Annotated in this window: 95 protein-coding genes and 2 tRNA genes (2 of these 97 running past the window's edge); 52 read left to right on the plus strand and 45 right to left on the minus strand. The window is 66.9% G+C overall.

The annotated features are described in order from the left end of the window. The 4 genes from RA164_RS03315 to RA164_RS03330 form a co-directional block, all read right to left on the minus strand. Positions 1-894, minus strand: the start of a protein-coding gene (locus RA164_RS03315; RefSeq protein ID WP_329742557.1) for a xanthine dehydrogenase family protein molybdopterin-binding subunit. 1,365 nt of this gene lie to the left of the window's left edge; 894 of the gene's 2,259 nt are visible here — the first part of the coding sequence; its start codon is at positions 892-894; its stop codon lies off the left edge, out of view. After that, positions 891-1,433 carry a (2Fe-2S)-binding protein gene (locus RA164_RS03320; RefSeq protein ID WP_329742558.1) on the minus strand — a complete coding sequence of 181 codons (543 nt, stop codon included), beginning with the start codon at positions 1,431-1,433 and terminating at the stop codon, positions 891-893. The genes RA164_RS03315 and RA164_RS03320 overlap by 4 nt, the downstream gene beginning before the upstream one ends. Positions 1,434-1,486: 53 nt before the next feature. Next, a complete protein-coding gene (locus RA164_RS03325; RefSeq protein WP_329742559.1) occupies positions 1,487-2,806 on the minus strand; it encodes an APC family permease in 1,320 nt (439 codons plus the stop codon). 130 nt (positions 2,807-2,936) lie between these two features. After that, a complete protein-coding gene (locus tag RA164_RS03330; protein WP_329742560.1) occupies positions 2,937-4,856 on the minus strand; it encodes a S53 family peptidase in 1,920 nt (639 codons plus the stop codon). 291 nt (positions 4,857-5,147) lie between these two features. Between RA164_RS03330 and RA164_RS03335 the strand changes: the two genes are divergently transcribed. The 4 genes from RA164_RS03335 (at position 5,148) to murD (ending at position 12,488) form a co-directional block, all read left to right on the plus strand. Further along, complete coding sequence (locus tag RA164_RS03335; RefSeq protein ID WP_329742561.1) at positions 5,148-6,665, plus strand: fumarate hydratase; 1,518 nt, start codon at positions 5,148-5,150, stop codon at positions 6,663-6,665. A gap of 265 nt (positions 6,666-6,930) precedes the next feature. Beyond that, a complete protein-coding gene (locus RA164_RS03340) occupies positions 6,931-9,495 on the plus strand; it encodes a bifunctional aspartate kinase/diaminopimelate decarboxylase (protein ID WP_412731086.1) in 2,565 nt (854 codons plus the stop codon). A 294-nt stretch (positions 9,496-9,789) separates the two neighbouring features. Beyond that, positions 9,790-11,133: a UDP-N-acetyl-alpha-D-muramoyl-L-alanyl-L-glutamate epimerase gene (murL, locus tag RA164_RS03345; protein ID WP_329742563.1), complete on the plus strand. Its 1,344-nt coding sequence runs from the start codon at positions 9,790-9,792 to the stop codon at positions 11,131-11,133. Then, positions 11,133-12,488 (plus strand): UDP-N-acetylmuramoyl-L-alanine--D-glutamate ligase, encoded by a 1,356-nt coding sequence (gene murD, locus RA164_RS03350; RefSeq protein ID WP_329742564.1) that lies wholly within the window; start codon positions 11,133-11,135, stop codon positions 12,486-12,488. The genes murL and murD overlap by 1 nt, the downstream gene beginning before the upstream one ends. 53 nt (positions 12,489-12,541) lie before the next feature. Here the strand turns inward: murD and RA164_RS03355 are convergent, their stop codons facing one another. Next, positions 12,542-12,931 carry a DUF3597 domain-containing protein gene (locus RA164_RS03355; protein ID WP_329742565.1) on the minus strand — a complete coding sequence of 130 codons (390 nt, stop codon included), beginning with the start codon at positions 12,929-12,931 and terminating at the stop codon, positions 12,542-12,544. Between the two features lie 373 nt (positions 12,932-13,304). Between RA164_RS03355 and RA164_RS03360 the strand changes: the two genes are divergently transcribed. Continuing rightward, positions 13,305-15,101, plus strand: a complete 1,797-nt coding sequence (locus tag RA164_RS03360) for a GGDEF domain-containing protein (RefSeq protein WP_329742566.1) — start codon at positions 13,305-13,307, stop codon at positions 15,099-15,101. A gap of 82 nt (positions 15,102-15,183) precedes the next feature. Here RA164_RS03360 and RA164_RS03365 read toward each other — a convergent pair whose 3' ends face one another. The 5 genes from RA164_RS03365 to RA164_RS03385 all read right to left on the minus strand — a co-directional run bounded on the left by RA164_RS03365 (position 15,184) and on the right by RA164_RS03385 (position 26,286). Continuing rightward, positions 15,184-17,247: a M13 family metallopeptidase gene (locus RA164_RS03365; RefSeq protein ID WP_329742567.1), complete on the minus strand. Its 2,064-nt coding sequence runs from the start codon at positions 17,245-17,247 to the stop codon at positions 15,184-15,186. Between the two features lie 122 nt (positions 17,248-17,369). Next, positions 17,370-21,110 carry a translocation/assembly module TamB domain-containing protein gene (locus RA164_RS03370; RefSeq protein WP_329742568.1) on the minus strand — a complete coding sequence of 1,247 codons (3,741 nt, stop codon included), beginning with the start codon at positions 21,108-21,110 and terminating at the stop codon, positions 17,370-17,372. 43 nt (positions 21,111-21,153) lie between these two features. Then, complete coding sequence (locus tag RA164_RS03375) at positions 21,154-22,932, minus strand: autotransporter assembly complex protein TamA (protein ID WP_329742569.1); 1,779 nt, start codon at positions 22,930-22,932, stop codon at positions 21,154-21,156. A gap of 104 nt (positions 22,933-23,036) precedes the next feature. Next, positions 23,037-25,583 (minus strand): glycosyltransferase family 2 protein, encoded by a 2,547-nt coding sequence (locus RA164_RS03380; protein ID WP_329743469.1) that lies wholly within the window; start codon positions 25,581-25,583, stop codon positions 23,037-23,039. Between the two features lie 235 nt (positions 25,584-25,818). After that, positions 25,819-26,286, minus strand: a complete 468-nt coding sequence (locus tag RA164_RS03385; protein WP_329742570.1) for a Dps family protein — start codon at positions 26,284-26,286, stop codon at positions 25,819-25,821. Positions 26,287-26,404: 118 nt separating this feature from the next. On the opposite strand from RA164_RS03385, the gene hrpA reads away from it, so the two are divergent. Next, the gene (gene hrpA, locus RA164_RS03390; RefSeq protein WP_329742571.1) at positions 26,405-30,493 is read left to right on the plus strand and encodes an ATP-dependent RNA helicase HrpA; all 4,089 of its coding nucleotides are present in this window, start codon (positions 26,405-26,407) and stop codon (positions 30,491-30,493) included. On the opposite strand, the gene RA164_RS03395 is transcribed toward hrpA, so the two are convergent. Further along, a complete protein-coding gene (locus tag RA164_RS03395; protein WP_329742572.1) occupies positions 30,485-30,721 on the minus strand; it encodes a hypothetical protein in 237 nt (78 codons plus the stop codon). The two genes, hrpA and RA164_RS03395, sit on opposite strands and share 9 nt — an antisense overlap. A gap of 87 nt (positions 30,722-30,808) precedes the next feature. Between RA164_RS03395 and RA164_RS03400 the strand changes: the two genes are divergently transcribed. The 5 genes from RA164_RS03400 (at position 30,809) to RA164_RS03420 (ending at position 38,595) form a co-directional block, all read left to right on the plus strand. Continuing rightward, the gene (locus tag RA164_RS03400; protein ID WP_329742573.1) at positions 30,809-32,938 is read left to right on the plus strand and encodes a RelA/SpoT family protein; all 2,130 of its coding nucleotides are present in this window, start codon (positions 30,809-30,811) and stop codon (positions 32,936-32,938) included. 125 nt (positions 32,939-33,063) lie between these two features. Then, positions 33,064-34,752 (plus strand): hypothetical protein, encoded by a 1,689-nt coding sequence (locus RA164_RS03405; RefSeq protein WP_329742574.1) that lies wholly within the window; start codon positions 33,064-33,066, stop codon positions 34,750-34,752. After that, positions 34,749-35,600, plus strand: a complete 852-nt coding sequence (locus RA164_RS03410) for an NAD(P)H-binding protein (RefSeq protein WP_329742575.1) — start codon at positions 34,749-34,751, stop codon at positions 35,598-35,600. Before RA164_RS03405 ends, RA164_RS03410 begins: the two co-directional genes overlap by 4 nt. Before the next feature lie 126 nt (positions 35,601-35,726). Then, positions 35,727-38,063 carry a penicillin-binding protein 1B gene (mrcB, locus tag RA164_RS03415; protein WP_329742576.1) on the plus strand — a complete coding sequence of 779 codons (2,337 nt, stop codon included), beginning with the start codon at positions 35,727-35,729 and terminating at the stop codon, positions 38,061-38,063. 1 nt (position 38,064) lies between these two features. Then, positions 38,065-38,595 carry a tetratricopeptide repeat protein gene (locus tag RA164_RS03420; protein ID WP_329742577.1) on the plus strand — a complete coding sequence of 177 codons (531 nt, stop codon included), beginning with the start codon at positions 38,065-38,067 and terminating at the stop codon, positions 38,593-38,595. 46 nt (positions 38,596-38,641) lie between these two features. Here RA164_RS03420 and RA164_RS03425 read toward each other — a convergent pair whose 3' ends face one another. Further along, complete coding sequence (locus RA164_RS03425) at positions 38,642-39,031, minus strand: MAPEG family protein (RefSeq protein ID WP_329742578.1); 390 nt, start codon at positions 39,029-39,031, stop codon at positions 38,642-38,644. A gap of 95 nt (positions 39,032-39,126) precedes the next feature. Here RA164_RS03425 and RA164_RS03430 point away from each other — a divergent pair, with 95 nt between their 5' ends. Then, on the plus strand, positions 39,127-41,067 hold the full coding sequence (locus RA164_RS03430; RefSeq protein ID WP_329742579.1) for an ATP-dependent DNA helicase: 1,941 nt from the start codon (positions 39,127-39,129) through the stop codon (positions 41,065-41,067). 27 nt (positions 41,068-41,094) lie between these two features. On the opposite strand, the gene hemE is transcribed toward RA164_RS03430, so the two are convergent. The 4 genes from hemE to RA164_RS03450 all read right to left on the minus strand — a co-directional run bounded on the left by hemE (position 41,095) and on the right by RA164_RS03450 (position 44,162). Further along, positions 41,095-42,165 carry a uroporphyrinogen decarboxylase gene (hemE, locus tag RA164_RS03435; protein WP_329742580.1) on the minus strand — a complete coding sequence of 357 codons (1,071 nt, stop codon included), beginning with the start codon at positions 42,163-42,165 and terminating at the stop codon, positions 41,095-41,097. Between the two features lie 4 nt (positions 42,166-42,169). Continuing rightward, positions 42,170-42,430, minus strand: coding sequence for a WGR domain-containing protein (locus RA164_RS03440; protein WP_329742581.1), 261 nt, complete (start codon positions 42,428-42,430; stop codon positions 42,170-42,172). Positions 42,431-42,528: 98 nt separating this feature from the next. After that, complete coding sequence (gene aroB, locus RA164_RS03445; RefSeq protein ID WP_329742582.1) at positions 42,529-43,626, minus strand: 3-dehydroquinate synthase; 1,098 nt, start codon at positions 43,624-43,626, stop codon at positions 42,529-42,531. Further along, positions 43,623-44,162 (minus strand): shikimate kinase, encoded by a 540-nt coding sequence (locus RA164_RS03450; protein ID WP_329742583.1) that lies wholly within the window; start codon positions 44,160-44,162, stop codon positions 43,623-43,625. Before RA164_RS03450 ends, aroB begins: the two co-directional genes overlap by 4 nt. 27 nt (positions 44,163-44,189) lie before the next feature. Between RA164_RS03450 and RA164_RS03455 the strand changes: the two genes are divergently transcribed. After that, the gene (locus tag RA164_RS03455; protein ID WP_329742584.1) at positions 44,190-45,026 is read left to right on the plus strand and encodes an NAD-dependent epimerase/dehydratase family protein; all 837 of its coding nucleotides are present in this window, start codon (positions 44,190-44,192) and stop codon (positions 45,024-45,026) included. A 15-nt stretch (positions 45,027-45,041) separates the two neighbouring features. Here RA164_RS03455 and RA164_RS03460 read toward each other — a convergent pair whose 3' ends face one another. Beyond that, entirely contained in the window at positions 45,042-45,869 is an 828-nt protein-coding gene (locus RA164_RS03460; RefSeq protein WP_329742585.1) for a kinase, read from the minus strand. Positions 45,870-45,909: 40 nt separating this feature from the next. On the opposite strand from RA164_RS03460, the gene pdxH reads away from it, so the two are divergent. Both pdxH and RA164_RS03470 read left to right on the plus strand, forming a co-directional pair. Further along, positions 45,910-46,497, plus strand: coding sequence for a pyridoxamine 5'-phosphate oxidase (gene pdxH / locus RA164_RS03465; protein ID WP_329742586.1), 588 nt, complete (start codon positions 45,910-45,912; stop codon positions 46,495-46,497). 2 nt (positions 46,498-46,499) lie between these two features. Continuing rightward, entirely contained in the window at positions 46,500-47,327 is an 828-nt protein-coding gene (locus tag RA164_RS03470) for an ABC transporter substrate-binding protein (protein ID WP_329742587.1), read from the plus strand. 317 nt (positions 47,328-47,644) lie between these two features. Here RA164_RS03470 and RA164_RS03475 read toward each other — a convergent pair whose 3' ends face one another. The 3 genes from RA164_RS03475 to proC all read right to left on the minus strand — a co-directional run bounded on the left by RA164_RS03475 (position 47,645) and on the right by proC (position 50,354). Further along, positions 47,645-48,709, minus strand: coding sequence for an IS30 family transposase (locus tag RA164_RS03475; RefSeq protein WP_329742306.1), 1,065 nt, complete (start codon positions 48,707-48,709; stop codon positions 47,645-47,647). A gap of 245 nt (positions 48,710-48,954) precedes the next feature. Further along, on the minus strand, positions 48,955-49,530 hold the full coding sequence (locus RA164_RS03480; RefSeq protein ID WP_329742588.1) for a YggT family protein: 576 nt from the start codon (positions 49,528-49,530) through the stop codon (positions 48,955-48,957). Continuing rightward, positions 49,527-50,354, minus strand: a complete 828-nt coding sequence (proC, locus tag RA164_RS03485; RefSeq protein WP_329742589.1) for a pyrroline-5-carboxylate reductase — start codon at positions 50,352-50,354, stop codon at positions 49,527-49,529. The genes RA164_RS03480 and proC overlap by 4 nt, the downstream gene beginning before the upstream one ends. A 280-nt stretch (positions 50,355-50,634) precedes the next feature. Here proC and RA164_RS03490 point away from each other — a divergent pair, with 280 nt between their 5' ends. Further along, positions 50,635-51,672 (plus strand): type IV pilus twitching motility protein PilT, encoded by a 1,038-nt coding sequence (locus RA164_RS03490; protein ID WP_329742590.1) that lies wholly within the window; start codon positions 50,635-50,637, stop codon positions 51,670-51,672. Between the two features lie 39 nt (positions 51,673-51,711). Next, the gene (locus tag RA164_RS03495; protein WP_329742591.1) at positions 51,712-52,878 is read left to right on the plus strand and encodes a PilT/PilU family type 4a pilus ATPase; all 1,167 of its coding nucleotides are present in this window, start codon (positions 51,712-51,714) and stop codon (positions 52,876-52,878) included. A gap of 171 nt (positions 52,879-53,049) precedes the next feature. On the opposite strand, the gene RA164_RS03500 is transcribed toward RA164_RS03495, so the two are convergent. The 6 genes from RA164_RS03500 to gshB all read right to left on the minus strand — a co-directional run bounded on the left by RA164_RS03500 (position 53,050) and on the right by gshB (position 58,744). Next, the gene (locus RA164_RS03500) at positions 53,050-54,777 is read right to left on the minus strand and encodes a hypothetical protein (protein ID WP_329742592.1); all 1,728 of its coding nucleotides are present in this window, start codon (positions 54,775-54,777) and stop codon (positions 53,050-53,052) included. 95 nt (positions 54,778-54,872) lie between these two features. Next, positions 54,873-55,799: an aspartate carbamoyltransferase catalytic subunit gene (locus tag RA164_RS03505; protein ID WP_329742593.1), complete on the minus strand. Its 927-nt coding sequence runs from the start codon at positions 55,797-55,799 to the stop codon at positions 54,873-54,875. Then, the gene (gene ruvX / locus RA164_RS03510) at positions 55,796-56,254 is read right to left on the minus strand and encodes a Holliday junction resolvase RuvX (RefSeq protein WP_329742594.1); all 459 of its coding nucleotides are present in this window, start codon (positions 56,252-56,254) and stop codon (positions 55,796-55,798) included. Before ruvX ends, RA164_RS03505 begins: the two co-directional genes overlap by 4 nt. A gap of 10 nt (positions 56,255-56,264) precedes the next feature. After that, complete coding sequence (locus RA164_RS03515) at positions 56,265-56,834, minus strand: YqgE/AlgH family protein (protein WP_329742595.1); 570 nt, start codon at positions 56,832-56,834, stop codon at positions 56,265-56,267. An 84-nt stretch (positions 56,835-56,918) separates the two neighbouring features. Continuing rightward, positions 56,919-57,785: an energy transducer TonB gene (locus RA164_RS03520; protein WP_329742596.1), complete on the minus strand. Its 867-nt coding sequence runs from the start codon at positions 57,783-57,785 to the stop codon at positions 56,919-56,921. Further along, positions 57,782-58,744 carry a glutathione synthase gene (gshB, locus tag RA164_RS03525; protein WP_329742597.1) on the minus strand — a complete coding sequence of 321 codons (963 nt, stop codon included), beginning with the start codon at positions 58,742-58,744 and terminating at the stop codon, positions 57,782-57,784. The genes RA164_RS03520 and gshB overlap by 4 nt, the downstream gene beginning before the upstream one ends. 351 nt (positions 58,745-59,095) lie before the next feature. On the opposite strand from gshB, the gene pilG reads away from it, so the two are divergent. The 7 genes from pilG to RA164_RS03560 all read left to right on the plus strand — a co-directional run bounded on the left by pilG (position 59,096) and on the right by RA164_RS03560 (position 71,033). Continuing rightward, positions 59,096-59,452 (plus strand): twitching motility response regulator PilG, encoded by a 357-nt coding sequence (gene pilG, locus RA164_RS03530; protein ID WP_412731061.1) that lies wholly within the window; start codon positions 59,096-59,098, stop codon positions 59,450-59,452. Between the two features lie 32 nt (positions 59,453-59,484). Next, positions 59,485-59,856 (plus strand): response regulator, encoded by a 372-nt coding sequence (locus tag RA164_RS03535; RefSeq protein ID WP_329742599.1) that lies wholly within the window; start codon positions 59,485-59,487, stop codon positions 59,854-59,856. A 7-nt stretch (positions 59,857-59,863) separates the two neighbouring features. Beyond that, positions 59,864-60,406 carry a chemotaxis protein CheW gene (locus RA164_RS03540; RefSeq protein WP_329742600.1) on the plus strand — a complete coding sequence of 181 codons (543 nt, stop codon included), beginning with the start codon at positions 59,864-59,866 and terminating at the stop codon, positions 60,404-60,406. A gap of 117 nt (positions 60,407-60,523) precedes the next feature. After that, the gene (locus RA164_RS03545; RefSeq protein WP_329742601.1) at positions 60,524-62,554 is read left to right on the plus strand and encodes a methyl-accepting chemotaxis protein; all 2,031 of its coding nucleotides are present in this window, start codon (positions 60,524-60,526) and stop codon (positions 62,552-62,554) included. 72 nt (positions 62,555-62,626) lie between these two features. Further along, positions 62,627-68,830 carry an Hpt domain-containing protein gene (locus RA164_RS03550; RefSeq protein WP_329742602.1) on the plus strand — a complete coding sequence of 2,068 codons (6,204 nt, stop codon included), beginning with the start codon at positions 62,627-62,629 and terminating at the stop codon, positions 68,828-68,830. Further along, complete coding sequence (locus RA164_RS03555) at positions 68,827-70,545, plus strand: chemotaxis protein CheB (protein WP_329742603.1); 1,719 nt, start codon at positions 68,827-68,829, stop codon at positions 70,543-70,545. Before RA164_RS03550 ends, RA164_RS03555 begins: the two co-directional genes overlap by 4 nt. Beyond that, positions 70,542-71,033, plus strand: a complete 492-nt coding sequence (locus tag RA164_RS03560; RefSeq protein ID WP_329742604.1) for a chemotaxis protein CheW — start codon at positions 70,542-70,544, stop codon at positions 71,031-71,033. Before RA164_RS03555 ends, RA164_RS03560 begins: the two co-directional genes overlap by 4 nt. Before the next feature lie 14 nt (positions 71,034-71,047). On the opposite strand, the gene RA164_RS03565 is transcribed toward RA164_RS03560, so the two are convergent. Next, complete coding sequence (locus RA164_RS03565; protein WP_329743470.1) at positions 71,048-71,782, minus strand: 16S rRNA (uracil(1498)-N(3))-methyltransferase; 735 nt, start codon at positions 71,780-71,782, stop codon at positions 71,048-71,050. 127 nt (positions 71,783-71,909) lie between these two features. Then, positions 71,910-73,289 carry an adenosylmethionine--8-amino-7-oxononanoate transaminase gene (locus tag RA164_RS03570; protein ID WP_329742605.1) on the minus strand — a complete coding sequence of 460 codons (1,380 nt, stop codon included), beginning with the start codon at positions 73,287-73,289 and terminating at the stop codon, positions 71,910-71,912. Between RA164_RS03570 and gspN the strand changes: the two genes are divergently transcribed. The 6 genes from gspN (at position 73,203) to RA164_RS03600 (ending at position 78,176) form a co-directional block, all read left to right on the plus strand. Next, positions 73,203-74,138 carry a type II secretion system protein N gene (gene gspN / locus RA164_RS03575; protein ID WP_329742606.1) on the plus strand — a complete coding sequence of 312 codons (936 nt, stop codon included), beginning with the start codon at positions 73,203-73,205 and terminating at the stop codon, positions 74,136-74,138. The two genes, RA164_RS03570 and gspN, sit on opposite strands and share 87 nt — an antisense overlap. Beyond that, the gene (locus tag RA164_RS03580; RefSeq protein WP_329742607.1) at positions 74,138-74,917 is read left to right on the plus strand and encodes an inositol monophosphatase family protein; all 780 of its coding nucleotides are present in this window, start codon (positions 74,138-74,140) and stop codon (positions 74,915-74,917) included. Before gspN ends, RA164_RS03580 begins: the two co-directional genes overlap by 1 nt. A gap of 88 nt (positions 74,918-75,005) precedes the next feature. Further along, positions 75,006-75,566: an ADP compounds hydrolase NudE gene (gene nudE / locus RA164_RS03585; protein WP_329742608.1), complete on the plus strand. Its 561-nt coding sequence runs from the start codon at positions 75,006-75,008 to the stop codon at positions 75,564-75,566. Further along, positions 75,563-76,384, plus strand: a complete 822-nt coding sequence (cysQ, locus tag RA164_RS03590) for a 3'(2'),5'-bisphosphate nucleotidase CysQ (RefSeq protein ID WP_329742609.1) — start codon at positions 75,563-75,565, stop codon at positions 76,382-76,384. The genes nudE and cysQ overlap by 4 nt, the downstream gene beginning before the upstream one ends. Before the next feature lie 41 nt (positions 76,385-76,425). After that, a complete protein-coding gene (mazG, locus tag RA164_RS03595; protein ID WP_412731087.1) occupies positions 76,426-77,187 on the plus strand; it encodes a nucleoside triphosphate pyrophosphohydrolase in 762 nt (253 codons plus the stop codon). A 212-nt stretch (positions 77,188-77,399) separates the two neighbouring features. Beyond that, positions 77,400-78,176, plus strand: a complete 777-nt coding sequence (locus tag RA164_RS03600; RefSeq protein ID WP_329742611.1) for a DUF4097 family beta strand repeat-containing protein — start codon at positions 77,400-77,402, stop codon at positions 78,174-78,176. Positions 78,177-78,188: 12 nt separating this feature from the next. Here RA164_RS03600 and RA164_RS03605 read toward each other — a convergent pair whose 3' ends face one another. The 3 genes from RA164_RS03605 to RA164_RS03615 form a co-directional block, all read right to left on the minus strand. Then, positions 78,189-79,316, minus strand: a complete 1,128-nt coding sequence (locus RA164_RS03605) for an SLC13 family permease (RefSeq protein WP_329742612.1) — start codon at positions 79,314-79,316, stop codon at positions 78,189-78,191. A 160-nt stretch (positions 79,317-79,476) separates the two neighbouring features. Further along, the gene (locus RA164_RS03610) at positions 79,477-81,960 is read right to left on the minus strand and encodes an ABC transporter permease (protein WP_329742613.1); all 2,484 of its coding nucleotides are present in this window, start codon (positions 81,958-81,960) and stop codon (positions 79,477-79,479) included. Further along, complete coding sequence (locus RA164_RS03615; RefSeq protein ID WP_329742614.1) at positions 81,957-82,655, minus strand: ABC transporter ATP-binding protein; 699 nt, start codon at positions 82,653-82,655, stop codon at positions 81,957-81,959. The genes RA164_RS03610 and RA164_RS03615 overlap by 4 nt, the downstream gene beginning before the upstream one ends. On the opposite strand from RA164_RS03615, the gene RA164_RS03620 reads away from it, so the two are divergent. The 3 genes from RA164_RS03620 to RA164_RS03630 all read left to right on the plus strand — a co-directional run bounded on the left by RA164_RS03620 (position 82,654) and on the right by RA164_RS03630 (position 85,133). Next, the gene (locus tag RA164_RS03620) at positions 82,654-83,268 is read left to right on the plus strand and encodes an arylesterase (protein ID WP_329743471.1); all 615 of its coding nucleotides are present in this window, start codon (positions 82,654-82,656) and stop codon (positions 83,266-83,268) included. The two genes, RA164_RS03615 and RA164_RS03620, sit on opposite strands and share 2 nt — an antisense overlap. 111 nt (positions 83,269-83,379) lie before the next feature. Next, positions 83,380-84,111, plus strand: a complete 732-nt coding sequence (locus RA164_RS03625; RefSeq protein WP_329742615.1) for a response regulator transcription factor — start codon at positions 83,380-83,382, stop codon at positions 84,109-84,111. A gap of 20 nt (positions 84,112-84,131) precedes the next feature. Further along, positions 84,132-85,133: a sensor histidine kinase gene (locus RA164_RS03630; RefSeq protein ID WP_329743472.1), complete on the plus strand. Its 1,002-nt coding sequence runs from the start codon at positions 84,132-84,134 to the stop codon at positions 85,131-85,133. Between the two features lie 80 nt (positions 85,134-85,213). On the opposite strand, the gene RA164_RS03635 is transcribed toward RA164_RS03630, so the two are convergent. Next, complete coding sequence (locus tag RA164_RS03635; RefSeq protein WP_329742616.1) at positions 85,214-86,569, minus strand: 3-oxoacid CoA-transferase; 1,356 nt, start codon at positions 86,567-86,569, stop codon at positions 85,214-85,216. Positions 86,570-86,763: 194 nt separating this feature from the next. Here RA164_RS03635 and RA164_RS03640 point away from each other — a divergent pair, with 194 nt between their 5' ends. Together RA164_RS03640 and RA164_RS03645 are read left to right on the plus strand one after the other, a co-directional pair. After that, complete coding sequence (locus RA164_RS03640) at positions 86,764-87,099, plus strand: BlaI/MecI/CopY family transcriptional regulator (RefSeq protein WP_412731088.1); 336 nt, start codon at positions 86,764-86,766, stop codon at positions 87,097-87,099. Beyond that, positions 87,092-88,624 (plus strand): M56 family metallopeptidase, encoded by a 1,533-nt coding sequence (locus RA164_RS03645; protein ID WP_329742618.1) that lies wholly within the window; start codon positions 87,092-87,094, stop codon positions 88,622-88,624. Before RA164_RS03640 ends, RA164_RS03645 begins: the two co-directional genes overlap by 8 nt. A 26-nt stretch (positions 88,625-88,650) precedes the next feature. On the opposite strand, the gene RA164_RS03650 is transcribed toward RA164_RS03645, so the two are convergent. The 3 genes from RA164_RS03650 to RA164_RS03660 all read right to left on the minus strand — a co-directional run bounded on the left by RA164_RS03650 (position 88,651) and on the right by RA164_RS03660 (position 92,178). Beyond that, on the minus strand, positions 88,651-89,232 hold the full coding sequence (locus RA164_RS03650; protein ID WP_329742619.1) for a response regulator transcription factor: 582 nt from the start codon (positions 89,230-89,232) through the stop codon (positions 88,651-88,653). A 69-nt stretch (positions 89,233-89,301) separates the two neighbouring features. Next, complete coding sequence (locus RA164_RS03655; protein ID WP_329742620.1) at positions 89,302-90,570, minus strand: ATP-binding protein; 1,269 nt, start codon at positions 90,568-90,570, stop codon at positions 89,302-89,304. Positions 90,571-90,627: 57 nt separating this feature from the next. Then, a complete protein-coding gene (locus RA164_RS03660) occupies positions 90,628-92,178 on the minus strand; it encodes a peptide MFS transporter (protein WP_329742621.1) in 1,551 nt (516 codons plus the stop codon). Positions 92,179-92,403: 225 nt separating this feature from the next. On the opposite strand from RA164_RS03660, the gene RA164_RS03665 reads away from it, so the two are divergent. The 4 genes from RA164_RS03665 (at position 92,404) to RA164_RS03680 (ending at position 94,865) form a co-directional block, all read left to right on the plus strand. Beyond that, positions 92,404-92,778 carry a diacylglycerol kinase gene (locus tag RA164_RS03665; RefSeq protein ID WP_329742622.1) on the plus strand — a complete coding sequence of 125 codons (375 nt, stop codon included), beginning with the start codon at positions 92,404-92,406 and terminating at the stop codon, positions 92,776-92,778. 71 nt (positions 92,779-92,849) lie between these two features. Beyond that, the gene (locus RA164_RS03670) at positions 92,850-93,473 is read left to right on the plus strand and encodes a LemA family protein (RefSeq protein ID WP_329742623.1); all 624 of its coding nucleotides are present in this window, start codon (positions 92,850-92,852) and stop codon (positions 93,471-93,473) included. A gap of 5 nt (positions 93,474-93,478) precedes the next feature. Then, entirely contained in the window at positions 93,479-94,360 is an 882-nt protein-coding gene (locus RA164_RS03675) for a TPM domain-containing protein (RefSeq protein ID WP_329742624.1), read from the plus strand. A 1-nt stretch (position 94,361) separates the two neighbouring features. Continuing rightward, positions 94,362-94,865, plus strand: coding sequence for a TPM domain-containing protein (locus RA164_RS03680; protein ID WP_329742625.1), 504 nt, complete (start codon positions 94,362-94,364; stop codon positions 94,863-94,865). Positions 94,866-94,961: 96 nt separating this feature from the next. Here RA164_RS03680 and RA164_RS03685 read toward each other — a convergent pair whose 3' ends face one another. Continuing rightward, the gene (locus tag RA164_RS03685; RefSeq protein WP_329742626.1) at positions 94,962-95,513 is read right to left on the minus strand and encodes a GspH/FimT family protein; all 552 of its coding nucleotides are present in this window, start codon (positions 95,511-95,513) and stop codon (positions 94,962-94,964) included. A 154-nt stretch (positions 95,514-95,667) separates the two neighbouring features. Between RA164_RS03685 and uvrB the strand changes: the two genes are divergently transcribed. The 3 genes from uvrB (at position 95,668) to RA164_RS03700 (ending at position 98,460) form a co-directional block, all read left to right on the plus strand. Continuing rightward, positions 95,668-97,695 (plus strand): excinuclease ABC subunit UvrB, encoded by a 2,028-nt coding sequence (gene uvrB, locus RA164_RS03690; RefSeq protein ID WP_329742627.1) that lies wholly within the window; start codon positions 95,668-95,670, stop codon positions 97,693-97,695. A gap of 92 nt (positions 97,696-97,787) precedes the next feature. Next, a tRNA-Val gene (locus RA164_RS03695) sits at positions 97,788-97,862 on the plus strand. A 145-nt stretch (positions 97,863-98,007) separates the two neighbouring features. Then, the gene (locus RA164_RS03700) at positions 98,008-98,460 is read left to right on the plus strand and encodes a CopD family protein (RefSeq protein ID WP_329742628.1); all 453 of its coding nucleotides are present in this window, start codon (positions 98,008-98,010) and stop codon (positions 98,458-98,460) included. Positions 98,461-98,468: 8 nt separating this feature from the next. On the opposite strand, the gene RA164_RS03705 is transcribed toward RA164_RS03700, so the two are convergent. Next, positions 98,469-102,251, minus strand: a complete 3,783-nt coding sequence (locus RA164_RS03705; RefSeq protein WP_329742629.1) for an EAL domain-containing protein — start codon at positions 102,249-102,251, stop codon at positions 98,469-98,471. Between the two features lie 323 nt (positions 102,252-102,574). Between RA164_RS03705 and RA164_RS03710 the strand changes: the two genes are divergently transcribed. From RA164_RS03710 to RA164_RS03725, 4 genes are all read left to right on the plus strand, one after another. Beyond that, positions 102,575-102,874 (plus strand): hypothetical protein, encoded by a 300-nt coding sequence (locus RA164_RS03710; protein WP_329742630.1) that lies wholly within the window; start codon positions 102,575-102,577, stop codon positions 102,872-102,874. A 69-nt stretch (positions 102,875-102,943) separates the two neighbouring features. After that, the gene (locus tag RA164_RS03715; protein ID WP_329742631.1) at positions 102,944-103,240 is read left to right on the plus strand and encodes a hypothetical protein; all 297 of its coding nucleotides are present in this window, start codon (positions 102,944-102,946) and stop codon (positions 103,238-103,240) included. Between the two features lie 64 nt (positions 103,241-103,304). Beyond that, positions 103,305-103,856 (plus strand): hypothetical protein, encoded by a 552-nt coding sequence (locus RA164_RS03720; protein WP_329742632.1) that lies wholly within the window; start codon positions 103,305-103,307, stop codon positions 103,854-103,856. Between the two features lie 109 nt (positions 103,857-103,965). Beyond that, positions 103,966-104,316 (plus strand): GFA family protein, encoded by a 351-nt coding sequence (locus tag RA164_RS03725; RefSeq protein ID WP_329742633.1) that lies wholly within the window; start codon positions 103,966-103,968, stop codon positions 104,314-104,316. A gap of 94 nt (positions 104,317-104,410) precedes the next feature. Here RA164_RS03725 and RA164_RS03730 read toward each other — a convergent pair. The 5 genes from RA164_RS03730 to ftsY form a co-directional block, all read right to left on the minus strand. Then, positions 104,411-104,486: transfer RNA gene (locus tag RA164_RS03730), tRNA-Phe, on the minus strand. Between the two features lie 70 nt (positions 104,487-104,556). Further along, positions 104,557-104,835: an oxidative damage protection protein gene (locus RA164_RS03735; RefSeq protein WP_329742634.1), complete on the minus strand. Its 279-nt coding sequence runs from the start codon at positions 104,833-104,835 to the stop codon at positions 104,557-104,559. An 11-nt stretch (positions 104,836-104,846) separates the two neighbouring features. Then, positions 104,847-105,893 carry an A/G-specific adenine glycosylase gene (gene mutY / locus RA164_RS03740; protein ID WP_329742635.1) on the minus strand — a complete coding sequence of 349 codons (1,047 nt, stop codon included), beginning with the start codon at positions 105,891-105,893 and terminating at the stop codon, positions 104,847-104,849. After that, positions 105,890-106,987: an AsmA family protein gene (locus RA164_RS03745; RefSeq protein WP_329742636.1), complete on the minus strand. Its 1,098-nt coding sequence runs from the start codon at positions 106,985-106,987 to the stop codon at positions 105,890-105,892. The genes mutY and RA164_RS03745 overlap by 4 nt, the downstream gene beginning before the upstream one ends. After that, positions 106,984-108,087 carry a signal recognition particle-docking protein FtsY gene (gene ftsY, locus RA164_RS03750; RefSeq protein ID WP_412731062.1) on the minus strand — a complete coding sequence of 368 codons (1,104 nt, stop codon included), beginning with the start codon at positions 108,085-108,087 and terminating at the stop codon, positions 106,984-106,986. The genes RA164_RS03745 and ftsY overlap by 4 nt, the downstream gene beginning before the upstream one ends. 101 nt (positions 108,088-108,188) lie before the next feature. On the opposite strand from ftsY, the gene rsmD reads away from it, so the two are divergent. The 6 genes from rsmD (at position 108,189) to RA164_RS03780 (ending at position 112,235) form a co-directional block, all read left to right on the plus strand. Next, the gene (rsmD, locus tag RA164_RS03755) at positions 108,189-108,764 is read left to right on the plus strand and encodes a 16S rRNA (guanine(966)-N(2))-methyltransferase RsmD (RefSeq protein ID WP_329742638.1); all 576 of its coding nucleotides are present in this window, start codon (positions 108,189-108,191) and stop codon (positions 108,762-108,764) included. Between the two features lie 15 nt (positions 108,765-108,779). Continuing rightward, on the plus strand, positions 108,780-109,334 hold the full coding sequence (coaD, locus tag RA164_RS03760) for a pantetheine-phosphate adenylyltransferase (RefSeq protein WP_329742639.1): 555 nt from the start codon (positions 108,780-108,782) through the stop codon (positions 109,332-109,334). After that, on the plus strand, positions 109,327-109,830 hold the full coding sequence (locus tag RA164_RS03765; RefSeq protein ID WP_329742640.1) for a hypothetical protein: 504 nt from the start codon (positions 109,327-109,329) through the stop codon (positions 109,828-109,830). The genes coaD and RA164_RS03765 overlap by 8 nt, the downstream gene beginning before the upstream one ends. Before the next feature lie 103 nt (positions 109,831-109,933). After that, positions 109,934-110,188 (plus strand): YfhL family 4Fe-4S dicluster ferredoxin, encoded by a 255-nt coding sequence (locus RA164_RS03770; protein WP_329742641.1) that lies wholly within the window; start codon positions 109,934-109,936, stop codon positions 110,186-110,188. Between the two features lie 120 nt (positions 110,189-110,308). After that, positions 110,309-111,166 (plus strand): MBL fold metallo-hydrolase, encoded by an 858-nt coding sequence (locus tag RA164_RS03775; RefSeq protein ID WP_329742642.1) that lies wholly within the window; start codon positions 110,309-110,311, stop codon positions 111,164-111,166. A gap of 19 nt (positions 111,167-111,185) precedes the next feature. Then, positions 111,186-112,235, plus strand: coding sequence for a TMEM43 family protein (locus RA164_RS03780; protein ID WP_329742643.1), 1,050 nt, complete (start codon positions 111,186-111,188; stop codon positions 112,233-112,235). A 24-nt stretch (positions 112,236-112,259) separates the two neighbouring features. Here RA164_RS03780 and RA164_RS03785 read toward each other — a convergent pair whose 3' ends face one another. The 3 genes from RA164_RS03785 to flgM form a co-directional block, all read right to left on the minus strand. After that, entirely contained in the window at positions 112,260-113,528 is a 1,269-nt protein-coding gene (locus RA164_RS03785; protein ID WP_329742644.1) for an EAL and HDOD domain-containing protein, read from the minus strand. Positions 113,529-113,606: 78 nt separating this feature from the next. After that, positions 113,607-114,053: a flagella synthesis protein FlgN gene (locus tag RA164_RS03790; protein WP_329742645.1), complete on the minus strand. Its 447-nt coding sequence runs from the start codon at positions 114,051-114,053 to the stop codon at positions 113,607-113,609. Continuing rightward, positions 114,050-114,153: the 3' end of a flagellar biosynthesis anti-sigma factor FlgM gene (flgM, locus tag RA164_RS03795; RefSeq protein WP_329742646.1), read on the minus strand. The gene runs 217 nt beyond the window's last position; the window shows 104 of its 321 coding nt (coding positions 218-321); the start codon falls outside the window, past its right edge; its stop codon occupies positions 114,050-114,052. Before flgM ends, RA164_RS03790 begins: the two co-directional genes overlap by 4 nt.

A 114,153-nucleotide genomic window follows, 5' to 3' on the forward strand; every position in this document is an offset into this window, starting at 1 on the left:
GGCACGACCCTGCAGGGCGGCCCAGGTGCTGTCGGCGACCACGGCCACGGCCGGTGCATAAACGGTCTGTCCGGGCGGAATGCCGGCTTCGGGCTTCAGCTGAAGTACGGCCTGCACACCCTGTACCGCCAGTGCGCCGGTGGTGTCGATGCTCTTGAGCTGGCCGTCGCGCCACGGGCAGTGGACGAGGATCGCGACCAGCGCGTCGCCGACGTGATGGTCGAGCGTGTATGGCGTCTGCCCGGTGACGATGCCGCGGGCATCGACGTCGCCCGCCGGCTGGCCGATCAGCGTGTACTGGTCGGGCGTCTTCGGTGCGGGCGAGGTTTTCGGCGGGGCGATCTTTGACGCGGCGGCGGCCAGCTCACCGTAGCCGAGGCGGCGGCCATCCGGGGCGATCACCTGGCCCTTGGTGCAACGCAGTCCGTCGGCCGGCACGCCGAGCTGTTGCGCGGCGGCCTGCAGCAGCAGCCAGCGCGCCAGCGCGCCGGCCTGGCGCAGATCCGACCAGGCAGCGGGTATCGAGGTGCCGGTGCCGCCGAGCTGGTGACCATAGATCCAGTCCGGTTCGCCCTGGCCGTTCACCACGCCCAGGCCGAGCGGCACCACGCTGACGCGGCTCCAGTCGGCGTCGAGTTCGTCGGCGATGATCCGCGGCAGCGATGTGGCCACGCCGGTGCCGGTATCCGGGTCGCGGGCGCCGATCAGCACGCTGCCATCGGCATCGATGCGCACATAAGCGCCCAGGCCGTAGAGCGGGTCGCCCAGGAAATCCAGCGGCACCGGCGCATTGTCCGCCAGCGCGGTCAGCGGCACGCCGACGATGAGTGCGCCAGCCGCGCCGGCCAGCACCTTCAGGAAGCGCCGGCGCGCGAGTTGCGGCGGACGGGTCATGGCCGGGGTTCCTTCATGGCCGTGGCGGCGCGCTTGATCGCGGCGCGCACACGGGTCTGGCAGCCGCAGCGGCAGAGATTGGGCAGGGTGTCGATGTCGTCGTCGGTGGGCGTCGGATGCTGCCTGAGCAGGGACATGGCGGCGATCAGCCAGCCCGAGGTGCAGTAGCCGCAGCCGATCGCATCCTCGTCAATGAAGGCCTGCTGCAGCGGGTGCAGCGAGCCGTCGGGCAGGACCAGTCCTTCCACGGTGGTCACCCGGCGGTGGGCCAGCCGGTGCATCGGCAAGGTAATCGACGAATGCGCGCGATCGTCCACCAGCACCAGGTCGGCGCCGCCTTCGCCGTGTTCACCCGCATAGCGGGTGCCGTCCAGCTTCAGCACGTCGCGCAGATACCACAGCAGGGGCATGTCGGGGTCGCCGGTATGGCGGAAATGCTCGCCGTTGACCTGCAGGTCGATGCCCGGGCGCACGGGCCGCGGCGTGACCGTATCCGGCTCACGGTGGGGCAGCACGCTATGCGCTTGCACTGGTGCCATCGGTGTCGCGTCTCCCGGAACGAATCGGTGCATTGTGGCATCGCGCACGGCGCTTAATGTTCGCGGCGGCTGAACAGGCGATTCCAGGCCAGGTAGACCGGCGCGCCCGCGGCCATGATCAGCAGGCCGATGCCGGTGTTGCGTGGATGGTCGTGCAGGCTCTTAAGCACGACCCACGCCACGGTGGCGATGAACAGCAGCGGCAGCCACGGATAGGCCGGTACCCGGAAGAGGGCCGGTCCGCGGTCGCGCCGGCGGTACCAGAACAGGGTGGACACGCCCACCGCGCAGGCCAGCCAGTCGCCGAAGGTGGCGTAGTCCAGCAATTCGCCGAAGCTGCCGGACACCGCCAGCACGATGGCCCAGCCCGAGAGCAGCAGCAAGGCCACGTTCGGCGTGCGATGACGGGGATGCAGGCGTGCCACCGAGCGGAAGAACAGGCCGTCCTCGCCCATCACTTGCAGTACGCGCGCACCGGCCACCAGGGTGATGTTGCAGAAGCCCAGCGTCGAGATAGCGATGCCCAGCGCGATCAGCTTCGCGCCATACGGACCGGCCACGCGTTGCATCACATCCGCCGCCGGCGCAGTGCTGGCGGCCAGTCCGGCGTGACCGAGCACGGCCAGGTAGGCCACGTTGACCAGGGCGTAGGCGACGATCACGCCCAGCATGCCCAGGAACAGCGCGCGTGGCAGGTTGCGCTGCGGGTCGCGCACCTCCCCGGCCAGGTTGTTGAGGTAGGTGAAGCCCGAATAGGCGAACAGCACGGGCAGGGCCGCTCCCATGAATCCCGCATGCGCGCGTGCGGGGTCGGGCTGCAGCAGATATCCGCCGCCGACGCCGGCCAGGTACAGGCCGCACACGACCAGCACCGCCACCGCCAGCAGTTTCAGCACGGTGAACAGGTTCTGCACCTGCACGCCCAGACGCAGGCCGAACAGGTTGATGCCGGCCACGAACACCAGTGCCCCCACGGTCAGTGGTTGCATGGCCGCTGCAGGCAGGCCGAACACGGTGGCGGTGTAGCTGGCGAAGATCGTCGCCACCGCGGCGCTGGAGCCCGAGTAGATCACCAGCAGCATGGTCCAGCCGAACAGGAAGCCGGCCAGCGGACCGAAGGCCTCGCGCAGGTACACGTAGCTGCCGCCCGCGTGCGGGCGACGCGCGCCCAGTTCCGCGTAGCACAGGGCGCCGACCAGGGTGAGCAGGCCGGCCCCGACCCATACCGCAAGCAATACCGCGTTCGACGAGGTGTGCTGTGCGGCGATGTAGGGGTTGAGGAAGATCCCGCCGCCGATCATGCCGCCGATCACGATCAGTGCGGCATCCCACAGGCACAGGCGCCGTACATAGCCGTTGGCAGGTTCGGACATGACATGGCGCCTTGCAGGAGGAAGCGCGAAGCATGGCGTCGTCGCGTGTCCGCGGCAAGCGTCGACCGCATGCCTGCTCGCCGCATCCAGTCGCAAGGAGGCCGGCGGCTGCCGGCCACCTTGCCGCGGATCAGAGCCCGCTCTTCAGGAACTGGTCGAAGTTGGCCACGTCCAGGGTGCCGAGGCCGGCGCCGGGGGTGTAGTGCGGTGCGCCCTGGTAGAACCAGTTGTCGCCCGCATTCACCGCATGGAATGCCGACCAGGGGCCATAGCCGAACACGTTCTGCAGGAAGTACAGCTGCGGATTCCAGAAACCCACCCGATGGTGCAGGCTCTGCGACAGCAGCGCGCTGATGCCGTTGAGCTGGGGTGCCACGAAACTGGTCCCACCCTCCGAAATGAGGCCGCCATCGTACGTGGACACCACGATGTAGCCGGTCTCCGGATCGGCATTGAGCGAGATGTCGGGCACGTTGCGCCCCCTGAAGTTACCGGGCAGCTTGAGCCAGGTGTAAAGGCCGCTGCTGGGGTCGTTGTAGGTCAACGTCTGGCCCTTTTCGCTGCGCCGGATGCCACGGGTGAACATCTGGTAGAAGGGAGTGCGCCAGTAGACGCTGACGCCGCCGCCGCCGCCGACCGAGAACAGGTACTGGTGCCAGCCGCCGGCGGTAGGCGCATTCGTGTCGAGATAGGTCTGCAGATAGTCCCAGCCCCACACGCTCTCCTGCGTGACCGAGGCTGTGGGCCCGCCAGCGAAGCTGAAGCTGTAGGGCACGGTCGTGCCGCCGGCTGCGGTGATATAGGGGTCGGAGGCCGGCGAGTCCACGCTCAGCGGCGAATTGAATTCGCCGGGACCGCCGCCGAAGCCCAGCGCACGCACCGTGTCGTAGGCACCCGAGTCGCCCGCGGCGGCGAACACCGATTGTCCCTGCGCGGCGGCCTCCATCAGGATCTCGTGGAAGGCGCGCAGGTCGCCGGCGTCGGACGTGTCGGTGTCACGGGCGCCGGACACGTTGAGCGCGGCGAAATTGAACATTTCGGCCGCGCCCCAGCTGGTGGAGATGCTGTCGGCCTTGTTGTCCGAGACCGCCTGCGCGAATGCGTCGATGAAGCCGTTGCCGGCATTCGGGGCGTCGTAGACGATGATGTTGGCATCGGGCGCGATACCGCCGGACTGCTCCACGTCCAGCGCGGTCTCGCCGCTGCCGCTGTCGATCGGAGCGCCACCGTCCACGTGCACCTGGGTGATCCGGTCCGGCTTGGTGGTTAGGCCGATGTCATTCCAGTACGTCGTGGCGTCGGACGGGTAGAAGTTGGACAGCGTGACGATGGCCACGGTACTGCCCGCGCCGGTGATGCCCCGCTTGTACAGCGGGTTGATGTCATACATGTCGGCGACGTCGCCCACCGTGTAGCTGCCCGGCTGGCCGGTAGCCGTGGGATTGCCCGAGCTGCTGGCATGCACCAGCGGCAGCAGGGTCTGCTGCTGGTTCGACAGCGGCAGTGTGCGGATGCGGTGCGAGTGGAAGGTGCGCTGCGTGTTCAGTCCGGTGGTGGCGGCGACCAGGTCGGCGATGCTGGTGGGCAACAGCGGTTGCGTCAGCGGGCGATGGAAGCGGCGCCCGGTGGCGCGCGAAGTGAAGGTGTGCACGGAGGTACGGAAGGCAGTCTCGAACTGCTGCATGGTGCCACTGGTGCGGATGGCCAGGTGGTTTGCCATCACCGTGCTGCTGAGCCCCTGCTGCTTCAGCCAGGCCTGCACGCGGGCGATGTCGGCGGGGGTGGCGCCGTAGCGGCTGGCGAACTGGCTGGTGGTCAGGAACTGCTGGAAGTGCGGACTGCCCGGGGTCACCGTGTCGCGGATGTACTGCGCCAGTGCTTCGCGGTTGCGCAGTTTCAGGATCAGGGTGACGTTGGTGGTGCCGTTGGCGCTGGCCGAGCCCATGTCCACCGCGGCCTGGATCTGGTGGTTGCCGGCGGCCATGGCGGTGCCGGTGATGCTCAGTCCGAGTGCGATCGCCATTGCGATTCGAAGGGGTGACTTCTCCATGCGTTACTCCTTGTGTAGGCGGAATATCCTGGCTGGGCGGGTGCACGTCGAACGTCCATCTGCCAGCGACGGTAAGTCGCGGCCAGGTCGTGGTTTATCTGCACTGATTTCCCCATCGGGACGACGGCTCCCCTGCACGTCGGCGATCCCGATCTGCCGAAGGTACTGCGGATAGTGCGGCCGGGCTACCGCGGTACTTTGCCGCCCCCGTGGCGACGGGGCGTTACAATGGCCGTCTGCTGCAGCCGGCCTGGCCGGTCTGCGCCATGTCTCCCCAACAAAGCCATCGCCATGACCGCCATCAAGCAAGACGACCTGATCCAGTCCGTTGCGGACGCTCTGCAGTACATCAGCTATTACCACCCGGTCGACTACATCAAGAGCCTCGCCGCCGCCTATGAGCGCGAGGAGTCGCCGGCTGCGAAGGACGCGATGGCGCAGATCCTGATCAATTCGCGCATGGCCGCCGAAGGCCATCGCCCGTTGTGCCAGGACACCGGCATCGTCACGGTGTTCCTGAAGGTCGGCATGGACGTGCGCTGGGAAGGCTTCACCGGTTCGCTGGAGGATGCCGTCAACGAAGGCGTGCGCCGTGCCTACAACGATCCGGACAACAAGCTGCGCGCCAGCGTGCTGGTCGATCCGGCCGGCAAGCGCAGCAACACGAAGGACAACACTCCGGCGGTGATCAACGTGTCGATCGTGCCGGGCGACAAGCTCGACGTGATCGTCGCGGCCAAGGGCGGCGGTTCGGAAGCCAAGTCGAAGTTCGTCATGCTCAACCCGTCCGACTCCATCGTCGACTGGGTGCTGAAGACCGTGCCGACCATGGGCGCCGGCTGGTGCCCGCCGGGCATGCTCGGCATCGGCATCGGTGGTACCGCCGAGAAGGCCATGCTGCTGGCGAAGGAATCGCTGATGGAGCACATCGACATCCAGGAGCTGATCGCCCGCGGCCCGAGCAACCGCGCCGAGGAGCTGCGCATCGAGCTGTACGAGAAGGTCAATGCGCTGGGCATCGGCGCGCAGGGCCTGGGCGGCCTGACCACCGTGCTCGACGTGAAGATCAAGGACTATCCGACCCATGCGGCCAACCTGCCGGTGGCGATGATCCCGAACTGCGCGGCCACCCGCCATGCCCACTTCACCCTGGACGGTTCCGGCCCGGTGACGCTGGCGCCGCCGTCGCTGGAAGACTGGCCCAAGCTCACCTACAACCCGGCCAATGCGCGCCGGGTGAATCTGGACACCATCACCGCCGACGAGGTCGCCAGCTTCAAGCCGGGCGAGGTGCTGCTGCTCAACGGCAAGTTGCTGACCGGTCGCGATGCCGCGCACAAGCGCATCGTCGACATGCTCAACAAGGGCGAGCAGCTGCCGGTCGATTTCACCGGTCGTTTCATCTACTACGTCGGTCCGGTCGATCCGGTGCGCGACGAAGTGGTCGGTCCGGCCGGTCCCACCACCGCCACCCGCATGGACAAGTTCACCGAGCAGGTGCTGGCGCAGACCGGCCTGCTGGGCATGGTCGGCAAGGCCGAGCGTGGTCCGGCGGCGATCGAGGCGATCAAGAAACACCATTCGGTGTACCTGATGGCGGTCGGCGGCGCCGCCTACCTCGTGTCCAAGGCGATCAAGGCGTCGAAGGTGCTGGCTTTCGCGGATCTCGGCATGGAAGCGATCTACGAGTTCGAGGTGCAGGACATGCCGGTGACCGTGGCGGTCGACTCGAGCGGCACTTCGGTGCACCAGACCGGGCCGAAGACCTGGCGCGCCAAGATCGGCAAGATCCCGGTCGTGATCGAGTAAGGCACCACGTGCCGGCCGGGCGCGATCGCGTTCGGCTGGCTTCGGTGTCTGCTTTTTCGTGGCCGGGGCCGACGGGGTGTGCGGTCGAAGATTCGATGGTGGTCGTGACATGGACATCTAGACGTCCAAATGCCGAATCGGCATACCCCGTTGCATTTCGTCTTGTGCGGCGCAAAACTGGGCGGATTCGTTTCCCACCAACCGACCCAAGCCTGTGACCTCGAACACCCCTGCGCCGCTTGCCGCGGACGCCCCCTGGATCGTGATGAAGTTCGGCGGCACCTCTGTCGCCACGCTTCCTCGCTGGCAGAACATCCTGGAACTGGCCACTTCCCGCCGTGCCGAAGGCGCGCGCGTGGTGGTGGTCGTTTCCGCGCTCTCGGGCATCACCGATGCGCTCAAACAGATGTGCGGCGAAGGCGACAAGGGCAAACGCATCGAGGCGGCGCGGGCGATCGAACAGCGTCACTACGAGCTGCTCGGCCATATGGAGCTGGAACTTCCGCCCGCGCTGGATGCACGCCTGAAGGACCTGCTGGCGCTGGCCGAGGACGGCCCGGCGAAGCTGGGCGAGCTGGCCTGGCAGGCCCAGGTGCAGGCGCATGGCGAGCTGCTGTCCAGCACGCTGGGTGCGGCCTTTCTCAGTCGCAGCGGCCTGGCCACGCAGTGGCTGGACGCCCGCGACTGCCTGGCCGCGGTCGCGCTACCGAACCAGAACGAGCGTACCAAGCTGCTCTCGGCGATGGTCGATGCCCGGCCGGAGCCGGCATTGAACGCGCGCCTGGCGGCCAAGGGCGAGGTGTTCATCACCCAGGGCTTTATCGCGCGCGAGAGCGAGGGTCGTACCGTGCTGCTCGGCCGTGGTGGTTCGGACACTTCCGCCTCGTATTTCGGCGCGCTGCTGAAGGCGGCCCGGGTGGAGATCTGGACCGACGTGGCCGGCATGTTCACCGCCAACCCGCGCCAGGTGCCCGGTGCCCGCCTGCTGCAGAAGCTGGACTACGAAGAGGCGCAGGAAATCGCTTCCACCGGTGCCAAGGTGCTGCACCCGCGCTGCCTGTCGCCGCTGCGCGAACCGCGCGTGCCGCTGCTGGTGAAGGACACCAACCGGCCCGAGCTGGAAGGCACGGTGATCGGCCCGCAGGTGCGTGAGCATGCGCCCAGCGTGAAGGCGATCAGCGCGCGCAAGGGCATCACCCTGGTGTCGATGGAATCGGTCGGCATGTGGCAGCAGGTCGGTTTTCTTGCCGACGTGTTCGCCCAGTTCAAGCAGCATGGCCTGTCGGTGGACCTGATCGGTTCGGCCGAGACCAACGTCACTGTCTCGCTGGACCCCACCGAGAACCTGCTCGACTCCGATGCGGTGGCCGCGCTGGCCGCCGATCTGGCCAAGGTGTGCCGGGTGAAGGTGATCGCGCCGTGTGCGGCGATCACCCTGGTCGGGCGGGGCATGCGCTCGATGCTGCACACGTTGTCGACCGTGCTGGCTGAGTTCGGCCAGTTGCGCGTGCACCTGATCTCGCAGTCGTCGAACAACCTCAACCTCACCTTCGTGGTGGACGAGAACGTGGTCGACGAGCTGCTGCCGCACCTGCACGAACTGCTGATCGCTGCGGGCGCGCTGCGCACCGACGACAGCGCGCTGTTCGGACCCAGCTGGCAGAGCCTGTATGGCAGCGGCGAGGTGGCCATTTCGTCCGCGTGGTGGCGCGAACCGGGGCAGCGCAAGCGGCTGCTGGGGATCGCTGCCGAGGCCACGCCGCGCTACGTCTACCACCTGCCCACGGTGCGCTCACAGGCGCAGTCGCTGAAGCAGCTGGGCGCGGTGGACCGGCTGCATTACGCGGTGAAGGCGAATACCCATCCGGCGATCCTGTCGGCCCTGGCTGAAGAAGGTTTCGCGTTCGAGTGCGTGTCGCCGGGCGAACTGGATGCTGTATCGGCGACGGTGCCAACCGAGGTGCCGCTGCTGTTCACGCCGAATTTCGCCTCGCGCTCGGACTTCGAGCGCGGCCTGGCCACACGCGCCACCATCACGCTGGATGCGCTGTACCCGGTGGAGCACTGGGGCGAGCTGTTCCGCGGTCGCGAGGTGTCGCTGCGGGTTGATCTGGGGCGCGGCCTGGGACATCACGAGAAGGTGCGTACCGGCGGCAGCGGCAGCAAGTTCGGCCTGCCGGTGGACCAGCTCGACAGCTTCCTGCGGCACGCCGACGCCCACGGCATCACGGTGCGCGGACTGCATGCGCACCTGGGCTCGGGCATTCTCGACCCGAAGCATTGGGGCGAGGTTTACGGACAGCTGGCCAGCCTGGCCGAGCGCATCGGCAGCATTGCCTTCCTCAACATCGGCGGTGGCCTTGGGGTGCCTTCGCATCCCGGCGAGGCGCGGCTTGACCTGGCCGCGCTGGACACGGTGCTGCGCCAGGTCAAGGCCGCGTATCCGCACTATCAGCTGTGGATGGAGCCGGGCCGCTACCTGGTGGCCGATGCCGGCGTGCTGCTGGCCCGTGTGACCCAGACCAAGGGCAAGGGCGGCTGGCGCTATCTGGGTGTGGATACCGGCATGAACAGCCTGATCCGCCCGGCGCTGTACGACGCCTGGCACGAGATCGCCAACCTCAGCCGGCTGGGCGAAGAGGCCGACGGCCTGTTCCAGGTGGTCGGTCCGATCTGCGAGAGCGGCGATGTGCTGGGCAGCGACCGTCGTCTGCCGGAACCGGCCGAGGGCGACGTCGTGCTGATCGCCCAGGCGGGTGCCTACGGCAAGGTCATGTCCTCGCCCTACAACCTGCGTGGTGATACGGAAGAGGTCGTGCTGGACGACTGACGCGTCCATCCGCGCCGTGCCATGCAGGCCAAGATGGCCGGTGCCGGCACGCGATCGGGCGTGATTCCGCCGACGTCGCATGCCGGATGCGGCCATGGTTGTGGCATGCGGCGGCGGCTGGCATGGCGGGCTGCCGGCGAAAGGCAGGGCGCGCTGGAGTCAGACGCTACGGCGCGGCGCGTTTCTGGGACAATGGCGTACTGACAAACATCGAGAGTGTGCCGGCGGCGATTCTGCAAGCCCAGGCAGACTCGATCCCTCACCCCGGTGAGGGCTGGCGGGAGACCCGAGAGAGTGACCACAACCATCCAACCGCGCCTGACCCAGGTATTCCGCTTCCTGCATGCGCGCTATGCGGACGGCGTGGCCGAGCTGGCCTACGCCTTCGACGACGGCGCGCCGATGGTCGAGCGGATCCGCTTTCCCGCCGCGCCGGCGCTGCCGCCGGCCCGTCAGGCGGCGTTCGATGCCGCGTTGAAGCTGCTGCATCTGGTGGCCGGCGTCAGCTACTACAAGGCCGGCGTGCCGCCGACCATCGAGCTGGCCGATGGCCCGCTGGACGACGCCACCGCGGATCTGCTCGACGCGCTCTACCTGCACGGGCTGGCCGAGTTCGCCTATCGCAACGGGCTGGATCTGCGCGGACGCATCTGCTTCCCGCGTGGTGGCGCCGGTGCCGCGCCGGCCACGGCACTGGGGCTGCCCAAGCGGACCCTGGTGCCGATCGGCGGCGGCAAGGATTCCCTGGTGGCAGTCGAGGCGGTGAAGTCGATCGGCGGCGAGGCGACGGCGGTCTGGGTCGGCAATTCGCCATTGATCGCCGCCTGTGCCGAACGGACCGGCCTGCCCATGCTGAACATCCAGCGCGAACTGGCACCGGAACTGTTCGAGCTGAACCGGCTTGGTGCGTGGAACGGGCATATCCCGGTCACCGCGGTGAATTCGGCGATCCTGGTGCTGGCGGCGATCCTGTATGGCCACGATTCCATCGCCTTCGCCAACGAGCGCTCCGCCTCGGCGGCCACGCTGGAATACGAAGGCCAGCAGGTGAACCACCAGTGGAGCAAGGGCTACGCCTTCGAGACGCTGCTGTCCGACTGGCTGCATTCTCACGTGGCGGCCGACCTCGACTACTGCTCGCTGCTGCGCCCGTATTCCGAGCTGGCGGTGACGCGCGCCTTCGCCCGGCTCACGCCATATTTCGACACCTTTTCCAGCTGTAACCGCAACTTCCGCATCCTGGGTCCCAAGCCGGCTGATCGCTGGTGCGGGCAGTGCCCGAAGTGCCACTTCGTGTTCCTGGCGCTGGCGCCGTTCCTGCCCAAGCCGCGACTGCTGGCGATCTTCGGCCGCAACCTGCTGGATGACGACGCGCAGGCCGCCGGTTTCGACGCGCTGCTGGAATACCAGGACCACAAGCCGTTCGAATGTGTCGGCGAAGGCGCCGAGGCGCGTGCCGCGATGCATGCGTTGAGCCAGCGGCCGGAGTGGGCGGAGGATGCGTTGGTGGCGCGTTTCCGCAGCGAGATCCTGCCGCAGCTCGACGCCTCGCAGCTGGCGCTGGAACCCTGGTTGCAGCCATCGGCCGAGCATCGCGTGCCGGCCCGCTTGCAGGCGGCGCTCAAGGTCATCGCTTGATGCGCATCGCCGAGCTGGCGGGGCGGCGCGTCGCGGTCTGGGGTTTCGGCCGCGAAGGGCGCGCGGCGATCCGCGCGATCCGCAGCCGCCTGCCGGCGTTGCCGCTGGCACTGTATTGCCGTGCCGACGAGGCCGATGTCGCGCGGGCCTTCGATGCCGCGCTCACCGTGTACGGCCACGAACCGGAAGCGGTGGCGTTGTCGGCCTACGACGTGGTGGTGAAGTCGCCGGGCATTTCCGCCTACAAGCCGGCCGTGGTCACCGCGCAGGCGCAGGGTACCGCGTTCACCTCGGGCACGGCGCTGTGGTTTGGCGAACATCCGGACGCGCGGGTGGCCGGCGTCACCGGCACCAAGGGCAAAAGCACCACGTCGGCGATGCTGGCGCACCTGGCCCGTGCGCTGGGCGTGCGCACCGCACTGGCCGGCAACATCGGCCTGCCGCTGCTGGAGTTGCTGGATGCGAGCGCCGAGCTGTGGACGATCGAGCTGTCCAGTTTCCAGACCGGCGAAGCCGGCCCGCTGGAGCTGGGCGTGGTCACAAGCCTTTACGAAGAACACCTAGACTGGCACGGCACGCGCGAACGCTACGTGGCCGACAAACTGAAGCTGGCCGATGCGGCCCGCACGCTGCTGGTCAATGGCCAGCAGGCCGGGTTGCTGGAGCTGACCGCCGCCCACCCGCAGCGTCTGCTGTTCGGCACCGAGCCGGGCTGGCATGTGGCGGATGGCTGGATCGTTCGTGGCGCGCAGCCCGTATTCGAGCTGGCGGCGATGTCCGCGCCCGGCCTGCACAATGCACTCAACGCCTGCGCGGCACTCGCGGCACTGGATGCACTGGGTCTGGACGCGGTGCGCGCCGCGGCCGCGCTGGCCAGCTTCCGGCCGTTGCCGCACCGGCTGCATCCGCTGGGCGAACGCGACGGCATGCACTGGGTCGACGACTCGATCAGCACCACGCCGGAAGCCACGCTCGCTGCGCTGGACAGCCTGGCTGGCCGCGAGGTGACCGTGATCGTGGGCGGTTACGAGCGCGGACTGGACTGGTCGCATTTCGTGCAGGCGACACGCGATCGCTGCGGCCTGCGCGTGATCACCCAGGGGGCCAACGGGCCACGTATCGCTGACGCCTTGCGCCATGTCCGCACCGAGTTGCCGCTGGGCGAGGCCGACGATTTTGCGGATGCCGTCGCCATGGCGCGGACGGTCACCCCGCAGGGTGGCGTGGTGCTGCTTTCGCCGGGCGCGCCCAGCTTCGACCAGTTCAGGGACTATGCGGAGCGCGGTCGGCGTTTTGCCGGCCTGGCCGGTTTCGATGAGGACGGTGCGGGTATCGCCGGACTCGGCGTGGCCTGAGAGCGACGCTGTGCCGAACACCACGGAACCGGGGTTCCGTGGTGCCGTCTCGCTCAGTGCCTGAGGCTGTCGGGAATCGTGCCGCCGTTCTCGGCGAGCTTCTGCATCACCGCCTTGAGCAGGGCGACGTTTTCTTCCGCGGTACCGTCGGCGGCCACATGCACGTCGAGCTCATTGGCCAGCTGCTTGCGTGCCGCGAGGCTGGAATCCATGTCGAGCAGCTTGAGCAGGTCGACAATCGACTGGTGCCAGTTGCTGGGCTGGCCCTTGTCGGCGGCGAGCTTGGTCAACACGGCCTCGACATCGACCGGTGCGGGCGCGGCCTGTGCAGCGGGCGTGGCGGCTGGTGTTGCGGCAGGCGCATCGCCGGCTGCGGGGGTGGTGGCCGTGCCGGCGCTGTCGTGGTGAAAGATCTTGTCCAGGATGGTCCCGAATATGCTCATCGCACTTTATCTCCATGATGTGTGATTGATGTCTGCGACCGGGGTCGCTCCATGAGCATGGCGTGAAAACGGTTATGCGCTGGTAAACGGCTGGCGTGCGGTTGGGCATGGCATCAGCCGGATTCAAGCTGGTGCCGGCATGGCCGAAACCATGCCTGATGGAGCGCGACGATATACTGGGGTGACGTCGCGGCCATTTCATGACTGCAGTGGGGGGCGTAATGACAGTTGCGATCGAGCGGTGGGAGGCGATGGATGCCTTGCCAGAGCCTGCGATGGCGCGAGGACGGGGCGTGTTTCGGCCAGATGGCTGCGCGTCTGCCGTTCCGCCGCCGGCATCGGTCTAGCCGGCTCCGGCCGGGCGGTTATCGATATGTCACGGTTCCCGGGTCGCTTCGGAAGATGGTTTGTCCGGGCGGGTCTGGTCGGCTGCGTGTGGGCCTGCTGCGCATGGGCATGGGTACCGCTGGCGCACGCGGCTGCGTCGATCGAGCATCCCGGTCGTTTTCTCGACCGGACCGAGGCGCTGGAAACCAAGGATCATGCCCGCTTCGTGCAGCGGCTGGCCCGGATCCATCGCGAAAATCCGCCGCTTAGCCCAGTCGAACGCTGGCACCTGCGCTATCTGGATGCATGGCAGACGATGTTTGAGGGCGACCTGATCAAGTCGGCCAGTGAATTCCGCGCGGTGATCGATCATTCCGGCAACCCTGTGCTGGTTGCGAAGGCCTCGGCCCAACTGCTCAGCAACCTGGGCATGAGTCGTCACTACAAGCAGGCTTTCGAGCTGGCCAATCACCTGATGGGCAGCCTGTCGACGACGACCGATCCCAAGGCACGGCTGATGTTGCTGGCTAATCTTTCGCAGATGCTGAACCTGGCTGGTCAGACCGATCTTGCCGTCAAGTACGCACGGATGATGGAGAGCGAGATCCCGGCGGGACAGCCGCAGTGTCATGCCTATTTCTTCGAACTGTCCGCGCTTTACAACGGCGGCGGGCTGACCTCGTCCAGCCGCGAGTTCCGGCGCACCATCGACAGTTGCGTCGATGCGGGTCAGCCACTGCTGGCGAATGCCGCGCGGCTGACTCTCAGCGAGCAGTATCTGGATGAACAGAAGCCGCTCAGTACGCTGGACATACTGGACCGCATCGCCGCCAGCGTGAACACGATCGGCTATTTCCCCAGCCGATTGTCGACCCAGGTCCAGTACGCCATGGCCTATGCCCAGCTGGGACAGGACGACAAGGCGCGCAAGGCGGCGCTTGCCGCTGTCGCCATGTGTCGCCCGGATTACGTCAGCGACTGGTTGACGATGGCCTACAGGCTGCTTTACCAGGTGGCGCAGAAGAAGGGCGACAGTGCCACTGCGCTGCGCTACTACAAACTCTACGTGGCCCACGACAAGCAGCAGATCGATGACGTCAGCGCGCGCGCGCTGGCCTATGCCATGGCACGGCAACAGGTGCTGGCGCAGCAGCTGGATACCGAGCGGCTGAGCAAGCAGAACCGGATCCTGCGCCTGCAGCAGGCACTGGATACCAAGGCGGTGGAAAACGGCCGGCTGTTTATCGCGCTGTTGCTGATGGCGCTGCTGTTCGGCGGCTTCTGGCTGCTAAGGCTGAAGCGTTCGCAACTGCGCTTCAAGCAGCTGTCGAGCATGGACGGCCTGACTGGCACCTTGAATCACCAGCACTTCATGGGCGAGGCAGACCGCGTACTGCAGGCACAGAAAAAGCTGGCTGCGGAAAACTGCCTGATGTTCATCGACCTGGACCATTTCAAGCAGATCAACGACACCCATGGCCATGCGGTGGGCGACGCGGTGCTCAAGCGCACGGTGGCGGTGTGCCGGGAGTTGCTGGGGCCGAGTGACCTGTTCGGCCGTCTGGGTGGCGAGGAGTTCGCGATGCTGCTGCCCGGTTGCCCGTGTGAGCGTGGCAGGGATGTCGCCGAACGGATCCGGGCAGCGATCGAGGCGGCGACGGTGGTGGACGAGGAACGTGTCGTCACGTTTTCCGCCAGTGTCGGCGTGGCCTGCACGGACGTCAGCGGCTACGAAGTGCAGCATCTGTGCCGTGATACCGACGCCGCGCTCTATCGCGCCAAGCGCGCCGGACGCAACCGGGTGGTCGTCAGCACCGCCGGCGACGACCTGGTCGAGGCCTGAGCACGGCGACTGGCCGGAGCGCGGCACGAAAAAGGCCGCATCCATCACGGATGCGGCCTGGATGCCGGCGATGCCGGGCCTGTTACCAGATCTTCACGCGCTGATCCGGCTTCAGGTACAACTTCTGCCCCGGCTTCACGTCGAACGCCTTGTACCACGGGTCGAGGTTGCGCACGGTGAGGGCACGGAACTGCGCGGGCGCGTGCACGTCGGTGGCCAGTCGCTGGCGCAGCGCGGCGTCGCGGATCTTCGAGCGCCATGCCTGGCCGAAGGCGAGGAAGAAGCGCTGGTCGCCGGTCAGGCCGTCGATCACCGGCGCGGGCTTGCCGTGCAGCGACTTGTGATAGGCGACGTAGGCGATGGTCAGGCCGGAGATGTCGGCGATGTCCTCGCCCAGGGTCTGCTCACCGTTGACGTACAGGCCGGGCAGCGCCTGGTACTGGCTGAACTGCTTGGCCAGCTGCTGGGTGGCGGCCTTGAAGTGCGCCAGGTCGGTCGGCGTCCACCAGTTTTCCAGCTTGCCCTGCGCGTTGAACTCGGAGCCGGTGTTGTCGAAGCTGTGGCTGATCTCGTGGCCGATGATCGCGCCGATCGCGCCGTAGTTCGCCGCCGGGTCGGCCTTCGGGTCGAAGAACGGCGCCTGCAGGATCGCGGCCGGGAAGTTCAGCGCGTTCTGCAGCGGCAGGTTCACTGCGTTCACGGTCTGCGGGGTCATCCACCATTCGCCGCGGTCGACCGGCTCGTGCAGCTTGGCTTTCTGGTACTCGTATTCGAACTTGAGCGCGCGCTGGTGGTTGCCGATCGGGTCGTTGGGCTTGATTTCAAGCGAGGCGTAGTTGCGCCATGTTCCGGGATAACCGACACCGACCTTGAGCGTCTCCAGCTTCTCCTCGGCCTTGGCGCGGGTGGCGGGAGTCATCCAGGTCAGCGTGCCCATGCGTTCCTTGAAGGCGGCGATCAGGTTCTGCACCAGCTGCTGCACCGCGACCTTGGACGAAGCGGGGAAGTACTTCTTCACGTAGAGCTGGCCCACCGCATCGCCGAGGTCGGTGTTGGTGGCGGCCACCGCACGCTTCCAGCGCGGCTGCTGCTCGGGCGTGCCCTGCAGGGTCTTGCCGTAGAAATCGAAGTTGAGGTTGGCGAAGGCGTCGGGCAGCAGCGGCGCGCTGGCGTTGATGGTGTGGAAGACCAGCAGGTCCTTCCATGCATCCAGCGGCTGGCTGGCGACCAGTGCGGACAGTCCGGTGATGGCGCTGGGCTGCCATACGTCGATCTGCTTCTGGTCGCTGAGGCCGGCGGCGGCGAAGTAGGTGGTCCAGTCGAGGCCGGGGGCCTTGCTGGAGAAGTCGGCCATGCTCCAGAGGTTGTTTGCCTTGTGCACGTTCTCGCTCTCGAGCAGGCTTTCCTGGGCCTGCGCGATCCTGGTTTCCAGCGCCACGACGGCCTGTGCCTTCGCGTCGGCGTCCTTGACGTGGGCCAGCTTCAGCAGCGCGGCGACGTAGGTCTTGTACTTGGCGAGGGCGGCGACCATGTGCGGGTCGCTGGACAGGTAGTAGGCGCGGCTGGGCATGCCCAGGCCACCCTGCAGCAGGTAGGCGATGTGGTGCGACGGGTCTTCCAGACCCTGCGTCACGAACAGGCCGAACAGGTGCTGGGTGTGGAAGTGGGTGGCGTTGATCGGGTCGACGTCGGCGCGCAGGCGGCTGCCGAGCACGCGGGCCAGCTGTTCCTTCGAATGAATGTCCTCGATCGCCGAGAGCTCGTGCTTGATCGGCTTCAGGCCCAGCTTGTCGATATTCGCCTGGTCCATGTAGGCGGCGTAGTAGTCGGCGATCTTGCGCTCGTTGGTGCCGGGCGCGGCATGGTCGCCTCGGGCACTGCGGATCAGGTCGGCGGTGTGTTTCTCGGTCTTGTTGTAGATGGTGAGGAAGGTGCCGATGCTGGAGCGGTCGGCCGGGATGGTCGCGGTCTTCAACCAGTCGCCGTTGGCATAGTCGAAGAAATTGTCGCCCGGCTTCACTGCATGGTCGATACCGGCCAGGTCGATGCCGATATCGCCCTGGGCTGCGGGCGAGGCGGCCCATGCCGAGGTGCCGAAGAGGGTGGCGGCAATGGCCGCGGCAAGAATCCAGCGTGTGCGTTGCATGTGGTTACCTCGCGAAACGGGAGAGGCCCGCACGGCGGTGCGGGCGTAAGGAAAATGGCGTCCAGCATGCCACCAGTGGGCATGCCAGGCACGTCGCGGCGCGGAATGCGCGGGTATCGCAGCTATTTCTCATAGCGGTAATTGAGGCTGGCGCGGCTGAAGTCGGTGGCGTTCTGTGCCTCGAGGTTCCAGCGATGGCTGAGGCGGAAACGCATGGTGATGACCTGGCCGGGTTCGAACAGGCCCACGCCGTAGCTCAGGTAAAGACGCGGCGACAGGTATTTGCCTACCGTGAAGGCGGCACCGCCGCCCAGTGCTTCGTTGCTGGACACGCCCATGTCCAGGCCGGTTCTGGCGCCGACGCTCTTGGCCAGCAGGTCGCCGGTGGCCGAGCCCAGCGCCTGCGCAGCGGCGCCCACCATGTTGCCTTCGCCGCCCTTCACCTGCGACAGCGGCTTGCCGGTGACCAGGTAGGACAGCGCATCGGACTGCTCCATCACCGGGTTGGAGAATACGGTGAGCACCGGGCGCTTGGCGGTGCCGCTGACCAGCAGCCCGACTTCCTGGCCTTCGTCGACCGTGCTGTTGGGATTGAGCTTGCGCACGGCCTTGATGCTGAGTCCGGGGTTGTCGATCGGGGTGCTGGCGAACAGCAGTCGTCCGAGTTCGATGTGCAGGTTCTGGCCATAGGCCTTGTAGGTGCCGTTGACCGTGATCTGGCCTTGCCCGGTGGTGGCGTGGCCGGGGCGGTCGTTGACGGTCAGCAGGCCGCCCAGGCGACCGTTCAGGCCGAAGCCCACCAGGTGCGTGCTGGGGCCGAGGTCCACTTTCACCGCGGCGGTGACGGGGATCGGCGCTGCGGCCGCAGCTTGCTTCTGGCCGACGATCACCACGTCGGGCGAGGCCTGACTGGCACCGCCGCCGGGCAGCTTTTCCACGTTCACGTCGGCGCTGTCGATGTTCACGCTGCCGCCGACATGGATGCCGGTGGTGTCCTGCTTCACCACTAGATCGGGCGACACCACGACCTTGGCTGCCGGGATGTCCGCGGCCATGAACTGCCGGCCCTTGATGGTGACGCTGGTGGGGGCGGTGGCGCCCATACCGGCGGTGCCGGCGACACTCAGGGTGCCCTTGCCGGACTGGATGCTGCCGTCGATCAGGAACTGCTTCGCGTCGGTGGTGCTGACCGATACATGACCCTTGCTCAGGCTGAGTCCGGCATCGGGAATTTCGGCGGCGAAGCCGTCCAGCGTGGCCTGGCCGGCGAGCGCCGGCTGCTTCAGGCTGCCGCCCAGCTGGAAGCTGCCGTCGAGGCGACCCTTCACGTTGGCGACTTCATCGGTCAGCAGTTCGATGAAGCCCAGCTGGTTGAGATGAAAGGCCACTTGTCCGGCCAGTGCCTGCTGCGATCCGCTGATGCTGGCATGCGCATCCAGGCTGCCGTTGGCGTCCAGTTTCGCGTGTGCCTCGACCTGCTGCACCGAAGGGGTCAGCGTGGCATCGAGGGACAGGTTGTCGTAGGTCAGCAAAGGCTCGGCAGGGTGTTCGGTGTAGGTAATGCTGCCGTGCGTCGAGCTGATGCGGGCATGGCCGCTGAGCTTGCCGCCGGGCGTGCGCTGCAGCTGGCCATTGCCGTCCAGGCTGCCGTCCGCACGCACCGGCATGCCGCCGTTGCCGGTGGCATCCACCAGCATGGACAGTGGCAGGGCGTGCAGCAGGTAGCTGGCATCGAGGGCGCCTGCCTTGTCCTGCCGTGCAGTGACGCAGACCCTGGGATCGCCCGCGCTCAGGCAGAGCCGGGACAGGCTGGCCGCGCCGTCATTCCAGGCCAGTTTCACGGGCTGCTGCAGGCGCCAGTCGGGCATGCCCTGTGGCGTCAGGGTCAGCGTGGACAGGGTGCCGTGCCAGGCCTGGCCGTGCAGGCCGCCGTGCAGGGCAAGCCGGACCGAAAGCGGTTTGCCCTGCGCATCGAGACGCAGCCGGTGGTCGGCCTGGCTGCCTTCGGCCAGCAGGTCGATACGGCCGAAGGCGAGGCTGCCGGCCAGCACCTTGCTGGCATCCAGCTGCAGCTTGCCGGCTGGGTGGCTGATGTCGGGCAGGCCGACGATCAGCCGCAGTTTCTGCAGGCTCTGGTCCTGCCAGGCCAGCGACTGTCCGTCGGCATGGCCATTGATGCTGAGCGCGGGCCACAGGCCCTGTATGCGGAAGTCGCCATCGAACGAGCCGCGGGCCGCCGGCAGCCAGTCGCCCAGCGAAGCGACGGCAAGCTTGAGATCGACATCGTTGCGCTTGCCGGGACGGGCGTCGATCCGCACACGGCTGCGGCCGACGCGCAGGGCGAGCTTGCCGTCGATGACTTTCGTGGGCGACAGATGCAGGTGGCCGCTGCCGTCGACCTTGCGTTGGCGCAGGCGGCCGTCGAGTTTCTGCAGGTCGAGGCTGGCTTCGAGCCCCTGCGTGGTCAGTGCGCCGTGGGTGTCCAGCGCCAGATTCAGCGCACCGTTCCAGCCGGCCAGCAGCTGGCCGGGATCGAACTGCTTTGCCTGTGCCTTGAGGTTCCATGCCAGTGCGGGCTGCAACGTCACCGTGCCGTTGGCATCGAGGCCGCCCTGTGGCTGCTGCAGCTTCAGCGTGTTCAGCGTGATCTGTTCAAGCGTGCCGTCCAGATCGAGCGCCAGCCGGGCCAGTCGTCCGGGCGGGCCGACCGCGATGTCGCCGGCGACATGGTATTGCCCGGTGTCGCCACGCACGGTGAGCTGGCCGTGACTGGCCAGCGCCTGGCCGACCAGGTCGGCGGGCAGCTGCAGCTTGTTCCAGGCGAGCGCCAGCTCGCCTCGCATCGGCGTTGTATCGAGCTGCACTTGGCCGTTCGCGTCGAGCGTGCCCGGAACCTGCGGGGAGGCGAGCTGCAGCTGTTTCAGGTACAGCGTCTTGTAAGCGCTGTCGAAGCGCGCGACCAGTGGTTGCAGCGCCACGCGGTACCGGTTCAGGTCGAGCGTGCCGGTCAGCGTGCCACCGAGCTTGTCGCCGTGACCGTCGAGATGTGCGGCCAGCCGGGTGAGTGAGCTGGCCCCGAGCAGGGGCTTGGGGTCGAACGAAGGCAGCGCCAGTTTCGCGGTCCACGGCAAGGAGCCCGACTGGGTGAGGGCGAGGTCGAGTGTCGCCACGGTGGGGCGGGTCAGCTTGATGCTGGCATGCGCGGTCGAGCCGTCGCTGCTGGCCGACAGGGTGCCGGCATAGTCGGTGTCGCCCGCGCGCCAGGCAAAGCCGGCCTTGCCCTGGCCCATGTAGCGGCGGCCGACGGCGAGCTGTCCGGCCAGCTCGGCATGACCGGCAGGGGCCTGCAGTGCCAGCTGCTTCACTGCGATGCCGGCATGGGTCCAGCGTGCGGCAAGTTCGAACCGGTTGGCGACCAACAGCGGCTGTCCGGCACGGATGATCCTGAGGCGGGTGACGCGCACGCGATCGAGCAGCAGCGCGATCGGTGGTTCCAGCGAAAAGGGGCTGCTGCTGGTGCTCTGTCCGCTCGCCGCTGGCAGATCCACGTCGACGCCATCCGCGTCGAGGTCGAGCACATGCAGGCGCTTGCGCAGCAGCGGCCAGAAGCTCAGCTCGAGATGGGCATGGGCAAGCTTCACCCGCGTGCCCTGGCCGTTGTCGTAGGCCAGGCCGGTCAGGTCGAGCGGCCCGAGGAGGCAGCCCCGTGCACTCTGCACCGAGAGTGCCCCGTGCATCGCGCCTTCGGCCCGGGCCAGCGCGAAGCGCAGCCCGGCGCCGGTATCGAGCAGCCACCACAGCAGCACGGCCACCGCCAGCAACAGGCCGGCAAAGACCACGCCGATGAGCTTGAGCCACTTCATGCGGTCGCTCCCGCAGGACGGGGCGGAGTTGTCGTCGCCACGATCATAGGTCCGGCCCGATCACGATGTGCAGTTCCATGCCGTGGTGGGTCCGGTCGTGTACGGGAAAGCCGAAGTCGACGCGGATCAGGCCCACCGGCGAGCGCCAGCGCACGCCCAGGCCGGCACCGATCCGCGGGCTGTAGCGGGTGCCGCTGAACGCGTTGCCGGCATCGACGAAGGCGGCCATGCCCCAGGCGTGGGTGAAATAGTGTTCCACCGTGGCGCTGCTCACCAGCAGGTTGCGTCCGCCGATCACCCGGCCGTAGCTGTTTTCCGGGCCGATCGACTGGAAGGCGTAGCCGCGCACCGAACGGTCGCCGCCGGCGAAAAAGCGCAGCTGCGGCGGCAGCGCGGAAAAGTTGCCGGTCCAGGTGGTGCCGACGCTGCCGCGCAGAATCAGCCGGTCGCGCCGGGTGAAGCCGCGGATCCACTTGGCATTGGCCTGGAGCTGGCTGAAGCGGGTGGTCGAAAGCAGGCTGCCGGCAGTACTGCGGGCGTACAGTTCCAGCGACCAGCCGCGACGCACGAAGTCGGGGTTGTCCGCATGCTTGCGGGTCAGCGAAGCCTCGCCGAACACCAGCTCGCTGCGGCCGTGTTCCACCCCCGGCGCGGTGTCCGCCAGGTTGCCGCCCTGGCCCACGGTGAAAGTGCCAATCAGCGCATGCACGCCCACCGTGCGCACCCAGCCATGCCACAGCCGGCTGTCGTTGCCGACCAGTTCGAGCGTGCGCGATTTCGAGGTGTCGGTGTTGGCGTCGCGGAAGTTGGCACCGAAGTTCAGGCTGCGCTGGTCCGGCCCCGGCATCGGAATGGAGTACAGCGTGGACAGGGTCTTCAGCCGCTGCGCCAGCACCAGCTCGTTCTTCCACTTGTGGCCGCGGTTGTTGACCCAGCGGCGTTCGATGCCGCCGCGCATGCCGAAGCCGGTATCGGTGCCGATGAACGGGCCGCCGGTATAGATGGTGCGCTTGGCCGGCACCAGCTGCACGGTGATGTCGACGCTGCCGTGGCTGGCCTTGTCCACGTCGGGCAGCACGTTGACCACCGAGAAGTAGTCGGCACCGGTGAGCGCCTGCTGCAGCCCCAGCAGCTGGCTCTGATCGAAATAGTCGCCGCGCTTGAACGGCACGTAGCGTTGCAGGAAGCCGGGCCGGAACTGGGAGCCCTCGAACTTCACCTGGCCGTAGCGATAGCGCGTGCCCGCATCCCATGCCAGCCTGATCGCCGCGGTGTGCGCCGGCGGGTTCACTTCGACCCGGTGGACCTTCATCTTCGCGTCGAGGAAGCCCTCCGCCGTGAGTGCGCTGCTCAGTGCGTCGCGGTCGGCATCGTAGGTGGCGTCGTCCAGCCGGTGGCCGCGCAGGCGCTCGATCCTGCGGGCAGCGGCGCGGATCGACGGAATGGCCAGCGCGTCGCGGTCGAGCTTGATGTCGACCGTATTCACCTTGACCGGTTCGCCGGGCTTGACGTGCAGGGTGACCTGCCAGTCGTTGCCGTCCCGACGCAGCTGGCCGGTGACCGTGGCGTCGTAATAACCGTATGGCTGCAGTGCGGTGCGTGCCTCGTCGCTGGCGCGCTCGTAGAGGCGCCGGATCTGCGCGTCGCTGACCTCGCGCGAGGCGTATTGCGACAGGCTGACGCCGGCCGTCACGGCAGCCTTGAGCGGGTCGTCCACGCCATCCACGGTCAGTTTCACGCCCGCATGGGCGAATGCCGGAAGCAGCAGGAGCAGGGCGAGGCTCCAGCGGGCGGGCCCCGGGCGTCGGGAACAGCGGCGCATGCGCGGGGTTCCATCCTCTTTGAATCTTTCGGCCTAGCTTAGCGCAGTGTCCGTTGGCGACTGATGAATGCCCCGCGGCAAGCCTTGCCTGAAACGGATTGTGCTCAGCCCGCCTTGTCGCCGGAGCGATGCGCGATCCAGGCACCGACCAGGGCCGACACGTAGGGGATCGACTGCGCGGCCAGGATGAAGATCCACAACATGCCTTCGATGTAGTGCGTGCCGTAGCTGCGGGCCATACCGATGATGCACAGCGCCAGCGCGATCGCCATCAGGCCCTCCTCGCGTACTGGCGCGAAAGCGGCGAAGTTGCTGCCGCCCATGCGCCGGCTCTTGGCGGTCACCACGAACGAGGTCTTCTCGCGGGTGAGGCCGTGCAGGATGCCGCGTGCGATCGCGTGCGACAGGCCCATGCTGGCCAGTGACGCCATCAGGGTGTCGTACCAGCTGCACGGGACGCGCGCGCGGTACAGCACGATGCCGAAGATCGCCTTGGCGAAGAAGAAGCCGATCACCGGGATCAGGAACAGCTGCATCGGCAGGCTGAACACGCTGGGGAAGGCCACCATGCCGGCGGTCCAGAAGATCGCCATCAGGGTGAAGATCAGGTGCAGCGCATCGGCGAACCAGCTGAACCAGCCGGTCAGGAAGTGGAAGCGCTGGCCGCTGCTGAGCGGACCCTTCCGGGTCATCCAGTCCCAGCGACCCTTGAGGATCTGCATCGCACCGAACGCCCAGCGGTAGCGCTGGCTCTTGTATGCCTTGAAGTCGGCCGGGGTCAGGCCCTTGCCCATCAGCTCGTCGACGTAGACCAGCTCGTAGCCGGCATGCATCAGGCGCAGGCCCAGCTCGGCGTCCTCGCAGATGGTCCATTCCGACCAACCACCGGTGCCCTCCAGCGCCGAGCGCCGCACCATCGTCATGGTGCCGTGCTGGATGATCGCGTTGCGCTCGTTGCGGTGGTGCATGCCGATGCGGAAGAAGCCGTCGTATTCCCACGCGGTCATGCGGCGGAAGCGGTTGTGCTCGAAGTCGCGGTGCGCCTGCGGGCACTGCACCACCGCCACCTTGGGGTCGTGGAAGTGGCCGGTGAGGGTGGCCAGCCAGTCGTGGCGCACCACGTAGTCGGCGTCGATCACCGCCACCACGTCGGCGCGCGGGTCGGTTTCCTTCAGGCCGAAGTTCAGCGCGCCGGCCTTGTAGCCGGGCCAGGGTTCCAGGTGGAAGAAGCGGAAGCGCTTGCCGAGCTTCTCGCAGTAGGCCTGCACCGGTTGCCAGGTCGCCGGGTCCTTGGTGTTGTTGTCGATCACCAGCACTTCGTAGTTGGCGTAGTCCAGCTCGGCCAGCGAGTCGAGCGTGACGATGACCATTTCCGGCGGTTCGTTGTAGCAGGCCAGGTGGATCGACACGAACGGCTGCTTGTCGGGGCTGTCCGGGCGCAGCATGCCGGCGTGGCGGACCCATTCGCGCCGCCACAGCACCTCGGTGAACTCGAAGCCGTTGATCAGCAGGATGGCGAGGATCGCGACCTGGGCCGGGAACAGCAGCGCCAGCATGGTCCAGTCGATCCAGTCCAGGTAGAAGTTGAACGGCAGCGTGGCCGACCACACGATCAGGCCGCAGGCCAGCTGGATCAGCGCACAGAAGAAGAACCGGCCGGTCAGCTTGAAGCGCACGTAGCGGCGCGCGAACCAGATCATCGGCAGCAGCGCCAGCAGGCTGGCGGCCAGCGCCTTCCACGGCCAGCCGGTGTCTTCGGTGACCGGGCCGGTGAACGGGAACTTCAGCTGGCGATCGGCGTTGAACATGCCCCAGTAGGCCTCGGTATGGCTGCCGAGCTGTTCTTTCCAGGGCTGGTCGAACGCTTCCATCACGTAGTAGTCGACGTGGTCGCGTTTGGCCACGTTGAACCATTCGCGCAGGAAGATCGCCTCGTTCGACACCGACGGCTTGGCGTACTCATGGCGGTCGCCATTCGAGGGCCAGCCGATCTCGCCCACCACGATCGGTTTGCCGGGGAACATCTGCCGCAGCTTCTGGTAGCTGCCCAGCGCCGAGGCGATGGCCGGGTAGTGGTCCAGCCCCTTACCGCTACCGGTGAGCGGGATGCCGTTCCAGTACGGGAACAGGTGCACCGTGATGAAGTCCACGTGCTGCGCCAGCTCGGGATACTTTTCCCAGATGTAGTCCGGCTCGGCGATCGACACCGGCTGGCGGATCGCTGCGCGTACGCGGTCGACGTAGGCCATCAGCTTGGCCGGCGGCAGGTCGTTGCGGAACAGCACCTCGTTGCCGACGATCACCCGGTCGATGGTTTTCGGGTAGCGCCGCGCCATCGCGATCAGCGCCTCGATCTCCTTCTCGTTGTTCTCCAGCCGCGTGTCGATCCACGCGCCGGCCATCACGTGCAGGCCTTCCTTGTGGGCCAGCCGCACCACCTGCGGGTTCTGCAGCATGGAATAGATACGGATGTGGTCGGTGTAGCGGTGCAGCAGCTTCAGGTCGCTGTCGATCTGGGCGCTGCTGGGGAAGTCGCCGGCCAACGGACTCTGGTAGCGCCGGAAGAACGACACCGCAAAGCCGCTGATCGGTCCGTGCCAGTTTTCGGGACCGTGCGGCAGGTTGCCCCACCACCACAGGCCGATGTTCATCGAAGCCACGACCAGGGCCAGCAGGATGGCGGTGAACAGCGATGGCTTGCGGATGGGTTTTGCGCTCAAGACGATCCCCGTGGCTCGCCTCCGTTCCGGGCGAGGCAAAAACGCAAGGAGCTTAACCAATGCCGCGTCACGCGCTCAATAAATTACGCATGCCACGGTCAGCGCAAGGTCAGGGGCCGTGTGGAGCACCGGGCCGCGCACAAACCTGCGGCCCGGTGCCATCGGCTTATTTCAGCAGCGAGCGCAGCATCCAGGCGGTCTTCTCGTGCTCTTTCAGGCGGCCGGTCACCATGTCGGCGGTGCCCTCGTCGCCGGCCTTGTCGGCGGCCTTGATGACCTCGCGCGCGGTGTGCGCGGCGATCTCGTGGCCCTCGACCAGCTGGCCCACCATGTTCTTCCAGTCGGGTACGCCCGCCTCCTCCTTGATCGAGGTCAGCTTGCCGAACTGGCTGTAGGAGCCGGGGGCGAACACGTCCAGCGTGCGGATGCGCTCGGCGACCTCGTCGGCAGCCAGCCACAGTTCGTTGTACTGCGTCTCGAACATGGCATGCAGGCTGTTGAACTGCGGGCCGGTGACGTTCCAGTGGAAGCTGTGCGTCTTCAGGTACAGCGAATAGGTGTCGGCCAACAGCTTGGACAGGTGCTTGGCGATCTGTTCGCGGTCTTTCTTGGCGATGCCGATGTTCGCGGCCATGTGTGGCTCCTTCAGGGTGTCGACGAGCGGATGGTCACCACAGTATCCCTTTGCGGTGTCGCGGTGAAATGAATACTGCCGATGCGGGCGATAGCCAGCGGCTATCATATGCAGCTTCATGAACGACGCATCCGCCCCCACGACCCGCCCGCCTTCCGCCCACCCGCCGCGCGTGTCGCGCCAGGCGCTCGACGACGTGTGCAGCCGCGATTTCGGCCGCCTGCTCGGCCGCTGGCGTGGACTGTCGCGGCGTCCCGACGAGAAGAAGCTGGCGGCGCTGGCCGCCGACATCGAGGCTTCCGCAGCCCGGCGCCACGCCCGTGCCCAGGCCAAACCGGCGATCCGGCTGGATGAGGCGCTGCCGATCACCGCCCGCGCCGACGACATCGTCAAGCTGATCCGCGAAAACCAGGTGCTGGTGATCGCCGGCGAGACCGGGTCGGGCAAGACCACCCAGCTGCCCAAGCTGTGCCTGGCCGCCGGCCGGGGCGAGGCCGGGCTGATCGGCTGCACCCAGCCGCGCCGGCTGGCGGCGCGTTCGGTGGCCCGTCGCGTGGCCGAGGAACTGGGCACCCAGCTCGGCGACCAAGTGGGTTTCCAGGTGCGCTTCACCGACCAGGTGTCCGAGCGCAGCCTGGTGAAGTTCATGACCGACGGCATCCTGCTCGCCGAGACCCAGGGCGATCCGTGGCTGTCGGCCTATGACACCCTGATCATCGACGAGGCGCACGAGCGCAGCCTCAACATCGACTTCCTGCTCGGCTATCTGAAGCGGCTGGCGGTGAAGCGGCCGGACCTGAAGATCATCGTCACCTCGGCGACCATCGACACCGCACGCTTCGCCGAACATTTCGACGGTGCGCCGGTGATCTCGGTGGAGGGCCGCGCCTATCCGGTGGAGGTGCGCTGGCGCGCGCTCGACCAGATCGGCGAGGAACGCACGCGTGGCATGAGCCAGGGCAGTGCCGAGCATATCGCCGCGGCGCTGGACGAGATCACCCGCGAGGACCCGCGCGGCGACGTGCTGGTGTTCCTGCCGGGCGAACGCGAGATCCGCGACGCGCATCTGCTGCTGTCGCGCCGGCAGTACCGCGAGACCGAGGTGCTGCCGCTGTATGCGCGCCTGTCCGCTGCCGACCAGGACCGGGTGTTCCGGCCCGGTCCGAAGCGGCGCGTGGTGCTGGCCACCAACGTGGCCGAGACCTCGCTCACGGTGCCGCGCATCCGCTACGTGATCGACACCGGCACCGCGCGGGTGAAGCGCTACAGCCAGCGCAGCCAGCTCGAGCGCCTGCACGTGGAGCCGGTCTCGCAGGCGGCAGCCGACCAGCGCAAGGGGCGCTGCGGTCGTGTGGGGCCGGGCGTGTGCTACCGCCTCTACGACGAGGCCGACTTCGCCGCGCGCAGCGAATTCACCGACCCCGAGCTGCTGCGTTCGTCGCTGGCCAACGTGATCCTGCGCATGCTGGCGCTGAAGCTGGGCGAGGTGGATGACTTTCCGTTCCTCGACGCGCCCGACCCGCGCGTCGTCGCCGACGGCTATCGACGCCTGGCCGAGATCGGCGCGATCGACGACGAGCGCCGGCTGACCGTCACCGGGCGCACCCTGGCGAAACTGCCGATCGACGTGCAGCTTGCCCGCATGCTGGTCGAGGCGCAGCAGCGGCACAGCCTGCGCGAAGTGCTGACGATCGTCGCCTTCCTCAGCATCCAGGATCCGCGCGAACGCCCCGCCGATGCGCGCCAGCAGGCCGATGCCGCCCACGCCGTCTTCGCCGATCCCAAGTCCGACTTTGTCGGTGTGCTGAACCTGTGGCGCGCGTACGCCGAAGCGCACGAGGAACTGACCCAGTCGAAACTGCGCGACTGGTGCTCGCGGCACTTCCTCAGCTTCATGCGCATGCGCGAATGGCGCGAGCTGCACCGGCAATTGCTGCTGGTGGTGCAGGAGCTTGGCTGGTCCCTGGACAGCGCCCGAGCCGACGCACCGGCGACCGCCGTGGCCCATGCCGGGCGACGCGACGCTCCGGCGGGCCAGGGCAGGGGACGTCGCCGGCGCACCGCGAACGAAACTTCGCGCCAGCAGCCGACCGCGACGGCATCGACCCGCGGGGCGAACGGCCGCGCGCAGCAGGCACCTGCCGACGCGGAGCGGGAAGCGTCGCTGCGGTTCGAGGCGGTGCACCGCTGCCTGCTGGCCGGTCTGCCGACCCAGGTCGGGCGCAAGGACGAGCGCGGCATCTACCAGGGCACGCGCGAGCGCAAGTTCCAGGTATTTCCCGGCTCGGCACTGGCCAAGGTGGCGCCGAACTGGATCTTCGCCGCGCAGATTCTCGATGTCGGCGGCAAGGTGTGGGGCATGATGTGCGCGCGGGTCGAACCGGGCTGGATCGAGCAGCAGGCTGCACACCTGCTGCGCACCAGCTGTCGCGACGCGCACTGGTCGAAGAAGCGCGGCTGCGTGGTGGCCTACGAACAGGTCAGCCTGTTCGGATTGACCCTGGTCGAGCGCCGGGCGGTGACCTTCCAGCAGCAGGACCCCGCGCTGGCACACGAGATATTCCTGCGCGAGGCGCTGGTGCGCGGCGACCTCGATGCACGCGCCGACTTCGTGCGCGCCAACCGGCGCGTGCTGGAAGATGCCGAGGGCATCGAGGCGAAGCAGCGTCGCGAGGGCCTGATCCGCAACGAAGACGAGCTGGTCGATTTCTTCCGCGGCAAGCTGCCGGAAGACATCGCCAGCAGCCGCGCGCTGGACGCCTGGTACCCCCACGCGCGGCCGGCCGAACAGGCCGCGCTGCGCTGGTCGATCGACGACGTGATGGCCGGTGGTGCAGGGCTGGATCCGAAGGCGTTTCCGGCCGCGCTGGAGATCGTGCCGAAAGGCGCCACGGCCCAGCGCTACCGGCTCGAATACCGTTTCGTGCCCGGCGACGAGGCCGACGGCGTCACCCTGCAGTTGCCGCTGGCCATGCTCAACGCGCTGCCGGCCACGCGTTGCGAGTGGCTGGTGCCGGGGCTGCTGGCGGACAAGGTGGCCGAACTGATCCGTGGCCTGCCCAAGGCCCTGCGCCGCAACTTCGTGCCCGCGCCCGATTTCGCGCGTGCTTTCGTCGAAGCCGAGAGCCCGCGCGAGCAGCCGCTGGTCGCAGCATTGGCCGGGTTCCTGAAGCGCACCACCGGCGTCGATATCGGAGTGACCGAATTCGAGGGCAGTGCACTGGCACCGCATTCCCTGATGCGCTTCCGCCTGCATGACGACAGTGGCCGCACGCTTGCCGCCGGGCGCGATCTCGGCGCGCTGCGTGCGCAGTGGGAAGGGCGTGCGCGCGAGGCGTTTTCGCGCAAGACCGACGTGGAGCTGACCCGCGAGGACGTGACCGCCTGGGATTTCGAGGAGATCCCGCGCGAGGTGCGCTCGGCTGGCGGGCTGCTGGCCTTCCCGGCCCTGGTGGATCTGGGTGAGACGGTTGCGCTGCGGGTGTTCGAGCGGCGTGACGAGGCGGCCGAGGCGCATCTCGCCGGGGTGCTCCGTCTGCTGCGCAACGCACTGGCCAGCGATCTCAAGCAGGCGCGTCGACGTCTGCCGATCGGCAATCCGCTGGCACTGAAATACGCACCGCTGGGCGGGGTGGACGGGCTGCGCGAGGATCTGGTCGAAGGAGGCCTTGCCGACATGCTGGCGAACCTCGACCTCGATGTGCGTACAGCCGGTGCGTTCGAGACGCTGCATATCCAGGCCGCGCGCGAGCTGTTCGCCGCGGCGATCGAGCGGCTGAAGCTGGCCGAGCCGGTCATCGAGGCGCAGGCCGACCTGAAGCCCTGGCTGGAGCCGCCGATGATGGGCTTCGCCCGCGCCAGCTACGACGATCTGCGCGAGCAGTTCGAGGCCTTGCTTGTGCCCGGCTTCCTGCGCGAGCTGCCGACCACCCGGCTGGCCCACCTGCCGCGCTACCTGAAGGCGATGCGGCTGCGCGCCGAACGCCTGCGCCAGGACCCGGCCAAGGACCAGCAGCGCATGCTGCAGGTGCTGCCGTACTGGCGCGAATATCTGCGCCATCGCGCGGTGGGTATGGTCCACCTGGACGAACTGCGCTGGCTGATCGAAGAGTGGCGCGTTTCGTTGTTCGCGCAGGAACTGAAAACGGCCGAGCCGGTTTCGGCCAAGCGGCTGGCCAGGGCACTGGAGGCACTCGGCTCAGCGTGATCGTTGCGCCTGCCGCCGGCGCAGCGCGGCGATACCGCCGGCAAGCGGCAGCAGTCCGGCGATGGCTGCCAACGCCGGATGCGCGTGTGCCAGATCGCGCAGCGAGGGCGCGCCGGCGTCGGCCCAGCGGGTGGCCAGCCATGCGCACAGCAGGGTCAGCGCCGCAGTAACGACGGCGACGAGCAGCGGCTTGAGCAGGCGCATCGGGTAACCGTGCAAAACCCGCATGCTAGCAGCGCCAGTCTGGCCGTGCCGTTCGCGGCAAGGCGACGTCGTCGCGTGGGATACTGATAAGGAAGCATCAGGGACGTCTGCATGGCCAAGGTTCAATCCCCCGTCGATCTGCCGACATGGCGCGAACGCGTGGCCGCGTCCGCGCCGTCGTTGGCGGACGCGCTGGCGGCCTGCACGCAGCATGGCATCGACGATGCCTCGTATCGCGACGTGCTGGACCAGCTGGTGATGCTCGGCTGCGATGTGCAGACCCAGGCGTCGGCACTGTGGTTCGCGCTGGCACAGGCCGATCCCGAGGCATGGACGGCCCGTGTGCAGGCGGTGCCGGAAGACATCCGCCGGCTGGTGGAAGGACAACAGGCGGCGGAAAAGGTCTGGGCGCTGCATGCACAGCGCGCGGCTGGCGGTGGTTCCGAAGGGCTGCGCCGGCTGCTGCTGGCGATCATCCGCGACCTGCGCGTGGTGTTCGTGCTGCTGGCGCGTCAGCTCGCACGCATGCGCGGTGCGGCGACCCTGCCCGAAGCCGAGCGGCAGGAACTGGCGCGGCTTACCCGCGACATCCATGCGCCGCTGGCCAACCGGCTGGGCATCTGGCAGCTGAAGTGGGAGCTGGAGGATCTGGCCTTCCGTTACCTGCAGCCGGACGTCTACAAGCGCATCGCCCGGCTGCTGGACGAGCGCCGTGCCGATCGCGAGGGCTTCATCCGCGAGTCGCTGGACGAACTGGGCCGGGCACTGGCTGCAGCCGGCATCAAGGCCGAGCTGGCCGGCCGGCCCAAGCACATCTATTCCATCTGGAAGAAGATGCAGCGCAAGGACCTGGAGTTCGACGAGCTTTACGACATCCGGGCCGTGCGTGTGCTGGTGGACAACGTGGCCGACTGCTATGCCGCGCTGGGCGTGGTGCATGCGCTGTGGCCGCATCTGCCGCGCGAGTTCGACGACTACCTGGCTCGGCCCAAGGGCAACGGTTATCGCTCGCTGCATACCGCGGTGATCGGTCCGCGCGGCAAGACGCTGGAGGTGCAGATCCGCACCCACGAAATGCATCGCGCCAACGAACTGGGCGTGGCTGCGCACTGGCGCTACAAGGAGGGCGGGGCCGGCGATGCGGAGTTCGAGGCGAAGATCGCCTGGATGCGCAAGTTGCTGGACGGGCGCGGCGAGGACGAAGGCGCGCTGGCTGCCGATCTCAAGACCGAGCTGCTGGAAGACCGCGTCTATCTGCTCACCCCGAAGGGCGAGGTGTTCGATCTGCCGCACGGCGCCACCGTGCTGGATTTCGCCTACCACGTGCACACCGAGGTCGGTCATCGCTGCCGTGGCGCCAAGGTCAACGGACGCATCGTGCCGTTGACCTTCCAGCCGTCCAGCGGTGACCGGGTGGAGATCCTCACCGCCAAGCTGGCCGAGCCCAGCCGCGACTGGCTCTCGCCGCACCACGGCTATCTCGCCACGAATCGCGCCAAGGAAAAGGTGCGCACCTGGTTCCGGCGCAGCGCGCTGGAGGCCAACCTGGCCGCGGGGCGGGCCATGTTCGAACGCGAGCTCAAGCGGCTGGCGCTGCCGGACGCCGACATCGCCAGGCTGCCCGCGCACTTCCACCTGAACACTCATGACGACCTGCTGGTCGCGCTGGCGCTGGGCGAGATCAGCCCGGGCCAGGTCTCGCGGGTGCTGCAGGAAGCCGCGCAACCGACGCCGGAGGTCACCCAGTCATCGTCGCCGGTCGCCTCGCGGCACAGTGTGCTGGATCACAGCGCACTCACCATCGAAGGGGTCGGCAACCTGCTCACCACGCTGGCCCGCTGCTGCCAGCCGCTGCCGGGGGATGCTGTGCGCGGGTATGTCACCAAGGGGCGTGGCGTGTCGGTGCACCGGGCGGACTGCCCCAGTCTCGCGCGGCTGGTCCGGCGCGACCCCGACCGCGTGATCGAGGTGACCTGGGGACGCGCTTCCGCACAGGCCTACGAGGTGGATGTCGAGCTGCACGGCTACGACCGCAAAGGCCTGCAGAAAGACGTGGCCGGCGTCATCAGCAATGCCAGCGTGAGCATCATCGCCTCGTCCAGCCGGCTGTTCACCCGCAGCGGCGAGGTCGAGATGCGCTTCACCCTGAGGGTGCGCGACTTCGAGCAGTTGTCGGCGCTGCTGGACCGGCTGGCCGCGTTGCCGAACATCGTCGATGCGCGGCGCATCGGCGGCGGCTGAGCGCCTGGCCGGGGCGGCCCGGGTCCAGGCTTGCCGCCAGTTGAACGCAACAATCTCCGGCGCGGGCGAATGCCCTTCGCGATGCTAAGCTCCCGCCTTTAGATCCGGCGGTTTTGCACTCGACCATGAGCGGACATCGCGACCCGCATGTACCTGGCCCCCAGGGCCGCACCGAACCGAAACTTGGCGATCTCGGCGAGCTGGATCGACCGCGCCCGAAAGCCGGCGACAACCTGCCGCGGATGTCTGCCGAGCCACGCCGCCAACGTGCCGCCGAAGCCGCGCCTGCGAAGCATGGCCGTCGCGGCTGGCTGATCCCGCTGTTTGCGCTGGCGCTGATCGTCGGCGGCATGCTGCTGTGGCTCAACCAGTCCAGCCTGCGCGCACTGATTCCGCGCACCGACTTCGACAGCATTCTGCATCGTGCCCAGGTGGCCCTGCAGGAAGGCAACCTGGACGGCAACAACGGCACCAGCGCGCGCGAGCTTTTCGAAGCCGCACGCGCGCTGGAACCCGACGACAACCGCGCGCTCAATGGCCTGCAGGAGGTCGGCAAGGCCGAGATCGCCCGAGCTGACGCCTCGCTTGCCGCCGGGCATGTCAACCAGGCCGAACAGTCGCTGGTCGCCGCGCGCGAACTGCTGGGCGGCGGTGGCGACGTGGAACGCTTGAGCAAGGCGATCGACAAGGCGCGCAATGCCGATGGGCAGGTCGACACCCTGATCGGCCAGGCCCAGCAGGCATTTGCCGATGGCCGCCTGGACGGGCCGGGGGGCGCGGGCACGCTGTACCAGCAGGCACTGGCCGCCGATCCGGACAATGCCGTGGCCAAGCACGGTCTCGACCAGGTCGGCGGTGCGTTTGCGGTGCAGGCCCGTCAGGCGCTGGCGAGTGGCAATCGCAGCGCGGCCGATGCGCTGATCGGCCGACTTGCCGCGCTGCTGCCCAATTACGCTGACCTGCCGTCGCTGCGCGCGGCGCAGACCCAGCTGCAGCAGCAGGACGACAGCACCGTGGCCGACGATCTGCAGCAGGGTCAGGATGCCCTGCGGGCCGGCAACATCAACGGGCCCGGCCAGAATACGGCGCTGGCCTATTTCAAGGCGGCACTGGCGATCGATCCGGACAACGCCCAGGCCAAGGCGGGCCTGGGGCAGGTGGCGGCCGCGCTGGTGGTGCAGGCCAATGCGGCGATCGATGGTGGCGATAACGCCCAGGCGACACAACTGCTCGACCAGGCCGCGGCGCTGGCGCCCGAGTCGGCTGACCTGCTGGCGGCGCGCGCACGCCTGCAGACTCCGGTGGGAGCGCAGGGTTTGCCGCTGGTTTCCACCACGGCCGGTGCGACCAGTCCGCCGGTGGACCTGACCGCGCAGCAGAAGGCCCAGGTGGCCACGCTGGTGAAGCGCGCGAAGCTTGCTGCCGCGCAGGGCGAGATCATGAGCCCGCCCGGCAACTGCGCCTACGACCTGTACCGGAGTGCGCTGGCCATCAATGGCAATGACCCGTCCGCGCTGGCCGGTTTGCAGGGCTTGCCTGGGCTGGTTTCGCACCAGTTCGGACAGGCCTTGTCGGCGGGGAACCTCGGGCGCGCCGGCAACCTGCTGGACGCGCTGGGCAACCTGTCGCCGGGCGACGCCAGCCTGGGGCCGATGCAGCAGCGACTGGCCGGCGCATGGCTGGACCAGGCGCAGCAGCAGCTCGACAGCGGCGACCGTGCCGGCGCCGCGCTGTCGCTGGATCAGGCCCGCAAGCTCGCACCGAATCATCCGCGCCTGCTCGAACTGACCGAGCGCATGCAGGGCGGCGCATGACCGTACTGGTGTTTGGCGGCAGCAGCCAGATCGGTCATTTTCTGATGCCGCTGCTGTGCGCCCGGGGCGTGCCGGTGGTGGCGCTGAGCCGCCGTCCGCGCACGGTGCGTGCCGGGCTTGCATGGATCGAGGGCAGCCTGCCCGATACCGTGCCGGTCGTGCGCGACGTATCCGCGGTGATCAGCTTCGGCCCCCTGCTGCCGTTCGCACAGTGGCTGGAGTGGACCGAGTTGCCGCTGGCGCCCAGGGTGGTGGCGACCAGTTCGATGAGTGCCGAGAGCAAGCGCAACTCCATGGTTGCGGCCGAACGTGATATCTCACGGCTGCTGTGCGAGGGCGAAGCCGCGCTTGCCGCGGCCTGCGAGCGTCGCGGCAGCGCCTGGACCGTCTTCCGTCCCACCCTTATCTATGGTGCGGGGCTGGACAAGAGCCTGACCCCGATCGCCCAGCGTGCGCAGCGCACGCATGTGTTTCCGTTGCCGGCGGGATCGGGATTGCGTCAGCCGGTGCATGCCGCGGACATCGCGCAGGCGGTGCTGGCGGCACTGGACCAGCCGGCTGCGGCCGGCCGGATCCTGCCGCTTGGCGGCGGCGAACGCCTGACCGCGGCGGAGATGTTCGCCCGGGTCAGGCGCAGCCTGCCCACGGCGACGCTACCCGTGCCCGTGCCGGGTTGGGCCCTGCGCGGCGCGCGTCATGTGCTGCCACGGCTGGCTGGTCCACTCGACCGATTGCAGGCTGACCTGGTCGCCGACAACACCGAGCTGACGAAGCTGCTGGGTGTCTCTCCGCGCCCGTTCCGCCCCGATGTCGATTGCTGGCGGCCGCGTGCTGCGGATGCCTCGTGAGCGGACATTGCCCGGATTCGCGCCGTGTTATGACGGTGTTTCGCCCGCTGTGCGCCGCCGTCGTTCATCCGCGCGCGGGGGCGCTCACCCTATGATCGGCTCAATGCATCAAGGGGTGATTCCACGTTGGCTTTCCTGACCCGAACACGAACCGTCGCACGGACCGTCTGGCCGTGGGTGCGCATCCCGTTCTGGATCGTCACCGGCCTGTTCTTCGGCTTCATGCTGCCTTACACCCTGGTGCTCAACAAGCGCGTGCAGGATCGCTTCAACGATCTGGTGTTCGCCGTGCCGACGCGGGTGTTCGCCCGTCCGCTGCCGCTGGCGCCGGGCGAGCCGATGACCCCGGCGGCGCTGAAGCTGGAGCTGACCTTTGCCGGCTACATCGACGACGGTCGCGGCCACGTGCCCGGCAGCTGGGCACGCAACGGTTCAACCTACGTGATCTCGTCACGCGGCTATGTCGACCCCGATGGCGGCGAACTGCCGAAACGCATCCGGCTGGTGCTGGGCAGGGGTGTGATTGCCTCGGTGCATGACCTGGCAACCGGAAGGTCGATCGCACTGACCCACCTGGACCCGGCACGCATCGCCACCGTGTACGGCGCCAAGCAGGTGGACCGGCGCATCGTGCAGCTCGCCGACGTGCCGCCGTTGCTGGTCACCGGGCTGCAGGCGGTGGAAGACCGCAGCTTCAAGAGCAATATCGGCATCGACTTCACCGGCATCCTGCGCGCGGCGTACGCCGACCTGCGTGCCGGGCATTCGGTGCAGGGCGGCTCCACCCTGACCCAGCAGCTGGTGCGCAACCTGTTTCTCAGCCGCAAGCAGACGTTGACCCGCAAGTTCAACGAGGCGCTGATGTCTGTGCTGCTGGACATGCACTACAGCAAGGGGCGGATCCTCGAGGCCTATATCAACGAGGTCTTCCTCGGCCAGCAGGGCAACCAGTCCGTGCACGGCTTCGCCGCCGCGTCGGAGTTCTATTTCGGGCGTCGCCTGCAGGACCTGCGGCCGCAGGAGATCGCCATGCTGGTCGGCATGGTGAAGGGGCCCAGCTATTACGATCCGCGGCGCTATCCGAAGCGTGCGCTGGAGCGGCGCAACCTGGTGCTGCACGAATTCGCAGTCACTGGTCTGATCACCCAGGCCCAGGCGCAGGCTGCGCAGCAGACGCCGCTGGAAGTGATCAGCAACGGCCAGTTGCCGCACGACCGTTTCCCCGCCTTCATGCAGCTGGTGCGCAAGCAGATCACCAACGATTTCGACGAGCAGACTCTGCGTCAGGGCAACCTGTCGATCTACACCACGCTGGACCCCGCAGCGCAGATCTATGCCGAGCAGGCGATCGACGAGACGCTGAAACATCTGGGCAGACGCGGACATGGCGTGCAGGCGGCGGCCGTGGTCACCGACTCGCACACCGGCAGCGTGCTGGCGGTGGTCGGCAGCCGCAACCCGGGCGACACCGGGTTCAACCGCGCACTGGATGCACGCCGGCCGATCGGTTCGACCATCAAGCCATTCGTGTACCTGGCGGCGCTGACCGACCCTGCGCACTGGAACCTGGCCACCGAGCTGGACGACAGCCCGATCAGCATGCGCCAGCCGAACGGCACGCTGTGGACGCCGCACAACGACGACAACCAGAGCCACGGCATGGTGCCGATGGTCGACGCACTTGCCCACTCGTGGAACCTGGCCAGCATCCGGCTGGGGCTGGCGGTGGGCTTGCCGCGGATCCAGGCCTTCCTCAAATCATTGGGTCTGGACAACGTGGGTGCCGATCCGTCGATGCTGATCGGTGCGATCGACCTGGCGCCGATCCAGGAGGCGCAGATCTACGAATACCTGGCTTCCGATGGGCATGCCCTGCCGTTGCTGGCGGTGCGCGGTGTGGTCGACGGCAACGGCCACACCATCAAGCGCTACGAAGTGCAGCAGGGCAAGGGCGAGTACCAGGAGGCGGTGCGGCTGGTCACCTGGGCGATGCAGCAGGTGGCGATCTACGGCACCGCTCATTCCATCGGCGACTCGGGACTGGCCTGGCTGCATGCGGCGGGCAAGACCGGCACCAGCAACGACATGCGCGACAGCTGGTTTGCCGGCTTTACCGGCGACCGGCTGGCGGTGTTCTGGATGGGCCGTGACGACAACAAGCCGACCACGCTGTTCGGCGCCAGCGGTGCACTGCGTGCCTGGCGCGACCTGTTCGCGAAACTGCCGACCCGGCCGTTGTCGCCGGCGCCGGGCGCGGGGCTGCAGATGGCCTGGATCAATCCCGCGGACGGCAAGCCGACCGACTCCGAGTGCGAAGGTGCGATCCAGGTGCCGGTGGTTGCCGGTTCGCTTCCGACCGATACCGAGGGCTGCTTCTGGCAGCGTATCGGTCACCTTTTCGGTGGCGGTCCAGCCACGTCTTCGAGCTCGCCCGCCACTCCCAATGCTTCTTCCGGAAACTGAAATGTCGAACCGCGCTGTACGACTCCGCTCATGGATGGCTCTGGCCGGCGTTGCCGCCCTGCTGGCGGCCTGCAGCCCGCCGAACCCGTCGCGCCCCGAACCGCCGCTGCCGTCGAACGCGCAGATGGTGCAGGCGATCCGTGCCGCCGGCGCCAGCGACAAGTCCGTGATCAACGTGCATCCGTTGCGCGATCCCGGCGTGACCTCGCTGCGCGATGCGGCGATCAGCAACGAACTGGCTGGGCAGTATGCGCAGGCGGCACAGCACTTGGACGAAGCGCTGAAAATGAGCCCCGACGCGCCGGACCTGCTGCAGGATCGTGCCGAAGTGGCGGTCTACCTGGGTGACTACGCGATGGCAGGACAGCTCGCGCACCGCTCGTGGTCGCTCGGTCCGAAGCTGGGGCCGCTGTGCGAACGCAACTGGCAGACCATTGTCGAGCTCGACCTGCATGCACGCGACGCCGTTTCAGCGGCCAGCGCGCGCAAGCAGGTCGCGGCCTGCCACAAGGCGGACATTCCACGCTTCTGATCCGTGCCGGTCTGATACGCGCCGGTGCCGCTCAGGCCGGTATCGTTCAGAGCAGCGGCAGCAGCAACATCACGATGCCAACGATGCTGACCAGCCAGACCAGCGTGCGCAGGAACGGGATGCCGGCGGCATACACCGGCACGTACACCAGTCGGGCCCAGAAGTAGGCCTGGGCACCCAAGGCGGTGGTTTCGTCGTGATGCTGCAGCGCGATCACCGCAAGCACGGCCGCGGCGAAGAACGGGAAGGTCTCCAGGAAGTTGGCGCGTGCGCGGTCCAGTCGTGCGGCCACCGTGGGCGCAGCCGGCATGTCCGCGTCACGCGGACCCGCGGCCCAGCCCAGGCCGTATCGTCCGGTGGCGAGCAGGGTGGGCAGCATGACCTGCACCAGTCCCAGCAGGACACTCCAGGCCAGCATGTGCAACTCGATGCTCATGGCGATCTCCACGGTGATGGTGCGTGCATGGTGCACCCGGCTTGTCATCAGCGCCAGCGGTTTGCTGCCCGACCGTGCTGGGCGATACTGGCTGGATGATTGATTCCGACGACAGCAGCGCGCTGCTTGGCCCCCACGGCCCGTTTGCGCGCGAAGTGCCCGGCTTCGCACCACGGACCGAACAGCAGGCCATGGCGCACGCGGTGCAGCACGCCATGGTCGAACGCGAGACGCTGATCGCCGAAGCCGGCACCGGCACCGGCAAGACCTATGCCTACCTTGTGCCCGCGTTGCTTTCCGGCGAACGGGTGATCGTGTCCACCGGAACCAAGGCGCTGCAGGACCAGCTCTATTTCCGTGATCTGCCGCGAGTGAAGTCGGTGCTTGGCGTGCGTCGCACCACCGCCCTGCTGAAGGGGCGTGCCAACTATCTGTGCCTGTATCGGCTCGACCAGACCGTGCGCGAGGGCGCCAGTTTCGACAAGCCGCAGGCTGCGCAGCTGGCGGCAATCCGCACCTGGTCGGCGCGCACCCGGCAGGGCGACCGCATGGAACTGGCCGAGGTGCCGGAGGAGTCGCCGATGTGGCCGCGCGTCACCTCGACGCCGGAAAACTGCCTGGGCGTGGAATGTCCGTTCTACGATGACTGTCACGTGATGAAGGCCCGGCGCGAGGCGCTCGAGGCCGATCTGGTGGTGGTCAACCATCACCTGCTGTTCGCCGACCTGGCCCTGAAACAGGAAGGGTTCGGCGAGATCCTGCCCGGCGCGCAGGCCTTCATTCTCGACGAGGCGCACCAGGTGCCTGAGCTGGCCGGGCAGTTCTTCTCGCAAAGCGTGAGCGCGCGTCAGTTGACTGATCTGGCCCAGGACATCCTGCGCGAGTGCAATGGCGTCACCGGCGCCATCGGCCTGCTGCTGGAGCCGGCCGAGGCGCTGCAGGATGCGCTGCGCAAGCTGCGCCTGGCGATGGATCCGTTGCCGGCGCGCGGTCCGTTCCAGCAGCTCGACGCCAGCGATGCGGTCCACGAAAGCCTGCACGAGTTGCGCGAGGTGCTGGCAGCACTGGTCGACCTGCTGGCTTCGCAGGCGGAACGTTCGCGCGGTTTGGCCAACGTGTACGAGCGTGCCGCATTGCTGGACGAACGGCTGGAACGCATTACCGAGCTGGCCGGCGCGCAGGACGTGCGCTGGTACGAGCGTTTTCCGCGCGGCTTCGTGTTCCATGCCACGCCGCTGGACCTGGCCGAACCGCTGCGCGCGATGCGCGAGCGCACGCATGCGGCCTGGATCCACACCTCGGCCACCCTGTCGGTGGCCGGAAGCTTCGAGCATTTCGCGCGCCAGCTCGGCCTGGACGATCCGCAGACGCTGCGTCTGGACAGCCCGTTCGACTATGCACGCCAGGCCTTGTGCTACCTGCCCGACGGGTTGCCCGATCCCTCTGCGCGCGACTATACCGAGCGCGTGCTCGACGCGGTGCTGCCGGTGCTGCAGGCATCGCATGGCCGTGCGTTTCTCTTGTTCACCTCGCACCGCGCGCTGCGCCGCGCCGCCGACCTGCTGGCCGAGCGCGTGCCGTGGCCGTTGTTCGTGCAGGGCGAGGCGCCGCGGCACCAGTTGCTGGAGGAGTTCCGCCACTCCGGGCATGGTGTGCTGCTGGGCGCGGCCAGTTTCTGGGAAGGCGTGGACGTGGCCGGCGAGGCGCTCAGTGTGGTGGTGATCGACAAGCTGCCGTTCGCCGCGCCCGACGATCCGGTGCTGCAGGCGCGATTGGATGCGCTGGAAAGCCAGGGCATCAACCCATTCATGGGCTGGCAGGTACCCGCAGCGGCGATCGCGCTGAAGCAGGGCGCCGGCCGCTTGATCCGCAGCGTGCACGATCGCGGCGTGCTGGTGCTGTGCGACCCGCGGTTGTCGAGCAAGGGCTACGGCCGCCTGTTTCTCGCCAGCCTGCCGCCGATGCCGCGCACGCGGAAGCTGGAGGATGCGACCGCCTTCTTCGACGACGCGGTGCCCGCGCTGGACACGGTCTGACCGACGGATGCCGGAAGCGGGCGTGCCTCAGCCCGCGCGCAGCTTACGCCCGTAGGCGTGCACTTCGTCCACCAGCACCTTGACGTTTTCCGGATCGACCTCGGGGGTGATGCCGTGGCCGAGGTTGAAGATGTGGCCGGGGTGGTTGCCGAAGCTGTCCATCACGGCGCGTGCCTCGCGGCGGATCACCTCGGGCGCGGCACGCATCACGGCCGGGTCGAGGTTACCCTGCAGGGCAACCTTGCCGTCGACGGCGCGACGGGCGTCGTCCAGGTCGATGGTCCAGTCCACGCCCAGTGCGGCGCAGCCGGTGTCGGCCAGCGCCGAGAGATGCTGACCGGCGCCCTTGGAGAACAGGATCACCGGCAGCTCGCGCGCATGGGTGTCCGACTTCAGCGCCTCGACCACTTGCTGCATGTAGCGCAGCGAAAACTCGCGGAAGGATGCCGGCGCGAGCAGGCCGCCCCAGGTGTCGAACACCATCAGCGCCTGGGCGCCGGCAGCGGCCTGTGCGGAAAGGTAGGCGGCCACGCTGCGTGCCAGCGTGTCGAGCAGGCGATGGGCCACCGCAGGCTCGTTCCAGCACAGTGATTTGGGTGCGGCGAAGTCGCGCGAGCCGCGACCTTCGACCATGTAGCAGGCCAGCGTCCACGGGCTGCCGGAGAAGCCGATCAGCGGCACGCGGCCGTCGAGCTCGCGACGGATCACCCGCACCGCGTCCATCACGTAGCGCAGTTCGCCGTCCATGTCGGGCACGCCCAGCCTGTCCACGGCGGCGGCGCTGCGCACCGGTCGCGCGAACTGCGGGCCTTCGCCCTGCGCGAACGACAGCCCCAGGCCCATCGCGTCGGGAATGGTGAGGATGTCGGAGAACAGGATCGCTGCATCCAGCTCGAAGCGCTGCAGGGGCTGCAGCGTCACTTCGCAGGCCAGTTCCGGATTCTGCGCCAGCGCCATGAAGCTGCCGGCGCGTTCGCGCGTGGCGCGGTATTCGGGCAGGTAGCGGCCGGCCTGGCGCATCAGCCATACCGGCGTGGTGTCGACGGGTTCGCGCCGCAGCGCGCGCAGGAAGCGGTCGTTATTCAGGGATGCAGTCATCGGATCAACGGCTGTGCGGGCCGTCCAGGCCCTGGCTGAACATCACCCGGAAACCGCGCTTGAGCTGAGCGTCGCGCGCCTTCTCGAACGCGGCCATGGCGGCATCGCGTTCCAGGAACTGTTCGCGCCGCAGCGTGGACTTGCCGCCCTGCGTGCCCGTTTCGCGGTACAGCGTCCAGCCACCGAGCAGGTCCTGCTCGAGCACGATCTGGACATAGCGCGGAGCATCGCTCGACGCGGGCGGGGTTTGCAGGTAGAGGCGCATGGGATCCGGTACTGGGCGGCAGGATGGCCGCTCGGCGACATTCTAGAAGGCCGGGCGGTGTGCTGGCGAGCCGCAGCAGGTGTTGCCTGCGTGCGGCATCAGCCCAGGGTGGCCTCGCGCAGCACGGCGAGCACCTCGGCCTCATCCACGCCGGCGACGATCTCCGCCTTGCCGATGCCCCGCCACAGGATCAGCCGCAACGTGCCGGCGGTGTTCTTCTTGTCCAGCCGCATCAGGGCCAGCAGCTGCTGCGGATCGAAGCCGGCAGGCACGGCGGTGGGCAGGCAGGTGCGCTCCAGCAGGCGTTGCAGGCGCACGGTGTCAGCGGCCTGGCTCATGCCCAGTCGCTCGGACAACCGGGCTGCCAGCAGCATGCCCACGGCGACGCCTTCGCCGTGCAGCAGGGTGGTGTAGCGACCAGCGGTTTCCAGCGCATGGCCGAAGGTATGTCCCAGGTTGAGCAGGGCGCGCTCGCCCTGTTCGGTCTCGTCGCGCGCCACCACGCCGGCCTTGTAGCGGACCTTGCGGGCGATCGCCTCAATCAGGGCCGCGTCCTCGCGTGCGGCCAGCGCGTCGGCCTGCGCTTCCAGCCAGGCGAAGAACGGTTCGTCGCCGATCGCCGCGCCCTTGATCACCTCGGCCAGACCGGCACGGTACTCGCGTGCGGGCAGGCTGGCCAGGGTGTCGATGTCGGCCACCACCGCGCGTGGCTGGTGGAAGGCGCCGACCAGGTTCTTGCCGGCGGGCAGGTTCACGCCGGTCTTGCCGCCGACCGAGGAATCGACCATCGCCAGCAGGGTGGTGGGTACCTGGATGAAGTCGATACCGCGCATCCAGCAGGCGGCGGTGAAACCGGCCAGGTCGCCGACCACGCCGCCACCGAGTGCGATCACGCAGGCATCGCGGGTGGCGCCGAGTTGCGCAAGGGCCTCCAGTGCGCGGCCGACATTGGCGAAGCTCTTGTGCGCTTCGCCGTCGTCGAGCAGGAACGATGACCATTGCAGGCCGTCCAGGCCCTGCGCCAGACGCTCCAGATACAGCGGCGCCACGGTGGTGTTGCTGAGGACCAGGGCATGGCGGCCGCGCAGCCGGGCGCGCCAGCGGGCGGCATCGCCGAGCAGGCCGCGGCCGATCCAGACCGGGTAGCTGCGTTGGCCGAGGGAGACGTCGATGGTTTCGGGGTTCGTTGGTGTCATGCGGCGTGTTGTCGTTGCCAGTGGGCGTCGACGAGGGCGATGCAGCGCTCGCTGGCGGCTGCCACGTTCTCGTCCAGGCCGGGAATGGTCTGGTCGGCGACGTCCAGGTAGAGGGGGTTGCGGATGGCGGCCATGGCCTGCAGCCGTTGCTGCCGGTCGGTGCCGGCGAGCAGTGGCCGCTGGGTGTCGTGGCGCAGCCGCTCCAGTTGCTGCTCCGGTGTGGCCTGCAGCCAGATCACGTAGCCGCGGGCATGCAGCCGTTGCCGGTTGAGCGGATCGAGTACGGCACCGCCGCCGGTGACCAGCAGGATGCCGGTGCGGAGGCTAAACTCGTCCAGCAGATGGCTCTCGCGGCGACGGAAGCCGGCTTCGCCTTCCACTTCGAAGATTGTGTTTATCGGTACGCCGCAGGTCTGCTCGATTTCCTGGTCGAGGTCGACGAGTTCGAGTCCGTAATGGTGGGCAAGACGACGCCCCAGCGAGGTCTTGCCGGCGCCGGTGGGACCGACCACGAACAGGTTGCAGGACGGATTCATGTCGCAACTTTAGCAGCAGGTGTATGGATGTCCGAACGGGTCGTGCTGGCCGGGTGTGGTGATCTCGGCATGCGGGTGGCGCAGCGCCTGCTGAAGCGGGGCGACGAGGTCTTTGCGCTGCGCCGTACCGTGCCGCAGGATGATCGTGCGGGAATCCAATGGCTGCGTGCCGATCTGGCCGATCCTGCCAGCCTGGGCGGGTTGCCCGGTGGCGTGACGCAGCTGGCCTATCTGCCGGCGCCGGATCGGCGCGACGAGGCGACGTATCGCGCGCTGTTCCTGGATGGTCTTCGTCATCTGCTGGAGGCGCTGGATTCGAGCCTGTTGCGGCGGGTGGTTTTCGTCTCGTCCAGCGCTGTCTATGGCGAACACGGCGATGCCTGGGTAGACGAGGGCACGGCCGCCGATCCGCAGGGATTCAACGGGCGCGTGCTGCTGCAAGCGGAGCGCTGGTTGCAGCAGCAGGCACCTGCGGTCGTGCTGCGCCTGGCCGGCCTGTACGGTCCCGGCCGGACGCAGCTGCTGCAGCGGCTGCGCGCCGGCCAGGCGAGCGTGCCGCGCACGCTGCCGCACTGGGCCAACCGGATCCACGTGGACGACGCGGCAGCGGCGGTAGTCCATCTGCTCGACCTGCCGGACGCGCAGCCGCTGTACCTCGGGGTGGACGACACGCCACTGCCGCTGGACCGGTTGTACGACCACCTGACGGGGCTGCTCGGCGTGCTGCCAGCCAAGGCGGGCGCTGCGCCGGCTGGGGTGGGCAGCAAGCGGCTTTCGAATGCGCGCCTGCGGGCCAGCGGCTGGGCACCCCGATGGCCGGACGCACGCGAAGGTTATGCGGCGCTGCTGGATGCCGCCGGCTAGCCGACGGCGACGGGCTCAGCTGTGGCTGAGCCCGGTGACGTGACGGTCGGCATCGTATTCCACCACGCTGTCGGCCAGAGCCGGCAAGGTCGCCAGCGCGTGCCGGCTGAGGCGCTCGAAATGGGCCAGGAAGCGGACCATCGCGGTGGCGTCCATCGCCAGGGGCGCATGGCGCGCAAGCAGGGCCTGCTCGGTCTCGCTGCGCCATGCGCGTACCACGTCCCAGCCGGGAGCCTGCAGCACGACCAGCGCGTCGAGCTTGCGCCAGAGCGGCTGGTAGGCGCGCAGCTGCTTGTTGACCCACTTGCGCCAGCGGCTGTCGGCGTCCTCGTCGCGTTCGAGCGCGTTCACCGGTGCCTCCAGCGCGGCCAGCGGCTGCGGCTTCAGGCCCATGGCCCAGCCCTCGACGATCACCAGCCGCGGGGCATGGGTCGCACGGGACCAGCGCGAGGGCGGCGAACGGGTGTCGCGTCCCTTGTCGAAGCGTGGCCAGGTGACCGGCAGTTTCTCCGACGCATTCGGCAGGGCCGCGAGCACGGAGAGCAATAGCTCGATCTCGTGGGTGCCCGGCACGCCACGGGTGCGCAACAGCGGATGGACGTCCTGCGCCAGGGCCTCGCGCTCGCTACGCGAATAGTAGAAGTCGTCCAGCGACAGCACCACGGTGGGCCAGTGGCGCGATTGGGCCTCGGATTTCAGCACCTTGGCCAGCGAACTCTTGCCGCTGCCCTGCAACCCGGACAGGCCGAGCACATAGGGGCGGCGGGCGCGGGCAATGCGTCCGGCGTAATGATCGAGCAGATGGACCGCCAGGGCCTGATTCTGCGTGCTAGCATCTTTCATGCACGCCATGATGACGTGCGTTCGCTACGATTCAAGACCCATGCTGAAATCCGAGATCCTGGACACCTTCCAGCTGCTGCTGGACGAAGCGGTCGCCAGCGGCGACCCCGAGCCCACCGCGATGAATCTGGCCACGGCCGATGCGGCCGGGCAGATCAGCTCGCGCATCGTGCTGCTGAAGAGCGCCGACGAGCGGGGCTTCCGCTTCTTCACCAACTACGACAGCGACAAGGGCGCGCAGCTGCAGGCGCATGCCCAGGTCGCGCTGTGCTTCCACTGGAAGCACATCCGCGAAGGCGTGCAGGTACGGGTGGAGGGTGTGGCGCGCAAGCTGCAGGCCGAAGAATCCGACGCCTATTTCGCCACGCGGCCGCGAGGCAGCCAGGTGGGTGCCTGGGCTTCGCTGCAGTCGCAGAACCTGCCCGGCCGCGAGACGTTCGAGCAGCGCGTGGCGCATTACGAACAGGAATTCGCCGGTGCCGAGGTGCCACGTCCGCCGCACTGGGGCGGGTTCGTGGTGGAGCCGGACATGGTGGAATTCTGGTACGGCGCGAAGTTCCGTCTGCACGAGCGGGTCCGCTGGAGCCGGCACGGGCAGACCTGGACCAGCCGCCTGCTGTACCCCTGAGCATGCCGGGCGACACGTCGCCGCGAGACCGCGGACCGGATGCATTCCCGCAACGCATCGTCTGCCTTACCGAAGAGCCGACCGAGGTGCTGTACGCGCTTGGCGAGGCGCATCGCATCGTGGGCATCTCCGGGTTCACCGTCCGTCCGGCGCAGGCGCGCAGGGAAAAGCCGAAGGTTTCGGCCTTCACCAGCGCCAAGATCGGCGAGATCCTGAAGCTTGAGCCCGACCTGGCGATCGGCTTCTCCGACATCCAGGCCGACATCGCGCGCGAGCTGATCAAGGCCGGTGTGGAAGTGTGGATCAGCAATCACCGCAGCGTGGCCGGCATCCTTGCCTACATCCGGCGCCTGGGCGCGATGGTGGGCGTGCCGGACAAGGCCGAAGCGTATGCGCGCCATGCCGAGGCGCATATCGAAGCCGTGCGTGCGGCGGCGGCCCGCCTGCCGCGCCGGCCGAAGCTGTACTTCGAGGAGTGGGACGAGCCGCTCATCACCGGCATCCGCTGGGTCGCCGAGCTGGTGCGCATCGCCGGTGCGGACGACATCTTCCCCGAGCTGGCCGACGAGCCGCTGGCGAAACAGCGCATCCTGGCCGATGGCCGCGACGTAGTGCGCCGTGCGCCGGATATCATCCTTGGCTCATGGTGTGGCAAACGCTTTCGCCCCGAGAAGGTAGCCGCGCGGCCGGGCTGGGATGCGATTCCCGCCGTACGCGACGGCGAGCTGCACGAGATCAAGTCACCGGTAATCCTGCAGCCCGGTCCGGCCGCATTGTTCGATGGACTGGATGCGATCCATGCGGTGATCGAGGGGTGGGCGCGGCGCTGACCTGGGGTCTCGGTTGTTCCGGTTTGACCGGGTTTTGGATTGCTGGGGCTTCCGCCAGGAACGGAGCGGTTTCGGGCCGCTGCCGCGGCCCGAGCCACCTTATCTTTGCTGTCCCACACCGCCGCCGGGAGCGGTGGCGAACAGCACAGCTGGCCCGAAGGCCGAAGGGCAGGTGCCCGGAGTAAAGAAAGGTGACCCAGAGAAATGGCCTGATCGAGCCCGCGGGACCTACAAGCCCGGCCACGACGCACGGACTTGGCGGGCAGCATGCCCGCCAAGCGCGGCCCCGGGGTGGCCTCTCTTTGGGTTAGGCGGTGTCAATCTAGAAGTGCACCATCGATGGCATCGGCCAGATCATCTCTGCCCATGGCACGGATGAACATTTCTGCAGGGCAGTGGTAATCGAGAGTGGCACGTGGCCGGAGGTTCATGCGTCGGGCGATCGCGTCGAGCTGCTTCTGGCTGTAGACCGACAAGTCCGTACCTTTAGGCAGGTATTGGCGCAGCAGGCCATTGGTGTTCTCGCAGATGCCGCGTTGCCAAGGGCTACGTGGGTCGGCGAAGTAGATCGCTAATCCAGTGCGCTCCGATAGCGTCCGGTAGAGCGCCATTTCCTTGCCCTGATCGTAAGTCAGCGTCTGGCGCAGTTCCGGTGGCAGCGGCCGGAACGCGCGGCTGAAGCCTTTCAGCGCATCCTCCGCCGAACACCCCTCCATCTTCACCAGCTTCAGGAAACGTGTCCGACGATCCACCAGTACGCCCACCGAGGATCGGTTACGGGCGCCTTTGATGAAGTCGCCTTCCCAGTGGCCGGGCAACAGCCGTTCATTGGCTTCGAGTGGACGATCATGAATGCTCGGCAAGTCGTGCATCCGGCCGCGCCGGTTCGCACCCTGACCACGCGGCCGACGCGCACATTTGTGCTGCCGCAGAAGTGCGACCAGGCCCCGCCGCAGTTCGCCGCGTGGCGCGGCATAGATCGCGGTGTAGATCGTCTCGTGCGACACGTGCTTGGCTCGCTCATCCGGGTGATGACGCCGCAGTGTGCGACTCACCTGTTGAGGTGACCAGCCCTTGCCCAGCAAGCGGCGCACGAGGCACCACAGCTGACCGTCCCGCCGCAATTTGCGCTCGCGCCGCGGCTTACGTGCCAGGCGCCGGGCGCGTTGGCCGGCTCGACTGGCGTCGTAGCTCAACCTTGGCCGACCCATCCGAGGCAGGACGGACGGTTCCTGGTGACCATTGCGAGCCAGCTCCCGCGAAATCGTGCTGGGTGAGCGACCCAGCATCAGGGCGAGCTGCCGGGCACTCTCCCCCCGAGCCTTGCCGACCATGATCGCGCCCCGTTCTTCGGCGCTCAGATGTCCATAGTGCTGACCCATGCATCACCTTGTCGTGGGGTGGTGCACTTGATCATAGAAACCGCCTTACTTTTCTCTGGCCACGCCGTGAAAAGTGACTCGGCCGCCGGCAGGCGGTCGAAGCCGCTCCGTTCCTGGCGATAGCAATGACTAAGCGGAGCCACGGGATGACATGACACCCGTCCCCAAAGTAGCCACCAGCTAGCCAGGGCGACCCGTGTTCCGCACCGAAATCAAAGCGTCCGGTGGACGCGGCAAAGAGGCGCTCAGCCCCCCATCGCCAGCCGCATGCCGAGGTCGGAGATCGGCTGCGAGATCAGTATCCGCGCCAGCAGCAGGCCGATGATGATCACCGTGGGCGAGAAGTCCAGCATGCCGATCGTCAGGCGGCCGCGCAGCGGGCGCACCAGTGGCTCGACAATGGTGCCCAGAAGCCGTTGCAACGGATGGTAGGGGTCGTTCGACAGCATGCTGAAAAGCGACCAGACGAACACCACGATCAGGTAGAACATCAGCACGAAATCGATCAGGTCGGCCAGCGACAGCAGCAACAGGCCGGCCGGTCGTGGCATGAGGCCCTGCAGGGCGAAGATCACCAGCCATTTCAGCACCATCAGCAGCCAGGCGATCAACACCGCCGCGATGTTGATACGGCGCCAGTTCGGCAGCACGCGGCGCACCGGCGCCAGCACCGGGTTGGTCGTGCGGTAGATGAACTGGCTGAGCGGGTTGTTGAAATCCACCCGGCAGGCTTCGGCGACCAGCCGCAGCACGAACAGGGTGACGGCGGCGTTGAAGGCCAGCGTGATCAGCAGGGCGACGGCGTTCAGAAGGTAGCTCATGGCTGGCTCTGACTGTCGAGTGCGGCAGCGAGTTCCTTGCCGCGACGGGTGGCTGCGGCTACCGCGCGAGCCGCGATTTGCGCCAATCCATCGGCGGCGAAGCTTTCCAGCGCGGCCTGGGTGGTGCCGTTGGGCGAGGTGACGCGTCGGCGCAGTTCACCGGGTGCTTCGCCGCTTTCGGCCAGCATGCGGCCGGCCCCCAGGCAGGTCTGCACGGCCAGCGCGCGTGCGGTGTCGCGCGGCAGGCCCTGTGCCACGGCAGCGTCCTCCAGGGCTTCGACCAGTGCGAAGAAATAGGCCGGCCCGGAGCCGGACAAGGCGGTGACCGTGTCCATCAGTTGTTCGTCGTCGATCCAGCGGGTGAGGCCGGCAGCATCGAGGATGCGCTGCGCTTGCGCGCGCTGTGGCGCACTAACCCGCGCATTGGCGACCAGGCCGGTGGCGCCGGCGCCGATCAGTGCCGGGGTGTTGGGCATGCAGCGAACGATCGGCAGGGCACCGAACCAGCGTTCGAGCTGGTCCAGTCGCACGCCGGCGGCGATCGAGATGAGCAGCGGGTGGTTTCGCTGCAGGTTGTCGCGCAGGCCTTCGCGGATGGCCGGCATCACCTGCGGCTTCACCGCCAGCACGATCACTTCCGCCTCGGCGGCGGCCTGTGCATTGTCGGCGAACGCGCTGATCCCGAAGTCCCGGCACAGCGCTTCGCGGGCCGCAGCCTGGGGTTCGGCGATGCAGATCGTATCGGCCGCGGCGCCGGTCGTGCGTAGTCCGCCGATCAGGCTGCGTGCCATGTTGCCGCCGCCGATGAAAGTAATGCGTGTCATCTCGTCGATCCTCGAAAAACCATGGCGTACCTTACCTGAGCCGGCGCTTCCGTGGTTTAGTGACAGGGTGCGCAGAGTGTCATCGCAGCTTTCCGAAAAGCCATGAAAGGCTGGTCGCACGGGCGCCGCGGCGAGTAGTATCGAGCGGGCCGCAGGGGGGTGGCTTTCACATGGCAGTCGCCCATGTCACGCTACCAGCGTCGACTGGTTTGCGCATGGCCACTCGGTCGCGCAGCACCGGCGCCCAATTTTATTGATGACGGTTTCAAGGGGATCTTCGATGGATATTGCCGAACTGCTTGCCTTCTCGGTGAAGAACAAAGCGTCGGATTTGCACCTTTCCGCCGGCCTGCCGCCGATGATCCGCGTGGACGGCGACGTGCGCCGCATCAATATCCCCGCGCTGGAGCACAAGCAGGTCCATGCGTTGATCTACGACATCATGTCGGACAAGCAGCGGCGCGACTACGAGGAATTCCTGGAAACCGACTTCTCGTTCGAGATCCCCGGGCTGGCTCGCTTCCGCGTCAATGCGTTCAACCAGAATCGCGGTGCCGGCGCGGTGTTCCGTACCATTCCCTCCGAAGTGCTTACGCTGGAGGACCTGGGTGCGCCGAAGATTTTCCGCGAACTGATCGAGCAGCCGCAGGGCCTGATCCTGGTCACCGGCCCGACCGGTTCGGGCAAGTCCACGACGCTGGCGGCAATGGTCGACCACATCAACAAGACCGAATACGGTCACATGCTGACGGTCGAGGACCCGATCGAGTTTGTGCACACCTCGCAGAAGTGCCTGGTCAACCAGCGCGAGGTCCATCGCGACACGCACGGCTTCAACGAGGCGCTGCGTTCGGCGCTGCGCGAAGATCCCGATTACATCCTGGTCGGCGAGCTGCGCGATCTTGAGACGATCCGTCTGGCGCTTACCGCGGCGGAAACGGGCCACCTGGTGTTCGGCACCCTGCATACCAGTTCCGCGGCCAAGACCATCGACCGCATCATCGACGTGTTTCCTGCCGGCGAAAAGCCGATGGTCCGCTCGATGCTCTCGGAGTCGTTGCGCGCGGTGATCTCCCAGTCGCTGCTGAAGAAAGTGGGTGGCGGGCGCATCGCGGCGCACGAGATCATGGTCGGCATTCCGGCGATCCGCAACCTGATCCGCGAAGACAAGGTGGCGCAGATGTACTCGTCGATCCAGACCGGCCAGCAGTTCGGCATGCAGACGCTTGACCAGAACCTGCAGGACCTGGTCAAGCGCGGCGTGATCGCGAGGCAGCAGGCGCAGGCTTATGCCAAGAACAAGGACATCTTCAAGTAAGTTGTCGCTGTACAAGGGATTTTCGAGAGGTTCCGTGCCATGAGCGAATTTGACTTCACCTCGTTCCTGAAACTGATGGTGCACAAGAAGGCGTCGGACCTTTTCATCACGGCCGGCCTGCCGCCGTCGATCAAGGTGCAGGGGCGCATCGTGCCGATCACGCAGAGTCCGTTGTCGCCGCAGCAGGCGCGCGACATGGTGGTCAACGTGATGACGCCTAGCCAGCGCGAGGAGTTCGAAAAGACCCACGAGTGCCAGTTCGCGATTTCCGCGCAGGGTGTGGGCCGGTTCCGCGTGTCCTGCTTCTACCAGCGCAACTATGTGGGCATGGTGCTGCGCCGGATCGAATCGAAGATTCCTTCCGTCGACGAGCTGGGCCTGCCGCCGGTGATCAAGCAACTGGCGATGACCAAGCGCGGCATCATCATCTTCGTCGGTGCCACCGGCACCGGTAAGTCCACCTCGCTGGCGGCGATGGTGGGCTATCGCAACGGCAACTCGACCGGTCACATCATCACCATCGAGGACCCGATCGAATACGTGCACAAGCACCAGGGCTGCATCATCACCCAGCGCGAAGTCGGCATCGACACCGACAGCTGGGAGAACGCGCTGAAGAATACTTTGCGCCAGGCGCCCGACGTGATCCTGATCGGCGAGGTGCGCACGCGCGAGACGATGGAGTACGCCATCAACTTCGCCGAAACCGGTCACCTGTGCCTGTGCACCCTGCATGCGAACAACGCCAACCAGGCGATCGACCGCATACTGCACTTCTTCCCCGAAGACCGGCGCCAGCAGCTGTTCATGGATCTGTCGCTGAACCTGCGCGGCATCGTGGCGCAGCAGCTGATTCCCACGCCCGACGGCAAGGCGCGCCGGGTGGCGATGGAAGTGATGCTGGGTACGCCGCTGGTGCAGGACTACATCCGCCAGGGCGAGATACACAAGCTGAAGGAGGTCATGCGCGAGTCCACCAACCTCGGCATGGTGACCTTCGACCAGAGCCTGGTGCAGCTTTATCACGCGGGCGAGATCAGTTACGAGGATGCGCTGCGGCATGCGGACAGCGCCAACGAGGTGCGGCTGCGCATCAAGCTGGCCCAGGGCGGCGACGCGCACACCCTGTCGCAGGGGCTGGAAGGCGTGGAAGTGGAACAGACCAACGACAACCGCACCTTCGGCGGCGGCATGCTGAACCGCTGAGGTCCGGTCGCGGCAGTTCCGCGTCGCACCTCAGCGTCAGAAAATCGAACCGGACGCGTGACACGAAAAAGGAGCCGCATGGCTCCTTTTTCGTGTCCGTCCGCCGTTTGCCACCAAATGGCGGACGGTCGATAGCATGGGGCGACTGCGTGGCGCGCCGCCCCGGGTACCTTATTTCATGGTGACCTTGCTGGTGATGACCAGGCCGTCGCTGTCCATGTGCACCTCGCCGCTGGCCTCGCGGATACGGGCGGCGGCGGCTTCGGAAGCGGCCAGCCTGGCCTTGATGTCGCCGAGCTTGTTCGGCTGGCCGCCATTGGGCGCCTGGGCTGCAAGGCCTTCCACCCGTTGCGCCATGGCCTTGATCCAGGCCACGTACATGGCGCCGTCGACATGCGCGCGCATCAGCTGCCCGCTGTCGCCACCGGGCGCCTTCAGATCCGCTGCCAGTTTGTCGTTTTCGCCGGCGCCGACGGCCAGCGCCAGGGCATGGTCATTCATCGCGGCCCATGCCGGTTCCCCGAGCATGCCGGTGAGGTTGGCTGGCAGCGGAGTCGGCGTGCCGTTGTCTGGAACGCGGACCTGGGCCAGGGCCGGCATCGACATCTGGGCCATGCCCAGCAGTCCGGCCGGGTTGCGCGTGGCCAATACGACGCGACCGGTGAATTTGGGCAGGCCACCGGTCGGATTGATGCCGAAGCTGTCCAGCGTCAGGCGCAGTCCCAGCAGGTCGCCGAACGGCGGGATCGCGGCTTTCTGCATCACGGGCCCGAGCTTGGCGAAGCCGTCGTTGAAGTCGGTCAGGGCCGGGCAGGTGAATGGCTTGGCGGCCACCGCGTCGGCCTGGGCCAGCCAGAAGGTGCGGATCTCCGTCATCGGCAACGCCAGGCGCAGATCGAACGGTGCGTCGGGTGCGCTGCCCAGCCCGGGCACGTTCACTTTCAGGCCTGCGAAGGCCTGGGTGATGTCGCCGGCCAGCGCGATGTCGAGCCGCGAGTCCTGGTGCTTGCCGTCCAGCCGGGTGTAGCCGAAGCTGATCTGCGGCACGCGTGCGGCAATCCGCGCCGCGTCGGCCGGGCAGCCTGGCGGGATCTTGGTCAGGTTGGCCACCGGCTCGCCGGTCTTGGCCGACTGGCGTTCGGCGCCTGCCCTGAACAGGGCGGCGAACAACGGGTCCTTGCCGCTGGCGATCAGCGGCAGCATGCGCTGCAGGTCGACCCGGCCGACCAGCCAGGGCTGGTAACCCTTGTCCTTGGCCAGCTTGGCCAACGCATCGCTGTCGAGCAGGCTGTGCGCAGGACGGTCCAGGCCGAGCGCTTCGCGGAGCAGCGGCTGGCCGGGGTCGGCCGGTAGCAATGCCACCACCGCCTGCTTGCCGACCGTGGCCAGGATCAGCTCGGTGTGGGACACGGCGAACACGGCGCGGCGGTAACTCTGGCTGCCAATGCTGACGGTGTCCAGAGGCTTGCCGTACGCCGCTTCCATGCGTTTGACGAAGCCGTCGAAAGCCTGCGGATCGGACAGTTCGAAGCGCAGTACCGGCGACAGGCCAAGGCCGTAGAAGGCCATGCGACCCTTCAGGTCGATGCCGCTGTCGTGCGCGAAGCCCTCGACGGTGTTGCCCTTGAAGGTGGCGCCGAGCGCGCGGATCAGCCGCGCGGCATCCGGGTGTTCCGGTGCCAGCCGGTTGGCGGCGGAATCCATCTGCGCCAGTTGCGCGGGCAACTGGGCATCGGCCTGGGCCAGCATCGCCTGGCGTGCGTCGTCACTCATGACCTTCAGGTTGGCCATGACGTAGGGCGTGTCCGTCGGCACGAAGGCCAGCGGTGCATTCTTGTCCTTGTGGCTGCAGCCAAGCAGCAGTGCGCCGGCCATGGCCAGCGCGAACGTGCGCGTCATCAATCGCATGGTTTTCCCTAACTCCCCGAGAAAATGTGGTGTTGCGTATCCATTATGCGCGTTTCACATGCAGCGTGATGCGACGGGCGTTGGCGTCAGCGGGCCAGTACTTCACCCAGTACGGCCATGCGCACGAAGACCCCGTTGGCGACCTGTTCCAGGATGCGCGACTGCGCCCCGTCGGCCACGTCGTCCGCGATCTCGATGCCACGGTTGAGCGGGCCGGGGTGCATTACCAGGCAGCCCTTCGCCGCGCGCGCCAGGCGTCGCCGGTCGAGGCCGTACTGCCTGAAGTAGGCGGCTTCGTCCGGTAGGTCGGTGGCGGCCATGCGTTCCTTCTGCAGACGCAGCATGATGCTTACGTTGGCGTCCTCGATCGCCTCGTCGAAGCTGTCCACGAAGCGGCATTGCGGGAATTCGTCCGGCTCGGGCATCAGCGCGGCAGGGCCGCACAGGCGGATCTCCTTCACCCCCAGCGCGCTGAGGGCATGCACGTCCGAGCGCGCCACCCGCGAGTGGCGGATGTCGCCGCAGATGGTCACGACAAGGTTCTCGAAATCGGGGCGGTGCTGCCGGATGGTCAGCGCGTCGAGCAGCCCCTGGGTGGGGTGCGCGCGGTTGCCGTCGCCGGCGTTGATGACGGACACCCCGCTCATCGCGTGGCGCACCAGTTCGTCCGGCGTGCCGGACACCTTGTGGCGCACGATGATCGCGTCCAGGTGCATGGCTTCCAGCGTGTGCAGGGTGTCGTACAGCGCTTCGCCCTTGTTCGCCGAGGAGAAGCCGATATCGAAGTTGACCACGTCCGCGCCAAGCCGGCGGGCCGCCAGCTCGAACGAGGTGCGGGTGCGGGTGGACGGCTCGAAGAACAGGTTGAGCACGGTGCGACCCGCCAGCGTGTCCAGTTTGCGCGTGCCATGCGCACAGCCGTCGCGCATGGCGATGGCGCGGTCGAGCAGACGCTCGATGGTGGCGCGTGGAAGCTTGTCGAGCGTGGTGAGGTGGCGCAGGCGTGCAGTCATGGCGATGTCGCGGAAGTGGTGGAATGGGATGGGTGGGCGGCGTCGAGCAGCCAGCGTTCGAGGATCACGGCCGCGGCTTCGGCGTCGATCAGTGCGGCGTCCCGGCGTCGGCGCAAGCCCGCGGCACGCGCACCGGCGAAGCGGCGTGCGGCTTCCTTCGAACTGTTGCGCTCGTCGACCAGTGTCACCGGCAGGGCATAGCGTGCCTGCAGCAGCTCGGCGAGGCGGCGGGCGCGCTGGCTGGCCGGTTGCTCAGTGCCGTCCAGCGTCAGCGGCAGGCCGACGACCAGGGCCTCCGGCTGCCATTGCGCATGCAGTGTGTCCAGGATGGTCCAGTCGGGTGTGTCGTTGCGCATCGGGACGGTGGCCAGTGCACGGGCGCTGGCGGTGATGCGATTGCCGATGGCGACACCGGTCAGTTTGCTGCCGACGTCGAAGCCGAGCACGCAGCTCACGGGCGGCGGCTCATGCGTGGCCCGCGTAGCCGGGCAGCTGCAGGGGGTCGATGCCGACCAGGCCTGCGGCCGCGCTCCAGCGTTCCTCGAGCGGGGTGTCGAACACCACGCGCTCGCTGGCCTCGACCGTCAGCCATGCGTTGTCGCGCAGTTCCTGTTCGAGCTGTCCGGCACCCCAGCCGGAATAGCCCAGCGCCATCAGCGCCTGGCGTGGACCATCGCCCGCGGCAAGGGCAACCAGGATGTCGCGTGAGGTGGTGACCGACCATTCGTCGTTGATGCGGTAGCTGGCTTCCCAGTGGCCGGGCTCGCGGTGCAGCACGAAGCCGCGCTCCTGCTGTACCGGGCCGCCGATCAGCACCGGTGCGTCGCCGAGCGAGGGGTCGCTGCAGTCGAGCTTCATCTGCGCCAGTACGTCGCCGAAGCGGAACTCCGAAAGTTGGTTCACCAGCAGGCCGATGGCGCCGTCCTCGTCGTGCTGGCACAGCAGGGCCACGCCACGCGAGAACGGCGGCTCGGCGAGGCCGGGCATCGCGATCAGGAAGTGGCCGGCGAGGGTGGAGGTGTGACTTGACTGCATGGCGCCATTGTAAGCGCTGCGGCCGTTGTCCACACGCGAAGATGACGGATTCCCGGTGCCTGGCCTAATCCACCCGGCCGAGGGCTACCCCTGGCTGCGCAGCACGCTGTCGGGCTGGAACTCCCAGGTACGCGTGATGTAGAGCAGGTCCACGCCCTTCATGTCGTGCGGAAGCGGCGGGAACGGGGCAGCAAGCCGGATGATGGTCTTCACGGCCTGGTCGATCACCGCATGGCCCGAACTATGGATGATCTGGATGTCGTCGATGCTGCCGTCGCGGCGCAGGGCGACCGTGACGATGACATCGCCATGCAGGCCGCGCTCGCGTGCCTGCTGCGGGTAGTTCAGGTTGCCCACGCGTACGATGCGGTCGACCCAGGCGCGCATGTAGGCGGCGTAGGCGTATTCGCGCGTGTTGGCGGAAATGAACTTCTTGCGTGGACGCTTGGCGTAGGCCTCGCGTTCCCGGTTCAGCTCGGCGGCAAGCTGGGCTGCTTTCTGCTGCAGTTGCGACACGCTGGCCGTGGCGGTGTCCGGCGTGTCGTGTTCGGGATGCGCAGTGCTGCTGTCGATCTTGAAGTCGCTGTTGCCGCGGGTGGTGACGAAGCGCTGTGCGGTGGCCGGTTGCGGCCGCGGCGTACTGGCCTCGATGGCGCGCGGCGCGGTGCCGGGGTCGGGCTTCGGCAACAGGCCGGAGAAGGGCTGAGAGGGCCGCGCTGCACGGTCGCTGTTGCCGCCGCCGCTGTTGTTGGCCTGGGCCAGGAAATCGGCCTGCGCCGGTGCCTGCTGGTTGGCGACGTTGACCAGGGTCACGTCCATGGTCGGCAGGGCAGGCTTGGGTTTGGCGAAATGGAAGGTAATGCCCAGCAGCAGGATGCCGTGCAGCAACAGCGAAAAAAGCAAGGTGGCACCGATCGGGTCGGCGCTGGGGCGGGGCGCGGCGCGGGTCACGCGTGGGTTTTCTCGATGGCGTCGAACAGCAGGCCTGCGATATTAAGCCCGAATTGCACGTCCAGTTCGCGTACGCAGGTCGGGGATGTGACGTTGATCTCGGTCAGGTAGTCCCCGATCACGTCCAGGCCGACGAAGCGCAGTCCGCGACGTACCAGCTCCGGTGCGACCTGCGCGGCGATCCAGCGATCGCGCTCGGACAGCGGTACGCCTTCGCCTCGGCCGCCGGCGGCCAGGTTGCCGCGGAATTCATCGCCCTGCGGAATGCGCGCCAGGGCGAACGGTACCGGTTCGCCGTCCACCAGCAGGATGCGCTTGTCGCCGGCGCTGATCTGCGGGATGAACTTCTGCGCGATGGCGAACTGCCTTCCTTCGCCGTGCGGGCCGCCGGCCAGCAGGGTTTCCAGCATCGAGTTCAGGTTGCTGTCGCCGGCCTTCACGCGGAAGATGCCGCGCCCGCCCATGCCGTCGAGCGGCTTCAGCACCGCTTCGCCGTGCTCGGCGACGAAGCGCCTGAGTTCGCCGGCGTCACGCGAGACCAGCGTTGGTGCGATGCACTGCGGAAACTGCAGCGCGAACAGTTTTTCGTTGCAGTCGCGCAGTGCGCGCGGGTCGTTCACGACATCCACGCCGCCGCGCTGCGCGGCCTCCAGCACCATCGTGTCGTAGATGAACTGGGCATCCACGGGCGGGTCCTTGCGCATCAGGACCACGTCCATGTCGCGCAGGTCGCGCCAGGCGGGCGTGTCCAGGGCGTACCAGTCGGCCGGATCGTCCTTCACCCGCAGCGGCGTCAGCCGGGCGAAAGGTGTGCCGTCGCGCAGGGCCAGGTCGCCTTGCTCCATGTAGAACAGGGCGTGGCCGCGGCGCTGTGCCTCCAGCAGCATGGCCAGGCTGGTGTCCTTGGCAACTTTGATCGCGCCGATGGGGTCCATCAGCATGGCAATCGAGAGGGCCATCACGTTCTCCGGATATCGGGCGCGAGGGGAACGCGCTGCAAACCGGTGAATGGTCGCCGAGATGGTCCTTTCGCGGCAAGGTGTTGCGTCGGAATGTGTGTAGTCGTGAGAATGGGGAGTCGGCTGAATTGATCCTTGACGGATGCCTGGGCAGGCAGTAAACAGCAAGCCTAGGAGGCGTCCCGATACGGATGGGGGCCCGCATGCTGTATGGTCTGCTTTGAATTTTTATCCGCGTGGTCTGGTGGCCGCTGGCTATATGACGCGTGCCGCACCTGAGACTGGGGCAGGTCGCTGGGGGGTTGAGTGAACTTGAATGTAGGTAACAACGGCCTGGCCGGTCTGAAAGTCATGGTGATCGATGACTCCAAGACCATCCGTCGTACGGCGGAGACCTTGCTGAAAAAAGAAGGTTGCGACGTGCTGACCGCCGTCGACGGGTTCGAGGCGCTGGCGAAGATTTCCGACCAGAAGCCAGTGATCATCTTCGTTGACATCATGATGCCGCGACTCGACGGCTATCAGACCTGCGCGCTGATCAAGAACAATCCGCAGTTCCGCGCGACGCCGGTCATCATGCTCAGCTCTAAGGACGGCCTGTTCGACAAGGCGCGCGGACGCATCGTGGGCGCCGAGCAGTATCTCACCAAGCCCTTCACTCGGGATGAGTTGCTTGGTGCCATCCATCGCCATGTCAGCACGGTTTGAAGCCTGTGACTGCAGTGTCTGAAGGGGGACCTGTGGCCAACATCCTCATCATCGACGATTCGCCCACCGACGTGCGTGTGTTCACCACGCTGCTTGAGCGCGCGGGTCATGTCGTCCACGCCGTAGGCAATGCCGAAGAAGGGATCGACCGGGTGCGCTCGGAACAGCCCGACCTGGTGATCATGGACGTGATCATGCCCGGCATGAATGGCTTCCAGGCTACCCGCACGCTCAGTCGCGACCCGACGACGGCCAATGTGCCGATCGTGATGATCAGTACCAAGTCGATGGAAACCGATCGCGTGTGGGGCCTGCGTCAGGGCGCCAGGGCCTTCATCACCAAGCCGGTGAACGAGAAGGATCTGCTGGCATGCATCCACGAACTGCTGCCGAATGCGGCCTGAGGTGAGCATGAGCGACGTCACCTTGTCCCCGTTCGAAATCCTGGCGCGATACGAACGTCTGTCGCTTGCGCACGCCTCGGATACGCAGGAGAAGTTCGAGGCGCCGGGTCTCTGGCGCGGCATCGGCTACCGTGCCGGCAACCGTCCGCTGGTCAGCGCGATCGACGAGATCAACGAATTGCTTGCCGTGCCGACACTGACGCCCGTGCCCGGTACCCTGCCGTGGCTGCTTGGCGTGGCCAACGTGCGCGGCAACTTGGTGCCGGTGGTCGACCTGGCACGTTTCCTGTTCAACGAGCGCACGCCGCCGACCGAGCGTGCGCGTCTGCTGGTGGTCCGTCAGGGTGCCGGCAACGTGGCGCTGCTGGTGGACGAGGTGTTCGGCCAGCGTACGGTGGATGCCGAGCAGCGCGGTCAGGCCGAGCGCGAGGAAGATCCGCGGCTGTCGCGATTCGCGGACGACCGGGTGAGCGTGGATGAGCAGTGGTTCACGCTGCTCAGCATGAACAAATTGGTGCGTGCACCGGATTTCCGTCAGGCTGCGGCCTGACAACGAGAGTGGCAAGTGCATGGCCACGCGACGCGCGGCCGGAAAATGGGCGACACAACCTCCGACTGGCGTTGAGGTCGGCTCGGCGGGTTGCAGTACACGGGTGAGGTAAAGCACATGAGCACAACTGGGGGCGTCGGCAAGGAGCGGGGTTATACCTTTCTCATTGTCTTGCTGGTGGCTGCGATCGGTTTTGCGGCACTGGATTTTTATTTCCTCAACGTGAAGAACGGCGAAGATCGCCAGGCGGTCACGCTGACCACGCAGATCCAGGTGTTGTCGCAGACAACGGCGAAGTACGCCCTCGAGTCGTCCAGCGGCAACCTCGGTTCGTTCAACGAACTCGAAGGCACCCGTGACGCCATCGATTCGGCGGTGCAGAGACTGGTCAAGGGCGATCCCAAGAGCGGCCTGCATCCCTATGCGAACAACAACCTCACGCCTGCCGGGCGTGCGGTGACGCGACTCAATGACGCCTGGAAAAAGCTCGACAGCGATATCGGCAGGATCCTTTCGAACAAGCAGTTGGTGCTGGACTCCAACCAGCGTGCGAATGACCTGTCCAGGCAGCTGCCGCTGCTGAACTCCGAAATGGAGCAGGTGATCAACATCCTGCAGCAGCGCAAGGGCAGTGCCGACCAGATGCTGGGCGCGGCTCGTCAGGAGGTGCTGGCTGACCGACTGATCCGTCGCGTGCAGGAAGTGCTGCAGGGTGGAGACTCCGAGCAGGCGGCGGCCGATGGTCTGTCGCGTGACGCACAGAGCTACGGCGAGGTGCTGAAGGGCCTGCTCAGCGGCAATGCCAGCATGGGCGTGCAGGAAATCCGCGACCCCAACGCGCGCAAGATCCTGTCCGGCATGCAGGACAGCTGGAACAAGCTGAGCGACCCGCTGGGCAAGCTGGTGGCTGCATCCACCAACATCGCCGAAGTGAAGAGCGCGGGCGACGATGCCTCGCTGGATTCGCAGAACGTGCTGCTGCGCGCGAATGACGTGGCCGACCAGATCGGCCGGTTGCCGGTGCGCCGGATCTTCCCGAACGTGTGGTGGGGCGTGCTGGCCGCGGCGGCTGCGCTGGCCTTCACCATCATCCTGCTGGCGCAGCTGGCATCCGACCAGCGCAAGCGCTTCCAGGAGTCGGCCGAACTGAACCAGCGCAACCAGGAGGCGATCATGCGCCTGCTGGACGAAATGGGCTCGCTCGCCGAAGGCGACCTGACCGTGAAGACCACGGTGTCGGAAGACATCACCGGCGCGATCGCCGACTCGGTGAACTACGCCATCGACGAGCTGCGCACCCTGGTGACCACGATCAACGAGACCTCCGAGCAGGTGTCGTCCTCGGCCCAAGAAACCCAGACCACGGCCCGCCACCTGGCAGACGCGGCGCAGCAGCAGGCACAGCGGATCAGCACCGCGACCAGCGCGATCAACCAGATCGCCAGCCTGATGGACAACGTGTCGAAGGACTCGGCCGAGTCCGCCGACGTGGCCGAACGCTCGGTGCAGATCGCATCGCACGGCGCCGGCGTGGTGCGCGAGACGATCTCGGGCATGGACTCGATCCGCGACCAGATCCAGGAAACGTCCAAGCGCATCAAGCGGCTGGGCGAATCGTCGCAGGAGATCGGCTCCATCGTGGAACTGATCAACGACATTGCCGAACAGACCAACATCCTCGCCCTGAACGCCGCGATCCAGGCGGCTTCAGCGGGCGAGGCCGGTCGTGGTTTCGCGGTGGTTGCGGACGAAGTGCAGCGACTCGCCGAACGCTCGGCGAGTGCGACGAAGCGAATCGAGACGCTGGTGCAGACGATTCAGTCCGACACCAACGAGGCCGTGAATTCGATGGAACAGACTACCGCCGAAGTGGTGGCCGGTGCGCGCAAGGCGGAGGACGCCGGCAGCGCACTGGGCGACATCGAGCGCGTGTCGCACGATCTGTCCTCGCTGATTCAGAACATCTCCACCGCGGCGCGTCAGCAGTCTGCGGCAGCGACCGATATTTCGCAGTCGATGAATGCTATTCAGGAAATCACGTCGCAGACTTCGCAGGGTGCCAGCCAGACGGCCGAATCGATCGGCTATCTGGCCCAGCTTGCGAGTGACCTGCGGCGCTCGGTGGCTCACTTCAAGCTGCCTGGTTGATGACAGTTACACGACAGGGGGCAACCTCGTCGGTTGCGTGATGCGCTGTTGCGCAGCCGCTGTGAGGGGCGAATGAGACTTCAAGACAACATCGATTTCACCACCCTGCAATGGGTCAAGCCCGAGCTCGACGAGACGTTCGGACTTGCGCGTCAGGCGTTGGAAGCCTATGTCGACAACCCGGGCGACCGGGAGGTCATGCGCTCTTGCGCGGACAACCTGCACCAGGTGCAGGGTACGCTGCGCATGGTCGAGCTGTATGGCGCGGCGATGGTTGCCGAGGAGATGGAGACGCTCACCATCTCGCTGCTCGAGGATCACGTTGCCCATCGCGAGGAAGCCTACGCCGCCCTGATGCGCGGCCTGATGCAGCTGCCGGATTACCTCGAACGCCTTTCCAGCGGCCATCGGGATGTACCGGTGGTGCTGCTGCCCTTGCTGAACGAGCTGCGCGCCAGCCGTGCCAAGGAGGCCTTGAACGAGTCGGCCCTGTTCACGCCGAACTTGGGCGCGGCATTGCCGCCGCAGGCGCCGGTCGCTGCCAGCGCCGAGGATGCGGCCCGCCGTCATGGCGAGGTCGCCGAGTTGCGTCTGCGCTTCCAGCAGCAGTTGCTGGCCTGGTTCCGTGGTCAGGGCGCGCAGCAGCAACTGACTGGCATGCGCAACACCCTGAATGCGATTGCCGCCCGTTGCGTGACGATTCCCGGGCGACGCCTGTGGTGGATCGCGGCAGGCGTGCTGGAGGGACTGGACCAGGGCATGCTCAAGAACCATGCCGCCGAGGTCAGGCAGCTGATCGGCAAGGTCGACCGGAGCATCCGCCAGCTCATCGAGAATGGCGAGGATAGCCTGGCGGGCGGCGATGCCGACGAGCTGGCGCACAAGCTGCTCTACATCGTTGCGCAGGCCAAGCAGCGCAGTCCGCAGATGGCGCTTGTCGCACAGACCTACGGCCTGGACGGTATGCTGCCCGATGCCGGCGAGCTGGAACATGCGCGTGGTTCGATGACCGGCCACAACCGTGCCCTGCTCGACTCGGTGTCGCGTGCACTGAAGGATGACCTGCTGCGCGTCAAGGATGCCCTGGATCTCTATCTGCGCCAGCAGAGCGACGATCCGTCGCGTCTGGCCGAGCAGACCGAAGTACTCGACCGCGTGGGCGATACCCTGGGCATGCTCGCGCTGGCGGTGCCACGTCGGGTGGTGACCGAGCAGCGACGCGTGCTGGCGGACATCGCCAACCGGACCCGTGTTGCGGACGAAGAGACGTTGTTGGACGTGGCCGGCGCGCTGCTCTACGTCGAGGCGTCGCTGGACGATCACATCGAAAGTCTCGGTGCCGAAAACGATCGTCCGACGCCGACGGAAGAGGCGCCGACGACCATGCTGCCGCGCAGCGAGGCACGGCACATCCTGGCCACGCTGATGGGCGAGGCCATCGCCAATACGGCCAAGGTCAAGGACGCCATCGTCGCCTTCGTCGAATCCGGCTGGCAGCATGCACAGCTCGCCAACGCCTCGGCGCTGATGGAGGAGGTGGCCGGCGCGATGCGCATGTTGTCGTCTTCGCGCTCGGCCTCGATTGCCGAAGGCATCGGCCGGTTCATCGGCAACGAACTGGAGATCGACCAGCGCGTCCCGACCAGCGTGCAGATGGACCACCTGGCCGATGCGCTGGCCGCACTGGAGTACTACCTGGAGGCCGCCCGCGAGCACCGAGGCGGGCTCGAACACATTCTGGACGTTGCCGAGCACAGCCTTGGCGAACTCGGCTACTGGCCACCGCCGCCAGCGCGCGAGGCCGTTGCGTTGCCGCAGCCGCCAGTCGCAGTGGAACCACATGAAGATGAGCCGAGCCTGTCGGAAACGGTCAGTCTTGCCGACGGTCCGGATGCCAGTGCGTTGTTCATCGGCGAACACGACGTACCGACGTCCGAGGTCCACGATGTTTCCGGTCTGCATCTGGCTGAAACCGAACCGCTGGCGCCGTCGTCGTCGGCTACGGACGGCGGTGACGACTGGATCGAGATCGAAGAGGAAGTTGTCGAGCAGGTGCATGCGGCCGATCCGTTGGCCGCCAATGCCGGCTTCCAGACCGGTGCCGATGGCATCGACGACGAGATCCGCGAGATCTTCCTGGAGGAAATGCAGGAAGAGATCACCAACCTGCAGACCGCGGAAGCTGCCTGGCTGGAGGACCCGAGCCAGCAGTCGCAGCTGACCGCGATCCGCCGCTCCTTCCACACTCTCAAGGGCTCGGGCCGGCTGGTGGGCGCCAGTACGCTCGGCGAATTCGCCTGGAAAGTGGAGGACATGCTCAACCGCGTGCTCGACGGCACCATCCAGCCGCACGAGGGTGTGCAGGCACTGGTGCATCACGCGATTGCTGCATTGCCGGCGATACGCGCGGCGCTGGAAGGCGACGGCGTAGCGGATGCGCCGATCAGCGCCATCATGAGCACGGCCGAGCAGCTGGCCAAGGGCCAGGACCAGGCGCGTGTCGCGGATCATCTTGGCGCCACCCAGACGGTACGGCGCATGGTCAAGCGGCGCGTGCCGCGCGTCGAAGCCGATGCCGATGCGATTCCCACGGCCAGCCTCAGCGACATCGAGCGGGCGGCGGATGCCGCTGCGACCGAGGCATCCCTTTCCCACGCCGAGGGCGCGACCTTCGCCGAGCCGGTGCTGCCGCCGATCGATCCGGTATTGCTGGAAATCCTGCGCAGCGAAGTCGCCCAGCATCTGCAGACCATCCGCACCACGGTCGGCCGCAGTAGCGGCGAGCTGATGGTCGACGACGGCCTGCTGCGTGCGGTGCATACCATGCACGGTGCCATCGCGATGGTGGACATCCCGCTGCTGATGCACCTGCTGTCGCCGCTGGAAACCCTGCTGAAGCGACTGCGCGGTGCCGGTCATGCGCTGTCGATCGAGGGCGTCGGCCTGCTGGGCCAGAGCGCCGACGTGGTCGACGAGGTGATGGCCCAGTTCGACGCGGCGCAGCCGCGTCTGCCGGATGCCGATGCACTGATTGCACGCATCGCCGAACTGCGCGATCAGGAGCCCGAAGTACAGGTCGCCCATGTGGTGTTCGAGCCACAGGCGCACGAGATCGACAGCGCCGAGGAACTGGCTCCGGCAGAGCCATCGACCGACAGCGCTCCGGAATCCTTGGGCACGGGCGATGACGCGCTCGATTTCTCCGAAGCCCTTGCCGGTTTCGACCTGCACGATGTTGCCGGCACACCGGAGTCGCTGACGGCGGACCACGCGTCCAACGATATCGGCGACGAGGATTTCGCTGCGTTGCTGGCCAGCCTGGACGAGACGCTCGACCTCGACGAAAAGCCGGCCGCATCCGGGGTCGAGGTGACCGACCTGTCGCAGCCAGAATTGCCGGAAGCCGCCGCCGGGGAAGATCACGGGTTCGTGGCGGCGCCATCTGCCACAGATGCGGTCCCGCACGACGTGACTGAGGAGGAAGCGCCTGCGGCCGGGATGGCCGATTCTGGCGCGGACGACCTCGATATCGAGGAGTCGCAGACGCTCGCATCCGACCCGCATCCGGTGGTCGATCAGGCCGACGTCGAACCGGTCGAAGGCGAAAGCTACGATTACGCACAGCCTGTTGTCGAAGCGATCGACGAGGACGCCATCACGCCGGTGCAGGCATCGGATTCGGAACCAGTCGAGTTGGCCGAGCTGGAGTCGGCCGACCGCGCGCTCGCCATCGACACCGCGACGAGCGAACCGCTCGAGGTCGAGGCTGCCGAGGCCGTGGATGTCGCACGGACGGTGGACCACGCGGAAGCGGTCGAGCCGGTTGCGCACGAACATGCCGACGCCACGGCTGAAGCCGAACCGGCACCGCACGTCGTGGTACCGGCCGAAAGTGGTGACGAGATCGATTTCAGCCATGTCGATCCCGACCTGATGGAGGTGTTCTGCGAGGAGGCGCACGAAATTCTCGATCACTCCGACGGCGTGCTGGCGCAATGGCATGCCGAGCCGGACGAATCAGCTCATGTGGCAAGCCTGCTGCGTGACCTGCACACGCTCAAGGGCGGTGCGCGCATCGCTGGGCTGTCGCCGGTAGGCGACCTCACGCATGCCATCGAGACGGTGCTGGAGCATCCGCCGGCCAGTGGTTCGTCGCAGGTGCTGATCGCCACGCTTGAAGCAGCCTTCGATCGCCTGCACAGCCTGGTGCAACGCGTGAGCCAAGGTCGCCCGATCGCCTACCCACAGGCGATGATCGATCATCTGCAAGGCTGGTCCGGTAAGGCCTTCGTGGCCGCTGATGCCGACGCTGACCGCGATGCTGCCGCGCCTGCCGTAGTGTCGGGCTCGATGCCGCAAGCCGAATTGCCCGAGCTGCTGCCGGACGAAAGCGAGCCCGCGGCAGATCTGCCCAGCCCGCAACAGGAACAGATCCGCGTCCGCGCGGAACTGCTGGACAACCTGGTCAACCATGCTGGCGAGGTCGCGATCTACCGTTCGCGCCTGGAACAGCAGGTGGCCGGTTACCGCTTCAACCTGGTCGAGCTGGACCAGACCGTGCAGCGTCTGCGCAGCCAGCTGCGCATGCTGGAAATCGAGACCGAGGCGCAGATCATCGCGCGCTACCAGCGCGAGCACCGCGAAGGCGGCCTGACCGTTTTCGATCCGCTCGAACTGGACCGCTTCTCGCAGCTGCAGCAGTACTCGCGTGCGCTGGCCGAGTCGGTATCCGACCTTGTGTCGATCCAGAGCATGCTGGACGAGTTGACGCGGCAGGCGGAAACCCTGCTGATCCAGCAGTCCCGCGTGAGTTCGGAACTGCAGGAAGGTCTGCTGCGCACGCGCATGCTGCCATTCGACACGATGGTGCCGAACCTTCGCCGTACCCTGCGTCAGGCGGCGCAGGAGCAGGGCAAGAACGCCCAGCTCCACGTGGAGGGCGCGCACGGCGAAATGGACCGCAACCTGCTGGAGCGCATCAAGGCTCCGTTCGAGCACATGCTGCGCAACGCCGTGGCGCATGGCATCGAGTCGCCCGAGGAGCGCCAGAAAGCCGGCAAGCCCGGTGAGGGTGCAGTGCGTATCCGGGTGGCGCGTGAAGCGACCGAAGTGGTGGTGCGGGTCAGTGACGACGGTCGTGGCCTGGACCGCGAGGCGATCCGCAAGCGCGCGATCGAGCGCGGCCTGCTGCGCGAGGATGCACGTCCTGGCGAAAGCGAACTGCTTGGCCTGATCACCCAGCCCGGCTTCTCCACAGCCAGCGAGATCACGCAGCTGGCGGGGCGCGGTGTGGGCATGGACGTGGTCGCCAACGAGATCAAGCAGCTTGGCGGCTCACTGGCGATCGACTCGGAACAGGGCAAGGGCACCACGTTCGTGCTGCGCCTGCCGTTCACGCTGGCGGTGACCCAGGCGATCCTGGTGCGCATCGGCGAAGTCACCTTCGCCATCCCGATGACTTCGGTGCAGGGGGTGGCCCGGATCAGCCCGGCCGAACTGACCGAGCGCCTGGCCGAACCCGATCCTGCATTCGAGTACAACACCGAGCGCTTCGTCATCCACGACCTGGCCGAACTGCTGGGTCACACGCCTGGCTATGTGGGCGACGAGGAACAACTGCCGTTGCTGCTGACGCGCTCGGGCGACCTGCGTGCCGCGATCCGCATCGACGAAGTGATCGGCTCGCGCGAAATCGTGGTGAAGTCGGTCGGTCCGCAGGTGAGCTCGGTGCCCGGCATCCTCGGCGCCACCATCATGGGCGACGGCTCGGTGCTGATCATTCTCGATCTGGCACCACTGGTCCGTCACGGCATCAGCCGGCGCGAGCAGCGCGTGGCCGAAGGCCTGGATGCCGTCGAACAGATGCCGGTGGTCGAGGAAGGCCGCATCCAGCCGCTGGTGATGGTGGTGGACGACTCGATCACCATGCGCAAGGTCACCGGTCGCGTGCTGGAACGTCACGAGTACGAGGTCATGACCGCGAAGGACGGCGTCGACGCGCTCGAGAAGCTCAACGAGCGGGTGCCCGACCTGATGCTGCTCGACATCGAGATGCCGCGCATGGACGGTTACGAGCTGGCCACCCAGATGAAGGCCGATCCGCGCCTGCGCCGTGTGCCGATCATCATGATCACCTCGCGTACCGGTGAGAAGCATCGCCAGCGTGCCTTCGATATCGGCGTCGACCGTTATCTGGGCAAGCCGTACCAGGAAGCGGAGCTTCTGACGCAGATCGGGGAAGTGCTCGAACAGCGTGCAATGGAGGCCGAGGAATGAATGGCAACGCCGTCACGGCTGTCGCTCTGCTGTTCGATGACGCCGAGCTTGGCGGCCAGCTGAAAGCCGCGCTCGACGAATGCGGCGCCAGGATCGTGCACGAAGGCGGGCTTGCGGACATGGATCGGCAACGCCTGGTCGCCAGTGGTGCCCATGTGCTGGTCGTCAACCTGGACGATGACGCCGACGAGGCGGTGCTCGATCGGCTTTACGGCATGATCGACGGCGACGGCCCACGCGTGGTCTTCAACGATGCCCAGGCCTGCCGTGGGCTGGACGGCTGGAGTCGCGCGCGCTGGGCCCGGCATCTGGCGGTGAAGGTGCTTGCGGCCGGTGACGTCGATCCGCCCAGGCCTGCCGATGCGCGGGCGCCGGATGCACACGCCGGCGCGGGCGCGGGTGACCGACCGTCGGCCGTCGGTGATACGCCGGACGATGCGGCACTGTCGCCGCCGTCCGATCCCGAGCTCCACCAGGATATCGATGAGCAGCAGGCGGCTGCGGAATCGGCCAGTCTCGCCGCTGAGCTCGAGGAGCTGCTGGCGCATGATGAACCGGCCGAACCAGCGTTCGCCGAGGGCGAAGGCGGACTGAAGTTCGATGCCGACGCTGAACTGCCGCCCTTGTTCGATGGTGATTTCGGCGCGATGGAGACGACCGCCGACAAGCCCGCGGAGGCCAGTGAGCCGAGCGAGCTGCATCAGGAGTTTTCGGCCTACATGGCCGGCCTGGACGAGATGGAGCCGGTGGCTTCGGTTGCTGCCGAAGCGAAACCCGAGGCCACGCCGTCGATCCGGACCGATCACCTTTCGCTGGCCGCCGACGATGACGAGTCGCCGCTGCAAAGCAGTACCGTCGAACGCAGCGCGGTCGAGCCACCGTCGGCGCCGGAGTGGGGCTTTCTGGAAGACGATGACATGCTGTCGCCCCCGGTAGCTGCCCCGGCTGCCGAACACAAGCCATCCGACTTCGGCATCGAGAAGCTAAGCGCGGCGGATTTCCTTGCGCCCGATTCGGCCGACGAGGGTGCTTCGCCGATCGAACCGGGGCTGAGCCTCGAACTGATGTCGATGGAAGACGCCGTCGCACCCACGGAATACGTCCCCAACGAGTTCGTGCTCGGCGATCTCGACAGTGCCCTGAGCCGACTGGTCGTGCTTGGCGCCACCACCGAAAGCACGGACTCGGTCTGCCGTTTCCTGGCAGGCTTGCCGCTGGGGCTGAAGTCAGCCGTGCTGCTGACCCAGCACCTGGCTGGAACATCCGCTGACGGCCTGGTCGAATATATATCCGGGCACAGCACCCTGCCGGTGCGCATGGCCCAGACAGGTGCGCGTGCACGCGCGGGCGAAGTGTGGGTGGTGCCATCTGGCCAGCAAGTGCGCATTGCGCGCAGTGGTGCGATGGAGCTGCTTGCCGCCGACGAACAGGCAGCTTATTCGCCCTCGATTGATACAAGCTTCACGATGGCGGCCACCACCTTCGGCCAGAGTGTCGTGGCGATCGTTTTCGCCGGTCGCTCCACCGATGCGGTAGGCGGTTGCCAGGCGATCCATGATCGTGGCGGCAAAGTCTGGGTGGAAGTTTCTTCCGGCGAGCATTTCGCGGACATGGTCAGTGGCGTGATGGCCGAACACCTGTCGCAGTTTTCCGGCACGCCGCAGGAGCTTGCGGCGCGCCTGACCGAAGAGTTCCAGACGGAAGGTCGTTCATGAGCGAACAAGAGTTGCCGCGCGAAATCCGCTGCGTGCTGGTCCCGGTCGGCAATCTGCGACTGCTGCTGCCCAATGCCACCGTGGCCGAAGTGATCACCATGCCGGAACCCGAGCCGGTCGACGACGCACCGGAATGGCTGCTTGGCCGCATCGCCTGGCGTGGCTGGCGGGTTCCGCTGGTCTCTTTCACCAAATTGGCCGGTGCGCAGGAAGGCGATGCCGATCTTGCCGTGCGCGTGGCCGTGCTCAAGGCGCTGGGCGGCCATCCGCGCATGCCGTTCGTGGCGGTCGTGACCCAGGGTTTCCCGCGCCTGACCACGCTCAATGCCGAACTGGTCATTCCCACCCACGACGGCAAGCCCTTGCCGCCCGGGGTGAAGGCCCAGGTGCTGGTGCGCGACGACGTGGCGGTGATCCCCGACCTGGAAGGTATCGAGGCCGAGCTGGTCGGGCGTTTCGGCTTCGACGAGCAGGCTGGCGCGGCCTGAGTCCGGTGGCGGTCTCAGAAATCGCCGTGCAGGGCCTGCAGCGCGGCCAGTGCGGCGAGTCCGGCCGTCTCGGTGCGCAGTATCCGCGGACCGAGGCGCAACCCGGCAAAGCTGGCACTCTCAAGTGCCGTGACATCGCGTTCGCCCAGTCCGCCTTCCGGGCCGACTACCAGCAGGCCGCCAGCCTCATCGAAACTCAGGCTGCCCATGTGCCGGGTGCCATCGGGTAGCAGCGCCAGGCGTACGGCCCGTTCGCTACCCAGCGTGTCCAGCCAGGCCTGCAGCGGCTGCACCGGCGCGACCACGGGCACGCAGGCGCGGCCACTCTGCTCGCAGGCACTGGCGGCGACCGCACGCCAATGGGCCAGGCGCTTTTCGGCGCGGGCGGCGTCCAGGCGTATTTCGGAACGTTCGGTCAGCAGTGGCACGATGCGCGCCACGCCCAGTTCGGTCGCCTTCTGTACGATCAGGTCCATTTTCTCGCCGCGCGCCACGCCCTGGGCGAGCACGAGGCGCAGCGGCGACTCGTTGGCGACCGTTTGCGCATGTTCGATGCGGACGCTGACCTCACGCTTGGCGACCTCCAGGATCACCGCCTCATAGTCGTTGCCGTCACCATTGAACAGCGTCAGCGGAGCACCGGCACCCAGCCGGAGCACGCGGGCGACGTGCTCGGCGGCCTGTGGCGGCAACGGCAGCTGCTGACCGGTGGCGAGCGGCTGGTCGACGTGGATGCGGATCGTGCGCATGGTGGGTGATGGCGTCTGTCGGCTCGGCAGCATAGCGCGCCTGCTCGTCCGGCGTGCTGCCATGACGCCGGACACGGTTGCCCTGCAGCGAAAGGACCCGGTACCGACCAGGGCGGATCATGTGTTCTCAGTCGGCCAGTGCCTTGGCGATACCGGCCTTGGCCACGTCGACCAGATGGTCGATGTCCGCCTCGCTGACCACATACGGCGGCATGAAGTAGACGATGTTGCCCAGCGGGCGCAGCAGCGCTTCGTGCTGCAAGCCATGCAGGTAGACCCGCAGGCCCCGTCGTTCCCCGGCCGGGAACGGGCACCGGCTGGCCTTGTCGGCGACCAGTTCCACGGCGGCGATCATGCCAGTCTGGCGCACATCGGCCACGTTGGGGTGGTCGCGCAGCGGCTCCAGCCGGCGAGCCAGGTGCGCGGCCAGCGCGCGGTTGCGCTCAAGCACCGGTTCGTCGCGGAAGATGTCCAGGGTGGCGAGCGCGGTCGAGCAGGCCAGCGGATTGCCGGTATAGCTGTGCGAATGCAGGAACGCCTTGCCGGACGCGTATTCGGCGTAGAAGGCGTCGTAGACGCGGGTGGTGGTGAGCGTGACAGCGAGCGGCAGGGTGCCGCCGGTCAGGCCTTTCGACAGGCACATGAAATCGGGCGAGACGCCGGCCTGCTCGCAGGCGAACATGGTGCCGGTGCGACCGAAGCCCACCGCGATCTCGTCGGCGATGAAGTGCACGTCGAACTCGTCACACAGCGCACGCAGGCCGGTCAGGTAGTCGGGGTGGTACATGCGCATGCCGCCGGCGCATTGCACCAGCGGCTCCACGATCACCGCGCAGGTCTCGTGCGCGTGGCGTTCGAGCAGGGCGCGAAGGTCGCCGAGCCGGCGTGCGGCGACCTGTGCCGGCGATTCGCCCGGTTCGCCCTCGTAGGCGTCGGGCGAAGGCGTCAGGATCGGAGTGAGCAGCAGCGGTGCGTAGATCTTGCGGTACAGCGCCACGTCGCTCACCGAGAGCGCGCCCAGGGTCTCGCCGTGGTAGCTGCCGCTCAGTGCGATGAAGCGGGTTTTCTCGCCGTGCCCCTGGTTGAGCCAGTAGTGGAAGCTCATCTTCAGCGCCACTTCCACCGCGGCCGAGCCATTGTCGGCGAAGAACACCTTGTCCAGCCCGGCCGGTACGAGCTGCACCAGACGTTCGGCCAGCTGGATCGCGGGCGGATGGGTGAAGCCGGCGAAGATCACGTGTTCGAGGGTCTGCGCCTGTTCGGCCAGCGCCGCGGCAATGCGTGGATTGGCGTGGCCGAACAGGTTGGTCCACCAGGAGCTGACCCCGTCGAGATAGCGGCGTCCGTCCGCGTCGTAGAGCCAGGCGCCTTCGCCACGCACGATCGGCACCATCGGCACCCGGCCGGTGCCAGGCATGCCGTGATCGTGCATTTGGGTGCAGGGATGCCAGATGTGTTGCAGGTCCCGCTCGGCGAGGATGGTGTTGCTGTCAAGCTGCTTGTTCATCCCTCTATGATCGGTGTTGTGGCTGTTGCGCTCAAGCAAGGCCGTCGAAACAACAAGGGTCGACGATTGAAAATCCTGCGTATCTCATTGATTGCTTGCGTGCTTTTTCTGACGGCATTGGCGCTGCTGGTGTGGTTCATGCCGGCGCGGTTGGCGCTGGCCATGCTGGGGAGTCGAATGCATGGCATGCGGCTCGAGCAGGTCGACGGAACGCTCTGGCATGGACGTGCCGCGCAGCTTCGGGCGGCCGACGGCAGCGACCTGGGCCAGCTTCGCTGGACGGTATCGCGCCGCGCATTGCTGGGCGATCTGCGGGCGCATGTGGCATTCGAGCGGCCGGGGTTGACTGCAAACGGTGACATGCAGCGGATCTCTGCCGGCGTATCCGCATGGAAGGATGTGCAGATACATGCCGATGCTGCGATGCTCGACGGTCTGGGCGGACTCGATGGAAACCGCTTGCATGGACGGCTGGACGTCCATATCGTGGACGCCCGTTTGCAGGGCTTCTGGCCCATGCAGCTGGATGCGGATGCGCAGTGGCGTGACGCGGCGATGGATGACGGTACGGCACGGGTGGCGCTGGGCGGTTTTCAACTGCAGGCGCACGGGCAGGGCGGTATCGTGAAGCTCAGCTTGCGCGATGACGGACGCGGCCCGCTGCGTGCCGATGGCTCGGCGGCACTGAGTCCGTTGGCTTGGCATTACCGGCTCAAGCTGGTGCCGGGCACCGACAACGCGCCGCTGCGTGACTGGCTGGCCCGGTTCGGCCGGCTCGCGCCGGACGGTACGCTGCAGCTGCATGGCAATGGCGGTCTGACCCGATTGATGTCCCATACGGAGCAATGATGAATCCGATGCAACTGGAAGCGGCGCTGGCCGCGGCGCGCGAGGCGGCCGAGGCTGCTGCCGAGGTCATTCGCCACTACTGGAACCGTGGCGTGGCGGTGGAGATCAAGAGCGACGACACGCCGGTCACGGTGGCCGACCGCGAGGCCGAACAGGCGATCCGCAAGGTGTTGCACGCGGCTTTGCCCGATGCCGCGATCTATGGCGAGGAATTCGGTCTGGACGGTGCGCGCGACGGGCTGCTGTGGCTGGTCGACCCGCTGGATGGCACCAAGAGCTTCGTCCGCCGCACGCCGTTCTTTTCCACCCAGATCGCGCTGATGGACCGTGGCGAACTGGTGCTGGGCGTTTCCAGTGCGCCGGTCTACGGCGAGACGATGTGGGCCAGCGCCGGTGGTGGCGCGTGGCTTGGCGGCGAACGCGTACAGGTGGCGGATACCGCGGACATGGCACAGGCCTCGATATCCACCGGCAATCTGAAGACGCTTGCCGGCGATGCGCGCTGGCAGACCCTGGCGGCACTCGTGCGCGACAGCAACCGCATCCGCGGCTACGGCGATTTCTGTCACTACCACCTGTTGGCGCGCGGCTCGCTTGACCTGGTGATCGAGTCGGACGTGAACATACTCGACGTGGCCGCGCTGGCAGTCATCGTGCGCGAAGCGGGCGGTATATTCACCGACCTCGATGGTCAGGCGCTTACGCTCGACACACGCAGCGTGCTGGCCGGCACGTCGGCGATCCACGCGCAGGCGCTGCGGCGCTTTGTCGGGGCCTGAGCCAAGGAATGCCGCCGGGCAGTCTGCCGGCGGCAGCCCCGTCAGCTCGTGGCCGCGTCGCGTCCAAGAGTCGAGCTACAATCGGGACATGCCTTCCAAACCGCCGATCATCCACGCCACTCGCGATATCACCAGCAGCAGTTATCTACGCGCGGAACAGGTCGACCTCGAGTTTTCCAACGGTGAACGCAGGACCTACGAGCGCCTGCGTGCGGGTGGTCGTGGTGCCGCGTTCGTGGTGCCGATGTTGGACGCCGACACCGTGCTGCTGGTGCGCGAATACAGCGTGGGCGTGAACCGCTACGAACTGGGCGTGCCCAAGGGCAAGCTCGACGGCGACGAGACGATCGAGCAGGGCGCCAACCGTGAGCTGAAGGAAGAGGTCGGCTACGGCGCACACGATCTTCGCCTGTTGGGCACGCTGACGCTTTCGCCGGCCTACATGACCCACGTGGCGCATGTGGTGCTGGCGCAGAACCTGTATCCCGAGCGCCTGCCTGGCGACGAACCCGAGGAGCTTGAAGTGGTGCCGTGGAAGCTGTCCGAACTGCATACCCTGATCGCCCGTGACGATGTGAGCGAAGGGCGTTCGATCGCCGCGCTGTTCATGGCACGCGAATATCTCGCTGGCCGCTGGACCCTGTCGTGAGTGCGGCGCCCGATCACGACCTGCTGCTGCAGGTGGGGGCTTTGGCGCGCCGGGCGGGCGAGGCGATCCTGGCGGTCTACCGCAAGGATTTCGACGTCGAGCTGAAGGACGACCGTTCGCCGCTGACCGCGGCCGACCTGGCCGCACAGCAGGTGATCGCGGAAGGGCTGGCGACACTCGACCCCGTACTTCCGCTGATTTCCGAGGAGGCCAGCCAGTTGCCGTGGGAGCAACGCCGGCAGTGGTCGCGCTACTGGCTGGTCGATCCGTTGGACGGCACCCGCGAGTTCGTCAAGCGCAATGGCGAATTCACCGTCAACATCGCCCTGATCGACGACCACCAGACCGTGCTCGGCGTGGTGCTGGCGCCGGTCACGGGCGACCTGTTCGTCGCCTCGCGCGGGCATGGTGCATGGTGGCAGGCCAGCGAGGGGGGCGACTGGGAGCGCATCGCGACGCGCTCGCTGGCGCGGCCGCCACGCGTGGCGGGCAGCCGTTCGCACGGCGGTGCCCAGGACGACGTGCTGCAGCGCATGCTCGGCGACGATGTCGAACTGTATCCGCTGGGTTCCTCGCTCAAGTTCTGTCTGATCGCGCGCGGCGAAGCCGACGTCTACCTGCGTCGCGGCCCCACCAGCGAATGGGATACGGCAGCGGCGCAATGCGTGCTGGAAGAGGCAGGTGGCGCGGTGCTCGATCTGCACGGCCAGCCGTTCCGCTACAACCGCGGCGAGTCGCTGCTGAATCCGGAGTTCATCGCCGTGGGCGACCTGTCGCTCGACTGGCCGCGCAAGCTGCGCGAGGCCGGTCTGCCGTGAGCAGTGCCGACACGCAGGACCTGGCCGGCCTGCTGGCGATCATGGCCCGTCTGCGCGATCCCGACGGCGGTTGCCCCTGGGACCTGCAGCAGGACTTCGCCACCATCGCGCCGTATACGATCGAGGAAGCCTACGAAGTGGTCGACGCGATCGACCGCGAAGACTGGCACGAACTCCGCGACGAGCTTGGCGACCTGCTGCTGCAGGTGGTGTTCCATGCCCAGATGGCGAACGAAAAGGGGCTGTTCGACTTTGCCGACGTGGCCCGGGCGATCAGCGACAAGATGATTCGTCGTCATCCGCATGTGTTCGCCGATGCCAGCTACGACGACGTCGATGAGCAGACCCGTGCCTGGGAAGCGATCAAGGCGGACGAACGCGCCGCCAAGGGCGCGCCGGCGGACGCCAGCGCCCTGGCCGGGGTTTCCCGCGGTCTGCCGGAATGGAAACGGGCGCTGAAGCTGCAGCAGCGTGCGGCCACGGTCGGGTTCGACTGGCCGGAACATGGCCCGGTGCTCGACAAGCTCGAGGAGGAAGTCGGCGAAGTGCGCGTGGAGTTCGAGCAGGGTGCCGATCCGGAGCGCCTGGAGGACGAGATCGGCGACGTGCTGTTCGTCATGGTGAACCTGGCGCGTCACGCCAAGGTGGATTTCTCGCGTGCACTGCGCCACGCCAACGCCAAGTTCGAACGCCGCTTCCGCCGCATGGAAGCGCTGGCGCAGGCCGACGGCGCCAGCCTGGCGCAACACGACCTGCCCGCGCAGGAGGCGCTCTGGCAACGCGCCAAGGCGGACGAGCGCTGAAAAGAAAAGACGCGGGTGCCAACGGCAGCCCGCGTCCGGGGTGACGCCACGGGCAAGCGTGGCGCAGCTGATGCCGACGGTGCCTGTCGGCGTCCATCGTCAAACGGCCCGTGCATCATGCGGTTGACGTCAGTTTCATGCAAGCGTGCAACCTTTTCGCGCGGGCCCGCATCCTAGGGGCCTTATTCCCTGCCATTGATACGGAGGAACCCATGCGCCGGATGCTTGTTCTCGCCCTGTTGCTGCTGCCGCTGACGGCGTTGGCCGCAAGTCCATGCACATACTCGTCCCCGCGCACGCTCAAGCTCGATCTCGCCGGCATCCACGGCGTGCGGGTCGATGTCGGTAGCCAGAATGTGCACGTGCACGGTAGTGGCAATGTCACCGGGCTTCAGCTGGACGGTCGTGCCTGCGCTTCCGACAAGGCCTCGCTGGACAAGCTGCGGGTGACGTCACGGCGCGACGGCGACCAGTTGATCATCGAGGTCGGCCAGCGGTCGGGCTGGTTCAACATGAGCCTGTTCGGCAGCAGCTACGCCTACCTGGACGTGAACCTGCAATTGCCGGCCAGCATGCCGGTCACGCTGGAGGTGGGCTCCGGTGACGCGGACGCTACTGGCCTGCAGCAGCTGGTCGGCCATGTCGGTTCGGGTGACCTGCATGTGCATGATCTCGCCGGAACCCTGACCGCCAGCGTGGGTTCGGGCGATATCGTGGCCGACCACATTGGTGGCCTCGACATGCACGCGGTGGGTTCGGGCGACGTCAAGGTCCGCGATGTGCGTGGTGAAGCGAGCGTCGGCAGCCTCGGTTCCGGCGACGTGAAGCTGGAGGAAATCGGTGGCAGCGTGCATGTCGGCTCGCTGGGCTCCGGCGACCTGACCGTGCGCGACGTGCAGGGCGACCTGAGCCTGGATACCCGAGGCAGCGGTGACGTCGACTACAGCGGCATCAAGGGCAAGACCAGCGTACCGCGCGGCGACGACTGACCGCGTCCGGATTCACCCCAGCCAGCGCATCGCCAGGTACACCAGCGGTGCGCTGGCCAGCAGGAACGGCAGCGAGATGCGATGCAGCATGCGCCAGTCGCGTGCGCGGCCGGCCAGACGCATTGCGATCAGGTTGGCCAGCGAGCCGATCGCCACGCCGAAGCCGCCCACGTTCACCGCCACCGCCAGCAGCAGCGTGTCGTGCGTGCGGTTCAGCAGCAGCACGGTGGCCGGCACGTTGCTGATCAGCTGCGACGCGGCAATGCCGCCAAGGTAGAGCGTCAGCGGGTGATCCAGATCGAGGTGACCCAGCAGACGGCTGACCAGCGGCAACTCGGTGAAGTGACCCAGGGCAAGGAAGATCGCCGCGAAGGTGACCAGCAACAGCCAGTCCAGGCGACGCAGGCTGGGCCGCGCGAACAGCAGGAACAGGGCCAGCAATGCGCCGGCGCCCAGTCCGGGGTGGCCGTATTCCATCGCCAGCACCATGCATGCCAGTGCCAGGATCGACATGCGACCCAGGCGATGCGAGACCGGCCGCTCATCGAGACGCTCAGGACTAAGTTCGACACCGTGCCGGGGCAGCCAGGTCAGCGTCAGCGTGGCGAGCAGCGCGAACATCACCACGAAGGCCGGCAGCATGGCGGCCACGAAGCGCAGGAACGGCACATGCGCGTGCTGCCACAGCAACAGGTTCTGCGGATTGCCGATCGGGCTCAGTGTGCTGCCGGTGTTCACCGCCAATGCTTCCAGCACCACCATACGCCCGGTCGGCAGGTTCGACAGGTCGCCGATCACCAGGGTCAGCGGCACCAGCAGGAACAGGCTCACGTCATTGGTCAGCACCATCGACAGCGCGGCCGTCACCGTCACCAGCAGCAGTCCGAGGCCACGCAGCGTGCGCGCACGGACCAGCAGCCGGGTCGCCGCATGCTGCACCAGCCCGCTGTCGCGGATACCCTGGATCGCGATCATCAGGCCGAGCAGACCCGCCAGGGTCGGCAGTTGCAGCCAGCGGCCGTAGCGGGCCAACGGCACCGGATCGACCAGCGCCAGCAGCAGCGCCACGGTCGCGAACAGGGTCAGCAGCCATTCGTCGCCCAGCCGACGCAGCCAGGCAGGTGTGAGCGGATTCGTCACGCGTCAAACCTTTCCGGGCCATGCCCATCCGCGTGAATCCCGGCCGGGTTACGTGCCAGGGGCGGATGGCACGGGCACGAGCTGGGTCGCGGCGCGTTCCCGGTCATCGATGGCTCCTGGCGCAGGGCGTGGTTGCGAAGGCGGCCAGTCTGTCGTCTCGTCAGGCGTCCCGCAACAGCTGCATCGGCGAAGTGCGGGTGACGCGCCGGGTACCGGCCAGGCCGAGCAGCATCACCACGACGGCGGCGATCAACGCGTCGCCGGCCAGTGGCCAGAGCGGAGGCACGAAGTGCTGGATATGGAACACCATGCGTCCCATCCACAGGCCGGCGCCGGCCGCGCCGATCGCCGCGGTGAGTCCGGCGATCAGGCCGAGCAGGGCGAATTCGCAGGCGGCGGCGACGCGCAACTGTGCACTGCGTGCGCCCAGGGTGCGCAGCAATGCGGCTTCGTGGCGGCGCTCGGCGGCACTGGCAGCGAGTGCCGCGGCCAGCACCAGCGCACCGGCGAGCAGGCTGAAAGCAAGTACCCATCGCACCGCATCGCTCACCCGGTCGACGATCTGGTGGATGCGATCGAGCAGGTCGTCGACATCGACCAGACTGAGGTTGGGGTAGCTGCGCGACAGCTCGGCCATCTGCCGCGCATGTCCGTGGGACAGGTGGAAGCTGGCCAGCCAGGTATGCGGCAGCACGGCCGCGTGTGCCGGATCGAGCAGCAGGAAGAAGTTGACGCGGAACGAGCGCCAGTCGACCTGGCGAAAGCTGGTGACCTTCGCGTCGAGCGTGCCTTCGCCGACGTCGAAGCGCAGCGTGTCGCCCAGTTTCAGACCGAACATGTCGCGCCACATGGTGTCGGCCGAGACTTCGGCCTGTGCCGGATGGGGCGGAAACCAGCGGCCGGCGATGACCCGGTTGGCCGGTGGCAGGTGCCCTGCCCAGGACAGGCGAAGCTGGCGGTCGGCCCAGTGTTTTGCGCGCGGGTCGGTGAACGAGAGCTGGTCGACCGGCTTGCCGTCGATGGCGACCAGTTTGCCGACCGCCAACGGCATCATGTTGAGCTGGTCGGCGCCGAGCGTTTTCAGCGTCTGTGCGAAATCGTCGCGCTGGCCGGTCTGCAGATTCAGCACGAACCAGTTCGGGGTGTCAGCCGGCAGCTCGCTGCGCCAGCCCTGCAGCAGCGCAGGCGCCACCACCGCCAGGACCAGTAGGGCGGTGAGGCCCAGGCTGAGTGACGTAGCCTGGATCACGCTGAGTCCGCGTCGTCGCGCCAGCGCGGCCAACCCCAGACGCAGTGCCGGGTGCGCGCCCGGCGCGACCCGTCGGGCCAGCCACAGCAACAGCCAGGCCAGCAGGGCGGCGGCGGTCGCCACCCCGGCCAGGCTGGCGGCGAGAATGCCGGCCAGCCGGGCCGAGCCGCTCTGGCTCCAGATCAACGCCAGCGCCACCAGCACCGGGACCAGGTATATCGCGTCGAAGCGGCGCACGCGGCGGGCGATGCTGTCGCGGAACACGGCGACCGGCGCCACCTCGGCCAGCCGTGCCAGCGGCGGCGATGCGAAGCCGACCAGCACGGCCAGGCCGATGCCGCTGGCCGCCAGCGCGGGCCATAGCGGCAACGGCGTCGGGATACCGGCCAGCAGACTGCCGGCGAAATGCCAGGCCAGTCCGGACAGGCCCAGTGCCAGCAAGGCGCCCAGCAGGGTGGCGGGCAGCGCCAGCGCAGTCAGGGTTCCGGCAAGCAGACCCAGCACGCGGCGGCGTGGCGTGCCGAGTGCGCGCAGCAGGGCGACCTCGCCGGTCTTGCGGCGGGCATAGCGCTGCGCGGCCAGGGCGATGGCCACCCCGGCCAGCAGCGCGGACAGCAAGGCGGTGAGGCGCAGGAAGGCGCTGGCGCGATCGAACGCGCTGCGCATGCGTTCCTGGGTCTGCTCCGGCGTGACCAGTTCCGCGCCCTGTGGTTTCGGCGCGGACTGCGCCCAGGTCCGCCACGCATGTACTGCGTCCGGCGTGCCCGCCAGCAGCAGCCGGTGCCGGGCACGGCTGCCGATGCCGAGCAGTCCGGCCTTTTCGGCATCGGCCAGGTTCATCACCGCGCGCGGTGCCAGCGTCACCAGCTGGCCGCCATCCGGTTCGCGCACCAGTTCGGCGGCGATGCGCAGGTTCTGGCCACCCAGTTGCAGCATGTCGCCCACTTTCAGTTGCAGGGCGACCAGCGCGCGATGATCGAGGTAGACCGTGCCGGACGTCGGGCCGTGCCCGCTGCGCGTGTGTCCCTGTACGTCGTCAAGGGTCAGGCTGCCACGCAGGGGATAGGCCATGTCGGTGGCCAGCACGTCCAGCAACTGGCTGCGGCGGCCGGCGAAGGCCACGCTGGGGAAGCTGGCGCTGCAATTGATGGCCAGCCCCAGTCGACGAGCCCGGGCCGGGAACGGTGCCGGCAGCGCCACCGGCGCGGAGATGCCCACGTCGCCGCCGATCAGTTGCGATGCACTGGCGAGCACGCTGTCTTCCACCCGCGTGGACAGGGTGGCGACCACGCCCAGCGCGGCCACGGCCAGGACCAGCGAGCCGGCCAGCGTGCGCAGTTCGGGCAGGTGCCATTCGCGCCGCAGCATGCGCAGCGACAGGCGCAGCAGGTTCATGCAATCGCTCCCTGCGGCGACACCAGCCGGCCTTCCTCCAGTTCCACCCGGCGGCTACAGCGTGTGGCGAGCTGGTTGTCGTGGGTTACCAGTACCAGGGTCGTGCGATGGTCGCGGTTCAGGGCGAACAGCAGGTCGATGATGTGGTGGCCGGTGCGCTGGTCGAGATTGCCGGTGGGTTCGTCGGCGAACAGCACGCGCGGAGCATGGACGAAGGCCCGTGCGATCGCCACGCGCTGTTGCTCGCCACCCGACAGCTGCGCCGGGTAGTGCCGGCGTCGCGCGCCCAGCCCGACCGATTCCAGCGCCTCGCGCGCACGCTTGCGCGCCTGCGCGTCGCCTTCCAGCTCCAGCGGCAGCATGACATTCTCTTCGGCACTGAGCGCGGGCAGCAGGTGGAAGGACTGGAACACGAAGCCGACCAAGCGTCGGCGCAGGTCGGCCCGGGCTTCTTCGCCCATGCTTTCCAGCGGGTGGCCGTCAAGACGGATGCTGCCGCCGCTGGGGGTATCCAGTCCGGCCAGCAGGCCGAGCAGGGTGGTCTTGCCCGAACCGGACGCGCCGACGATGGCGAAGCTTTCGCCGTGGGCAACCTGCAGCGTCACGCCGTCGAGGATCTCCAGCCGGCCTTCGGGGCCCTGCACCGACTTGCTAACATCGCGCACTTCGAGGAGAAACTGGGGCGTGTCGCTCATGCGTCGTTTCCTGTGGTTGATCGTGCTGGGGATGGTGGCGAGTTTCGCGGTGCAGTCGGCGCCGACGAAAACGGTATTGGTGCTGGGCGATTCGCTTTCCGCCGCGCACAACATCGCGACCGACCAGGGCTGGGTCCATCTGCTGGCGGTCCGTCTACGCAACATGCGGCCAGCATGGTCGGTGGTCAATGCCAGCATCAGTGGCGAGACCTCGCTGAGTGGTCGCAACCGCCTGCCGGCACTGCTGGCGACCTACCGGCCGGGGCTGGTGGTGATCGAACTGGGTGCCAACGATGGCCTGCAGGGACTTTCGCTGGATGACCTGCGCGACAACCTGGCCGCGATGATCGATGCCGCGCAGGCCACGAAAGCCAGGGTCCTGCTGCTGGGGATCGAGCTGCCGATGAACTACGGGCCACGTTATCGCGATGGTTTGCGCGCGGTCTACGCCGGGCTGGCCCGCCAGAAGCATGTGGCGCTGGTGCCCTTCCTGCTGCAGGGCGTGGCACTCGACCCCGCACTGATGCAGGACGACGGCCTGCATCCCCGCGCCGCGGGCGAGCCGCTGGTACTGCACAACGTGTGGCAGGCCCTGCGCCCCTTGCTGCAGTGACGCGGGTCCGCGGTATGTCATCCGACTGAATGGGCAGGTGCCGGCTTCACGCGGCACTAACGCCTCTCCACGCAGTCTTTCACATATGTGAAAGTGCAATCGGAGGCACCCATGGGTACACGCGAAGAGCATGCCGGGCTGATCCTGCTGGTCGAGGACAATCGACAGATCGCCGAGATGGTGGGCGAGTTCCTCGAACATCGTGGCTATTCGGTGGATTACGCGGCCGACGGTGTAAGCGGCCTGCATCTGGCGGTATCCAACAGCTACGACGTAGTGGTGCTGGACCTGATGCTGCCGGGCATGGACGGGCTGGATGTCTGCCGCAAGCTGCGCAGTGACGCGAAGAAATCCACGCCGGTGCTGATGCTTACTGCGCGCGACACGCTGGAAGACAAGCTGATCGGCCTGGAAGCCGGCGCCGACGATTACCTGGTGAAGCCCTTCGAGGTGCGCGAACTGGAAGCGCGGCTGCGCGCATTGATCCGTCGCGATCGCCGCCAGGTGTCCACCGAAGTACTCACCGTCGGCGACATGACGCTGGATACCGCCACGCTGCGGCTGACCCGGGCCGGGCTGGACCTGACCGTCTCGCCGATCGGGCTGAAGCTGCTGGCGATCCTGATGCGCGAGTCGCCGCGGGTGGTCAGCCGGCGCGACATCGAACGCGAGATCTGGGGTGACACGCTGCCCGATTCCGACACGCTGCGCTCGCATCTCTACAACCTGCGCCGGGTGATCGACAAGCCGTTCGAGCGTCCGCTGCTGCATACGATTCACTCGGCCGGCTACCGTCTGGCCGACCTCAATGCCGAGGTGGCATCGGCCACGCAGTCCGCCTAGCGGCGGGCTGTGTGTCGACCATGATGGATACCGGCCTGCCGCCTTCCGCCGCGCTGCGGCGCGGTGCGATCCAGCACCGCCTGGCGCTTGTCTTCGGCCTGCAGCTGGCGGCGTTGCTGATCGCCTGTCTGATGGGCCTCTATCGCGTGGTGCCGCCGACCGCGGCGCTGGCTGCGGTCGCGGCGATCAGTGTGCTGGCATGGCTGGCGGCACGACGCTACTGGACGCCGGTGACCCGGCTGTCGCAGGTGATCGGCAACTGGAACGAGCAGCATCCCGATCTGGAGGCACTGCAGCCGGAACGGCTACCGCGCCATGCCGACGCGGATGCGCGGGCACTGGCGCGGGGCCTGCATGCGTTTGCCTGCCGCATCGTCGCCTACAACCAGCGCGAACGGGACTTCACGCGCGACGCCAGCCACGAACTGCGTACCCCGCTCACCGTCATCAAGATGTCGACCGACATGCTGATGGACGAAGCACGGCTGGGCGACAGCGGTACTCGTTCACTGTGGCGTATCCGCCGCGCCACCCGTGAGCTGGAGTCGGTGGTGGAGGCGCTGCTGATCCTGGCTCGCGAATCGGACAACGGCCAGGGCGAGCACGATTTCGTCGTCAACGACGTGCTGCGTCGTGCGCTGGACGATGCCCGCGAAGGCCTGCACGGGCAGCGCGTGACCCTGCAACTGGACGAGCAGTCGCACTTCATCCTGCACGGCTCGCCGGAGGCATTCGCGGTGCTCTGCGGGCAGCTTATGCGGCATGCCAGCCAGCATGCGAGGGGCGAGGGTCGGGTGGTGGTGACGGTGCTGGCGGATGCGGTCGCGTTCTACAGTGGCGCGACCGCAGACCCTGCGTCGGTCGTACGCGTCCCGCGCGGTTTCGAGCTGGCGGTCGCCCAGCGCATCAGCGAGCGTTTCGGATGGCCGCTGGAATGGGTGGGCGATGCCGACGCGCCGCACACCGTGCGCGTGCGGTTTCCCGGCGCGCAGGCGGTGCCGTTCGAGCCCTTGTTCGATTGAGCCCTTGTCCGAGGGAGCCGTAACGCGACACGCCCGCCGGGATGGCGGGCGTGTCGGTCATGCTGCGGTAGCAGCGGATCTCAGGCCAGCGCCGGGCTCACCGCGAACGCGCAGCCGGTCTTGGCCTTCACCTCGTCCAGGGTCACGCCGTCGTTGAGCTCGATCAGGGTCAGGCCGCTGCCCTTGGCCACCTCGAACACGCACAGGTCGGTGATGATCAGGTCCACCACCTGCTTGCCGGTGAGCGGCAGGTCGCACTGGTCCTTGATCTTCGGCGAGCCGTCCTTCGCGGTGTGCTCCATCAGCACCACCACGCGCTTCACGCCGCTGACCAGGTCCATCGCGCCGCCGGGGCCCTTGACCATCTTGCCCGGCACCATCCAGTTGGCCAGGTCGCCGGTGCACGAGACTTCCAGGCCGCCCAGGATCGACAGGTCGATGTGGCCGCCGCGGATCATCGCGAACGACTCGGCGCTGGAGAAGAAGCTGGAGCCGGGCAGGGTGGTGATGGTCTGCTTGCCGGCGTTGATCAGGTCGGGGTCGACCTTGTCGTCGGTGGGGAACGGGCCGATGCCGAGCAGGCCGTTTTCCGACTGCAGGGTCACGTCCATGCCGGCGGGGATGAAGTTCGCCACCAGGGTCGGAATACCGATGCCGAGATTCACGTAGAAGCCGTCGCGCAGTTCCTTTGCCGCACGCTGCGCCATCGCGGTGCGGGTCGGGTTTTCCTTGCCGGTGTTGGCGCCGGCGACGGTGCGGAACTCGATGCGCTTCTCGTACGTCGCGCCCTGGATGATGCGGTCGACATAGATGCCGGGCACGTGGACCTGGTCGGGATCGAGCTCGCCCACCTCGACCAGTTCCTCGACTTCGGCCACGCAGACCTTGCCGCAGGTGGCGATCATCGGGTTGAAGTTGCGTGCGGTCTTGCGGAACACCAGATTGCCCAGGCGGTCGCCCTTCCAGGCCTTCACGATCGAGATGTCGGCGTGGATCGCTTCCTCCAGCACGTATTCCTTGCCGTCGAAGAGCTTGGTTTCCTTGCCCTCGGCCAGCTTGGTGCCGAAGGCCGTGCGGGTGTAGAAGCCGGGGATGCCGGCACCGCCGGCGCGCAGCTTCTCGGCCAGCGTGCCCTGCGGTACCAGATGCAGTTCCAGTTCGCCGGCCAGCACCTGGCGCTCGAACTCCTTGTTCTCGCCCACGTAGGACGCGTACACGCGCTTCACCTGGCGGGTCTTCAGCAGCGGGCCCATGCCGAAGTCGTCCACGCCGGCATTGTTGCCGACGATGGTCAGTCCCTTGGTGCCGGCGTCGAGCAGGGCACCGATCAGGTTCTCGGGAATGCCGCACAGGCCGAAGCCGCCGGCGGCAATGGTCATGTCGTCGAAAAGCAGGCCGTCGAGCGCCTGGGCGGCGTTGGGGAACACTTTGTCCATCGCAGTGCCTTCTTTCTGCTGGGGAACCAGCCTTAAAGGATACGACGGATGGGGGTGTGGCTGCCGTGGACGCAGGCCTGGAGCGGGCCTATCCGGCACGCGGCCTTGCATCTGGCGATTACACGTGTAAACATAAATCGTCGATTACACGTGTAAACGGAGTGAGCGTGATCAGCGAAGCCGAGTCGGTAGTGATGGAGGTGCTTTGGCGCAGCTCGCCGCGCAGTGCCGAGGAGATTCTGGCCGAGGTCGGCCATTCGCAGCACTGGCAGGAGGGCACGGTGAAATCCCTGCTCAATCGCCTGCTCAAGAAGAAGGCGGTGAAGGCCGAACGCGACGGTCGCCGTTATCTCTACGCACCCCTGCTCACTCGCGAGAAATACGTGTCGCAGGAAAGCAGGGGACTGCTCGACCGGCTGTTCGACGGCCGCGTGGCGCCGCTGGTGGCGCATTTCTCGGAACAGCGCAAGCTGTCGAAGAAAGACATTGCCGAGCTGCGCCGACTGCTGCAGGAGCTGGACGATGAATAGTCTGGACTGGAGTGACGCCGGTCTGGCCGTGCGCGCATGGCTGCTGCTGCTGGCCTTCACCGCCGGCGTGCTGCTGGTGCTGGCGCTGCGCAGGCCCGCGCGCCGGATTTTCGGTGCGGAATGTGCCTTCCTGCTATGGCTGCTGCCGCTGGTGGCGATGCTTGCCAGCCAGTGGCCCCATGCCGCATCACGCTCAGGACTGCCCACGCTGGTCTACGCAATCACCACGGCCGGCGGTGCGCTGGCGTCGCGGCATGACAGCACTGACGCGCTCGTCCAGGGCATCGGCTGGCTGGGCATCTGGCTGGCTGGTGCCGCGCTGGTCGCCGCACTGATGGTGTCTGCGCAGTGGCGCTATCGACGGCGGCTGGCCGATGCCGAGTGCCTGACCGACACGGGCCTGCGCTGGCCGGTCTGGCGCGCGACGCACGACGACCTGGGGCCTGCGCTGATCGGTGCGTGGCGTGCCTGCATCGTGTTGCCGGCCGATTTCGAAACGCGCTACGACCCGGTCGAGCAGACCCTGATCCTGGCCCACGAAACGGCGCATGCCCGGCGCGGCGACGGCTGGTGGGCACTGTTCGCGCAGGTCGTCACGGCGACGTTCTGGTTCCACCCGCTGGCCTGGCTGGCGCTTGCCACGCTGCGTCGCGACCAGGAACTGGCCTGTGATGCGCATGTGCTGCGCACGCACGGCAGTCAGCGGCGGCGCTATGCCAATGCCATGTTGAAAACCCAGGCGGTAGCACCGGTCTTGCCGGTGGGCTGCACCTGGTCACCCCGACATCCACTTTCAGAGCGTATCGCCATGTTGAAACAAGCATCTGTCAGCCGGTCGCGTCGCCGCGTCGGGATCGGCATCGGGTCCATGCTTGCTGTCGCACTCGCCTGCTCGATCCATGCCACCAGCGCGCCGCTGCGTACGCCTGCATCCGGTGCGGCGATGGCGCAGGAATATCAGCTTGATCTGCGCATCGAGCTGACCAACAGCCAGGACCATCGGCAGCATGTCGATCGCTCCACGCTGGCGCTGTGCACCAGGGCCGGGCAGCCGGCTTCCGTTCGCGAAAGCGCTTACGGCGGGCGGATTACCGTCACGCCATACCCGGTCGGTGCAACGCGCATCGACCTCATGCTGGTCATGACCGGGAAGGCGTCGGGCGCCAGTACGACACGAACGTTGCAGGCAAGCCTGGGCAAGACGCTGCATGTGGCGGGCAAGAGCAGCGACGGACAGTACGCGTACCAGTTGGCGATGACGCCACTGGCCGGATGCCCCGCGCGTGCGCAGGCTGGCGTGCGTCGCGTCGACCTGCGCCTGAAGAACGTCCCGGCGCGGACAGCCGCCGAGGAACTGGCGCGCAAGGCGGACCTGGTGCTGGTCAATCCCGGGGCGCTGACCACGGCACCGGTCAGCTTCAACTTCGCCGACATGCCGGGCGATCGCGCCATGCATCTGATCGCCCGCGTGGCCGGCATGAAGGCGGTGATCGACGGGCGACAGGTGCGCTTCGTGCAGCCATAGTCGATAGGAAGGGTTTGCCGGCGGCGTTAGTTCTGGCCGTCGGGCCGCTCGCGTACCGGGTGCTTGCTGAGCTTGCGTTGCAGGGTGCGACGGTGCATGCCCAGACGGCGCGCAGTTTCGGAGATGTTGCCGTCGCACTCGGTCAACACGCGCTGGATGTGTTCCCACTCCAGCCGGCGCAGAGCCAGTGGGGCTTCGGGCGCATCGGGCAAGTCGTCGTCGGCCGGGGCCGGGCCGTCGCCGTCGAGCAGGGCGCGTACCACCGCATCGGCGTCGACCGGCTTGGCCAGATAGTCGTGCGCGCCACGCTTGATCGCCTCGACCGCGGTGGCGATGGAGGCGTAGCCGGTCAGCAGCAGGATACGCATGTCTGGAACCATCGCGTGCAGCTCGGGAATCAGGCGTAGTCCGTTCTCCTCGCCCAGCTTGAGGTCGAGCACGCAGTAGCGCGGTTGATGCCGGCGGGCCAGCAGGCGAGCCTCTTCGATGCCGCTGGCAGCGATCACTTCGAAGCCGCGCGAACTCAGCGCGCGGGACAGCACACGGGCGAAGGTGGCGTCGTCGTCGACGATCAGCAGCGGGAGCGGGGACGAGGTGGTGTCGGTCATCGGAACGGATTCACGGCGGCAATACCTGCCATTTTGCCGGATGCCGCGCATAGATGCCCGTCGGCATGCTCAGCGGCCGGCCACCGTGGCCAGCGGCAGGCGCAGGCACATCTCGGCGCCATGGTCGGTGTTGCTGGCGGTCAGTTCGCCGTCGAGGCGCTCCGCGGTGGCCTCGGTCAGGGCCAGGCCGAGGCCCAGCCCGGCCTGTTTGCCGGTCCGGCCCAGCACCGCCGGGGCGCCGGTCGGCGTGAAGCCGGGGCCGTGGTCGCGCACACGGAATTCCAGCCAGCCTTCACTCCGCCCGACCCGCAACTGCACGGCATGCGAGTCGCACATCGCCGAGGCATCGGCGGCGTTGTTGAGCAGGTTCAGCAGCGCATGGCGCAGGCCGGGAGGCGTGCGCAGGGCGATATCGTCTAGGCCGTGATCGACCTGCAGCTCCAGCTCGGCTTCCGGTCGCAGCAACTGGAAGCGTTCCACGCAGCCGTGCAGGAACGCCGCCAGGGTGGCGCGCTCCGGCTCGTGCGACAGCTGTGCCTGGCCGAACGCCACCATCTCGCGGAGGATGCCGCGGCAGCGTTCTACCTGGTCCTGCAGCAGGGCCAGGTCCTCGCCCAGTGGGCCGTCGCCGGGATGTTCGCGGCGCATTTCCGGCAGCAGGGTGAGCATGGTCGACAGCGGCGTGTTCATTTCGTGGGCCGCGCCGGCGGCCTGGGTGGCGATCGCCAGGATGCCCTCATCGCGCAGTCCGCGTTCGCGTACCCGCTGCACCTCCAGTTGTTGCAGCCGCAGTGCGCGGGCCAGCCGGTAGATGAAGAACCCCAGCAGCAACGCGGTCACCACGAAGTTCACCGCCATGCCGCCGACATGCAGGGTGAAGCCCTCGGCGTAGGTCGGTATCGGCAGCCGCACGTACCAGCGCAGCAGGAACAGGTAGGCCAGACCGGCAAGTATGGCGACCGACAGGATCGCACGCACCGACAGGGCGGCGGCGGAGAGCGCGATCGGCACCAGCAGCAGGGTAATGAACGGATTGCTGGCGCCGCCGGTGAAGTAGAGCAGGTAGCTGAGGACCAGCGTGTCGACCGCGATATGGCCGATGGTTTCCCACTCGCGCAGCGGCCAGGGCTGGTGCAGCCGCCATGCGGCGAACACCGCGAATACCGCCAGCAGATCGATGCCGGTCAGCAGGGGTAGCACTGGAATGTCCAGGTGCATGACCCAGGCGCAGACCAGTACCGCGCCGCTCTGCCCGACGATGGCGCACAGCCGCAACCAGGTCAGCGAGTGGGTGAGCGCCAGCGGGCCGAAGCGTTGGGGGTGGTTGCGTTGTGGCATGCCACCCATTCTGCCGCGTTGCGCCCGCCGCGTGTTGCGGCGGGCGCGAGACGCCGATCAGGGCGTGTTGAATTCCTCGCTGCGCACGGCGGGCAGCGGGTCGTGGTTGGTGGCCACATCGGAATGGCTGGCCGACAGGCGGTTCATCAGCGGCAGCATGGCGATGGCGATGACCGTGCAGGCCAGACCGCCGAAGCCCAGCATGTTGAACAGGTGGGTGTACACCGGCAGTGATTCCACCGGGTTGTCCAGTCCCTTCGGAATGTGGGCGAAATTGGCCACCACACTGCCCAGATACTGCGAGATGCCGGACGCCACGAAGTACGCGCCCATCATGAAGCCACCCATGCGCTCGGGCACGTAGCGGGCGATCATCGCCAGGCCCAGGCCCGACACCAGCAGTTCGCCCAGCGAGTACAGGCCGTAGCCCCAGACCATGATCCACGACGACACCTGGCCGTTCACCGCGAAGCGGGCGCCCACGCCGTACATGAAGTAACCGGCCGCCACCGCGGCGAAGCCCCAGGCGAACTTGGCGGCCACCGACGGGTCCTTGCCGAGCCGGCCCAGCGAGTTGTAGATGAAGACCAGCACCGGGCTCAGCAGCACGATCCAGATCGCGTTCAGCGACTGGAACTGTTCCGGGATCCAGGTGAACAGGTGCCAGCCGAACAGGCTGAAGTCGAGGTCGACGTTCTTCTGCGCGAACAGGTTCAGCGACGTCGACATCTGCTGGTAGAAGATGAAGAAGAAGATGGTCTGCACCACCAGCACCAGTGCCGCGGTCAGGCCGGCGCGCTCGCTTGGATGACTACTGCGGATCAGGTGAGCAAAGATGCCCAGCACGACGATGCCGGCGGCGTAGACGCAGATGCGTGCCACCAGCTCGTTCTGCAGGATGAAGGCTGACACGAACACCAGCACCAGGCCGCTGCCCAGTACGCCGGCAAGGCGCTTCAGGTTCACCCGCTCGTTGTCCGCCGGCGAGCCGATGTGCGCCAGCGTGCGGCTCATCAGGCTGTAGTTGACAAGACCCAGCAGCAGGCCCACCGCGCAGGTGCCGAAGGCGGTATGCCAGCCCCAGACATCGCCGTAGCGCTGGGCCACGTAGTCGCGGATCCACGGCGTCAGCAGCATCGAGATGGTCGAGCCGATGTTCACCGCCATGTAGTAGATGGTGAATGCACTATCGATCTTGGTGTCGTCACCCTCGTAGATCTTGCGTACCAGGTTGCCGGCGTTGGGCTTGAAGAAGCCGTTGCCGACGATGATCACGCCCAGCGAGATGTACAGGAAGGTAGCGTTGTCGGTGGGGATCCACAGCAGCGCGTAACCCAGCATGAGCACGATCGCGCCCATGCCCATGGTGCGGCGTGTGCCGATCAGCTTGTCGCCGACCCAGCCACCGATCGCCGGCGTCACGTAGATCAGCGCCGCGGCCGCACCCCACACCAGGTTGGCGCGCGTGTCGACGAAGCCGAGCTTCTTCATCATGTAGGTGACCATCAGCACCTGCATGCCGTAGAAGCCGAAGCGCTCCCACATTTCGATCAGGAAGACGGTACTGAACGACCGGGTCTGGGAGACGGGTGGGTTCTGGGTTGCCATTCATCGATTCCGTGCACGAGTCAAACAACGGCCGCACGAGGCGGCCGGCGAATGTGGCCCTGAACGGCGCCACAACCCTCGAAGCGTACCCTAATCCATGTTAGTGGTTTCGCTGCGCTGCGACATGATGGCCGCATCGGTGCGCGCCGCTGGCCTGCGACGGCCTTGTGGCATCATGCGCAGCCTGTGTCCTCCACCGCTGGAGGCAGATGGAGAGCCCCTGTCATGCCCGGTAGCGGATTTCGCGGCAACCCGCGCCAGCTATGGAACGCTTTCCGCTGGTCGGTCAAGGGTTTGCATGCCGGCTGGCGGCATGAGGCTTCGTTTCGACTGGAGCTGGGTCTGGCGCTGGTGATGGTGCCGGCGGGTCTCTGGCTGGGCGATGGCGCGCTGGAACGGCTTGCGCTGGTCGCGCCGATTTTCCTGGTGCTGGCGGCCGAACTGTTGAACTCGGCGGTCGAAGCCGTGGTCGACCTGGTCAGCCCCGGCTTCCAGGACCTTGCCGGACGCGCCAAGGACATGGGCTCGGCCGCGGTGTTCCTGCTGATGGTGCTGACCGTACTCAGCTGGACCCTGGTGCTGGTCCCCCGCTTTCTTTGAAACCGACTGGCGCATTGCGTTGTCACGGTGCGGGTGATGCAATGGCCCCGTCAACGATCAGGAGTGTCGTCATGAAATTTCTTCGCAACCTCGTGCTGTTGTTGCTGGTCGCCGGTCTTGGCGGCTGCGGCTACAACGCCATGCAGCGGCAGGACGAGGCGGTCAAGGCCGCATGGTCGCAGGTGATCAACCAGTACCAGCGCCGGGCCGACCTGGTGCCGAACCTGGTCAATACGGTGAAGGGCTACGCCCAGCACGAAGAAAAGGTGCTGACCGAGGTCACCGATGCCCGCGCACGGGTGGGCAGCATCCAGGTCACCCCGCAGCTGGCCAGCGATCCGCAGGCATTGGCGAAGTTCCAGGCGGCCCAGGGTGATCTGGGCAACGCGCTGTCGCGGCTGATGGTGGTCAGCGAGAACTACCCGAACCTCAAGGCCGACGGTCTGTTCCAGAACCTGCAGGCGCAGCTGGAAGGCACAGAGAACCGCATCACGGTGGCGCGGCAGCGCTACATCGAGGCGGTGCAGCAGTACAACACGCTGATCCGCACCTTCCCCGACAACCTCACCGCCAAGATGTTCGGCTACACGGTGAAGCCGAACTTCACCGTGGACAATGAAAAGGCCATTTCCACCGCGCCGGTGGTGAATTTCGGCAGCAGCACACCGGCATCCGCCGGCTCGGCTGCCCACTGATGCACATGCGCCGACTGCTGTACCTGCTTGCGCTGATGTTGCTCGCGCCGGCATGGGTACGCGCGGCGGACGTGCCCACGCTGCATCGCCATGTCACCGATCTCACCGGCACGCTGACCCCGCAGCAGATCGACCAGCTGGATACCAAGCTGGTCGATCTGCAGAAAACCAAGGGCGCCCAGCTGGTGGTGCTGATGGTGGGCAGCACGGGGCAGCAGGACATCGACAGCTATTCGCTCGATGTCGCCATGCAGAACAAGGTGGGGCGCAAGGGCATCGACGACGGCGTGCTGCTGCTGGTCGTGAAGAACCAGCACCAGGTGCGTATCGAGGTGGGCGCGGGACTGGAAGGCGCGATTCCCGATGCCGCATGCGCGCGCATCATCCGCGAATACATCGCGCCCAGGTTCCGTAGCGGCGATTACTTCGGCGGTATCACGGACGCCGTCGGCGCGCTGACCCAGCTGATCGACGGCGAGCCGCTACCGCCGCCGGTCCAGGGCAAGCCGCAGCAGCAGGGCCCTGGATTCCAGGGCGCGTTCATGATCGGTCTGTTCGTAGCCATCTTCCTGCGCGGCATCCTCGGACGCGCACATGCGCTGGTGCGGGCGCCGTTGGGCGGGCTGATCATCGGCCTGCTGATGTGGATGCTAGCCTCGGTCGGCATCGGCATTCTCGGCGGCGTGCTCGGTGGCGTGTTCATGCTGCTGCCGGGTGGCGGTGGCCGTTCGATCGGCGGAGGCGGCTGGGGTGGCTTTGGCGGCTGGGGCGGTGGTGGCGGTTTCGGTGGAGGCGGATTTGGCGGTGGTGGCGGCTTCGGCGGCGGCGGTGGGTTCTCCGGTGGTGGCGGCAGCTTCAACGGCGGCGGCGCCTCGGGAGGTTGGTGAGATGGGACGACTGCAGCGTCTGTCCGCCAACCTGTTCAACGACTGGTTCCAGTTGCGCCGGCGTTTTCCGGCCCCCGTGCTGGACGACATCGCGACGGCGATCGCCGAGGGCGAGCTTACGCACAAGGGCGAGGTCCGCCTTGCGCTGGAATCGCGGCTGGGTCCATGGCCGGTGTTGCATGGTCTTGATGCGCCGACCCGCGCCCGGCACGTTTTCGTCGACCTGCGTGTGTGGGATACCGAGCACAACAACGGTGTGCTGATCTATGTGCTGATGGCCGAGCGCCGGATCGAAGTAGTGGCCGACCGTGGCATCGCGCAACGCGTGCAGCCGGACGAATGGAAGACGATGTGCGCACGCATGCAGGAGCATTTTGCCCAGGGTGCATGGCGCGAGGGCGCATTGCGTGGCATTGCCGATGCGCATGCCCTGTTGCAGCTGCATTTTCCGGCGGATGGCCAGAGCCGGCTCGACGAGTTGCCGGATCGACCGGTGCTGCTCTGACCGCTGTTTGTTGCCCGTCCGGTTTGCGAGTACCGGTGACATCGCAACAACCTCGCCTGTCGCGTATCAATCCGGACCGTAACAACCCGGACCGTATCAATCCGGGGTAGAGGCGGCGCACGCGCGTGCTTCGGCTGGCGTGGCCGCGCTGCCGCGCACCCGTCCCGAATTGGCGACCACCACCTTCAGTGCCTGTCCGGGGTTGCCGTGTGCGCAGAACAGCAGGCTTAGATTGCTGCCGGGGGCCATGCCGTCGGGCCGGAAGTACACGCGTTTGCGGCCCGAGCTGCCAAGGATGATCACATGCGTCGCGACCTGGCCGATGCGTAGCGGCGTGTCGTCGGGCTGGCCGTCGCGATCACGGTCCCGGGCCAGCAGCCAGCCGCGATCCCAGTCGGTGTAGTTGCCGCAATGCCGGCCATCGATACTGGGGCAGAACAGTGTGCGCACATTTTTTTCGATTGCGGCGGCGCGTGCGAAACGCAGCGCCGCGATGTAGTCGAACTGGGCCGTCTTCAGCTCCTGCCGGCGGATGAAATGGCTCAACGGCGGAAATGCGACGCCGGCCAGCACGGCCACCAGCACGACCACCATGATCTGTTCGATCAGGGTGAATCCAGCTTGCCGGCATCCTGGCGCAGCGTTCACGACACGACTCCCGTGTGTTCGTTCCGGGTCATGCTAGGAAAGACCGGGCGGCGGGGTCTGCCGCCGCACGGTGCGGGTCATGTCGGAGGCTGCTGACAGCCGATGTCAGCAGGGGCGATTTAATATGCGGGTACGTGCCCGCATATCGTCGTCCATGACCGAACGTTTCGAACTCGCCGCGCCCTACCAGCCCTCGGGCGATCAGCCCGAGGCCATCCGCCGTCTCAGCGAAGGTTTCGAGGCGGGCCTGGCCGCGCAGACCCTGCTCGGCGTCACCGGCTCGGGCAAGACTTTCACTGTCGCCAACGTGATCCAGCAGGTGCAGCGCCCCACCATCGTGATGGCGCCCAACAAGACGCTGGCGGCCCAGCTCTACGGTGAGTTCAAGGAGTTCTTCCCCAACAACGCGGTGGAGTACTTCGTCAGCTACTACGACTACTACCAGCCCGAGGCGTATGTGGTGGCGTCGGACACCTTCATCGAGAAGGACGCCTCGATCAACGACCACATCGAGCAGATGCGCCTGGCTGCCACCAAGGCGCTGCTCTCGCGCCGCGACGCGATCATCGTGGCGACGGTGTCCGCGATCTACGGCCTGGGCGATCCCGAGGACTACCTCAGCCTGCGCCTGATCCTGTCCATCGGCGAGCATATCGACCAGCGCAAGCTGATCCGTCAGCTCACCGAGCTGCAGTACACCCGCAACGAGATGGAACTGCATCGCGGTACCTATCGGGTGCGCGGCGAAGTGATCGACGTGTTCCCGGCCGAGAACGAGACCGAAGCGTTGCGGATAGAACTGTTTGACGGCGAGATCGAGAGCCTGGCGCTGTTCGATCCGCTGACCGGCGAGACGGTGCGCAAGGTGCCGCGCTACACGGTCTACCCGCGTACCCATTACGCCAGCACGCGCGAGAGCGTGCTGAACGCCATCGACACGATCAAGGTCGAGCTGGCCGAACGGCTGGAGCACCTGTACCGCGACAACAAGCTGGTGGAGGCGCAGCGACTGGACCAGCGCACCCGCTTCGACATCGAGATGATGGCCGAGGTGGGCTACTGCCAGGGCATCGAGAACTACTCGCGCCACCTCACCCGGCGCGCGCCGGGCGAGCCGCCGCCGACCCTGTTCGACTATCTGCCGCCGGACGCGCTGCTGGTTGTCGACGAGTCGCACGTCACCGTGCCGCAGCTGGGGGCCATGTACAAAGGCGACCGCTCGCGCAAGGAAACGCTGGTGGAGTTCGGCTTCCGCCTGCCTTCGGCGATGGACAACCGGCCGCTGCGGTTCGAGGAATGGGAGGCGCGGGTACCGCGCGCGATCTACGTCTCGGCCACGCCGCGCGACTACGAGCTGCAGAAATCCGGCGATGCGGTGGTGGAACTGGTGGTGCGCCCCACCGGACTGGTCGATCCCGAAGTGGAGGTGCGACCGGTGCGCACCCAGGTCGACGACCTGCTGGGCGAGGCCAACCGGCGCATCGCCATGGGCGACCGCGTGCTGGTTACCACGCTGACCAAGCGGATGGCGGAGAACCTCACCGAATACTTGTCCGAGCACGGCGTGAAGGTGCGCTACCTGCATTCGGACATCGAGACGGTGGAGCGCAGCGAGATCATCCGCGACCTGCGGCTGGGCGAATTCGACGTGCTGGTGGGCATCAACCTGCTGCGCGAGGGCCTCGACATGCCCGAGGTGTCGCTGGTGGCGATCCTGGATGCCGACAAGGAGGGGTTCCTGCGGTCCACCGGTTCGTTGATCCAGACGATTGGCCGTGCCGCCCGCAATGTGCGCGGCAAGGCGATCCTGTATGCCGACGAGGTCACCCGCTCGATGCAGGCGGCGATGGACGAAACCAGTCGCCGCCGCGAGAAGCAGATCGCCTGGAACGAAGCCAACGGCATCACGCCCAAGACGGTGGTACGGCGGATTGCCGACATCATGGAAGGCGCGCGCAGCGACGCGCCCGCACGCGGACGGGGCAGCAAGGGACGCGGCACGGCAGCGCGTGCCGTGGCCGAGCCGGCGGGCGAGTACGACGCGATGGACCCGGCCAAGGCCGCGGCCGCCATCAAGAAGCTGGAAGCGCAGATGTACCGGCACGCCCAGAACCTGGAGTTCGAGGATGCGGCCCGGTTGCGCGACCAGATCCACCAGCTGCGCGAACGGGCATTGCGCTGAGCTGCCGGTCGGTATCACACGGCGCTACCGGCCGGGGCGCGCAATCCGCGCTTGTGTGGCCCCCCGCAGCTTTGCTATCCTGCGCAGCTCTCGGGCGGTTAGCTCAGCGGTAGAGCACTTCCTTGACATGGAAGGGGTCACAAGTTCGATCCTTGTACCGCCCACCAGTTTGATCCGTATAAAGGCCACCGCTCGCGGTGGCCTTTATCGTTCCGCACGCCGCTGATCCCCGGGCCGCGCCCGCGGCACTTTGCAGGTTTGAGCACGCATCGTTTGCTGCGAAAATCGCCAGGTCCTCCAATACAGGTGCCGGTGATGACCTATCTGTGGATCAAGTCCCTTCACGTGCTGTTCGTGATGGCCTGGATGGCGGCGGTGTTCTATCTGCCCCGCATCCTGGTCAATGTGGTGGAAGCGGGCGACGAGCCGACTGTGCGGGCGCGTCTGCTGCTGATGGGACGGCGGCTCTACCGTTTCGGGCACATCATGTTCGGACTGGCCTTCATCTTCGGCCTGACGCTGTGGCAGGGCTGGCGCCTGTTCCCGTCGGCGCTTCCGAACGTGGTGGCGGGGATGCACTGGATCGACGCCAAGCTGACCCTGGTGGCGGTGCTGCTGGGCTATTTCATCTGGGCGGGGCGCCTGGTCAAGCGTTGCGACAAGGGCGGGGCGCTGCCCTCCGCGAAAGCTCTGCGCTGGCTCAACGAGCTGCCGGTGCTGCTGTTGCTGGGGGTGATCTACCTGGTACTGGCCCGGCCGTTCTGATCGGCCGGTTACGCTTCGGCTGCCGGGCCTGGTTTCCGGGACGTCGCGAACCCCCGTTCTTCGATCCGCACCTGCTGGATCAGCAACTGCAGGAAGCGTCCGCGTTGCTGGCGGTAGCGTGGGTCCAGCGGGCCGGCCAGGGCGGCTTCGTGCATGGCGGCGTGCGCGTCGTGGACGGCCTGCAGGTCAGGGTTCGCGGCCAGCGCGCTCTCCAGGTAGCGGCCGGTTGCACAGCGGCCCTCGGCATGGTGGTGCCAGAACGCGGGTCCGGACGGCAGGGCGAGCAGTTGTTCTTCCCATAGCAATGCACTGGCCAAGGCACCCAGCGCCGTGGTTGGGCGTGCCGGGTCCAGTTCCCAGCGAAAGGCATCGAGCCAGCCTGGTAGTTCGGTTGCCGGCATCGGTCGTGCAAAGGCATAGCCTTGCCCCATGTCGGCTCCCAGTGACAGGGCGGCTTCGATCAGGCCAGGCGTTTCCAGGCCTTCGACCACCACTTCGAGATCCAGGTCGTGGCCTAGCCTGATCAGCTGGCGGATGAAGCGCAGGGTGCGTAGCGGGTCGTCCGCCGCCTGCATCACGATAGCCTGGTCGATCTTGATCCGGTCGAACGGCCAGTGGCGCAGTCGTATCAGCGAGCTGTAGCCAGCACCCAGATCGTCTTCCACAAGTCGGACGCCGAGCGCCTTGAGTGCCTGCATGCCGGCCATTCTTGGGGCTGCGCTGTGGTCGGTGCCCATGGGCGATTCGAGGATTTCGAGCAGCAATGCATCGACCGGGCAGTGTCCTTCGGCAATCATCGCCGCAGCCGTCTCGGTGTAGCGGCTGTCCACCAGCGCTGCGGCTGGCGTGTTGACCGAGACATCAAGCCTATGACCCGAGCGAAGCAAGGTTTCGCGTTGGCGGGTCGCCGCGGAGAGCATCTGCCGGAACAGCACGACCAGGTCGTCGTCACTCAGCGCAGGCAGGAACCGGGAGGGTGCCAGCACGGTGCCGTCCTGGTCCACCAGCCGCGCCAGCGCTTCCAGTTCGGATACGCGGCCATCGACCAGATGCACCACCGGCTGGTAGTAGGCCTGCAGGGCATCGGTGGCGATCAGTCCGCGCCAGCGTTCGCGCACGATGAACGGCAGCAGTTCGGTGCCCGGCCTGGGCGGCATCAGGCGCGCAAGGGCCAGGTCGAGCAGGTTCTTCAACTGATCGACGAAGGCCTGCTGGTCCTCGCTCTGCAGCCCTCCGGCGTATGGGCTGTAGATCGTGAGTACTGCCGATGGATTGGGCGGCATCGGGCAAAGCGGTATGGCTACGCTGGAAACGATGCCGATCCCCAGCGCTTCATCGCGCCAGCTGGCCATGGCGGGATCGGTGGCGTAATGCATGCAACGCTGAATCTGACCGGTGCGCCAGGCCCTTCCGCTGGGGCCGCCGCCCAGCGGGCTGTCAGCGTTGACTCGGATGGGTTCTGCTTCGCCCCGTGCGACGATCTGCAGGTACTGGGCGAATGCCTCGCCGCCGACCGCCTCGTAGGTAAGTTGTCCGTTCTTGTCGGGGCGGGCGACGATGCACGAGCATATCTCGCCATGCTCGGCGAGCATGTCCACGACACCCTGGATAAGTTCCAGATAGCCGTCTGCCGACCAGGCCAGCGCGTTCAGACGCGCCAGCAGCGCCACACGCTCACGCTGCAGCTCACGTACGCTTTCGAGCTGCCACTGCCGCTCGGCTCCGAGTCGCTGCAGCACGATGTCGAGTGGGCGGCGGTCGATCACCGACAGGCTGCCGAGCTGTTGTGCCATCAGGTCGCGCAGCAGCTCGACCCCTTCCAGCAGCCAGACCTCCTCCAGCCCGGCCGAGGCATGGAAACGACCTGCGCGTGCCGCGTGCATGCGATGCGATTCGATCTCCAGGTTCGGCAGCAGCAATAGCCGGACATGCTGGGTCAGACGCTCGGCCAATACGACGCGGTCGCGTTTCGATAGCGCCGTCAACAGGTTGCCGATCCCCTCGTGCGAACGCAATCCATCGATGAACGCATCGACCAATTCGGGCACCATGGGCTCGGCAAGTGATGACCATGGTTGCAGCAGGGACTCGGCCAGCTCGCCGTAAGGCAGTAAGCCGTGACCGTTGTATGCGTTGTCTTCCGGCGGCTGGCTCTGTGCAATCAGTGGCATCGACCACCAGCGCTCGCGTTGTCGCTTGTGCGCCTTCACCTGGTACATCGCCTGGTCGGCCTGGCGCAGCAACTGCTGGCTGCCCCCGCTCGCATGCTCCGGATACAGAGCAATGCCAAGGCTGGCCGTCAGTTCGAATACGGTGCCCTCGACGTGCATGGGTTCGCGCAGGGCTGTCCACAGATGATCCAGCAAAGGCTTGATTTCGGCATCGTCATACAGGCCTTCGCAGATGATGACGAACTCGTCGCCGCCGAGGCGTGCGACATAGTCGTCCGGTCGCAGGGCCCCGCGCAGCCGGCGCGCCACTTCGATCAGCAAAAGGTCGCCGACGACATGACCGTGGCGGTCGTTGATCGGCTTCAGGTCGTCCAGGTCGAGCATACCCACCACGACCAGTTGCCGGTTGCGTTCGGCGCGTTCCAGTGCCCTCTCCAGCTGCATGTCCAGCGCGCGTCTGTTCGGCAGCCCGGTCAGTGCGTCGTGCAGGGCCAGATAGGTTTGGCGTTGCTGTTCTTCGGCTTGTGCCCGGCGGCGCTCGTGCTGGCGCAGCGCCAGCCCGGCCACTTCGGCCAGCTCGTCCAGCACACGGCACATGTTCTCGTCGAACGCATCTTCCTCGGGCGTGATCAGGGCGAACACGCCCAACGGGGTGCTGTTCTGCCCGGGGAGGCGATCCGGTGCGGGAATCGGCCAGCAACCGGAGGCGCCCATGCCTTTCAGCAGCCCGTATTGCCAGGCCGGCGACATTCCGCTGTGCTGACTCGGCCGTACCCGTACCTGCGGTCGACCGTCGCGTAGCGCCCACAGGGGCAGTGGCATCCGTTCGCCCTGGGCCGGTACGGCAGGCAGCATGCGACCGAGATCGTCCGCGATCGGGCCGGCCAGTGCGACCCGGCGAAGCGACGTTCCGTCAGCTTCGACCATGAATACATCCACGGCCGCAGCGCCGGCCACGTCCACCAGTGACTTCGCCAGCGTGTGATAGACCGATTCGGGGTCGGGTTGCTCCAGTAGCGCCCGTTGGATGGCTCGCTGGGCATCGCGATAACGGCTGATGCGTTGTTCGCGCGCCATGGCGGCCTGGTGGTCCCAGAACCGTGCCAGCTCGGTCACGAGTCGCTGCAGCCATGCGCCTAGTTCCTGCAACGTATCGTCCGGCACATCGTCCATGCAGGCCGCAAGCACCAGTTGGCCGCCATCATGGGCGATAGCGGCAGCCGTCATGCAGCAATCGAAGCCGTCATGCCATGCGCCCTGACCCGCAGGTGCGGGCGCGGCGGCATTCCACCGCGCCACATGCATGCCGCCGGACCGCAGTGCCTGGCTGGCCGGGTCGTCGGGATGCCTCATCGGCAGGTCCATGCCTGGCAGCAGGCGTTCGCTGTGCGGTATCGCGTGGCCGGCTGCGGCCAGTACCGTGATGGTCTCGGCGCCCGGTGCGCGCCGGCCGATCCAGGCCAGCGGCAGTTTCATCGATGTGGCGAAGATCGACACCACCTCGCTCAGGGCGAGCTGGCGGTCGCAACCCTGGTTCGTGTGCAGCAGCACCAGGGCCTCGGCCATGCTCTGGTAGAAGCGGGACCGCAGCCCAGTTCCGGTCGAGACATGATTCGGCATTTCCCGCTTCAAGTCACCGCGCTCCGCTGTCGCCCGCCCCGTGTCACCAGCCGTAGTACCCGTTTCTCGCGCACGTCATCGCGCCCGCTCAGCCGGGGAGGGCGAAGCACCCGACCGGTGCTTCCGACCCGTACATCTCCTTATCGTCTTTCCCCTGTGGGCCTTGAGCCCGCATCGTCCCTGTCCGGCATCTTACGCCTGCGTATGGAGCCTGTGTCATCCGCCGGCCATGCGGGGTGGCTGCCAGCAGGTGCCGCTGTCGTGCTTGCTGTGTCGTGAGAATTGTCGTGGCTGCATCGTGCGCGCTAGTCGATTAGGGTAAGTTGCAACATGAGATTTCATTTCAGTTAGGTGTCATGAAAAGCTCACAGCAAGTCCCAACCAAAAATATGGCCACACTCTGTAGCCTGGCATTGCTGTCCGATGGAACGTTACGGGTAGTGCTCGATGACGTCTGCAAAGGCCGCGAGCCTGGTAGCTGGCTCTATCGCAGCTTGTACACATATCAGGACTATCCCCCAGGTGCGCTGGAAGACTTGGTATCTCTATCTGAGCGCGCTTTGGCGGAGTTTGGTTTCAACGTGCTTATCCGCTTGCTTGTAAGCAACGGCTACAGCACCTGACAACTCATCTGCGCGGATACGTCGGTGCGTGCCACATAATTTAAGTCTTGGGCAGAAGCGGGGGCATACATGGATGCAGAGTCGCGAGAGTTGCTGAATCGCTGGGAGTCGTTGCGATCGGGCGGCGGGTTGGCACGTGCCAGGTTGGTTACTCGTAATCTCTGGATGCTTGGCTTGGCTTTGTTCCTTGTGGTTCTCATCGGCATCTATTACAGGTTTCCGCCGGTTACTCTCGCCGTTGTCTCAGTAGTGATGGGCTGGACCATTGCCGAGTGCAATGCCCTCAAGTCTCGTCTTGCGCAGTGGCCGACGATTGCAGGTTATATCGATTGGGATCGAGTCCGTGGAGACCTCGATGGCGAGTAAGTTGCCTGGACACTTGTCCGTCTGGACGTGTGTGCCACGCGTTGCCTTACTCCGGTGTTCCACCATGCAGATGAAGAAGTACGCGGGCCTTAGCCTTCTTATCGGCATTCTTGCGCTGATGCTCTGTACGTCAGTGATTGCTCAAGATTTTCCAGCGCCACTGTCGAATGCTGCCACCAAGTTGGCAGGCAATCAGCAGGTTCCGGTCTTTCTCCCCACGATCATTCCCTCCATCGTTGCCAGATACGGCATCAAAGACGTAGCGGTCGAATCCGCTGGTTCCGGTTACACCGTCGCGCTTTACTATTCCAGGCATGACAGTGATGCAACGTTTGCCGGCATGGTGGCTGGGTCTTCCGCCGTGTTTTCATCGCTTCCGGGCACTCGGAAAGCTAGGCTCGCCAACGGCACAATGGCTTTGTTCAGGCCGGTCTCCTGCGGTGGCTCCTGTGCGCCAGCAAATCTTTGGTGGCAGGTCGATGGTTTCGAGTATCAACTTCAGTTGAAACTTGCATCTGGCCTCGACGAAGGCCGCCAACTTCGAGCATTACGCGAAATGGCGAACTCGATGATTCGAGTGCGTTACCCTGACCACGTGTCCAGGCGGGCACACTGACACGTGCCGCCAAACCAAAACGTCGGCCTGCGGAGCAGATGAGATGACTGTTCCATTTACTGGCGGGTGCGCCTGCGGTGCCATCCGCTACACGTGCACGTCTGCACCCATGGCGATGCTCAATTGCCACTGCAGCGACTGCCAGTTATCGAGCGGTGCACCCTTTGCGTCCGGCTTTATCGTCGCCGTGGCCGCTACCCAGGTAACTGGTGTGCCGAGCAGCTACACGGTTACTGCGGCAAGCGGCGGTAAAACCACCCGTTCGTTTTGCGGTACGTGCGGAACACCACTGTTTGCGCACGGCGAGACTTTTCCGGTCATGTCCATCCGGTTTCCGACCCTGGACGATCCGACAAGCTTCAAGCCCATGCTGGATATCTGGACCTCGCGCGCGCAGCCCTGGACATGTCTGAGCCCGGCTATTCCGCAGCACGAGAGGTCACCGTCGGGTGGCGCCTGACCGCCTGTGCGGCCAGTCAGTCACGCCGGGACACCGCGCATAACAAAAAAGCAGCGACTTTTGCAGTCACTGCTTTCCCGGTGTTGCATCTTGATGGTGGCCGGGGACGGAATCGAACCGCCGACACGGGGATTTTCAATCCCCTGCTCTACCAACTGAGCTACCCGGCCAGGGTGGCAACCGCGATGGGTCGCTGGTCTTGCGTTGAGCCGCGCATTAAAGCGGAAGGGCGGCTGTCCGTCAAGACTCGCTGTCGGGCGGCACGTAACCGGGCACCGCGGCGACGTCGCCGCCGAACAGGTACTTCTCCATCTCGCCGGCCAGGAACTGGCGTGCCTTGGGGTCGAGCGGGTTGAGTCGGTTCTCGTTGATCAGCATGGTCTGGTGCGCCAGCCACTGCTGCCATGCCGGCTTGGAGATTTCGGCGTAGATGCGCTGGCCCAGCGGGCCGGGCCAGGGCGCGAAGTCGAGGCCTTCGGCGTCGATGCCGAGTTTGGCGCAATGGATGGTGCGGCTCATGGGCGGGTTCCTCAAAGGGTTTGCAGCAGGGTGCGCACGGGTGCGGGCAGGCCGAGTGCAGCGCGTTCGCGGGCATCGCACCAGCGTAGCCGCTCATTATCGGCGATACCGGCATGGCCTGCCGCGTCGTCGAACAGCAGCGGCTCCACGTGCAGCCGGTAGTGGCTGAACACATGCAGGAAGGCGGGCAGTGGCCGGGCGTCATCGATCCGCGCATGCTGCTGGGCCAGTCGCCAGGCGTCGTCGGTGTCGGTAGCCTCGGGCAGGCTCCACAGTCCCGACCACACGCCTTGCGGCCCGCGACGTTCCAGCAGTATCCGGCCGTGCGCGTCGCGCATCACCAGCATGATGGTGCTGCGCTCGGGCAGTGCCTTGCGCGGCTTGGGGCTGGGCAGGGTGGCGGTGAGGCCTTCGAGCCGGGCAACACAGTCCGTGGTCAGCGGGCAGGAATCGCAGCGCGGATTCGCGCGCACGCAGACGGTGGCGCCCAGGTCCATGATCGCCTGCGTATAGTCGGCGCTGCGCTGCGCCGGGGTATGTGCTTCGGCATGCGTCCACAACTGCTTTTCCACCGCGCCCTGGCCCGGGTGTCCGTGAATGCCGTGGTAGCGCGTGAGCACACGCTTCACGTTGCCGTCGAGGATGGCAAAACGCAGGCCGTGGGCCTGGGCCAGGATGGCGCCAGCGGTGGAGCGGCCGATGCCGGGCAGTGCTGCCAGCGCATCAAACTCGCGCGGCAGTTCGCTGCCATGCTGCTGCACGCACTGTTGCGCGGCCCGATGCAGGAAGCGCGCTCGGCGGTAGTAGCCCAGGCCCGACCACAGGGCCAGCACGGTGTCCTCGTCGGCGGCGGCAAGGTCGGGCAGGCTGGGCAGGGCGCTGACGAAACGCTCGAAATAGGGGATGACCGTGGCGACCTGGGTCTGCTGCAGCATGATCTCGGAGAGCCACACCCGATAAGCGTCGCGCGAACCGTCGGCACGGGTCTGTTGCCAGGGCAGGTCATGGCGGCCATGGTGGTCGAACCAGGCCAGCAGGGCGGGGGCGATGTCGCTCACTTGTGGTTCGGTTTCCGGGGCGGCTTCGCAGTGCCCGCGGTGCTGGCCGGAGCCGCACTGCTGGCATTGCTGGCCGGCACGGCACTGCCGGCCTGGATGCTGAGGCCTTCGATATGCGCGCCGCCGATATCGAGGCTGGCCACATCGATATAGCCGTCGCCGGGCGGTACGGTCAGCTGAGGGGCCTGCGCGGTGCTGCCGATGCGTGACCACCAGTGCGCCAGGGCCAGCGGCGGCAGGCGCAGGTCGACATGGTCGTTCTTGCCGTCCAGCTTCAGGGTAAGCAGCAGCGGGTTGAGCTGGTTGGCCGGCGCAAGGGTAAGCGAGGTGGCGTAATTGCCGCTGCCCTTGTGATCGAGGGTGCCGTGCAGCTGCAGCGACGCGTTGGCCGCGCTGTCCCAGCGTGCGGTGCCTGCCAGTTGCAGTTGCAGCGTGCTGCCATGGGTGATGTGCAGCGCGATGTCGTGCAGCTCCAGGGCGCTGCCCTGCATCTGGGGGGTGGCGGAAAGTTGCCAGTGCATGGGCGTGCCGTCCGCGGTCTGCGCGGACAGGTCGAGCAGGAACGGGTGGTTGGGCATCAGGCTGCCGGCGTCCAGGGTCACCTGGCTCAGCAGCAGGTGGTTGCCGCTGACCAGGCTGCCGCGAGTGATGCGCACGCCGGTGTCGATGCGAGGGATCTGGATGGGGGTGCTGGCCGGGTGCGGCGGCAGTGCGTTCAGCCAGGCCTGGAGGGCGTCAAGATCCACCCGTGGCGAGTCGATTTCCAGCTGGGAGATCGCGGTAGGGCCGCCGAAAATGGTGCGCCATGGCAGCGCCAGACGTCCACGTGCGGCCAGCAGGATCGGCGCATTGGCGCCACGCGCGGTCAGCGTGAGTCCTTCCAGTTCGAGCGCGGGATGCGGAAACAGGGCAGGCCGGGCCGGGCTGGCCAGGCTGAGGTCCAGCCCGGCGCCGCGTGCCTGCGACTGCAGCATGGCGGTGAAGCGGTCCGGCTGCAGCAGCAGGTAAAGCGTCACCAGCACGGCCAGGCCGATGGCCGCCAGCACGCCGGCAGCCACGATCAGCGACAGGCGGAGACGGCGCGACAGCGTCATGACTGGCCGAGTCGGGCCGGCAGCAGGCTGTCGATGAAGGCCTCGGCGTCGAATACCCGCAGGTCGGTGGCGGTTTCGCCAAGGCCCACGTAGCGGATCGGCAGGCCGAACTCGCGCGCCAGGGCGAACACCACACCGCCCTTGGCGGTGCCGTCCAGCTTGGTGACCACCAGGCCGGTCACGCCGACGATCTGACGGAACTGGCGCAGCTGGTTCAGGGCGTTCTGGCCGGTGGTGCCGTCGATCACCATCAGCACCTCGTGCGGCGCCTCGGGATCGAGCTTCTTCATCACGCGGGCGATCTTGCCCAGTTCGTCCATCAGGCCGCCCTGGGTATGCAGGCGACCGGCGGTGTCGGCGATCAGCACATCGGCGCCGCGCGAGCGGGCAGCCTGCAGCGCGTCGAAGATCACGCTGGCGGCATCGGCGTCCTGGCCCTGTGCGATCACCGGCACCTGGTTGCGCTCGCCCCAGGTCTTCAGCTGATTCACCGCCGCAGCGCGGAAGGTATCGCCGGCGGCGAGCATCACGCTGCGCCCTTCGTCGCTGTAGCGCCGCGCCAGCTTGCCGATGGTGGTGGTCTTGCCGACGCCGTTGATGCCTACGGTAAGGATTACGAACGGTGCGCGGCCGGCCACGTCCAGCGGTTGCGCCACCGACTGCAGCCGGTCCAGCAGGGCTTTGCGCAGCGCCCCGAGCATGGCGTCGGCATCGGCGAATTCACGCTTGTGCATGCGCTTGCGCAGGTCTTCGACCAGCTCGGTGCTGGTCTCGATGCCCACGTCGGCGGTGATCAGGGTGGTTTCCAGCTCGTCGAGCAGGTCGTCGTCGAGCTTCGGGTTACGTACGAACAGCGCACTCAGGCCACGCGCGAAGCCGGTTCCCGACAGGCGTTCGCGCCAGCTGCGACGGCCCGCGGAGGCGGGTTCGGCATCTGTGGCCGGGGCAGTCGGCGGATCGACCGGGGCGCTGGTGCCGGGTTCGTCGACAGGCGGCGCCATGACTGCTGCTTCGGGCGGTGCGACATCCGTCCCAGCTGGCTCGGCAGCGGGCTGCTCCGGCGTCGTGCCGGGGTCTTTTTTCTTCCAGAACTTGAGCATTGCGGCGGCGATTCAAAGACAATGGGCGGCATGCTATCACTCTCATGCGTACCGGCCGCTGAGCCGGGTCAAGCTGGCTTTATGTTCCGGCGGGGCGCGCGATGAAGGGGCGCCCCGGCCGCATCCGCATCATTGGCGGCAGTCTGCGCAACTCGCGCCTGGAGGTGCCGGACCTGCCGGGCTTGCGGCCCACGCCCGAACGGGTGCGCGAAACCCTGTTCAACTGGCTGGCGCCGACCCTGGCCGGCGTGCACGCGCTGGACCTTTGCGCAGGTACCGGCGCGCTGGGTATCGAGGCATTGTCGCGTGGTGCGGCGCAGGTGCAGTTCGTGGAGCGTGACCCGCGCGCCGCGCAGGCCCTGCGCGCCAACCTGGCCCGCCTGAAAGCTGACGGTGGAGCGGTCGACACGGCCGATGCGCAGGCCTGGCTGCAGACAGCGGCGAGGCCGTTCGGCCTGGTCTTCATGGACCCGCCTTTCGCGCTGGACCTGTGGTCCGCGCTGGCACAAGGGCTGGAGCAGGGCGGCTGGCTGGCCGCAGCGGCACGGATCTATGTGGAGTCGCCGCGCGATGTCGCGCCGGAACTGCCCGCCAACTGGCTGTTGCAGCGCGAGGGCGTGGCCGGCGAAGTGCGGCATGCTCTGTATCGCCGGGCCGACGGGCTTCCGTTAAGCTAGGCACCTTCCCCGCTGATGTCGCCCCGCATTGTGAACAAAGCGCCCGTCAACACCCGCCTGGCCGTGTATCCGGGTACGTTTGACCCGATCACCAACGGCCATGCCGACCTGGTCGCCCGTGCGGCGCCCTTGTTCGAGCGCGTGGTGGTGGCGGTGGCCGACAGCCCGAACAAGGGCAAGGGGCCGGGGTTCAGCCTGAACGAGCGCATTGCGCTGGCGCGGCTGGCACTGGCTGACCTGCCCAATGTGGAGGTGCGGGGCTTCGACAGCCTGCTGGCCACGTTCGTGGAGCAGATCGGAGCCCGTGTGATCATCCGTGGTCTGCGCGCGGTATCCGACTTCGAATACGAGTTCCAGCTGGCGAGCATGAATCGCCACCTCATTCCGCAGGCCGAGACGCTGTTCCTGACGCCGGCGGAGCAGTACAGCTTCATTTCCTCGTCGCTGGTGCGCGAGATCGGTCGCCTTGGCGGCGACATCTCCGGTTTCGTGCATCCTGCGGTACAACAAGCCATGCGGCAGCGCTGGCACAAAAAGCCACCCGAAACTGAAGGGGATCACCATGCGTAAATTCGCCTACCTCGCCACTACCCTCGCGCTGACCGGCTGCCTGGCCCTCACCGCGTGCAATCACCAGGACAGCAGCCAGCAGGCCACGGCACAGACGCAGAAGCTGACCCGTCCCACCGACCCGAACGACACCAAGGCCTGGGGTGCTTACCTGACCCAGCTGGTGCAGTCTCACCTGCAGGGCATGAGCGCCCCCCAGCCGTACCCGTACCTGGTGCCGGGCGGCAGCGATGACGCGTCGCAGGCTAGCTACCAGCGCCAGCTGTCGAACGTCGAGGACACCGTGGCACGCGGCGTGCTGCCGGGTAACCTGCTGGCGTTCGCCGGCCCGAACTCGACCCAGACCGCCAACCTGATCACCACCGCGTTCAAGGACGCCAAGCCCGGTTCGTTCAAGGGCGTGATCGTACTGTTCATCGGCGACCAGGCCGACCAGCAGCGCGTGGCCGCCGTGATCGACCCGACCGGCGCGACCTTCCGCTTCGTGCAGATGTAATCCGCGGGCGCGGCTGCCTGATGGCGGCCGCGCCCTGCCTCGGCTCCCGCCCTGCGGCCGGGCCACGGGTGTCCGCACCTGTCCTGTTCTTCCGGTTTCCCCCATGTCCCTGCAAATCCTCGATACCTGCGTCAATTGCGACGTCTGCGAGCCGGTCTGCCCGAACAAGGCGATCTCGCTCGGCGAGGAGTACTACGTGATCGATCCCGCGCTTTGCACGGAATGCGTCGGCCATTTCGACGACCCGCAGTGCGTGGAGGTCTGTCCGGTCGAGTGCATCATCGTCGACACCGCGCATCCGGAGTCGCCTGACGATCTCCGGCTGAAGTACGGCCGCTTGATGGCAGCCAAGTCGTAGCGCAGCCGTTGTCGGGCATGGCGCGATGCGTATCGCGTCGACTTATGCGGTAGCGGTCATCGGGTAAGCTTGGCCCCTTCCTGCCGCGTCGGTTCGCGGCCCGTGCCGGTTTTCCTGCCCATGATGTTCTGGTCCCTCTCAGGCAATTCGCAGAAGCTCGATGGTGGTGCGATGTTCGGCAATGCGCCGAAGGCGCTGTGGTCGCGCTGGATCACACCCGACGAGCACAACCGCATCCCGCTGGCCTGTCGCTGCCTGCTGGTGAAAGACCTGGACGGTCGGAATGTGCTGTTCGAGACCGGTATCGGGGCGTTCTTCGAGCCGGCGTTGCGCGAACGCTACGGTGTGGTCGAGTCGCGGCACGTACTGTTGGATTCCCTGGCAGACGCGGGCCTGAGTCACCAGGACATCGACGCGGTCGTGCTATCGCACCTGCATTTCGACCACGCCGGCGGGCTGCTGGCCAGCTGGGAAGAAGGGCAGCCGCCGCGCCTGCTGTTCCCGAATGCCACCTTCCTTGTCGGCGCCGCGCACTGGCAGCGTGCCTTGCGGCCGCATGCCCGCGACCGTGCCTCGTTCATTCCCGAGCTGCCCGGCCTGCTGGAGCGCAGCGGCCGGCTGGAGCTGGTCGAAGGCGAACACTCGCGGACCCTGGGGCAGTCGGTACGTTTCCACTTTTCCGACGGCCATACGCCGGGACTGATGCTGTCCGAAGTGGGTGGCGTGGTGTTCTGCGCGGACCTGATTCCCGGGCGTTTCTGGGTGCATCTGCCGATCACGATGGGATACGACCGCTTTCCGGAATGCTTGATCGACGAGAAGCGCGCGTTCCTCGCCGACAAGTTGGCACGCAACGTGCAGCTTTTTTTCACGCATGACCACGATTGTGCGTTGGCGAAAGTCCAGTGCGACGAGCGCGGACGCTACGGCACGACCGCTGAACAGCGTGAGCTGAGCGGATGGCAGGCACAGGGATAGACAGTTACAGGGGGATTCGATGATTCGACGCAAGGACCCTGCGCGCATGTCGCACGGACGCCTGATTCTGTTGGCTGCCGGTACTTTGCTGGTGCTGGCGGGCGTCACGCTGGCGGCGATGACCGAGCAGGGACTCATCAGCTATCGGGTTGCCGCAGCGCGGCATGGCGGTGCGGTGCTCGACCTGGGCAGCAACGGCCTGCCGCAGGCTGCGTACCAGGGTTACATGGTGCGCGTGACCGGCCCGATACGGGTGGACGAGTCGCCGCTGGACGTCCAATTCAACCAGCAGGCGTCCACCCCGGTGCTGCTGCGTCACGTCGAAATGTTCCAGTGGCACACCCTCGACATGGGCGGACCGCCGGTTTACGAGCAGGATTGGGAAGACCATCCGGTCAATTCGCGGCACTTCACCCCGGGGCACGCCAATCCGGCGCGTTTCCCGGTGCAGTCGCGCGAGTTCGATGCCGGGCGGGTGCGGGTCGGGGCATTCGTGCTGTCGCGCGTGATCCAGCGTGCGCTACCGGGCAGCCAGCCGGTGACGCCCGACGCGCAGAGCTTGCCACCCAATCTGGCTGCCAGCTTCAGCCTGCACGACGGCGCGCTGGTCACCAGTGCGCAGCCCGGTCATCCACGCATCGGCGACCTGCGGGTGAGCTGGCAGGCCGTACCGCTGCAGACGGTGACCATCGTCGCCCGGCTCGACGGCAACCGGCTGGTGCCGGCCGCTGATGCGCCGGATGGCAAGGGGTATGACGTCGAAGTGGGCAACCAGAGCCTGCTGGCCATTTTTCCGGATCTGCCGGTGCCGCCGGAATTCGTTTGGCCGCGGCGCTTGATGGCGATCCTGCTGACCGCGTTGGGTATCGGCCTGCTACTGGTTTACGGGCAGCGTTCCTGGCTCCGGGTGCTGGGGTTGTCGTTGACCGTCTCGGTCGCGTCGGTCTGCGCGGTATCGGGCGTGCTGTGGCTGCGCAGCAGCATCGAGCCCACGGCGATCTGGTTTGGTGTGGCGATCATCGGCGCCGGCCTGGCGGTGCTGCTGTCGCGCAGACACCCCCACGACTAGCGGGGGTGTCCGGCTGGCCGCTGCTCAGGCGGCCCGGCCTTCGGCGAAGGTGTAGACGTGGTCGGCCCAGCTCGTGGCCTTGAAGTAGGCCCCGGCCAGCCGACGGATCTGCATGGGCTGGGCATCCTGTCCACTGCGAATCTTGCCGCTTTCCCATTGCGTCACCTGTTCCAGCAGTGGCGCATAGGGGCCGCTGCGTTCGACTAGTGCATCGCGGATTTCCGGTTCCAGTGGCAGCTGCTGGATCAGGAAATCCATCGGCACGCACATCAGGCTGTCCAGCAACGAGAACAGGCCGGCGGTGAACGCCATTTCGCGCTGTGGCTTGGGCATGCCTTGGGCCTCGGCTAGTTCCTCGCACATCTGCGCGCGGATCAATGCGGCACGTAGCAGTTCGGGCGGACTGTCGCTCATGCCGCTCAGGGTCAGCGTGGCGATCCAGTTGCGCAACCGGGTCATGCCGAAGAAGATCGCCGCCTGCTCCACCGACTTGATCCGGCAGGGCAGGGCGAAATAAGCCGAATTGACGCAGCCGAGCAGCTTGTAGCTGAGGATGGCGTCGTTGCGGATGATCTGGCCCAGCTCGACCGGGCCGCCCTTTTCTTCCTGCATGGCGCGCAACAGCCGCAGCACGCTTAGGCGGTTGGCGCTGAGCACCGGCACGTCGACTTTTTCCGGCACCAGCAGGTAGCCGCCCTGGATCGCGGCGAACGGCAGTTCCATGCAGCGGTGGCAGATGGCATGGTCCTCGACCTCGCCGGCCACCGCCTTGAGGTGGCGTCGGTGCAGCTGCTGGCAGCGCTCCGCCAGGGTGGCGGGGTCGAGGTGGCCGGCATCGAGCCGGGCGAACTGTACCTGGCCCAGCAGCTTGCCCAGGGGCTCGTCGTCCGAGGCCGGCAGCGCGTGGTTACCCAAGTCGAGCAGCAGGGTGCAGCCGCGTTGCGACAGCTGGGTCAGGTGGGCCAGCAAGGCCTCGTCGGCGGCATCGTCGGGCGTCACCACCAGGCCGATGTACGGCTGGCGGAGCACGAAATCGCTCTGCTCCATCATCAGCTTGCGGGACAGGCGCAGGAACACCAGGTTGCCGCGGCTGAGCTGCTTGATCGAGCCGTCGATGATGATCGAGAGCAGCCGGTGCATGGCTGTCTCGTCGTCGCTGCCGTCCGATTGCAGCACCAGTTCGTAGGCGACCAACTGGTGGTCGCGGTCCAGCATCGGGATACGCACGATGGGGAGTGGGGCCTCCGCCGCGGCGGCGTTGGCATCGGGGGCTGCTGCTGCGTTTCTGTTCATGCGGTCATCATGGGGACGCGGGCGGGAGCGACCCGCCGTGGGAGTTTCCGCCTGTCGCATGGCGACGGCGGCCGTTCGTCATGCTCGCGCCAATGGCAGCGAGCGACCGCCATGGCGAACCAGGCCGGCAGGGTCGTACAGAGTCGTGTCGGGTTGATTTCCGGTGAGCACCGCGAGTGCGCCACGCACATGTTCCAGGCGCTTGCCGATGATGATGCCGTTGCGCTGGTTGCCGCGCTGGCACTCGCGCAGGATCCGCAGCACCGTGCGCCATGCATTCTGCTCGGCGGTACGCGGGGTATCGATTTCGCGCAGCAGTTGCAGGCGCTCGACGTCCAGCTCTTCCAGTCGCTTCAGCGAGGCCTGCTTGCCGTCGCCGGCACGATTGAGCGCGGCCGGATCGGCCACGTCGAGTGCCTGGCGCTCGTCCGCCAGCGCCTGCAACAGGGCGCCTGCGGTAGCGTGCATGTCCGCGAGTACGGCGGACAGCGCTTCGTCCATCTCGGCTCGCAGCGACGCGCTCATGACTTGCTGGAAAGCTGGCCTTCGATCGAGATCAGGCGATCGGCGATGTGTCCGGGGTTGATCTGGTAAGTGCCGTTGGCCAGCGACTGGCGGATCTGCT

Origin of the sequence: Dyella sp. A6 (assembly GCF_036320485.1) — a bacterium.
Taxonomy (GTDB): Bacteria; Pseudomonadota; Gammaproteobacteria; order Xanthomonadales; family Rhodanobacteraceae; genus Rhodanobacter_A; species Rhodanobacter_A aluminiiresistens.

Bases quoted from the DNA above. Each gene is read 5' to 3' on its own strand.
- RA164_RS03320 (WP_329742558.1), bottom strand. From the start codon at position 1,433: ATGGCACCAGTGCAAGCGCATAGCGTGCTGCCCCACCGTGAGCCGGAT.
- RA164_RS03325 (WP_329742559.1), bottom strand. From the start codon at position 2,806: ATGTCCGAACCTGCCAACGGCTATGTACGGCGCCTGTGCCTGTGGGAT.
- RA164_RS03330 (WP_329742560.1), bottom strand. From the start codon at position 4,856: ATGGAGAAGTCACCCCTTCGAATCGCAATGGCGATCGCACTCGGACTG.
- RA164_RS03335 (WP_329742561.1), top strand. From the start codon at position 5,148: ATGACCGCCATCAAGCAAGACGACCTGATCCAGTCCGTTGCGGACGCT.
- RA164_RS03340 (WP_412731086.1), top strand. From the start codon at position 6,931: ATGAAGTTCGGCGGCACCTCTGTCGCCACGCTTCCTCGCTGGCAGAAC.
- murD (WP_329742564.1), top strand. From the start codon at position 11,133: ATGCGCATCGCCGAGCTGGCGGGGCGGCGCGTCGCGGTCTGGGGTTTC.
- RA164_RS03355 (WP_329742565.1), bottom strand. From the start codon at position 12,931: ATGAGCATATTCGGGACCATCCTGGACAAGATCTTTCACCACGACAGC.
- RA164_RS03360 (WP_329742566.1), top strand. From the start codon at position 13,305: ATGTCACGGTTCCCGGGTCGCTTCGGAAGATGGTTTGTCCGGGCGGGT.
- RA164_RS03365 (WP_329742567.1), bottom strand. From the start codon at position 17,247: ATGCAACGCACACGCTGGATTCTTGCCGCGGCCATTGCCGCCACCCTC.
- RA164_RS03370 (WP_329742568.1), bottom strand. From the start codon at position 21,110: ATGAAGTGGCTCAAGCTCATCGGCGTGGTCTTTGCCGGCCTGTTGCTG.
- RA164_RS03375 (WP_329742569.1), bottom strand. From the start codon at position 22,932: ATGCGCCGCTGTTCCCGACGCCCGGGGCCCGCCCGCTGGAGCCTCGCC.
- RA164_RS03380 (WP_329743469.1), bottom strand. From the start codon at position 25,583: ATGAACATCGGCCTGTGGTGGTGGGGCAACCTGCCGCACGGTCCCGAA.
- RA164_RS03385 (WP_329742570.1), bottom strand. From the start codon at position 26,286: ATGGCCGCGAACATCGGCATCGCCAAGAAAGACCGCGAACAGATCGCC.
- hrpA (WP_329742571.1), top strand. From the start codon at position 26,405: ATGAACGACGCATCCGCCCCCACGACCCGCCCGCCTTCCGCCCACCCG.
- RA164_RS03395 (WP_329742572.1), bottom strand. From the start codon at position 30,721: ATGCGGGTTTTGCACGGTTACCCGATGCGCCTGCTCAAGCCGCTGCTC.
- RA164_RS03400 (WP_329742573.1), top strand. From the start codon at position 30,809: ATGGCCAAGGTTCAATCCCCCGTCGATCTGCCGACATGGCGCGAACGC.
- RA164_RS03405 (WP_329742574.1), top strand. From the start codon at position 33,064: ATGAGCGGACATCGCGACCCGCATGTACCTGGCCCCCAGGGCCGCACC.
- RA164_RS03410 (WP_329742575.1), top strand. From the start codon at position 34,749: ATGACCGTACTGGTGTTTGGCGGCAGCAGCCAGATCGGTCATTTTCTG.
- RA164_RS03420 (WP_329742577.1), top strand. From the start codon at position 38,065: ATGTCGAACCGCGCTGTACGACTCCGCTCATGGATGGCTCTGGCCGGC.
- RA164_RS03425 (WP_329742578.1), bottom strand. From the start codon at position 39,031: ATGAGCATCGAGTTGCACATGCTGGCCTGGAGTGTCCTGCTGGGACTG.
- RA164_RS03430 (WP_329742579.1), top strand. From the start codon at position 39,127: ATGATTGATTCCGACGACAGCAGCGCGCTGCTTGGCCCCCACGGCCCG.
- hemE (WP_329742580.1), bottom strand. From the start codon at position 42,165: ATGACTGCATCCCTGAATAACGACCGCTTCCTGCGCGCGCTGCGGCGC.
- RA164_RS03440 (WP_329742581.1), bottom strand. From the start codon at position 42,430: ATGCGCCTCTACCTGCAAACCCCGCCCGCGTCGAGCGATGCTCCGCGC.
- aroB (WP_329742582.1), bottom strand. From the start codon at position 43,626: ATGACACCAACGAACCCCGAAACCATCGACGTCTCCCTCGGCCAACGC.
- RA164_RS03450 (WP_329742583.1), bottom strand. From the start codon at position 44,162: ATGAATCCGTCCTGCAACCTGTTCGTGGTCGGTCCCACCGGCGCCGGC.
- RA164_RS03455 (WP_329742584.1), top strand. From the start codon at position 44,190: ATGTCCGAACGGGTCGTGCTGGCCGGGTGTGGTGATCTCGGCATGCGG.
- RA164_RS03460 (WP_329742585.1), bottom strand. From the start codon at position 45,869: ATGAAAGATGCTAGCACGCAGAATCAGGCCCTGGCGGTCCATCTGCTC.
- pdxH (WP_329742586.1), top strand. From the start codon at position 45,910: ATGCTGAAATCCGAGATCCTGGACACCTTCCAGCTGCTGCTGGACGAA.
- RA164_RS03470 (WP_329742587.1), top strand. From the start codon at position 46,500: ATGCCGGGCGACACGTCGCCGCGAGACCGCGGACCGGATGCATTCCCG.
- RA164_RS03475 (WP_329742306.1), bottom strand. From the start codon at position 48,709: ATGGGTCAGCACTATGGACATCTGAGCGCCGAAGAACGGGGCGCGATC.
- RA164_RS03480 (WP_329742588.1), bottom strand. From the start codon at position 49,530: ATGAGCTACCTTCTGAACGCCGTCGCCCTGCTGATCACGCTGGCCTTC.
- proC (WP_329742589.1), bottom strand. From the start codon at position 50,354: ATGACACGCATTACTTTCATCGGCGGCGGCAACATGGCACGCAGCCTG.
- RA164_RS03490 (WP_329742590.1), top strand. From the start codon at position 50,635: ATGGATATTGCCGAACTGCTTGCCTTCTCGGTGAAGAACAAAGCGTCG.
- RA164_RS03495 (WP_329742591.1), top strand. From the start codon at position 51,712: ATGAGCGAATTTGACTTCACCTCGTTCCTGAAACTGATGGTGCACAAG.
- RA164_RS03500 (WP_329742592.1), bottom strand. From the start codon at position 54,777: ATGACGCGCACGTTCGCGCTGGCCATGGCCGGCGCACTGCTGCTTGGC.
- RA164_RS03505 (WP_329742593.1), bottom strand. From the start codon at position 55,799: ATGACTGCACGCCTGCGCCACCTCACCACGCTCGACAAGCTTCCACGC.
- RA164_RS03515 (WP_329742595.1), bottom strand. From the start codon at position 56,834: ATGCAGTCAAGTCACACCTCCACCCTCGCCGGCCACTTCCTGATCGCG.
- gshB (WP_329742597.1), bottom strand. From the start codon at position 58,744: ATGGCCCTCTCGATTGCCATGCTGATGGACCCCATCGGCGCGATCAAA.
- pilG (WP_412731061.1), top strand. From the start codon at position 59,096: ATGGTGATCGATGACTCCAAGACCATCCGTCGTACGGCGGAGACCTTG.
- RA164_RS03540 (WP_329742600.1), top strand. From the start codon at position 59,864: ATGAGCGACGTCACCTTGTCCCCGTTCGAAATCCTGGCGCGATACGAA.
- RA164_RS03545 (WP_329742601.1), top strand. From the start codon at position 60,524: ATGAGCACAACTGGGGGCGTCGGCAAGGAGCGGGGTTATACCTTTCTC.
- RA164_RS03550 (WP_329742602.1), top strand. From the start codon at position 62,627: ATGAGACTTCAAGACAACATCGATTTCACCACCCTGCAATGGGTCAAG.
- RA164_RS03555 (WP_329742603.1), top strand. From the start codon at position 68,827: ATGAATGGCAACGCCGTCACGGCTGTCGCTCTGCTGTTCGATGACGCC.
- RA164_RS03560 (WP_329742604.1), top strand. From the start codon at position 70,542: ATGAGCGAACAAGAGTTGCCGCGCGAAATCCGCTGCGTGCTGGTCCCG.
- RA164_RS03565 (WP_329743470.1), bottom strand. From the start codon at position 71,782: ATGCGCACGATCCGCATCCACGTCGACCAGCCGCTCGCCACCGGTCAG.
- RA164_RS03570 (WP_329742605.1), bottom strand. From the start codon at position 73,289: ATGAACAAGCAGCTTGACAGCAACACCATCCTCGCCGAGCGGGACCTG.
- RA164_RS03580 (WP_329742607.1), top strand. From the start codon at position 74,138: ATGAATCCGATGCAACTGGAAGCGGCGCTGGCCGCGGCGCGCGAGGCG.
- nudE (WP_329742608.1), top strand. From the start codon at position 75,006: ATGCCTTCCAAACCGCCGATCATCCACGCCACTCGCGATATCACCAGC.
- mazG (WP_412731087.1), top strand. From the start codon at position 76,426: ATGGCCCGTCTGCGCGATCCCGACGGCGGTTGCCCCTGGGACCTGCAG.
- RA164_RS03600 (WP_329742611.1), top strand. From the start codon at position 77,400: ATGCGCCGGATGCTTGTTCTCGCCCTGTTGCTGCTGCCGCTGACGGCG.
- RA164_RS03610 (WP_329742613.1), bottom strand. From the start codon at position 81,960: ATGAACCTGCTGCGCCTGTCGCTGCGCATGCTGCGGCGCGAATGGCAC.
- RA164_RS03620 (WP_329743471.1), top strand. From the start codon at position 82,654: ATGCGTCGTTTCCTGTGGTTGATCGTGCTGGGGATGGTGGCGAGTTTC.
- RA164_RS03615 (WP_329742614.1), bottom strand. From the start codon at position 82,655: ATGAGCGACACGCCCCAGTTTCTCCTCGAAGTGCGCGATGTTAGCAAG.
- RA164_RS03625 (WP_329742615.1), top strand. From the start codon at position 83,380: ATGGGTACACGCGAAGAGCATGCCGGGCTGATCCTGCTGGTCGAGGAC.
- RA164_RS03630 (WP_329743472.1), top strand. From the start codon at position 84,132: ATGATGGATACCGGCCTGCCGCCTTCCGCCGCGCTGCGGCGCGGTGCG.
- RA164_RS03635 (WP_329742616.1), bottom strand. From the start codon at position 86,569: ATGGACAAAGTGTTCCCCAACGCCGCCCAGGCGCTCGACGGCCTGCTT.
- RA164_RS03640 (WP_412731088.1), top strand. From the start codon at position 86,764: ATGGAGGTGCTTTGGCGCAGCTCGCCGCGCAGTGCCGAGGAGATTCTG.
- RA164_RS03645 (WP_329742618.1), top strand. From the start codon at position 87,092: ATGAATAGTCTGGACTGGAGTGACGCCGGTCTGGCCGTGCGCGCATGG.
- RA164_RS03650 (WP_329742619.1), bottom strand. From the start codon at position 89,232: ATGACCGACACCACCTCGTCCCCGCTCCCGCTGCTGATCGTCGACGAC.
- RA164_RS03655 (WP_329742620.1), bottom strand. From the start codon at position 90,570: ATGCCACAACGCAACCACCCCCAACGCTTCGGCCCGCTGGCGCTCACC.
- RA164_RS03660 (WP_329742621.1), bottom strand. From the start codon at position 92,178: ATGGCAACCCAGAACCCACCCGTCTCCCAGACCCGGTCGTTCAGTACC.
- RA164_RS03665 (WP_329742622.1), top strand. From the start codon at position 92,404: ATGCCCGGTAGCGGATTTCGCGGCAACCCGCGCCAGCTATGGAACGCT.
- RA164_RS03670 (WP_329742623.1), top strand. From the start codon at position 92,850: ATGAAATTTCTTCGCAACCTCGTGCTGTTGTTGCTGGTCGCCGGTCTT.
- RA164_RS03675 (WP_329742624.1), top strand. From the start codon at position 93,479: ATGCGCCGACTGCTGTACCTGCTTGCGCTGATGTTGCTCGCGCCGGCA.
- RA164_RS03680 (WP_329742625.1), top strand. From the start codon at position 94,362: ATGGGACGACTGCAGCGTCTGTCCGCCAACCTGTTCAACGACTGGTTC.
- uvrB (WP_329742627.1), top strand. From the start codon at position 95,668: ATGACCGAACGTTTCGAACTCGCCGCGCCCTACCAGCCCTCGGGCGAT.
- RA164_RS03705 (WP_329742629.1), bottom strand. From the start codon at position 102,251: ATGCCGAATCATGTCTCGACCGGAACTGGGCTGCGGTCCCGCTTCTAC.
- RA164_RS03715 (WP_329742631.1), top strand. From the start codon at position 102,944: ATGGATGCAGAGTCGCGAGAGTTGCTGAATCGCTGGGAGTCGTTGCGA.
- RA164_RS03720 (WP_329742632.1), top strand. From the start codon at position 103,305: ATGCAGATGAAGAAGTACGCGGGCCTTAGCCTTCTTATCGGCATTCTT.
- RA164_RS03725 (WP_329742633.1), top strand. From the start codon at position 103,966: ATGGCGATGCTCAATTGCCACTGCAGCGACTGCCAGTTATCGAGCGGT.
- RA164_RS03735 (WP_329742634.1), bottom strand. From the start codon at position 104,835: ATGAGCCGCACCATCCATTGCGCCAAACTCGGCATCGACGCCGAAGGC.
- RA164_RS03745 (WP_329742636.1), bottom strand. From the start codon at position 106,987: ATGACGCTGTCGCGCCGTCTCCGCCTGTCGCTGATCGTGGCTGCCGGC.
- ftsY (WP_412731062.1), bottom strand. From the start codon at position 108,087: ATGCTCAAGTTCTGGAAGAAAAAAGACCCCGGCACGACGCCGGAGCAG.
- rsmD (WP_329742638.1), top strand. From the start codon at position 108,189: ATGAAGGGGCGCCCCGGCCGCATCCGCATCATTGGCGGCAGTCTGCGC.
- coaD (WP_329742639.1), top strand. From the start codon at position 108,780: ATGTCGCCCCGCATTGTGAACAAAGCGCCCGTCAACACCCGCCTGGCC.
- RA164_RS03765 (WP_329742640.1), top strand. From the start codon at position 109,327: ATGCGTAAATTCGCCTACCTCGCCACTACCCTCGCGCTGACCGGCTGC.
- RA164_RS03770 (WP_329742641.1), top strand. From the start codon at position 109,934: ATGTCCCTGCAAATCCTCGATACCTGCGTCAATTGCGACGTCTGCGAG.
- RA164_RS03775 (WP_329742642.1), top strand. From the start codon at position 110,309: ATGATGTTCTGGTCCCTCTCAGGCAATTCGCAGAAGCTCGATGGTGGT.
- RA164_RS03780 (WP_329742643.1), top strand. From the start codon at position 111,186: ATGATTCGACGCAAGGACCCTGCGCGCATGTCGCACGGACGCCTGATT.
- RA164_RS03785 (WP_329742644.1), bottom strand. From the start codon at position 113,528: ATGAACAGAAACGCAGCAGCAGCCCCCGATGCCAACGCCGCCGCGGCG.
- RA164_RS03790 (WP_329742645.1), bottom strand. From the start codon at position 114,053: ATGAGCGCGTCGCTGCGAGCCGAGATGGACGAAGCGCTGTCCGCCGTA.